The 115343-nt window shown below is 63.2% G+C and carries 105 protein-coding genes, 1 tRNA gene, 1 other RNA gene, 3 pseudogenes and 1 riboswitch (2 of these 111 running past the window's edge); of the genes and pseudogenes, 63 read left to right on the forward strand and 47 right to left on the reverse strand.

Going from position 1 to position 115343, the window contains the following annotated elements; genetic code table 11:
* Nucleotides 1-1731, forward strand: partial view of an NAD-glutamate dehydrogenase gene (locus tag GUV69_RS00785; RefSeq protein WP_164198853.1) — the end only. Its footprint begins 3123 nt before the window's first position; only the last 1731 of its 4854 coding nucleotides appear in the window; its start codon lies off the left edge, out of view; it ends in the stop codon at nt 1729-1731.
* A 29-nt stretch (nt 1732-1760) separates the two neighbouring features.
* On the forward strand, nt 1761-3230 hold the full coding sequence (locus tag GUV69_RS00790; protein WP_164198855.1) for a sensor histidine kinase: 1470 nt from the start codon (nt 1761-1763) through the stop codon (nt 3228-3230).
* Nucleotides 3231-3319: 89 nt separating this feature from the next.
* Here the strand turns inward: GUV69_RS00790 and GUV69_RS00795 are convergent, their stop codons facing one another.
* The 3 genes from GUV69_RS00795 to GUV69_RS23560 all read right to left on the reverse strand — a co-directional run bounded on the left by GUV69_RS00795 (nt 3320) and on the right by GUV69_RS23560 (nt 11055).
* A complete protein-coding gene (locus GUV69_RS00795; RefSeq protein ID WP_164198857.1) occupies nt 3320-5233 on the reverse strand; it encodes an S-layer homology domain-containing protein in 1914 nt (637 codons plus the stop codon).
* Between the two features lie 799 nt (nt 5234-6032).
* Entirely contained in the window at nt 6033-6281 is a 249-nt protein-coding gene (locus GUV69_RS00800; protein ID WP_003804966.1) for a WhiB family transcriptional regulator, read from the reverse strand.
* A gap of 505 nt (nt 6282-6786) precedes the next feature.
* Nucleotides 6787-11055: an FtsK/SpoIIIE domain-containing protein gene (locus tag GUV69_RS23560; protein ID WP_431197087.1), complete on the reverse strand. Its 4269-nt coding sequence runs from the start codon at nt 11053-11055 to the stop codon at nt 6787-6789.
* Nucleotides 11056-11243: 188 nt separating this feature from the next.
* Here GUV69_RS23560 and glf point away from each other — a divergent pair, with 188 nt between their 5' ends.
* The 5 genes from glf to GUV69_RS00830 are packed head-to-tail and all read left to right on the forward strand — an operon-like array spanning nt 11244 to nt 16587.
* Nucleotides 11244-12431, forward strand: a complete 1188-nt coding sequence (glf, locus tag GUV69_RS00810) for a UDP-galactopyranose mutase (RefSeq protein WP_164198859.1) — start codon at nt 11244-11246, stop codon at nt 12429-12431.
* Nucleotides 12428-13294, forward strand: a complete 867-nt coding sequence (locus GUV69_RS00815) for an ABC transporter permease (RefSeq protein ID WP_164198861.1) — start codon at nt 12428-12430, stop codon at nt 13292-13294. The genes glf and GUV69_RS00815 overlap by 4 nt, the downstream gene beginning before the upstream one ends.
* Entirely contained in the window at nt 13294-14022 is a 729-nt protein-coding gene (locus GUV69_RS00820; protein ID WP_164198864.1) for an ABC transporter ATP-binding protein, read from the forward strand. The genes GUV69_RS00815 and GUV69_RS00820 overlap by 1 nt, the downstream gene beginning before the upstream one ends.
* Nucleotides 14023-14062: 40 nt before the next feature.
* Entirely contained in the window at nt 14063-15688 is a 1626-nt protein-coding gene (locus GUV69_RS00825; protein WP_164198866.1) for a glycosyltransferase, read from the forward strand.
* Nucleotides 15685-16587, forward strand: coding sequence for a glycosyltransferase family 2 protein (locus GUV69_RS00830; protein WP_208786564.1), 903 nt, complete (start codon nt 15685-15687; stop codon nt 16585-16587). The genes GUV69_RS00825 and GUV69_RS00830 overlap by 4 nt, the downstream gene beginning before the upstream one ends.
* Nucleotides 16588-16648: 61 nt before the next feature.
* Here GUV69_RS00830 and GUV69_RS00835 read toward each other — a convergent pair whose 3' ends face one another.
* Nucleotides 16649-17782, reverse strand: a complete 1134-nt coding sequence (locus GUV69_RS00835; protein WP_164198870.1) for a polysaccharide pyruvyl transferase family protein — start codon at nt 17780-17782, stop codon at nt 16649-16651.
* A 333-nt stretch (nt 17783-18115) separates the two neighbouring features.
* On the opposite strand from GUV69_RS00835, the gene GUV69_RS00840 reads away from it, so the two are divergent.
* Nucleotides 18116-20212 carry an acyltransferase family protein gene (locus tag GUV69_RS00840; protein ID WP_164198872.1) on the forward strand — a complete coding sequence of 699 codons (2097 nt, stop codon included), beginning with the start codon at nt 18116-18118 and terminating at the stop codon, nt 20210-20212.
* 1583 nt (nt 20213-21795) lie between these two features.
* On the opposite strand, the gene GUV69_RS00845 is transcribed toward GUV69_RS00840, so the two are convergent.
* Both GUV69_RS00845 and GUV69_RS00850 read right to left on the reverse strand, forming a co-directional pair.
* Nucleotides 21796-23775 carry a DUF6541 family protein gene (locus GUV69_RS00845; protein WP_164198874.1) on the reverse strand — a complete coding sequence of 660 codons (1980 nt, stop codon included), beginning with the start codon at nt 23773-23775 and terminating at the stop codon, nt 21796-21798.
* A 284-nt stretch (nt 23776-24059) separates the two neighbouring features.
* Nucleotides 24060-25328 carry a glycosyltransferase family 4 protein gene (locus GUV69_RS00850; RefSeq protein WP_164198875.1) on the reverse strand — a complete coding sequence of 423 codons (1269 nt, stop codon included), beginning with the start codon at nt 25326-25328 and terminating at the stop codon, nt 24060-24062.
* 84 nt (nt 25329-25412) lie between these two features.
* Between GUV69_RS00850 and GUV69_RS00855 the strand changes: the two genes are divergently transcribed.
* Both GUV69_RS00855 and GUV69_RS00860 read left to right on the forward strand, forming a co-directional pair.
* Nucleotides 25413-26051, forward strand: coding sequence for a glycosyltransferase family 2 protein (locus GUV69_RS00855; protein WP_164198877.1), 639 nt, complete (start codon nt 25413-25415; stop codon nt 26049-26051).
* Nucleotides 26052-26067: 16 nt separating this feature from the next.
* Nucleotides 26068-26448: a DUF2304 domain-containing protein gene (locus GUV69_RS00860; protein WP_164198879.1), complete on the forward strand. Its 381-nt coding sequence runs from the start codon at nt 26068-26070 to the stop codon at nt 26446-26448.
* A gap of 202 nt (nt 26449-26650) precedes the next feature.
* Here the strand turns inward: GUV69_RS00860 and GUV69_RS00865 are convergent, their stop codons facing one another.
* From GUV69_RS00865 to GUV69_RS00875, 3 genes are all read right to left on the reverse strand, one after another.
* Nucleotides 26651-27865 (reverse strand): lipopolysaccharide biosynthesis protein, encoded by a 1215-nt coding sequence (locus GUV69_RS00865; RefSeq protein WP_164198881.1) that lies wholly within the window; start codon nt 27863-27865, stop codon nt 26651-26653.
* Between the two features lie 4 nt (nt 27866-27869).
* A complete protein-coding gene (locus GUV69_RS00870) occupies nt 27870-28676 on the reverse strand; it encodes a glycosyltransferase (RefSeq protein ID WP_164198883.1) in 807 nt (268 codons plus the stop codon).
* 130 nt (nt 28677-28806) lie between these two features.
* On the reverse strand, nt 28807-31245 hold the full coding sequence (locus tag GUV69_RS00875; RefSeq protein WP_431197088.1) for a GH25 family lysozyme: 2439 nt from the start codon (nt 31243-31245) through the stop codon (nt 28807-28809).
* A 255-nt stretch (nt 31246-31500) separates the two neighbouring features.
* On the opposite strand from GUV69_RS00875, the gene galE reads away from it, so the two are divergent.
* From galE to GUV69_RS00905, 6 genes and pseudogenes are all read left to right on the forward strand, one after another.
* Entirely contained in the window at nt 31501-32517 is a 1017-nt protein-coding gene (galE, locus tag GUV69_RS00880) for a UDP-glucose 4-epimerase GalE (protein WP_164198888.1), read from the forward strand.
* 156 nt (nt 32518-32673) lie between these two features.
* Nucleotides 32674-33897, forward strand: coding sequence for a TadA family conjugal transfer-associated ATPase (locus GUV69_RS00885; RefSeq protein ID WP_164198890.1), 1224 nt, complete (start codon nt 32674-32676; stop codon nt 33895-33897).
* Nucleotides 33897-34752, forward strand: a pseudogene (locus GUV69_RS00890) (type II secretion system F family protein). Before GUV69_RS00885 ends, GUV69_RS00890 begins: the two are co-directional and overlap by 1 nt.
* A pseudogene (locus GUV69_RS00895) lies at nt 34749-35501 on the forward strand (type II secretion system F family protein); the annotation flags it as partial. The pseudogenes GUV69_RS00890 and GUV69_RS00895, both read left to right, overlap by 4 nt.
* A gap of 56 nt (nt 35502-35557) precedes the next feature.
* Complete coding sequence (locus tag GUV69_RS00900) at nt 35558-36436, forward strand: hypothetical protein (RefSeq protein ID WP_164198891.1); 879 nt, start codon at nt 35558-35560, stop codon at nt 36434-36436.
* Between the two features lie 42 nt (nt 36437-36478).
* A complete protein-coding gene (locus tag GUV69_RS00905) occupies nt 36479-37249 on the forward strand; it encodes a TIGR02391 family protein (protein ID WP_164198893.1) in 771 nt (256 codons plus the stop codon).
* An 84-nt stretch (nt 37250-37333) separates the two neighbouring features.
* Here GUV69_RS00905 and GUV69_RS00910 read toward each other — a convergent pair whose 3' ends face one another.
* Nucleotides 37334-37747, reverse strand: coding sequence for a hypothetical protein (locus GUV69_RS00910; RefSeq protein ID WP_164198895.1), 414 nt, complete (start codon nt 37745-37747; stop codon nt 37334-37336).
* A 230-nt stretch (nt 37748-37977) separates the two neighbouring features.
* Between GUV69_RS00910 and GUV69_RS00915 the strand changes: the two genes are divergently transcribed.
* Nucleotides 37978-38136, forward strand: a complete 159-nt coding sequence (locus GUV69_RS00915; protein WP_164198897.1) for a hypothetical protein — start codon at nt 37978-37980, stop codon at nt 38134-38136.
* A 185-nt stretch (nt 38137-38321) separates the two neighbouring features.
* Here GUV69_RS00915 and GUV69_RS00920 read toward each other — a convergent pair whose 3' ends face one another.
* From GUV69_RS00920 to GUV69_RS00970, 11 genes are all read right to left on the reverse strand, one after another.
* Entirely contained in the window at nt 38322-38666 is a 345-nt protein-coding gene (locus GUV69_RS00920; protein ID WP_164198899.1) for a hypothetical protein, read from the reverse strand.
* 82 nt (nt 38667-38748) lie between these two features.
* Complete coding sequence (locus GUV69_RS00925) at nt 38749-39048, reverse strand: hypothetical protein (RefSeq protein ID WP_164198901.1); 300 nt, start codon at nt 39046-39048, stop codon at nt 38749-38751.
* Nucleotides 39048-39398 (reverse strand): terminase, encoded by a 351-nt coding sequence (locus tag GUV69_RS00930; protein WP_164198903.1) that lies wholly within the window; start codon nt 39396-39398, stop codon nt 39048-39050. The genes GUV69_RS00925 and GUV69_RS00930 overlap by 1 nt, the downstream gene beginning before the upstream one ends.
* Before the next feature lie 13 nt (nt 39399-39411).
* A complete protein-coding gene (locus GUV69_RS00935) occupies nt 39412-39591 on the reverse strand; it encodes a hypothetical protein (RefSeq protein WP_164198905.1) in 180 nt (59 codons plus the stop codon).
* A 185-nt stretch (nt 39592-39776) separates the two neighbouring features.
* Nucleotides 39777-40343 (reverse strand): hypothetical protein, encoded by a 567-nt coding sequence (locus GUV69_RS00940; protein WP_164198907.1) that lies wholly within the window; start codon nt 40341-40343, stop codon nt 39777-39779.
* Nucleotides 40344-40535: 192 nt separating this feature from the next.
* Entirely contained in the window at nt 40536-40769 is a 234-nt protein-coding gene (locus tag GUV69_RS00945; protein WP_164198909.1) for a hypothetical protein, read from the reverse strand.
* 42 nt (nt 40770-40811) lie between these two features.
* Entirely contained in the window at nt 40812-41411 is a 600-nt protein-coding gene (locus GUV69_RS00950) for a hypothetical protein (RefSeq protein WP_164198911.1), read from the reverse strand.
* Nucleotides 41412-41483: 72 nt separating this feature from the next.
* A complete protein-coding gene (locus GUV69_RS00955) occupies nt 41484-42302 on the reverse strand; it encodes a hypothetical protein (RefSeq protein WP_164198913.1) in 819 nt (272 codons plus the stop codon).
* Between the two features lie 854 nt (nt 42303-43156).
* The gene (locus GUV69_RS00960; protein ID WP_164198915.1) at nt 43157-43648 is read right to left on the reverse strand and encodes a hypothetical protein; all 492 of its coding nucleotides are present in this window, start codon (nt 43646-43648) and stop codon (nt 43157-43159) included.
* Between the two features lie 311 nt (nt 43649-43959).
* A complete protein-coding gene (locus tag GUV69_RS00965) occupies nt 43960-44145 on the reverse strand; it encodes a hypothetical protein (protein WP_164198917.1) in 186 nt (61 codons plus the stop codon).
* Nucleotides 44132-45742 carry a recombinase family protein gene (locus GUV69_RS00970; RefSeq protein ID WP_164198919.1) on the reverse strand — a complete coding sequence of 537 codons (1611 nt, stop codon included), beginning with the start codon at nt 45740-45742 and terminating at the stop codon, nt 44132-44134. The genes GUV69_RS00965 and GUV69_RS00970 overlap by 14 nt, the downstream gene beginning before the upstream one ends.
* Nucleotides 45743-45760: 18 nt before the next feature.
* Here GUV69_RS00970 and GUV69_RS00975 point away from each other — a divergent pair.
* The 12 genes and pseudogenes from GUV69_RS00975 to GUV69_RS01030 all read left to right on the forward strand — a co-directional run.
* Nucleotides 45761-45961 (forward strand): annotated as a pseudogene (locus tag GUV69_RS00975) (type II secretion system F family protein); the annotation flags it as partial.
* Nucleotides 45962-46121: 160 nt separating this feature from the next.
* Nucleotides 46122-46331, forward strand: a complete 210-nt coding sequence (locus GUV69_RS00980; RefSeq protein ID WP_348272261.1) for a hypothetical protein — start codon at nt 46122-46124, stop codon at nt 46329-46331.
* A gap of 3 nt (nt 46332-46334) precedes the next feature.
* Nucleotides 46335-46718: a TadE/TadG family type IV pilus assembly protein gene (locus GUV69_RS00985; RefSeq protein ID WP_164198923.1), complete on the forward strand. Its 384-nt coding sequence runs from the start codon at nt 46335-46337 to the stop codon at nt 46716-46718.
* On the forward strand, nt 46699-47247 hold the full coding sequence (locus GUV69_RS00990; RefSeq protein WP_348272237.1) for a hypothetical protein: 549 nt from the start codon (nt 46699-46701) through the stop codon (nt 47245-47247). The genes GUV69_RS00985 and GUV69_RS00990 overlap by 20 nt, the downstream gene beginning before the upstream one ends.
* Nucleotides 47248-47294: 47 nt before the next feature.
* Nucleotides 47295-47699 (forward strand): pilus assembly protein TadG-related protein, encoded by a 405-nt coding sequence (locus GUV69_RS00995; RefSeq protein WP_164206088.1) that lies wholly within the window; start codon nt 47295-47297, stop codon nt 47697-47699.
* A 107-nt stretch (nt 47700-47806) separates the two neighbouring features.
* Nucleotides 47807-48922: a peptide chain release factor 2 gene (prfB, locus tag GUV69_RS01000; RefSeq protein ID WP_164198925.1), complete on the forward strand. Its 1116-nt coding sequence runs from the start codon at nt 47807-47809 to the stop codon at nt 48920-48922.
* A 179-nt stretch (nt 48923-49101) separates the two neighbouring features.
* Entirely contained in the window at nt 49102-49893 is a 792-nt protein-coding gene (gene ftsE / locus GUV69_RS01005) for a cell division ATP-binding protein FtsE (RefSeq protein ID WP_164198927.1), read from the forward strand.
* Entirely contained in the window at nt 49890-50804 is a 915-nt protein-coding gene (gene ftsX / locus GUV69_RS01010; protein ID WP_164198929.1) for a permease-like cell division protein FtsX, read from the forward strand. The genes ftsE and ftsX overlap by 4 nt, the downstream gene beginning before the upstream one ends.
* Before the next feature lie 27 nt (nt 50805-50831).
* Nucleotides 50832-52274, forward strand: a complete 1443-nt coding sequence (locus GUV69_RS01015; protein WP_164198931.1) for a M23 family metallopeptidase — start codon at nt 50832-50834, stop codon at nt 52272-52274.
* A gap of 87 nt (nt 52275-52361) precedes the next feature.
* The gene (smpB, locus tag GUV69_RS01020) at nt 52362-52835 is read left to right on the forward strand and encodes an SsrA-binding protein SmpB (protein ID WP_164198933.1); all 474 of its coding nucleotides are present in this window, start codon (nt 52362-52364) and stop codon (nt 52833-52835) included.
* 96 nt (nt 52836-52931) lie between these two features.
* Nucleotides 52932-53300: a transfer-messenger RNA gene (gene ssrA / locus GUV69_RS01025) on the forward strand.
* 255 nt (nt 53301-53555) lie between these two features.
* The gene (locus GUV69_RS01030) at nt 53556-54536 is read left to right on the forward strand and encodes a S1C family serine protease (RefSeq protein ID WP_164198935.1); all 981 of its coding nucleotides are present in this window, start codon (nt 53556-53558) and stop codon (nt 54534-54536) included.
* 3 nt (nt 54537-54539) lie between these two features.
* Here the strand turns inward: GUV69_RS01030 and GUV69_RS22820 are convergent, their stop codons facing one another.
* The 11 genes from GUV69_RS22820 to GUV69_RS01080 all read right to left on the reverse strand — a co-directional run bounded on the left by GUV69_RS22820 (nt 54540) and on the right by GUV69_RS01080 (nt 63268).
* Entirely contained in the window at nt 54540-54677 is a 138-nt protein-coding gene (locus GUV69_RS22820; RefSeq protein ID WP_167525070.1) for a hypothetical protein, read from the reverse strand.
* A gap of 80 nt (nt 54678-54757) precedes the next feature.
* Nucleotides 54758-55126 (reverse strand): hypothetical protein, encoded by a 369-nt coding sequence (locus GUV69_RS01035; protein ID WP_164198937.1) that lies wholly within the window; start codon nt 55124-55126, stop codon nt 54758-54760.
* Between the two features lie 73 nt (nt 55127-55199).
* Entirely contained in the window at nt 55200-55571 is a 372-nt protein-coding gene (gene crcB, locus GUV69_RS01040) for a fluoride efflux transporter CrcB (RefSeq protein WP_164198939.1), read from the reverse strand.
* Between the two features lie 28 nt (nt 55572-55599).
* Nucleotides 55600-55998, reverse strand: coding sequence for a fluoride efflux transporter FluC (locus GUV69_RS01045; protein WP_164198941.1), 399 nt, complete (start codon nt 55996-55998; stop codon nt 55600-55602).
* Between the two features lie 18 nt (nt 55999-56016).
* A complete protein-coding gene (locus GUV69_RS01050; protein WP_164198942.1) occupies nt 56017-56730 on the reverse strand; it encodes a metal-dependent transcriptional regulator in 714 nt (237 codons plus the stop codon).
* Between the two features lie 31 nt (nt 56731-56761).
* Nucleotides 56762-57520 carry a class I SAM-dependent methyltransferase gene (locus GUV69_RS01055; protein WP_164198944.1) on the reverse strand — a complete coding sequence of 253 codons (759 nt, stop codon included), beginning with the start codon at nt 57518-57520 and terminating at the stop codon, nt 56762-56764.
* Between the two features lie 114 nt (nt 57521-57634).
* Nucleotides 57635-59056 (reverse strand): aminotransferase class V-fold PLP-dependent enzyme, encoded by a 1422-nt coding sequence (locus tag GUV69_RS01060; RefSeq protein WP_164198946.1) that lies wholly within the window; start codon nt 59054-59056, stop codon nt 57635-57637.
* A 35-nt stretch (nt 59057-59091) separates the two neighbouring features.
* Nucleotides 59092-59205, reverse strand: a riboswitch (SAM riboswitch).
* A 159-nt stretch (nt 59206-59364) separates the two neighbouring features.
* On the reverse strand, nt 59365-60177 hold the full coding sequence (gene hisN, locus GUV69_RS01065) for a histidinol-phosphatase (protein WP_164198948.1): 813 nt from the start codon (nt 60175-60177) through the stop codon (nt 59365-59367).
* A gap of 54 nt (nt 60178-60231) precedes the next feature.
* On the reverse strand, nt 60232-61347 hold the full coding sequence (gene rsgA, locus GUV69_RS01070; protein WP_164198949.1) for a ribosome small subunit-dependent GTPase A: 1116 nt from the start codon (nt 61345-61347) through the stop codon (nt 60232-60234).
* On the reverse strand, nt 61331-62728 hold the full coding sequence (gene aroA / locus GUV69_RS01075) for a 3-phosphoshikimate 1-carboxyvinyltransferase (RefSeq protein ID WP_164198951.1): 1398 nt from the start codon (nt 62726-62728) through the stop codon (nt 61331-61333). Before aroA ends, rsgA begins: the two co-directional genes overlap by 17 nt.
* Before the next feature lie 6 nt (nt 62729-62734).
* On the reverse strand, nt 62735-63268 hold the full coding sequence (locus tag GUV69_RS01080) for a DoxX family protein (RefSeq protein ID WP_164198953.1): 534 nt from the start codon (nt 63266-63268) through the stop codon (nt 62735-62737).
* Between the two features lie 241 nt (nt 63269-63509).
* Here GUV69_RS01080 and GUV69_RS01085 point away from each other — a divergent pair, with 241 nt between their 5' ends.
* Both GUV69_RS01085 and rsrA read left to right on the forward strand, forming a co-directional pair.
* The gene (locus tag GUV69_RS01085; protein WP_164198955.1) at nt 63510-64367 is read left to right on the forward strand and encodes a sigma-70 family RNA polymerase sigma factor; all 858 of its coding nucleotides are present in this window, start codon (nt 63510-63512) and stop codon (nt 64365-64367) included.
* Entirely contained in the window at nt 64364-64624 is a 261-nt protein-coding gene (rsrA, locus tag GUV69_RS01090; protein ID WP_164198957.1) for a mycothiol system anti-sigma-R factor, read from the forward strand. Before GUV69_RS01085 ends, rsrA begins: the two co-directional genes overlap by 4 nt.
* 108 nt (nt 64625-64732) lie before the next feature.
* Here the strand turns inward: rsrA and GUV69_RS23565 are convergent, their stop codons facing one another.
* The 5 genes from GUV69_RS23565 to GUV69_RS01110 form a co-directional block, all read right to left on the reverse strand.
* The gene (locus GUV69_RS23565; protein ID WP_369299106.1) at nt 64733-64807 is read right to left on the reverse strand and encodes a 50S ribosomal protein bL37; all 75 of its coding nucleotides are present in this window, start codon (nt 64805-64807) and stop codon (nt 64733-64735) included.
* 111 nt (nt 64808-64918) lie between these two features.
* On the reverse strand, nt 64919-65533 hold the full coding sequence (locus GUV69_RS01095; RefSeq protein WP_164198959.1) for a PadR family transcriptional regulator: 615 nt from the start codon (nt 65531-65533) through the stop codon (nt 64919-64921).
* A complete protein-coding gene (locus GUV69_RS01100) occupies nt 65533-66375 on the reverse strand; it encodes a DUF4097 family beta strand repeat-containing protein (protein WP_164198961.1) in 843 nt (280 codons plus the stop codon). The genes GUV69_RS01095 and GUV69_RS01100 overlap by 1 nt, the downstream gene beginning before the upstream one ends.
* Before the next feature lie 158 nt (nt 66376-66533).
* A complete protein-coding gene (locus GUV69_RS01105) occupies nt 66534-67133 on the reverse strand; it encodes a GDSL-type esterase/lipase family protein (protein WP_164198963.1) in 600 nt (199 codons plus the stop codon).
* A gap of 120 nt (nt 67134-67253) precedes the next feature.
* Nucleotides 67254-71051, reverse strand: a complete 3798-nt coding sequence (locus GUV69_RS01110) for a multifunctional oxoglutarate decarboxylase/oxoglutarate dehydrogenase thiamine pyrophosphate-binding subunit/dihydrolipoyllysine-residue succinyltransferase subunit (protein ID WP_164198966.1) — start codon at nt 71049-71051, stop codon at nt 67254-67256.
* 461 nt (nt 71052-71512) lie between these two features.
* Here GUV69_RS01110 and GUV69_RS01115 point away from each other — a divergent pair, with 461 nt between their 5' ends.
* The 5 genes from GUV69_RS01115 (at nt 71513) to GUV69_RS01135 (ending at nt 76733) form a co-directional block, all read left to right on the forward strand.
* On the forward strand, nt 71513-72847 hold the full coding sequence (locus GUV69_RS01115; protein WP_164198968.1) for a hemolysin family protein: 1335 nt from the start codon (nt 71513-71515) through the stop codon (nt 72845-72847).
* Nucleotides 72844-73926 (forward strand): hemolysin family protein, encoded by a 1083-nt coding sequence (locus tag GUV69_RS01120; protein WP_164198970.1) that lies wholly within the window; start codon nt 72844-72846, stop codon nt 73924-73926. The genes GUV69_RS01115 and GUV69_RS01120 overlap by 4 nt, the downstream gene beginning before the upstream one ends.
* A gap of 121 nt (nt 73927-74047) precedes the next feature.
* Nucleotides 74048-75034: a metal ABC transporter solute-binding protein, Zn/Mn family gene (locus GUV69_RS01125; protein ID WP_164198972.1), complete on the forward strand. Its 987-nt coding sequence runs from the start codon at nt 74048-74050 to the stop codon at nt 75032-75034.
* Nucleotides 75031-75858: a metal ABC transporter ATP-binding protein gene (locus GUV69_RS01130; protein ID WP_208786565.1), complete on the forward strand. Its 828-nt coding sequence runs from the start codon at nt 75031-75033 to the stop codon at nt 75856-75858. The genes GUV69_RS01125 and GUV69_RS01130 overlap by 4 nt, the downstream gene beginning before the upstream one ends.
* A complete protein-coding gene (locus tag GUV69_RS01135; protein WP_164198976.1) occupies nt 75858-76733 on the forward strand; it encodes a metal ABC transporter permease in 876 nt (291 codons plus the stop codon). Before GUV69_RS01130 ends, GUV69_RS01135 begins: the two co-directional genes overlap by 1 nt.
* Nucleotides 76734-76753: 20 nt before the next feature.
* Here the strand turns inward: GUV69_RS01135 and GUV69_RS01140 are convergent, their stop codons facing one another.
* Entirely contained in the window at nt 76754-77236 is a 483-nt protein-coding gene (locus GUV69_RS01140) for a Fur family transcriptional regulator (RefSeq protein ID WP_164206090.1), read from the reverse strand.
* Nucleotides 77237-77346: 110 nt separating this feature from the next.
* Here GUV69_RS01140 and GUV69_RS01145 point away from each other — a divergent pair, with 110 nt between their 5' ends.
* Entirely contained in the window at nt 77347-78003 is a 657-nt protein-coding gene (locus tag GUV69_RS01145; RefSeq protein ID WP_164198978.1) for an MBL fold metallo-hydrolase, read from the forward strand.
* Nucleotides 78004-78007: 4 nt separating this feature from the next.
* Here GUV69_RS01145 and GUV69_RS01150 read toward each other — a convergent pair whose 3' ends face one another.
* On the reverse strand, nt 78008-79087 hold the full coding sequence (locus tag GUV69_RS01150; protein WP_164198980.1) for a PLP-dependent cysteine synthase family protein: 1080 nt from the start codon (nt 79085-79087) through the stop codon (nt 78008-78010).
* 79 nt (nt 79088-79166) lie between these two features.
* Here GUV69_RS01150 and GUV69_RS01155 point away from each other — a divergent pair, with 79 nt between their 5' ends.
* The 3 genes from GUV69_RS01155 to GUV69_RS01165 all read left to right on the forward strand — a co-directional run bounded on the left by GUV69_RS01155 (nt 79167) and on the right by GUV69_RS01165 (nt 81678).
* A complete protein-coding gene (locus GUV69_RS01155; RefSeq protein WP_164198982.1) occupies nt 79167-80021 on the forward strand; it encodes a sulfurtransferase in 855 nt (284 codons plus the stop codon).
* A gap of 74 nt (nt 80022-80095) precedes the next feature.
* Entirely contained in the window at nt 80096-81253 is a 1158-nt protein-coding gene (locus GUV69_RS01160) for an NAD(P)-dependent alcohol dehydrogenase (protein WP_164198984.1), read from the forward strand.
* Entirely contained in the window at nt 81250-81678 is a 429-nt protein-coding gene (locus tag GUV69_RS01165) for an HIT family protein (RefSeq protein ID WP_164198986.1), read from the forward strand. The genes GUV69_RS01160 and GUV69_RS01165 overlap by 4 nt, the downstream gene beginning before the upstream one ends.
* Here GUV69_RS01165 and hrpA read toward each other — a convergent pair.
* Entirely contained in the window at nt 81675-85652 is a 3978-nt protein-coding gene (gene hrpA, locus GUV69_RS01170) for an ATP-dependent RNA helicase HrpA (protein ID WP_164198989.1), read from the reverse strand. The two genes, GUV69_RS01165 and hrpA, sit on opposite strands and share 4 nt — an antisense overlap.
* A gap of 163 nt (nt 85653-85815) precedes the next feature.
* The gene (locus tag GUV69_RS22825) at nt 85816-85983 is read right to left on the reverse strand and encodes a hypothetical protein (RefSeq protein WP_167525072.1); all 168 of its coding nucleotides are present in this window, start codon (nt 85981-85983) and stop codon (nt 85816-85818) included.
* A gap of 81 nt (nt 85984-86064) precedes the next feature.
* Here GUV69_RS22825 and GUV69_RS01175 point away from each other — a divergent pair, with 81 nt between their 5' ends.
* Complete coding sequence (locus GUV69_RS01175) at nt 86065-87033, forward strand: GlxA family transcriptional regulator (RefSeq protein ID WP_164198991.1); 969 nt, start codon at nt 86065-86067, stop codon at nt 87031-87033.
* On the opposite strand, the gene GUV69_RS01180 is transcribed toward GUV69_RS01175, so the two are convergent.
* Both GUV69_RS01180 and GUV69_RS01185 read right to left on the reverse strand, forming a co-directional pair.
* Nucleotides 87030-87329 carry a protealysin inhibitor emfourin gene (locus GUV69_RS01180; RefSeq protein WP_164198992.1) on the reverse strand — a complete coding sequence of 100 codons (300 nt, stop codon included), beginning with the start codon at nt 87327-87329 and terminating at the stop codon, nt 87030-87032. The genes GUV69_RS01175 and GUV69_RS01180 overlap by 4 nt on opposite strands.
* A 50-nt stretch (nt 87330-87379) precedes the next feature.
* Nucleotides 87380-88384 carry a M4 family metallopeptidase gene (locus GUV69_RS01185; protein WP_431197089.1) on the reverse strand — a complete coding sequence of 335 codons (1005 nt, stop codon included), beginning with the start codon at nt 88382-88384 and terminating at the stop codon, nt 87380-87382.
* A 459-nt stretch (nt 88385-88843) separates the two neighbouring features.
* On the opposite strand from GUV69_RS01185, the gene GUV69_RS01190 reads away from it, so the two are divergent.
* Nucleotides 88844-90457, forward strand: a complete 1614-nt coding sequence (locus GUV69_RS01190) for an HNH endonuclease signature motif containing protein (protein ID WP_164198994.1) — start codon at nt 88844-88846, stop codon at nt 90455-90457.
* A 271-nt stretch (nt 90458-90728) separates the two neighbouring features.
* Here the strand turns inward: GUV69_RS01190 and GUV69_RS01195 are convergent.
* The 4 genes from GUV69_RS01195 to GUV69_RS01210 all read right to left on the reverse strand — a co-directional run bounded on the left by GUV69_RS01195 (nt 90729) and on the right by GUV69_RS01210 (nt 94003).
* Nucleotides 90729-90801, reverse strand: a tRNA-Arg gene (locus GUV69_RS01195).
* A gap of 158 nt (nt 90802-90959) precedes the next feature.
* Complete coding sequence (locus GUV69_RS01200) at nt 90960-92666, reverse strand: ferredoxin--NADP reductase (protein WP_164198996.1); 1707 nt, start codon at nt 92664-92666, stop codon at nt 90960-90962.
* The gene (locus GUV69_RS01205; RefSeq protein WP_164198998.1) at nt 92663-93535 is read right to left on the reverse strand and encodes an FAD:protein FMN transferase; all 873 of its coding nucleotides are present in this window, start codon (nt 93533-93535) and stop codon (nt 92663-92665) included. Before GUV69_RS01205 ends, GUV69_RS01200 begins: the two co-directional genes overlap by 4 nt.
* A 3-nt stretch (nt 93536-93538) precedes the next feature.
* Nucleotides 93539-94003 (reverse strand): FMN-binding protein, encoded by a 465-nt coding sequence (locus GUV69_RS01210; protein ID WP_164199000.1) that lies wholly within the window; start codon nt 94001-94003, stop codon nt 93539-93541.
* A 167-nt stretch (nt 94004-94170) separates the two neighbouring features.
* On the opposite strand from GUV69_RS01210, the gene argS reads away from it, so the two are divergent.
* The 21 genes from argS to atpD all read left to right on the forward strand — a co-directional run.
* Complete coding sequence (argS, locus tag GUV69_RS01215) at nt 94171-95820, forward strand: arginine--tRNA ligase (protein WP_164199002.1); 1650 nt, start codon at nt 94171-94173, stop codon at nt 95818-95820.
* Between the two features lie 5 nt (nt 95821-95825).
* On the forward strand, nt 95826-97310 hold the full coding sequence (lysA, locus tag GUV69_RS01220) for a diaminopimelate decarboxylase (RefSeq protein WP_164199004.1): 1485 nt from the start codon (nt 95826-95828) through the stop codon (nt 97308-97310).
* On the forward strand, nt 97311-98639 hold the full coding sequence (locus GUV69_RS01225; protein ID WP_164199006.1) for a homoserine dehydrogenase: 1329 nt from the start codon (nt 97311-97313) through the stop codon (nt 98637-98639).
* The gene (thrC, locus tag GUV69_RS01230) at nt 98640-99746 is read left to right on the forward strand and encodes a threonine synthase (RefSeq protein WP_164199008.1); all 1107 of its coding nucleotides are present in this window, start codon (nt 98640-98642) and stop codon (nt 99744-99746) included. It begins immediately after the preceding gene.
* Between the two features lie 2 nt (nt 99747-99748).
* A complete protein-coding gene (gene thrB / locus GUV69_RS01235; protein WP_164199010.1) occupies nt 99749-100723 on the forward strand; it encodes a homoserine kinase in 975 nt (324 codons plus the stop codon).
* Nucleotides 100724-101023: 300 nt separating this feature from the next.
* Nucleotides 101024-103228 (forward strand): transcription termination factor Rho, encoded by a 2205-nt coding sequence (rho, locus tag GUV69_RS01240; RefSeq protein ID WP_164199012.1) that lies wholly within the window; start codon nt 101024-101026, stop codon nt 103226-103228.
* A 108-nt stretch (nt 103229-103336) separates the two neighbouring features.
* Nucleotides 103337-104410, forward strand: a complete 1074-nt coding sequence (prfA, locus tag GUV69_RS01245; RefSeq protein ID WP_164199014.1) for a peptide chain release factor 1 — start codon at nt 103337-103339, stop codon at nt 104408-104410.
* Nucleotides 104411-104434: 24 nt separating this feature from the next.
* Nucleotides 104435-105304, forward strand: a complete 870-nt coding sequence (prmC, locus tag GUV69_RS01250; RefSeq protein WP_164199016.1) for a peptide chain release factor N(5)-glutamine methyltransferase — start codon at nt 104435-104437, stop codon at nt 105302-105304.
* A gap of 15 nt (nt 105305-105319) precedes the next feature.
* The gene (locus tag GUV69_RS01255; RefSeq protein WP_244292581.1) at nt 105320-106126 is read left to right on the forward strand and encodes an L-threonylcarbamoyladenylate synthase; all 807 of its coding nucleotides are present in this window, start codon (nt 105320-105322) and stop codon (nt 106124-106126) included.
* The gene (locus tag GUV69_RS01260; protein WP_164199018.1) at nt 106123-106896 is read left to right on the forward strand and encodes a WecB/TagA/CpsF family glycosyltransferase; all 774 of its coding nucleotides are present in this window, start codon (nt 106123-106125) and stop codon (nt 106894-106896) included. Before GUV69_RS01255 ends, GUV69_RS01260 begins: the two co-directional genes overlap by 4 nt.
* On the forward strand, nt 106893-107852 hold the full coding sequence (locus GUV69_RS01265; protein ID WP_164199020.1) for a glycosyltransferase: 960 nt from the start codon (nt 106893-106895) through the stop codon (nt 107850-107852). The genes GUV69_RS01260 and GUV69_RS01265 overlap by 4 nt, the downstream gene beginning before the upstream one ends.
* Nucleotides 107849-108961 (forward strand): MraY family glycosyltransferase, encoded by a 1113-nt coding sequence (locus GUV69_RS01270; protein WP_164199022.1) that lies wholly within the window; start codon nt 107849-107851, stop codon nt 108959-108961. The genes GUV69_RS01265 and GUV69_RS01270 overlap by 4 nt, the downstream gene beginning before the upstream one ends.
* 93 nt (nt 108962-109054) lie before the next feature.
* Nucleotides 109055-109537 carry a Cg1360 family ATP-synthase-associated protein gene (locus GUV69_RS01275; protein WP_164199025.1) on the forward strand — a complete coding sequence of 161 codons (483 nt, stop codon included), beginning with the start codon at nt 109055-109057 and terminating at the stop codon, nt 109535-109537.
* On the forward strand, nt 109530-109868 hold the full coding sequence (locus GUV69_RS23060) for a hypothetical protein (RefSeq protein WP_223883707.1): 339 nt from the start codon (nt 109530-109532) through the stop codon (nt 109866-109868). The genes GUV69_RS01275 and GUV69_RS23060 overlap by 8 nt, the downstream gene beginning before the upstream one ends.
* 81 nt (nt 109869-109949) lie before the next feature.
* Nucleotides 109950-110750, forward strand: a complete 801-nt coding sequence (atpB, locus tag GUV69_RS01280; RefSeq protein WP_164199027.1) for a F0F1 ATP synthase subunit A — start codon at nt 109950-109952, stop codon at nt 110748-110750.
* Between the two features lie 80 nt (nt 110751-110830).
* Nucleotides 110831-111049, forward strand: coding sequence for an ATP synthase F0 subunit C (atpE, locus tag GUV69_RS01285; RefSeq protein WP_011692451.1), 219 nt, complete (start codon nt 110831-110833; stop codon nt 111047-111049).
* A 53-nt stretch (nt 111050-111102) separates the two neighbouring features.
* Nucleotides 111103-111654, forward strand: coding sequence for a F0F1 ATP synthase subunit B (locus GUV69_RS01290; RefSeq protein WP_164199029.1), 552 nt, complete (start codon nt 111103-111105; stop codon nt 111652-111654).
* Nucleotides 111654-112481: a F0F1 ATP synthase subunit delta gene (locus GUV69_RS01295; RefSeq protein ID WP_164199031.1), complete on the forward strand. Its 828-nt coding sequence runs from the start codon at nt 111654-111656 to the stop codon at nt 112479-112481. Before GUV69_RS01290 ends, GUV69_RS01295 begins: the two co-directional genes overlap by 1 nt.
* Nucleotides 112482-112564: 83 nt before the next feature.
* The gene (gene atpA / locus GUV69_RS01300; RefSeq protein WP_164206094.1) at nt 112565-114202 is read left to right on the forward strand and encodes a F0F1 ATP synthase subunit alpha; all 1638 of its coding nucleotides are present in this window, start codon (nt 112565-112567) and stop codon (nt 114200-114202) included.
* Nucleotides 114203-114278: 76 nt separating this feature from the next.
* Nucleotides 114279-115172, forward strand: coding sequence for a F0F1 ATP synthase subunit gamma (locus GUV69_RS01305; RefSeq protein WP_164199033.1), 894 nt, complete (start codon nt 114279-114281; stop codon nt 115170-115172).
* A gap of 80 nt (nt 115173-115252) precedes the next feature.
* Nucleotides 115253-115343, forward strand: the start of a protein-coding gene (gene atpD / locus GUV69_RS01310) for a F0F1 ATP synthase subunit beta (RefSeq protein WP_164199034.1). It continues 1364 nt past the right edge of the window; the window shows 91 of its 1455 coding nt (coding positions 1-91); it begins with the start codon at nt 115253-115255; its stop codon lies off the right edge, out of view.

Raw genomic sequence — 115343 nt, forward strand, 5'->3', positions numbered from 1 at the left:
TCCTCCTGGGACGACTACAACAAGTCCCTGATCAGCGAGGGCGGCGGCGTGTATGCGCGCCAAGTAAAGTCCGTACCGGTTTCGCCGCAGGTCCGTGCGGCGCTCGGGCTCCCCGAGGCGACCACCGAATTGAGCCCGCCGGAGCTGCTGCGGGCCATCCTGCTGGCCCCCGCCGATTTGCTCTACAACGGCGGGATCGGGACCTACGTGAAGGCAAGCACCGAATCCAATGCCTCTGTGGGAGACAAGGCCAACGACGCCATCCGCGTGGACGGCAAAGACCTGCGGGTCAAGGTGGTGGGCGAAGGCGGCAACTTGGGCATGACCCAGCGCGGCCGCATCGAGGCTGCGCTCCAGGGCGTCATCCTGAACACGGATGCGATCGACAACTCTGCCGGCGTGGACTGTTCGGACCATGAGGTCAACATCAAGATCTTCGTGGACCGGATGGTGGCGGCGGGCAAGCTGTCCGCGGAGGAACGCGCAGGCTTCCTCGCTTCCATGACCGATGAAGTGGGGCGGCTGGTCCTCGAGGACAACGTGGACCAGAACATCCTGCTCCTGAACGACCGGCAGAAAGTGGCCGAGTGGAGTCCCAGTTATGAGCGCCTGATGGACTGGCTTGAGAAGTCTGCTGACCTGAAGCGTGAACTGGAGGCCCTGCCGAGCACGGAGACACTGCAGGAGCGGCTTGGCCAGGGGCAGGGGCTGACGTCGCCTGAGCTCTCGGTGCTGGCTGCCTACGCGAAAATTGAGCTGGCGTCGGCATTGCGTGACAGCGACCTGGCTGATGATCCGTGGTTCCGGGCGACGCTGCGCGCCTACTTCCCGGCGCAGTTGCGGGAACGGTTTGACGCCGAACTGGACACCCACCCGCTGCGGCGCGAGATTATTGCCACGGTGGTGGCCAACGACATGATCAACCTGGGCGGCATCACGTTCGCGTTCCGCACCATGGAGGAGACATCGGCTACCGAGGTGGCCGTCGCTAAGGCGTTCGTGGCGCTCCGTGAGATCTTCGAACTCGATGTCATGGTGGACGAACTGAACAGTCTGCCGGCCTCATTCCCCACCGAACACTGGAGCACTGTCCACCTGGACATCCGCCGTATCCTGGACCGTGCCGTCCGATGGCTGCTGGCCCAGGGCGGCAGTTCCCGTCCCATCGCCGGGGTAGTGGCGGAGTTCAAGCCGCTCCTGGATCCGATGCGGGGCCGGTTGCTTGAGTACCTGCGCGGCGACGACCGCGAGCGGGTTGCGGGCTGGCTGGAGAAAGCACGCGGCTGGGAGCTTCCGGAAGACCTTGCCGTCCGGTGGGCAGAGCTGTTCGAAAGCTTCGTCCTGCTGGACATTGCCAAGATCGTGCACGCACGCAACGAGCCGGTGGAAGAGATCGCCGCGGTCTACTACACAGTGTTCAACCGGTTCCATGCCGACGCCCTGTTGGAGCGGATCACCAACCTGCCGCGCCAGGACAGGTGGCAGGCCCTGGCGCGGGCCGCCCTGCGGGATGACCTGTATTCCACCGTTTCGGACATGACGACGGCGGTGCTTGAGTCCACGGGGTCCCAGGACTCCGCGGAGAATCGGCTAAAGGACTGGGAGGGGCAAAATGCCGAGCAGCTGGGCCGTGCGAAGAGCATGTTTGATGAGGTCAACGCGCTCGAAGCCGACGACATGGCTTCACTGTCGGTAGCATTGAGGCTCTTGAGGTCAATCGTCCGACGCTAGGAAACCCCTGCGTCGTAACTGGAGGTGCAGTGGCAATCTTTACGGACCCCATCAGGGAACACGCTGATTTTGGGCCGGGCGATGCCGAATGGCTGCACCTCCTGGTGGGCGACTGGCAGATGGTGGCGGACCTTGCGTTCGCTGACCTGGCCTTGTGGTTCCCGCACCCGGATCACGGCTATGTTGCGCTGGCCCACGTCAGGCCCTCCACAACGCACACCGTTTTCCACGGTGACTTTGTGGGCGAACCGATCCGGCAGGACCTGCAGCCGCTGGTGGATAAGGCGTGGGCGAGCCGGTCCATCGAACGGTCCAGTGAGACGAACTGGAGCTCGGACATGGCCCTACGGGTGGAGGCTGTGCCGATGGTCCGCAACGGCCGGACGCTGGCTGTGGTGACCACGCACATGGACCTGTCCAGTTCAAGGATGCCGTCGCGGCTGGAGCTGACCTACCGGCAGTGCGCCTACGATCTGCTGCGAATGGGAACCCTGGGGCTGTGGCCCGACTTCGCGTCGCCCACCGGCTCGCGCCGCGGTGCGCCGCGTGTGGGGGACGGGCTCATCAGGCTTGATGCCGAGGGGATTGTGCAGTACGCAAGCCCCAACGGGGTCTCCGCTTTCCGGCGGCTCGGCGACGGCGAGTCGCTGGAAGGCAGGTCGCTGGCCGAAGTCACCGCCGGGCTGCTGAAGGACCGGCGCCTGGTGGACGAGACGCTGCCGCTGGTGGTCACGGGACGGATGCCGTGGCGCAGTGAGATTGAATCCCGCGGCGTGAGCCTGTCCCTGCGGGCAATTCCGCTGCGGGATGAGCAGCAGCGCTTTGGCGCACTGGTGCTGTGCCGTGACGTTTCGGAACTGCGGCGCCGGGAGATGGAGCTCGTCACCAAGGACGCCACCATCCGCGAGATCCACCACCGCGTGAAAAACAACCTGCAGACCGTGGCTGCCCTCCTGCGGATGCAGTCCCGGCGGATGGTCAGCGATGAGGCCAAACAGGGGCTGGAACAGGCGATGCGGCGGGTGGCCACCATCGCCCTGGTTCACGAGACCCTGTCCCAGGGCCTGGCGCAGAGTGTTGACTTCGATGAGCTCATTGGCCGTCAGTTCAGGCTGTCCGCCGAGGTGGCATCACCCTTGCAGCAGGTCAAGACCGAGCGGTCGGGCCTCTTCGGGGAACTGCCCAGTGACTTCGCCACCCCGCTGGCACTGGTCATCAACGAGCTGGTGACCAACGCCGTCGAGCACGGCCTGGCTGGACGCGCGGGCACCGTGTGGCTCATCGCGGACCGGTCCGAGGAAGAAGACGGTGAGGAACTGCTGACGGTCACTATTGCCGACGATGGCGTGGGACTGCCGGATACGCCCCATGTTGAGGGCCTTGGCTTGCAGATCGTCCGGACGCTCGTGACCAGCGAGCTCGGCGGTACCATCCAGTGGCACCCCCGCGACGAAGGCGGAACGGCAGTGCAGATCCGCCTCAGCCTGACGGCGCGGTAGGGCTGGCTGAGCCGGTTAGTGAGCAAAAGGCGGGCCCGGATGCTCCGGGCCCGCCTTTTGTTTTTCATATCGTGCGTTTTTTGGGGCTGCTATCCTTCCGGGTTACTCATCCGGTAGAGGAAGGCTGCCATTTGGTCACGGTTGATCTGCTCTGCCGGACGGAAGGTCACTACTCCATTCTCAGTCCAGCCCTTCGAGATGCCCTTCTCCGCCAGCCACGCAATCTGCCTGTAGAAGTCATGGTTGGTAGCCACGTCCGCGAACGGCGAGACCGCTGGCGGCGTGTACTGGGCGTCGGTCGTGCCGCTCATCCGGTAGAGGAACGCTGCCATCTGGTCACGGTTGATCTGCTCTGCCGGACGGAAGGTCACCACTCCATTCTCAGTCCAGCCCCGGGAAATGCCCTTCTCCGCCAGCCACGCAATCTGCCTGTAGAAGTCATGGTTGGTAGCCACGTCCGCGAACGGCGAGACCGCTGGCGGCGTGTACTGGGCGTCGGTCGTGCCGCTCATCCGGTAGAGGAACGCTGCCATCTGGTCACGGTTGATTTTCTCTGCCGGACGGAAGGTCACCACTCCATTCTCAGTCCAGCCCCGGGAAATGCCCTTCTCCGCCAGCCACGCAATCTGCTTGTAGAAGTCATGGGTCGTAGCCACGTCCGCGAAGGGCGAGACCGTTGGCGGAAGGTAGCCCGGGGCCAGCATCTGCACGTTGTCCACATAGGCGGTAATGCCGGTGCCCTCTACGGCGACCTGCAGGCTCGCCTTGGCAACATTGGCCGATGTCGGTGTGTAGGAGAAGTTCATGGCTTCCACCCACCGCGAATCCTCCACCTTTTTGAACTGACCCGAAATCCAGGCGCCGGACGCGTCGTACTCGTCGACGTAGAACGTGACAGTACCGGTCGTGATCGCAGCCACATTGAGGAAGGCCTTGAACAGATAGGTCGTCGTCGGGGAGACGCTGACCAGCGGCGAGAACAGATGGGTCGGGGTCGCGCCGGAAACGAGCTTGATGGAATTGGTGGAGTCCGGGTAGCTGCCGTTATTTCCCGAATCGGCTGCGATGGAAGTCACGGAGTCGGTCCGCCAGCCGTCCCCGAGCCCATTATTGAACGTGGGGTTCGGCATCATGTTCGGCGAACCCGTGACCAGGCCCTGGCTGACATTGACATTCTTGATCTCACCAGCCGCCACCTTGGTCTTGACGTACGCGGCGAGCTCATCAAGCTCGGCGGTTCCGTACTGGTAGTAGTCCGGGTCCTGGCTTGGATTCGGCCGGATGTCGTGGAAGGTGAACACCACCCACTTCTTGTCCCTGATCGCCTCGTCAACCTTTACCTTCAACGCGGAGACCGGCGTGGTCACCTCCTGGACAGGCACGTTGTGCAGCAGGTAGTCGCCGAGCGGCCAGACGTTGTTACCGGTGTCCGCGAAGCCGCGCATGGAGCTGTAGTACTTGGCAACCTGGGCCACCACTGACATGTCGTAATCGCCGTAAGGCGGTGCGAACGCGGTCGCGTTGATGCCGCGCGCGGCCAGGGCAGCTTTGCTGTTTGCCAGTTCGGCGTCCACTTGGGCGGGCGTCAGTTTGTTGGCCTGGCAGTCGTTGCCGACGCTCACGAGGCATTGGTGGGACACGGTGTGTGACCCGATCTCCCACCCGTAAGAGTTCTGCAACTCCAGGATCTGGTCCCACGACATATAGGGTACGTCCGCGTCGGCGCGGCAGGTATTGGGAAGAGACGTCAAACCGACGCAGTCGGTGACGATGTAATTCGTGCCGGTGAGCCCGTGTTTCTTAAGTGTCGGCGCGGCCTGTGTCAGCGCGCTGAGGCCGCCGTCGTCGAAAGTGAAGGACACCAGTGGCGTCGGGGCCGGATTGTCTATCGCCGCGTTAGCCACGCCAGGCGTCAGCAGCGCGGCGGTCAGGGCAGGCGCCACCACCCCGATGGTCACGAGCTTGGCGCGCCACCGCGTCAAGCTGGAGCTGGGTTTGGTCATGAGTTTTTCCGTTCCTTTCGGGTGGCCGACGGCGCCGGGTGACATCGTGGAATGTTATTCAAAGGCCCTACAACTGCTCCAATGTGCGTGACCGTCTGCACGCCTTGGTAGGCAGTTCGGAGTGGGTCGCTGCTGAAGTCGCTCGGGTGACCCGCAAGGCGGATACGGCCGGCGTAGCTTTCGCTGGAGCCCCAAAGGTTTTCTGAGAGCCAGTGTTCTGGCTCGGGGCTTCTGATATTGGGCAGGAGCACATCCGCAATGGGCCGTGGGCTACACCGACCTAGGTCGGCTGAAGCACTCGGAACCTCGTTGCGCCGGGGTATAGATGCCCCATTCGGGCGAACAGGTAGTGGTTCCGTTACTTCACAAGTTGTCCCCATGATGCTGCCCCCAATTCACGGCTCCGTGCTCTTCGCGGCGGGACCAGGCTGCGGCGCCTTGCTGCATGATCCGAGTTCCAAACCAGAGTGACATGGAGAAAATGTCTCATCAAGATGGTCAGGTACCCGAATGTTGCAGGGATCCAAAGACAGGTAACCGAATATTTAAGCCGCGTAGGGAGTCATTCTGAGCCCGAGTACAGAAGAAGGAAAAACAAGTAGTCGACACGACGAAAGTTACCGCCGGGTAGGTAGTGCGCATCATGCCCGAGGTGCCGCCCATGCGCGGCTTTCCGGGTACTGGCTATGTCACAAATGCCGATGATGGGCGTACAAAAGCTATGGCTGCGACCCGGAAAGGGTCGCAGCCATAGCTTTGAGGAATTCGTTTATGCTGTTTGTTTGCGCTGGCGCCTGGGCTAGGAGGCGCGGCGTGCCCTTGCGGCGCGGCGCTTGAGGGCGCGGCGCTCGTCTTCGCTCATGCCGCCCCAGACGCCGGCGTCCTGGCCGGACTCCAAGGCCCACTGGAGGCAAGTGTCAACAACCGGGCAGCGGCGGCAAACGCTTTTTGCTTCCTCGATCTGAAGGAGGGCAGGCCCTGTGTTTCCGACGGGGAAGAACAGTTCCGGGTCCTTGTCGAGGCACGCTGCGCGGTTACGCCAATCCATGCTTATCAGTTGCTCCAATTCTGGGAAGGGCCCGTTTGTGAAATTATTCACTAGGGTCTACAAAGGAAAGGGGCCCTGAGGGGCCCCATCGGTCATCTTCATCAAGATTGTCATGTTAACGCTGTGTAAACAAGGGGTAATACAGCTTGAAATCCCCGGATTCCTGAGCGATACATCACATCCGTGTTGCCGACCCCCACCACTGTCCGACTATGTCCGGTAGGGTGCCAGTGTGTCAAGAGCCCCCCAAAACCCTTCAGATCCGCAGCCCGAGGATGAGCCCGCCGGTGGTACTTCCCCGAGCCCTGGCCCGGCAGCCGGTACGGCGGCCGGCACCGACGCAGGTGCACCTTCCGCTTCGGTGCGCCCGCGTGGAATCCTTGTGATCTCTCTCATTGTGGCCGCGGAGGCAACTGCCCTTTTGGTAGCTGCGTCGTGGTACGGCTACGAACTGGTGACAGGGGCACCAGTGCTTTCCTTTTGGGGTGCGGTTTTCACCTTGGGACTACTGCTGGCTTTCTCTGTCTGGCTCTATTCGGTGGCGCACTTCCTTTTTCGTGGGCGCAGGTGGACACGGGCCGCCGCCCTGGTAGCGCAATTGTTCGTCCTGACCATCGGATTCCCCACCCTTTCCGGCGGCGTTGTAGTGCCCGGACTTGCCCTTCTCCTGCCGGCCTTGACCGCCATCGTTCTTCTCTTCGACAAGCGTGTTATCAGCTACGCATCCAGGACCGGTGGGTTGCCGCCAGCCCTGTAGCCTACGCAGCGGATCGTCGGGTGGTGCCCACCCCAGCTGGACTGCCAAGGGGCGGCCATCCTGGACAAGTATGCCCCGCCCCGGGGGTGGATTGGGTTCCACCTCGAACCGCACCCCAAATAGCTCGCCATCCAGGAAAGTACGCGGGCCGATTAGCAGGCCGGTGCCCAGATTGCGTGCTTGGAGGGCCAGCAGGACTCTTTGGGCGAGTGCCTGGCTGTAGCAGGCAGTCATGACCACAGTGGTTCCTAGGGCGTTGAGATCGGCAAGATTGCGGTTCACGTCGTGGGGCAACAGATCGGCATTGTCCACCAAGGCCACGGACCCTCCATGCAGGCTACCGGCAGTTGCCTGGCCAAGAACTTCCGACCAGTACGCCGCGGAATCAATGTCCGGTTCCGGTTGGAGCCATGGTCCTGCATCAGGGTTGAGGCGCGGCAACAGCCGGAGGAAAGAGGACTTTCCCGATGACGGCCCGCCCAGCACAGCCAGGACGCCGCCCGCAGGTATGCGGATCGAGACTGGTTTGAGTTCGTCACCGCCGACTCCTATCCAAAGGCGGCGCGTTGTATGTTTCATCGCTCCTGTAATGCCTTCTGGCAGTCGGGTCGCGATGCTCCCGCCTGGTGAAGGAGTCGTATCCAAAATCTGTTCTGCGGGAGCTACAGCGGGCAGTGGGTCAACACGGAAGGGCCGGATGACAGGGCTCGACGATTCCCCCTGACCGGACGTCATCCCAACAGACTGTGTACCGGTGCCCGTATAGAACTGGCAGACCGTCGTTGTCCCAGCCGAGAGTGCGCCACTTGCCACGCCCCGACCAACCACAGGTGCAGTGGCAGGCACTTTCGGCCAGCCGATCCGGCTCTCTTCGCTTGAACCAGTGGGGAAGTACACGCGGCTGGGAATAGCGGCGAAGAACCTTGCAGTGACAAGTTCCCGCTGGCCGGAAATGACCACCGTGATACCGGCCCTGCCCCCGTCACGGACCAGATCGTGAACCAAATCCTCCGCCCAGGCAAGTGGCCCGGACCTAAAAGCAGATGTCCAGGAACCCCAACCGGCGATTACCAGTACGAGCGGTGTGGTAATGGTGGCCGGACCGGCCAGACGGTGCGACAGCTCCTGTGCGAGTCGCTCCAGGATACGGACAGCGCGGCGAAGCTCGTGCAACCCGGCCCTGGAACCCACCCGGCCGTGTGATTCCAGCACCGTGAACGAGCTGTCGGGATCAAGGATGTACAAGTGAGATTCCCGCCGGTGGGTCGCCAGGCCGCCCACTGCCAGCCCGATCGCGTCAGCTACGCCCGATTGCGGTCCGCCGACAAAGCCCAGGTGTCCGTGCGCCGCGGGCTCCCAGACGAGCGGAGCAGTCCTCTGTTCCCAAGGCAGGTCCATCAGACCGAGTCTGATCTTCCACCCGTCCGGGAGACCGGAACATTTGTCTGGCATTGCAGAAGGGTGGGTCAGAATGCAGGGGAGTGGGTCCGCGACCGGTTTCCGGACAGGGGCGCCGTTCATGGATTCCCACAGCCCGGCCATGGATGCGATCAGCGGCGTGGCTGCCAGGGTCGGCGTCGGTGCAAGGCCTACCGACTCGTTTTCACCTGTCTCGGGGAGGGCATCTATGTAGTCCGCGGCCAGGTGGATGGAGAGCTCCGGGGGTTCTGACGCAATAGCCCCGGCGGTGAGGGAACTGGCCTGAAATTCGACCGGCGCTTCGGTTCCACGCGCCAGGTAGGCCCGACCCGGCGTGTCCACTCTTATCCCGGCGGCGGCTTTGGAGTTGATAACGTCCATCGACTCCATCTCGGACTGGACGCGCAAAGCGATGCTTGTAGTCACATTGGCACGGATGTCAGGAGTTAATGCGCCTTGGGGCCGTTGCGTTGCCATGATGAGGTGAATCCCCAAAGAACGGCCAATCGCCGCGATCCTCATGAGTTCATGGAGCGCTTCGGGAGCATCTTCGACGAGCATGCGGAATTCATCGATGACAACCACGAGATGGGGGAGCGGTAGCGATTGGCCCTCGGGAGTTGTCCTGTAGGACGCAAGGTCGGGGGCCTGTACCGCCGCGAGGACTTCTTCCCTGAATCTGATTTCAGCGCGGAGCGACTGCAGGTACCGTCCCAGTTCGTGGTTACTGAGGTCGGTGAGCATGCCTGCACAATGTGGAAGTCCTGTCAGTGGCCCAAGACCAGAGCCGCCTTTGAAATCCACAAAAAGGAAATTGATTCGCGCCGGCTCGTAGCTCAAAGCCAGGGCAATGGTAAGTCCGCGTAGGAGTTCGGATTTGCCTGCACCCGTGGTGCCGGCCACCAGCAGATGCGGCCCATCCGTTTGCAGATCCAGCATTTGTGGGTGCTCAGGACCCAGCCCGACCGGAACGGGCAGTCCGGGTTGCCTCCTGTTCGCCATCCATCGTCGGGTTGTCTCGGCGGTGGAACTTGGAAGTAAGTCATTCAGGCGACAAGAAAGTGGAATGCCATCCAGGGCTTCTCCAAGAGTGTGTTTGTCACGGACCCGGCGGCGGCAAAAGCTGGTGAAGACATCAACGGGGGCCAGATCCGGCACGAACATGAGGGTTTCCCCGGCTGTACGAAAACAGGAGCTTCGCACGCCGAGATCGACATCCGCAGGTGTCTGGTCTTCGCCGCCGCCCGGAAAATTGATCACTTGCCAACGATGTTCACGGGCAACCTCCATGAGTGCCTCTGTGTCCTCTTGCCCGTTAAGGAGAATCAGCACCCCGTGCCCGTAGGAGGGCTTGTGGCCGCGCTTGATTTGGTCATGGGTGTTGTAGGGACGGCTGGAAAGAGTCACTCCGTTCAGGAAACGGGCAGCGAGGGGCAGCTGGTCCACAGGTCCGTGGATCACGAGGCTCGTTCCCCGGCCCTGTGGGTAGGCTGCAATTTGCATTATGAGTGAACGCACCAGACCCTCAACAGCATTGCGCGGGCCCCGAATGGTGGTGAGGAGCTGTCCGGGGTCAAGCGTGACAGGCAGCAACCCGCCTGATGGGATGGCCCGGCCCGGATAGGGCGGGTCGAATTTGAGATTGGCCGTCTGAATGCCCTGGCCCAAGCGCAACCAGATACCTTTATCTGTAGCCCGGGAAGAAAGGTCCATTCCCGTGGCACCGCCAATGGTTAGGGCGGACAGCGGCGGAGCTGCCCGCCGTCGTCGTTTCTGGTCTTCCATGACGGCGGAACCGACAGCCGCAGCGAGGTCACGGCGTTGCCGGCGTCCGCCGACCAGTTGCACCAGAACGGAGACAGCCGAGACAGCGGTAAAAGCAAGGAACATCCATACTCCAGTCACCACCGCAAGACCAACGCCGATTATCACCGGCAGGACAGCCGTCAACAGGAGTGCCGCTCGGTTTGTGGGGTCATCGCGCCGGTGAACGACCAGGGGCTCGTGGACATCCGTGCCTGCGTCGTCCAGGTGGTTTCCGGGTTCCAGAAACACGAGCGACATCGTTGAGTTGCCGCATCGGATGGTGGAACTCGTTGTGATGACAGCGTTCCTCTGGCGCACGCCGTCCACTTCTGTGCCGTTGGCACTGTCCAGGTCCTCTATCGTGATGGCCGTCTCCGTGACCACCAGGAGTGCGTGGGCCCGCGACAGGTCGGCGTCGCGGATGACGATGTCGGCATTGCTGCGGCCAATGGTGTAACTTCCCCGCCGAAGCGGAACAACCAGGCCCGCGCCGGCACCGCTATGGACTGCGAGGCCCAGCGAGGCCGGCAGTTCAGGGGTTCGCTGCCTGGATCTGCGGGCCACCACCGGAGTATCGACGAGAACGGCACCGTTGACCAGCGGAGGTTCCCCAAGCGTGAGTGATCTCACCTCGTGCCCCTCAATCGACACCTTACCGGTCCCGAACCTGGCGGCCAGCGACTCCTGCAGGTCGGCGCCGGAGGCCCCCGCAGGACCATCGATGGTCAGCTCCACGAGCGGTTCCTGAAGGGCCGCGCACAGGCTCCGAACGAGCGTGCAGTGCAGCAGCATGATGCGAAAGTCCTTACGTTTAGCTTGTTTCAAAGCTAGACGGGGCACGGGCAGATGTCGTGGGATGGCTGACGTATGTGGATAAGGGAGGTGCTGGCGGATTAGTAGGTCACAAGGGTGTCTCGGGTACGCTGGTTCCGCAGACAATGCGCACCATTGGGCTGCCCGCATTCGAACCAGGAGATTTTGTGACCGCTGACCTCGTCATCGTAGGGTCTGGCTTTTTCGGCCTGACAATCGCAGAACAGGCCGCTACCGAACTCGGCTTGAAGGTGGTTGTCCTCGACCGCCGGCACCACATTGGTGGCAACGCGTATAGCGAAAAGGAAGAGCAGACGGGCATCGAAGTGCACCGCTACGGAGCACACCTGTTTCACACTTCCAACGAGCGTGTCTGGGAGTATGTGAACCGCTTTACCAGCTTCACCAACTACGTCCACAAGGTCTACGGCGTGCACAAGGGCGAGGTCTACTCGCTTCCCATCAACTTGGCGACTATCAACCAGTTTTTCCGTGCAAATCTGACGCCGGGCCAGGCACAAGCGTTGATCCAGGAGCAGGCGGGCGAACTCGCCGGTACCGATCCGCAGAACCTGAACGACAAGGGCATCCAGCTGATCGGCCGGCCGCTGTACGAGGCGTTCATCAAGCACTACACCGGCAAGCAGTGGCAGACCGATCCCAAGGACTTGCCCGCAGGCATCATCTCCCGCCTCCCGGTGCGGTACAACTACGACAACCGCTACTTCAACGACAAGTACGAGGGCCTGCCGACGAACGGCTACACGGCCTGGATCGAAAAAATGGCGGAACACCCGAACATCGAAGTTCGCCTGAACACCGACTTCTTCGACGAGTCGCACGAGTACAGCAAGAACAAAGTTGTCGGCAGTATCCCGGTGATTTATACCGGCCCCGTTGACCGTTACTTCGACTTTGCCGAAGGCGACCTTTCTTGGCGGACCATCGACTTCGAAGAAGAAGTTCTCGACGTCGGCGACTTTCAGGGGACGTCCGTGGTCAATTACAACGACGCCGACGTGGCCTACACGCGCATCATCGAACCGCGCCACTTCCACCCAGAACGTGAATACCAGACAGAAAAGACCGTCATTATGCGCGAATTTTCCCGCGCGGCTGAAAAGGGCGACGAACCGTATTACCCCATCAATACCTCTGCAGACCGGGAACGGCTGCTCAAGTACCGTGATCTTGCGGCGGCGGAGAAGGACGTTCTGTTTGGTGGGCGCCTCGGTACCTACAAGTACCTCGACATGCATATGGCTATCGGCTCGGCATTGACGATGTTCGACAACCAAATCCGCCCGCATTTCGAGGGTGGCGCCAAGATCGAAAGCGGAGGCGTGGACGTATGAGTGGTGAGCTACTTGCCGCCCCCGACAACGGCGGCGGGCTCCTTGACGTCATTCGCCGTCGCGGTTTGCTTCGCCTTATCGTCCGAAAAGAACTCAAGGTCAGGTACCGAAGTTCCTTTCTTGGCCTGCTCTGGTCCTACGTGCGGCCGGCTGTGCAGTTCGTGGTCTTCTATTTCGCACTGGGAGTCTTCCTGGGGCTCAACAAGCAGCCGAACTTCGTCATTTACATGTTCTCCGGGATTATCCTGGTGAATTTCTTCTCCGAAGCGTTCGGGCAGGCGACACGTTCCGTTGTTGCCAATGGCGCCTTGGTGAAGAAGATCTACCTTCCCCGCGAATTGTTTCCGGTTGCATCGGTCTGGGTCGCCATAGTGCATTTCCTGCCTCAGTTCCTGATTTTGCTGGCCGCGTGCTTCTTCTTCGGCTGGACGCCCAGCGTGAATCAGCTGATTGGCGCGGTAGGGGCATTTGTTATGGTCACCATTCTGTCGCTTGGCCTCGGACTGCTGTTTGCAGCCGCAAATGTGATGTTCCGCGACTCAGAGAACATCGTTGACCTCATGCTGATGATGGCTACATGGCTCTCCCCGGTTCTCTACGCCTGGTACTTGGTCCGGGACACGCTTGGGGAAACGTTCTACTTCTTTTACCAGCTGAATCCGATGACCATTGCGGTGGAACTCTTTCACGCCGCTTTCTGGTCACCGACGGCAGCCGTCAGGATGGCGCCGGAGGGTGCCCGCTTGCCGGACAACCTTCTTTCCATCTGGCTGCCGGTGGGCCTGGTTATTTCCTTGTTGATCCTGGCCTTGGGGCAGTCCGTATTCCGACGCCTTGAGGGCAGATTTGCGCAGGAGCTGTAATGCCGGAAGCTATTGTCGTTGAGAATGTTTCAAAACGGTTCAACCTCCGCCACACGCGGTCCCTGAAGGAAACGGTTGTATGGCTGTTTAAGGGCCGCCGGGGTGATCTGTCGTCAACCTTTATGGCGCTCGACGGAGTCGACGTCAAGGTGGACTCCGGGGAATCCGTTGCTTTGCTGGGGTTCAACGGCTCGGGCAAATCAACGCTGCTGAAGCTCATTTCCGGCGTGATGAGTTCTGACACGGGCAGTATCCGTACCCGCGGAAAAGTTGCGGGCCTCATCGAGGTCGGAGCGGGTTTCCACCCGGATCTGACAGGCAGGGAAAACGTCTACCTCAATGGTGTGATCCTGGGGATGACAGAGCAGGAAACGGCCGACAGGTTCGATGAGATCGTTGAGTTCTCCGAAATCGGAAAGTTCATCGACACCGAAGTGAAGTTCTACTCTTCCGGAATGTTTCTGCGCCTGGCCTTCTCTGTCGCGGTTCACACCAAGCCTGACGTCTTCCTGATCGATGAGATCCTCTCGGTTGGTGATGAGCCTTTCCAGAAGAAGTGCCTGGCACGGATCCAGGAGCTCCGGGAGACGGGAACCACGTTGGTAGTCGTCAGCCACGATCTGGACATGGTTAGCAAGGTCTGTGACCGTGGCGTGGTGCTCCAAAAGGGCATCAAGATTGCCGATGGCCCCATCGAAGATGCGGTCCGCCTCTTGCGAGAAGGCTAATGGAGAAGCACATGAACGTGATTTGCGACGGGGGATCCTGATGAACAATGCCCATAAGCTCTTTGAAACAATCGACGACGGCGGCTCCGGCCTCGCCGGTGGCGAAGGCCGGCTCTCGGACAGGGAGCTCGGACTCCTCGTTGGCGGGTTGAACTATCACTCGCTGATACAGCCTGGCCGTGAGTTCAAGGTCATTGTCCTCCGCGCACCGGACGGCGAGTTTCCTCGCCTGACCGGATACGCGTGCCACCAGCACGAGTGGGAGCCTAACCGTACCGTCGTTTGCGCAGTGGGCGTCAAAAGCACACTCCCAGCACCGGTGTCAGCCGATTCGCAGATCATTCCCTTGGTCCTGGACTTGGGTGGAGAAAGCTCAGAGGGCGGAACAAACTTTTACGACCGCCCTGGCCGGAAAGCCAAAGTATTGCGGGTTGCCCGATTTGGTGCACCGATCGCATTCGACGCGCTGCGCCAAGGACTTACTGACTACTACGAAAAGCGCGTTACCCCTTTCCGCCGTCCGCACCGTATGGCTCCTCTGGAATCGACGACGCCGTCTCTCGGCCCGTCTCAGCAAGGGGTGCCGGCGATCATCTTTGGGCTGCACTGGCTTGAGATGGGTGGTGCAGAGCGATGGGCCATCGAAACCATCGCGTTGGCCCGCGAAGCCGGCTTTCTGCCCATCGTTCTAACTGACCGCGAGTCAGCCCACCCGTGGATCGTTCGGCCTGAACTGGATGGGGCGCTTGTCCTGCCGGTAAATCTGCCTATTTCCGCCGAAGAAGAGTCCGCTCTGTTGCTGGCACTGCTGACGCACTTCTCCGTTCAAGGCATTCATGTCCACCACAATGGCTGGTTGTATCACCGCCTTCCATGGTTCAAGGCCATGGATCCTCGGATCAGGACGGTCGACTCGTTACATATCATCGAGTGGCGGACCGGCGGATTTGTTGAAGTAGCGGTCAAGCTGTCGAATGCAATAGACATGCACCACGTCATCTCGCCGCAGCTGAGGGATTATATGGTCCTGCAGCGCGATGTTCCGAAGGCAAAGGTTTCACTCGCTCCGCTCTACGGGCTGAACGAAATCTCTGCCGCCGCGAAAGTTGAGAAGGAACCGGGACGCCCCTTCACGGTGTCCTTCGTCGGGCGTCTCAGCCAGCAGAAGCGCCCGTATCTGTTTCTGCGCTACGCAGCGCAGCTGAAGCGCTCCACGGACCAGGACATCCGGTTCATCCTCCACGGCTCCGGCACTTTGGAAAAGGAGACCGCGCAACTTGTCGCGAAATATGGGCTGACGGATCACCTTGAACTGCGCCAGCCACCGCATTCCGTAGACGAAACGCTTGCTGAATCGGACCTTCTCGTTATTTCCTCAGATAATGAGGGACTCACCCTGACGACGTTCGAGGCGACAGCCCACGACGTCGCCGTCCTCTCTACCGATGTCGGTTCCCAAGCTTCTTTGGTTTCCGCCCGGGCGCTGGTGCCGAGGCAACCGCTGGCGTTTATCAAGGAAGCCGTGGAGCGCACGAAGGCGATCATGGCGTCAGACGAGCTACGCGAGCAGATCGTAGAAGAACAAAGGCAGAAGATTGCTGCGCTGAAGGAACTTCCCGACGCACGGACCTGGACCACAGAACTTTACGAAGGATGGAAAGCATGACCGAGCAGGTCGCAGCCGTAGTAGTCACATATAACCGGGTTGACAAGCTCGGAAGGGTGCTCGACTCTATTCTGGCCCAGACGCGGCCCGTGGACCGCCTTATCGTGATCGACAACGCGAGCACGGATTCAACCCCACAGCTGTTGTCCGTGTACGACGACGATCCCCGGGTGGAGATCGTTCGTTTGGATTCCAACACCGGCGGAGCAGGCGGTTTTTCGGCGGGCATGGAACGCGCTTACGAGCGCGGCGCCGACTGGGTGTGGATCATGGACGACGATTGCTACACGGATGAAACGGCTCTTGAAAGGCTTCTGAGTGGCCATGCTGAAGCCGAGCAGGAACTGGGGCGCAACGTGCCGTACAGCTGCTCCCTGGTCCGCTACACCGACGGCTCAATCTGCGAAATGAACAACGCTGGCGCCACGTGGGACTGGGGACGGCTAATCGCTAAAGGCCAGCAGGCTGTCCTGATCACCAACTGCTCGTTCGTGTCGGTACTGATTCCTCGCCGGTCCATCGCAAAATTCGGACTGCCGTTGGTGGATTACTTCATCTGGTTCGACGATATGGAATACACGCTTCGCATTAGTGCTGATGGACCTGGTGTTCAGATTCTGGACAGCCTTGTCACTCACGACATGCCAACGAACCGCGGCGTTAACTTCGGCGACCTGAATCCAGGGAACGCCTGGAAGTTTTTCTATGGTGCGCGCAACGAATCGTCGTACCGGTGGCACCACGATGACAAGCTGGCTTGGATGAGGTTCGTGATCACAACCTTTGCATGGATGATTAGGGGCGGGGTAGGGCGCCGCCTGCAGCTCAGGGTTGCAAAACGCATCCTTGCAGGCATCAAGTTCGATCCAAAACCGAAGATGGCCCGTACTGTTCGATAAGAATTTTTTCACCGTAGACAGAAGGGGGAGGCCATGGCCTCCCCCTTCTCATGCCAGCCTCTCAGCGGACCGGATACAATGCCAGGGCTTCCGTTCTCTTCCTGCTCGCCAACCGGGCCGCGGTAGCTTCGAATTCCGGGGAGCCGGTGGGTTCAGGAAGTTCGTTGTGGCTGCTTGCGGACGCGTAGGTCCAGCCGGAACCCAGATCCAGTAGCGAGCGATGCTTGATGTCGTAGTAGTCGTCGAGGATGCCGATGGCCACGCCCTTCGCCCCCGCGGCCGCAGCAACCATGTGCGGATGAAACCTGGTGGTGTACCACTGTTGTCCCCGGCGGACAGGCAAGCCATCGTTCCAGACCTGCGTAAACGGGACGAAGTTCTCTTCCGGGATGATCCCGCCAAGGGCGTCAAACATCCTCCGATCGGAGCCCGGGATTGCCTCCGCGTAACCGACAGAGAGGCCTGCGGCCATAGAGTTTTCGACAACTACCCGCAGTTTGTCCCTGAGCCGTGAGAAGGTATCTGCGTCGGTCATATCGCTCTGGATGCAAAGCATCACGTCTTTGGCACGGGACTGAACGAGGGGGGACTCAGCGCTCCGTCGTAGCTCATGGAGAATGCCCAGGAAGACATCGTCCAGTCCCGTTTCTAAGCCAAGGAATTCTGCACTGGCGTCGTCGCGGACGGTGACGTCCGAGAAGTCCCCAAAAGTCTTTGCTAATTGTTCCGCGTTCTCAGGTAGCGGCATGAGGCCGAGCCCAGAACCTGCGAGCCTGCATCCGTTCAGCCTTTGCGCCGCGGCCATTCCCGCGACCAGCCCCACGTGGTCCGGCCAAACCCCGTTCACGTAGCCCCCGCCCAGAAGATGGATCGAATCCGCCTGCCCCAACGCCATGAGCCCGACGTCATACATTGGCGTACCGCCGCGGGTTACTGCATTGTCCACATGCTCCCATACGGCCTGGGCAGACTGGTCGGGGGCTTCTGCGCAAGAACGCCAGAGGGTGTTGGTGGCGTGGAACCCGGGATGGATTCCAGCGAACAGGGCGCTTGCGGTACCCGGCTGAGGGCAGTCCAGCCAAACAGTGGCATCGGGTCGGACGCGGGCCAGAAATCGCAGCCAAGAGGCCACGATCAGTTCATCGCCGTAGTTAGGATTCCCTCCGGAAGCAACGAGGTAGAGGTTTTCAGTCATCGGCCAAGGTTAACACCTTCTAGTTTCACTACCTGATTCCGGACCCGGCGTCGGGGGTTGAAGACGCCACAGCAGAATCATTGGCGCCAACTGAGGGCCGAGCGTTTGGAGCTGGAAATGCCTAGTACCTAGGTTCCCGGTATCATTGGCCGTCGGGCCTTTGGGATATATGGCCCGTACATGATGGTACTTCCAGCCATTAAACAGGATTTGGCTTGGAGCGCGGTGACTGGTGGCATAGTCTGTCGCGGGCCCGAACCAGTGAGTGCAGAACCCCGAGGAGCAAGAGTAAGCGTGTCAATCAGTCGAGCAGTTCTTCACGAGGATGGTTCGGTGAAAATCCGTCCGACCGAGGTCCGAACATCGGCGCCGCATAAGAATCGGAATGGCTTTAGAGCGGACATACAGGCGCTTCGCGCCCTGGCGGTCGTGCTGGTTGTGCTCGGGCACCTTTGGCCTGGCCGCCTAACAGGCGGCTATGTTGGTGTGGATGTCTTCTTTGTCATATCGGGGTTTCTTATCACGACTCATCTGTCCAAGGAGATTTTCTCAACCGGACAGCTCAACTTTGCAGCTTTCTACTCGAAACGCATTCGTCGGCTCCTTCCTGCTGCTCTCTTAGTTCTGATTATCTCCTTGGTCGCAGCGGTGTTCGTTCTTCCCTTTTCAAGATGGGGCGACACCGCACTGCAGACCGTTGCCAGTGCCTTCTACGTAGAGAACTGGCTGCTTGCCGCTAACGCCGTCGACTATTCTGCCTCAACAAATTCGGCCACCGTAGCCCAGCACTTTTGGTCATTATCCGTGGAGGAACAGTTCTATCTCGCTTGGCCCCTCGTTCTGGTTGCGTTTGCAGCGTTGGCCGGGCGGATTGGAATCAACCGGCGTACTGCAATGGTTTACGGTATTGCGGCGATGACCGTCGGATCACTGGTTCTGTCTTCTTACCTCGCAAATGCCGGTCGGCACGAAGCTTACTTCTACACACCCGTGCGGCTTTGGGAATTCGGCATCGGTGCCGGGTTGGCGTTGATTGCTCCACGTATACGACTAAACGGTTTGACCGCTAACGTTGCTTCTATCGTTGGGTTAATCGCTATAGCAGGCAGCGGAATTGCCTTCAACCCTCAGACTCCGTTTCCGGGCACTGCTGCCCTCGTGCCCGTCGTTGGTACGGCGATGGTTATCGCTGGCGGAATGAGACGAGAACCTCAGTGGCTCAGCAGGGCCACGTCGTTGCCGGCGGTGCAATTTGTTGGCAATATCTCGTATTCGCTATATCTGTGGCACTGGCCGCTAATAGTGTTAGGTCCTTTTGCGCTTGGTGCTGAACTGCAGACTCCTAGCAAGGTTTTGTTGCTTATCGTTTCTGTGTTGTTAGCTTGGGGGACGAAGCTATGGGTCGAAGACAAAGGCATACAGTTTAAGCCGAAGTCCAGACCCGCCCTTAAGACGATCGCTTGGATGCTAGTGAGTATGGCTGTCATCGCCGCAGCAGGGGCAGGCGTTGGGCAGGCCCAGCAAGCCCGTGCTGCCGAAGCTGAACGAATCACTTTTGAACAAAGGTCATCGCCTTGTTACGGTCCTCGAGCGATGGATCGGCCTGAGGACTGTGACGATAAATTCGGTAAGCCTCTTGTTTCAACCATGAGCGATGCCAATAACTACTATTCGACACCACCTGAATGTGGAGATCATCAAGACATTCTCCTCGTCGGTGACAAGAAGACAACAAAATTTTGCGACTTTTCTAAGGGCGCTGAAAATCCGACGACTGTATGGCTGGTGGGCGACTCCCATGCCCAACAATGGCAGGCTCCAATGCTGGATCTTGCAAAGAGCAACAAGTGGATTCTGAAGATCAGCTACCTTGGCGGCTGCCCGCCAGCAGCTGTTTCTTACATGGGTTACGGATCAGCTGGGGACGAGACCAGCATTAACGAGTGCAGGTCCTGGAGCCGTGCCATGGTCGCCACTGTCGCCGCAGACCAGCCTGAATACGTCTTCACCTCGTCTTTCGCTCGCAACGAGTTGGTCGACGATGGCTCGGGAAGGTCCCCGACCGAGCAATACGCTGAGGGCTTCCGAGCCGTTTGGGACACTTGGACAGTTGGTGGCAGCAGGGTGGTGGTTCTGGCGGACCCGCCCCTAAACGTTGATGTTAGGTCTGCCGACTGCGTACAGCTCCATGTGGATAATCCAGCGGAGTGTGCAGTGGCCCGCCGGATCGCTGCTCCGGAAGACCCAATGGTATCTGCGGCCAGGACATATGAGAGTGAGTCGTTGACTTTAGTTGATTTGACGGACTACTTCTGTGACTCAAATAGCTGTTACGGTGCCATCGGTGGCGTGGTGGTTTACTACGATGCCAATCATCTAAACAAGGAATTCAGCCGGCTGCTCCGCCCTATGATCGAGGCCCAGCTGTAGACGAGTCTACGAAAGTCCCGTCGCACGTTGTCCGCGTGCTTCACTAAGAGCCAACGCCTGTCGGGTGCCGCCAATGGGCTTTGCCCGCTGGCTTTTTGGAGATCCTGCCCGCATCTTGTCGCATGGCTGCCAAGCGTGCTCTTGGCCGGGCTCGCTCGCCTGGTCCGAGTAGTCGAAGCCGAATCCAGCCAAAGGGCTCATCAACTCTTAGCGTGGTGTCTTCAAACGAAGGGGCTCTTAGCCCTGCGAGCATGGGTGTTGTTGCCTCGTTGGAGGTCACGCAGACGTGAGATGCCGCGTCGATTCTGATTAATTTGGAGGGCCATGTTGTGCTCTCTGCCGAGCGTTCCGGCGACATCCGCAATGTGCTGGTCGAGCCCGTCGAACGGGTAGGCGCCTGCCCGGCCTGCGGCGCCCTCTCTTGCAGGGTCTAGGCCGCCCGGTCCATCACGTCCGGGACGTCCAGTGCGGCCGGGGCGCCGGAGGAGGTCCATGCCCGGAAGCGGCGGGTGGCGCGCCTGGAATCGGAGTGTCTGCGGCGGTCACAGACCACCGATGAAATTCCGTGGCGGCCCCGGCTGACCAGCAGGCTGATGGCTGGCTGTTAACGCCAACCGAAAATAGGGCCATTAGTGCCAACTGAAAACGGGGCCACGGGGTTGTTGTTCTGTTGTGCCGTACTGGCGTCGGGTTGGTGCTTCTTGAGCCGGTAGCTGTTGCCTTTGAGGGGCCTTCGCAGATAAGCATGGATGCGCAGTCTGAGGATGGCGCCATCGCGTAGGTATTCTGCGGTGCGGCGTGGTGCGGCAGGAAAGAGGTCAGGGCCTCTTTGAATTGGTAGCGACCAAGCAACCAAAACCAAAAAGAGACCCTGACATGAATAACTCTATGTCTTGTTCTGCTGGCCGCTGGTGCATGCGCGCGGATGCGCTGCTCGGTGTCGAGGGCGTCCACGTCAGCTCCGTCACGGCAACCAGGACTGGCCTCGTGCTGGGCGTCGAAACCGGTGTGGACCTCGCCGGTTGCCCGGACTGCGGCGTCGTCGCGGTCGGCCACGGACGCCGCCAGGTCCGGCTCCATGACATTCCCTGTTCGGCCAGCCGGTGCGGCTGCTGTGGGCCAAACGTGTTTGGCGCTGCCCGGACCTTACAGGCTCCGGCTAGTGTTGTACACAGCAGCCCAACAAGCCTGCTGAACACCTGCCGCCACGCTAAAAGTGGAAGAGCCAGCAAAAGACCGTCTGGCTTGGGGCTTGGTGCCATCCCGGCTCTACGCCCGCCGACGGCGGTCAATGGCCATGATCACTCATAGAGCATCCTCGGTGTCGAGTTGCACGGGGTTCATTCCTACTGGAGCTAAATGGGCCTTATTAGTGGGCTGTCCCCTGAGCTTCGCGCCTCTGAACCTGCTGCTGCTCAGAAGCGGTCAGTCCGTAAATTCTGTCCGATGCCGTCCAAACGAACCATGCGTCGCGGTCTCGGCGCTGTCCTTCTCAGTGCTGACGATCCTACTGGGGATGCTGCGGCACGTTGGATTCTGCGCGTCGAACCGCGTCCTCAGCGTGATGTGGAAAGCCGTCCGTGCTAGCCGCAAGAAACGACGCGTAGCAATCGTGCATCGCCTTGGACGTCGACGAGTTCAACGGACGCCGAATCTTTCACGTCTACGAGGCCGGGATAGTCATTTGCGGCCGCAGAATTGGCCAAGTACTTGTTTCCGAAGTCCAAAATGTATTTGACGCGGCGCTCTTTTACAATTTCACAAACATCGGAGTCTGGATGAGCCAGGCCAATCTCTTTCTCGATCTTCTTTCGATCGGGATCATCGGCAGTAAACATGTGGTAATTTGTGACGTTCCTTCCGGACAGTGCATATGCTAGTGCCCCTCCGTTCCAGGGATTGACCGCGATGACGTCACCCGCCGGTACTGTCCGTGATAGGCGATTGATTACTGCGAGCTCGTCGGAATCGACGATCGGTGCTGTTGAATCCATGATGTAGGCGGCGCTGGCTTCCTTGGTAATAAGCCCCATGGTTCCATATTGTGAAGCAGCGGCCAATGCCAAGACAAAGAGCCCCGCGCACGTGCCTAGAACGGCCGTCGGGTACTTGGCGCGTATTGATTCCGCTAGGCGGTTTGCTCCTGGCTTCAGACGAGGCCTTATTGCATCCCAGAGGAACAGGCTGCCAATAACCGCTAAGACTACTGAGAATATGGGAAGAAGCGCCGCCAGTCGGTAGCTGTCCTGATACCAGCCGCCCGTGAGAAGGCTCCGCCAGAAGCCTTTAGGCGTTGATGCCGTGGTGACGTAAAGGACCACTGGCATAAGCCAGCAGAAAAAGATCCATGGCTTAGCGTAGTTGCGCAGTACTCGGTGGATTCCGATTAGCGCGAGGATCGATACGACCCAGGCAGGGGGCCGGCCTATTGCACCATTAACGACAGCCTCGCCAACGGCGCCTGCCTGAGTCGTGAAGGGGGCCCACCCGTCGTACTCAGCTAGGGGTCGCAGGAGTTTCCAGAATACGACGAAGGCCAGGAGGCCAACCCCGGTTCCAGCCGCAAGCTTGTAGAACTTTAAGCCGTTTGCGCCAGCACTCCGGACTCTTAGCCATTGCGTCCACGCAGCCGCCAGTCCCATTGGAAGAGCAAACGCTACCAGTGCGAGCAGTCCATTGGTCTGAGATAAAGCTAGACCAGGAATGGCCACGACGAGAATCATCCACAGGGTTGATCTGTTGGTGCCATGGGTGGCCCCCAAATTGCAGAGTTGAACCAGGACCGCAGTGGCGGCAGGCAGGATGGCATACGCAAGGATATTGGGGTAGAGGGGGCCAAAATCCATGATGGAAATTGGAAACGCCGCATAACCTGCGCTAAACGCCCCGGCCAAAGCGAGCGCGATTGGTCGCCAGCCAACAATCGTCCGCACGAGGAACATCAACGCAGTGGGCCAGATGATTGCGGCGATGACAATGTTAAGAACGTTTTCAGAGATGACGACGCTTGACCCGGAGACCTGTGCAATCAGGGCCGCGATACTGTGCCATGCCGATGGGTACAGGGCGCTACCACCCTCGGCACCCACCATGTTTCCGAGGGTAAGCGAAGACGCATTGCCCGTCTGGTTGATGTACTGGATAGCGTTGAGGTGGAAGACATTGTCGAATCGTTGCGCAAAGTTTTCCGGGCTACCTATGACCTGGAGCATTCGGCGACCGACGAAAAATGCGCCGAACGCTATGCCAAGTGCTGCCCCGGCCACGACGTGGAACGAGACCTTCTCTACCGGAGCAGCAGAGGTTTTCCAGAGAAACCTGGACAGGGTCCAGGCCACGACGGACGCTCCGAGGGTGGTCAAGGTAACCGGCAGGAGGTTCCAGGGGATTCCCGTGAATCCTGCGGCGATGCCAGCTACTCCAAAGATGGCAACCGTCAGCAGGGGCGCAAGCCCAACCAGCCCCAGCCCTCTAACACCAATGCAATATGCAAGGATCAAGCCCGGCGCAAAGACGAGAGCAAGAGCCGCCGCCATTTCGGGCAGGACGTTCCACCAGGTCATAGAGAGTAAGTCCCCGTTCGTTTACGTTTGGCTAATTGGTCACCAGCGGCCGGCCTAAAGTCGTGTCGTGCCGCAATGCAGACAGAACGGCAGCAATAGCCGCGCGTGGCCACTCTGTTTTCTGCACGGCGTATGCCTTCGTCCAGGAGTAGTCCACGACGAAACCCCGGCACCGCGGACGGCAGGAAGCGACCACGCGGAGGGAGTACACAGGCTCTGCCACCATAGCAAAGTCTTACGTCGACAGACCCGACGCGGTGGCCGTCAGCCAAGCCTGTCAATGGTCACTTAGGGCTGTGGGCTGCCTGTGTGCAGCTCTCTGTGATCTTCAGGTACTCGACGGCACGCTGATTCCAATCGAAAGACTCCACAAGTTCGCGGGCGGGCTGCACTACGGGCGCGTTCAGCGCCTTCCTGACGTGCGCGTTCCATGCATGGGAATCGTCGACCGGAGCAAGACGGACATCCGCTCCCGAATCCAGCAGATAGCGCGCCGCGCCGATCGGAGTGCTGACGATTGCGGCCCCGGCAGCGACAGCCTCGAGCAAAGTCGTCTGGAAGCCCTCAGAAAGGGTTGTGGGATTTAGGAATACGCTGCCGCGGAGCAGGTCAGCAATCCGATCCGTCTCTTGCCGACCGTGGATGACGAGTCTGTCGCCAAGAATTGAGGTTGCGGCCCTCGCTTCAAGTGAGGCCATGTCCGAGCCATCCCCGACGAGATGCAGTTGAATGTCTGGGTAGTCGGAGGCGAGAGTCTCGGCCGTTGACAGAGCGACGTCCCATCCTTTGCCTGGCACGATCCGTCCGACATAAACCAGCTTCCTGCGCTGCTCCGGCCTGTCGGAGACAGCAGTTTCCTGGCTTGGCTTTTTATAGAAGGCGTCTGTGTCAATGGCATTATGGAATACCTGACCTGTCACGCCTGCGAGTTCCTTAACAAACTCTTTTGACCCTTCGGAAATACAAAGAACTTCCGTGGCCCCGCGGAGGACGATCCTGCCCATTGTCTTGTCGATCATATTGCTGGCCATCGCCACGAGCGGCGAAACCCCTCTTACGGCAGCTGAACCATGTTCGGTGTGGAGGGAGGGAATGCCAAGACGTCTTGCAAGGCGAACACCAATCATAGACATCGGAAAGAACCGCGTATGTGTGGAGATGGCCGTGACATGTCTCTCAGTCAACTCGCGCCGTATCTTACTCGTAGTGCCGGGCCAAGGCCAAGCAAGAACGCCCCCAACGGCTGGAGAGCACTTGAGACGAACAACTTTGGGGTTGGCAAACGGTTCTGACGGTGTGTTGTTGTCGAGAGCGAAGACGGTGACCCGAATTCCCAACGCGGCGAGATGCTTCGCCAATGCGGCAACGTGGAACTCGACGCCTCCGACATTGGGAAGGTAATTGTTTACGACGAAGGCAATATGGCGTGTGGACTCGGGGACAGGAGGAGTAGTGGCAGTCAACGTGTCTTGCAGCTTTCTCTTGGGGCTGCTCGCCGCCGTCGCATGGACTTGGCGACGGCCCGATGTGCCGGGCATAAGTGTGCCAATCATAGCGCTTGGTGTCGACGTCGGAAGTTGATGTCCGTGCATATGGAATACTGGACTCTTGTGAGTCGCACTTGGTTCGTTATCCCTATGTACAACGAAGCTTCCGTCGTAGGCGGTGTAGTGGCGGAGCTCCGGAAGGAGTTTCCCAACGTTGTCTGCATTGACGACGGCAGCTCCGACGGATCGCAGGATGCTGCGAGGGCCGCTGGTGCTGTGGTTGTTCAGCACCCGATCAATCTAGGACAGGGCGCGGCACTTCAAACCGGGTTCGAATTCGTTCTTCAGGACCCAGAGTTGGACTGCATAGTAACGTTTGACGCCGATGGTCAGCATCGTATCGAGGATGCGAAAGCCATGGTCGAACGGATTCGCAGCGGCGAGGCGGAAATCGTATTGGGCTCCCGTTTCTTGGATAAGCGGACTAAGTTGTCCCCTGCCAAGCGTCTAGTGCTCCGGACCGCGGCCATTCAGTCCCGCTTGTCGACGGGCATGGATCTAACCGATGCACATAATGGGCTTCGAGCAATCAGCCCGTCCGTGGCTGGCCGAATTCACCTCACTCAGAACCGCATGGCCCATGCGTCGGAACTTGTGCACCAATTGGCGAAGATGCGCCCCCGGTATGTGGAACACCCCGTTGAGATCATTTATACCGATTATTCCAAGGCCAAGGGCCAATCCCTGCTTAACGCCGTCAACATCGTCTTCGAACTGTTCTTCAAGTAGTAGTGAGGTCTCCGACATGCTGATCGTCGTCCAGATTGCCCTTGTCCTTGCGGTTATCATTGTCTCTTTGGCGTTGATGCGGGGCGGATCCAACGCCCGGCATCTCGCCATTAGGCGAATGCTGCTGATCGTGTTTGCGATAGTTGCGGTTCTCTCGATTTTCTTCCCCACCATGCTCTCTAGCGTCGCAAACTTCTTCGGCGTCGGTCGGGGCACCGATCTGGTTCTGTACGGAACCATTGTTACAGTGTTGGTTTTCATGTCAACGACATACCAAAGATTCCGTCACATGGAGATCTCCCTGACCAAGCTCGCCCGGCGTCTAGCGATTGACGAGGTTCCTCGTCCGGATTCCCAAGGTGTCAGTGGAGGCTTGCACTTGAATCGGGACGACTAAAGTTCGGGCTTGGTGCTCGTTCCCGCTGACGAATGAGCATTTAACAAGGCCGGTAGTCGCAGCGACGGAAGTTGCGCGCGAAGTACTCCCACTATGACTGTTTTGTAGCCCCAATATCAGGTGAAGACAGTGCGCGCGCGAATTGACGTGGGATGGCCTCGGTTAGAAGGCGCAAACGCCGCGGAAGTACGCGGCAGCATACTCAGACCGGGATACGCCGGCGAGTTGTGAGGGCCAGTGCTGCCAGGGACAGCACTGCGCGACTGGCGAGGGACGCAAAGCAGACCCAGAGCGCGCCCGGAACCCCCGTCCCCGGGATAGTCAGAAGTGCAACCCCAGCCGAAATAGCTGCTGCCAGTATGCTAGTGGAAAGAGCAACGAAGTAATTGTTCGCGACGTTCAAGGCCATGGCCGAGAAAAAAACCAATGGCAGGATCAGCAGGGACCCGTAAAGAGGAATTACCTCCGGCCAATGGATGCTGAATCTTTCGCCGAAAACAATGGGGAGCATGATGTACGCTGCCGCACAAACTACTGCCGAAACTGGGATAAATCCGGCAGTCCAAACTCCTGCAGTCCTCATAACCTTACGGAAGAAGGACGCGGGTTCTAAAAAGAGATTCTTGGCTGCAGGGATCCATGATTGGCTGACTGCGTTCATGAAGATTTCTACAACCACAACGACGTACAGAATGACCGCGAAATATCCAACTTCGATTTGGGAGAAGTAGGCGGCAAGAAAATACTGGGGGATTGAGGACAGCAGCGAAAGTAGCCCCCAGGAAATGCCGGTCGGCAAACCCGCCGTGATGATCGGAAGGTATTCTGATTTCCATTCAGGTGTTTCACGCTTCACCTCCTTGGATCGGAGAAGCCTATCCGTAGGGACCTTCATGAGGAAGAGTGTCGTGGCACTTGAGACGAGAGTAAGCGTTGCGATTACCAGCAATAGGTTGCCGGTAATTATCAGAACTAATAGGCCAAGGCCAATCGTCATGGCAGCATTGATGCCAAATGCGATGAGGATGGTGGCTAACGAGCCGTGGCGCTGGAGCGGGGCTGAGTACAGTTCGCCAAAGGAGTCAGCCACCCTTAGGAGGCTGACGAGAAGGAGGATTGCCGTCATGCCTGGTGAGAAGAGGGTGCCGATCGCCAAGGTCAGCAATGTTGCAAGGGTTAGTGTCGCCATCCGCACCTTGAGGTAGGTGCTAAACGATTGGCTTCCCCGGTGTGTGAGGTAGACGGTCCGGAGACCAAATTCACAAAAGACAAAGACCGGTGCGGTAATCGCCAGTGCAAGCGTGTATTCGCCCAGAAGGTCCGCAGAACCAAAGCGGGCGAATACAATAAGCAATCCTGCTTGTCCGAGACTGCGAAAAGCTAGGGCTAGAGTGAGCCAGATAGTATTTTTCAGCATGGTTTCAGGCTTTACGCAAGCGCCGCTTAGCCGGCACGAGAACGTAATAGCGTAAATATTGAACTCCGGCCCAGATTAAGTCCTTCGTCATTCCCGCTAACGCGGATGTGCCCAGGCTCCTGCGCAGGTTGCGACGCTCGTTCAATACTTTGACGATGTGCTCACCAAAGGGCTTTGCTCCAAGGCTTAGTTGCGTCTCATGAACACGGTACTGCGCGAGGACGTCGGGCAGAATCGCAATCTTTCCCCTTTGCGCGAGGCGCAGCCACAAGTGATAATCCTCCATTTGGCGCATGGGTTCGTAGCCGCCGACCGCACGATAATCACCCTGACGGAACATTACGGCGGATTGGACTACGACATTTTGAAGCAGAAGGGCTGGGCGTACGTCAGGGCCCGAGGCGAAGGGTAATTCACCGATTACGGCACCTTGGCCGTTTATCAGCTCCGTGCGGGCCGAAACGGCCACGGTATCTGGGTGACTTGCCAGATAGTTGGCCTGTTTCGCCAGACGGCCTGGCTTTGCAACATCGTCTGCATCAAGTCTTGCTACGAATTCACCCTCAGCATGTTCCATCGCCTTCTTAAGGGTCCGCCCAACCCCAAGCCGGTGCTCGTTGCTCAAAACAGTGACTCGGGGGTCGTCCATCCACGGGTGATGATCATGATCCCCAACTCCGTCAAGAATAACTATGAGTTGAAGGTTAATACCCTCTTGACCAAGCAGTGAGTGCAGAGCCTCGTCGAACCATGTGTCCAACCGGATAGTGGGTACCACAGCCGACACAAGGGGCGCGGGCAAGTCAGTCATGTAGGTGGGTCCTTGCTGTGGTCGAGTCATGCGTGCGTCAACCATTCGGGAACGCGATGGCGCTCAGGCAATCCCGTGCAGACGACGGAAGGGGTGAATCCGGAATGCACCTAAGGCTACTCGACGACGCTCACCTGTACGAAACGGTTGTGCCCGCAGTCGTCAGGCTAACTGCGCCGTGCTGGAAGTTCTGGGCGCATTCGGAACTGGTCGACTGGCAGCGGGGGTTCTCCGTAGGGTATCCGAGTCTGCCGTTTTCGTAGCCGAGGGTGCCCCAGGTGGCTCGGATGCCGCCCCAGGTGGCGTAGGCGCCGACGCCGGGGGCGTAGTGGATGGTGCCGCCTTGGAAGCCCTGGTAGCAGCCGCCTCCGGTGAGGCCGCAGATTTCGTTGGTGACCGGGTACCCGAGTTTGCCCTTTTCGTAGCCGAGGGTGCCCCAGGTGGCTCGGATGCCGCCCCAGGTGGCGTAGGCGCCGACGCCGGGGGCGTAGTGGATGGTGCCGCCTTGGAAGCCCTGGTAGCAGCCGCCTCCGGTGAGGCCGCAGATTTCGTTGGTGACCGGGTACCCGAGTTTGCCCTTTTCGTAGCCGAGGGTGCCCCAGGTGGCTCGGATGCCGCCCCAGGTGGCGTAGGCGCCGACGCCGGGGGCGTAGTGGATGGTGCCGCCTTGGAAGCCCTGGTAGCAGCCGCCTCCGGTGAGGCCGCAGATTTCGTTGGTGACCGGGTACCCGAGTTTGCCCTTTTCGTAGCCGAGGGTGCCCCAGGTGGCTCGGATGCCGCCCCAGGTGGCGTAGGCGCCGACGCCGGGGGCGTAGTGGATGGTGCCGCCTTGGAAGCCCTGGTAGCAGCCGCCTCCGGTGAGGCCGCAGATTTCGTTGGTGACCGGGTACCCGAGTTTGCCCTTTTCGTAGCCGAGGGTGCCCCAGGTGGCTCGGATGCCGCCCCAGGTGGCGTAGGCGCCGACGCCGGGGGCGTAGTGGATGGTGCCGCCTTGGAAGCCCTGGTAGCAGCCGCCTCCGGTGAGGCCGCAGATTTCGTTGGTGACCGGGTACCCGAGTTTGCCCTTTTCGTAGCCGAGGGTGGCCCAGGTGGCTCGGATGGGGCCGGTCGTGGAAAATGCGCCTGTGCCGGGGGCGTAGTGGATGGTGCCGCCTTGGAAGCCCTGGTAGCAGCCGCCTCCGGTGAGGCCGCAGATTTCGTTGGTGACCGGGTACCCGAGTTTGCCGTTTTCGTACCCGGCGGTTCCCCATGCCGCGCGGATACTACCCCATGAGGCAAATGCCCCAGACGTGGGTGAGTAGTGGATTGTCCCGCTTTCAAAGGCCTGGTAGCAGCCGCCTCCGGTGAGGCCGCAGATTTCGTTGGTTATCGGGTAACCGAGTCTGCCGTCGCCGCCGCCAGCTTCTGCCCATGCAGACCCAATCGCGCTTTGCTGATTCACAGCGTGTCCGGAGGCGAAACTCTTCAGCCCAGCGTAGCTCCCATTCCAAACATTCGAATCACCGGCCAGCGGGCCGGTGCTGCTGTATTGCCAGATACTGTAGTCGCCCCAACTGGACGGCACTGGTCCGGCATTGTTGGTCGGCGAGCTTGGGTAGGCAGCGACCCACAGGGGGTAGTCCCCGAATCCTGTAGGATCGCCGAGACATTGCCGCCACCATGAGGTATTGGTGTAAATGGCGGGCAACCGCCCGGTCATGGAAAGCATGGCATTCCCGAAATCCCGGACCCAGGATGTCAGTTGCGCCGGCGACATCCCATAGCAGGTATTGCCGAAATAGAAGCCGTTGATAGTCCGGCCCTCGTAGGGGTTGAACTCAAAGTCCAATACGGGGGGCAACGTGTATCCGTCGCCCGTCCAGCCCCCACCGTTTTGAACGAAGTAGCGTGCCTGATCGGCGCCGGAGGACCAGTTCGGGATAGCGAAATGATACGCCCCTCTGATCATTCCAACATTCCGTGCGCCTTGATACTGCGAGCTGTAGGTGGGGCTGGTGTAGTAATTGCCTTCACTCGCTTTCACATAGGCGAACCTGGCCCCCATGTTCCACTGCTGCTGCCAGTTCACGCTGGTCTGGTGGCTGCTCACATCCATTCCCTGGATGCCGAATGTCGGCATCCAGGTTCCTTCGGTGGACATGGCCTCCGTGGTGCCCTTATTCAGGCTGGCCGACGGGGCCGCAGCCGTTACCCGGGCGGAGCGCTGTCCCATCTGTGCGCCGCCTTCGCCCACGGCCTCGGCCATGGCTTCTTTAGCCGCGTCGGAGTCCGTGTTTGGTGCCGGGGTTGTCACCGTACTTTGTGCAACGGACGGCGACGGAGCTGCGGTGGTAGGCGTTGTCGGAACGGGCGCGGTTGTGGTTGCTTCCTGACCGGGCACCGCCATAGCTACTTCCGAAGCGGAGCCAGATGATGCTGTGGCCGTAGAATCCGGTGTTGGAAGAGGGCCAGATTCAACTGCGAAGGCTGCGCCCGTCAGACCGGGGCCCGCCACGAGAGCGGCAGCCAGGACTGCCGTCCCCACGAGCCGAAAGAGGGGACGGTGCTGGGGCGAGGATTTCCGCTTCATTTTTACTCCGGGGACAGTGAGACGCTGCCGTCAGTGCATCGCTGGGGGGTTGCAGTCCAGGAGACACTGAACTGGTATATCGAGACCTTAATGCGCCCTACCCTAACACTGCAGTGTCTGCTGCAACCAGAGTTTCGGGTGTGGCGAATGTGAACTGCTTGGACATGTCCCCTGATTCGTTGTGGCCCATGGCTGCCTCGTCGCAACTGCCGCTGCTTTTCGCGGAGTTACATGGATGCTCATAAGCTGTCAGGCATGAAGGTATTGGTTACCGGCGGCGCCGGCTACATAGGTTCGCACACGACACTCTGTCTCCTCGAAGAGGGACACGACGTAGTCGTGCTCGATAATTTAATGAATTCGAACCCTGAGTCATTACTGAGAGTCGAGCAGCTGACAGGAAGGACTGTCGACTTCCGAAAACTGGACCTTCTTAATGCTGAGGCCGTCGACGAACTTTTTGCCGAGTGTGGCTTCGAGGCAGTGATCCACTTCGCCGGGCTGAAGGCAGTCGGGGAGTCGGTCGAAAAGCCGCTCTGGTACTACCAGAACAATGTTGTGGGAACGCTCAACTTGTTGCACTGCATGGAAGCTCATGGCGTCCGTCAGTTGGTATTCAGCTCCTCGGCCACCGTGTACGGCGCCTCCGAAGAGGTTCCGCTCATCGAAAAAGCGCCCTTGGATGCCACGAACCCCTATGGCCGCACGAAGGAACAGATCGAGGACATCCTTTCCGACTTGGGGGCCGCTGATTCGAGCTGGAGCATCGCCTTGCTCCGTTACTTCAATCCCGTGGGTGCGCACGAATCCGGCTTGATTGGCGAAGACCCCATTGGCATCCCCAACAACCTCCTACCGTTTGTTGCACAGGTCGCTGTGGGTCGCCGAGAGAAAGTTCTGGTCTTCGGAAACGACTACCCCACGGCCGATGGTACTGGTGTCCGCGATTACATCCATGTCATGGACTTGGCGGCCGGTCACTTGGCCGCACTTGGCTACTTGGCCAACAAAAAAGGCGTCTTCCGATGGAACCTTGGCACCGGTAAAGGGTCGTCGGTTTTGGAAGTCATAGAAGCCTTTGAAGCCGTCGTTGGGAGGCCTATACCTTTCGAAATTGCCGCTCGCCGACCTGGTGATGCTGCGGTTAGCTATGCCGATCCGTCAGCGGCGTTGGCAGATTTGAGTTGGGCGGCTAGACGAGATTTGCGGCAAATGTGCGAAGACCACTGGCGTTGGCAGGATTCAAACCCACTGGGTTACGGGGCCAGCTAAGTCCAGCGCGGGTTCGAGACCTAACAAAACGGGCCCTGTGTCCGCAATTGTTATCCACAACCCCCAACATTTGACTTGGCTGCATGGCTTACGCTCCCTAGGCTGTATCCCAGTTGAACTGCCTCCACCGGGGGCGGCAGTTGTATTGGGGAACTTATGGACGCCGTGCACATCGTGGAAGACGAAGTCCGCGAGCTGATCCGCCGTCAGGGTTTGGATCCGTTGCGTCAGGCTGGCGAGGTCCGCCGCCTGGTGGAGGCGGCCGTCAGCGATTATGACGAGCGAGCCTTGATGGGACCCCTGCCTCCGATCGGGCCGCTGGACGCTGCACGCAGGTTTGTCTTTGACGCTGTTGCCGGGTTCGGCATGCTTCAGCCGCTGTTGGACGATCCCACCATCGAGGAAGTTTGGATCAACGCGCCGAACGAAATCTATGTGGCCCGCAACGGCGAATCGGAACTGACCTCCCTAAGCCTCACGGATCAACAGGTGCGCGACCTGGTAGAGCGAATGCTCAAGAGCTCAGGCCGACGTCTCGACATGTCCTCGCCTTTTGTGGACGCCGCCCTGCCGGACGGCTCGAGGCTCCACGTCGTCATCCCGGATGTCACTCGCCGCCACTGGGCTGTGAACATCCGCAAGTTCGTGGTGAAGGCCAGCCGGCTGGAACACCTGGTGGAGCTGGGCACTCTGACGCCGCAATCTGCCAGGTTTCTGGGCGCCGCCGTTTCCAGCGGACTGAATATCCTCGTTTCTGGGGCCACCCAAGCGGGCAAGACCACCATGCTCAACTGCCTGGCCGCGAGCATCGGCAGCCGGGAACGGGTCATCACGGTCGAAGAGATTTTCGAACTCCAGTTTCCGCTCCGGGATGTGGTGGGCCTTCAATGCAGGCAGCCGAACCTTGAGGGCGAAGGAGAGATTCCGCTCCGCCGGCTGGTGAAGGAAGCGCTCAGGATGCGCCCGGACCGTCTCGTCGTAGGAGAGGTCCGGGAAGCCGAAAGCCTGGACATGCTCATCGCCTTAAATAGTGGTCTTCCCGGGATGTGCACCGTCCACGCAAACTCGGCCCACGATGCTGTAACGAAGATCTGCACCCTGCCGTTGCTCGCCGGCGAAAACATCTCGTCCGCCTTTGTTGTGCCCACAGTGGCATCGTGCATCGATCTTGTGGTTCACTGCAGCCGGCACGCCAACGGCCGCAGGCAGGTCACTGAGATCCTCTCCCTCGGCCGGCGCGTGGAAAACGGCATCATCGAGTCCTCCATGGTCTTCGCTATGGCGGACGGTCAACTGCAGCCGCGTGTCAACTCCATGCCGGCGGCGGAGAAGTTTGCCAGGGCAGGGTACGACGTCGCGGCTCTGTTGGAGCCGCGCTGATGGCGCCGCTGTTCGGGGTATTCGCCGGGACGGGCCTGTTCCTCATCTGGTGGTCGTTCTGGGAAAAGCCCGCCGCCGGGAAACGCCGCCCCAAGGCCAACCGCCTCGAGGACCTGCTCGCATCCGCTGGAATTGAAAAAGTCACGGCAACTGGTCTCGTGGCCTCCTGCCTGGGCCTTGGCGTTTTTGTGGCGCTCATTTTCTTTGTCGTCAGCGGGTCATGGCCGATGTCCCTCTGCTTCGGGCTGTTCGGCGCCTGGCTTCCCATCAGCATCGTCCGGTGGCGGTCCAACCGGAGGACAGCGGTGCTGCGCCAGCTCTGGCCGGACGTTGTTGATCACCTGCGGTCCGCCATCCGCGCAGGCCTGTCTTTGCCGGAGGCCCTGATCCAGCTGGGGGAGAAGGGCCCTGAGGAGCTCCGGCACGTCTTCCGCGACTTCGGCGCTGACTACCGGGCCGGAGGCCAGTTTGATGCGTCCCTCAACAAGCTCAAGGACCGACTGGCCGATCCGGTGGCAGACCGGATCGTCGAGGCGCTCAGACTTACCCGCGAGGTTGGCGGCTCGGACCTGGGCAAACTCCTCGGCACGCTCGCGGAATTCCTTCGCGAAAACGCCCGGACCCGCAGCGAACTGGAAGCCCGACAATCCTGGACGGTCAACGCCGCCCGCTTGGCCGTTGCGGCTCCCTGGATTGTGATGCTTCTTTTGGCCACCCTGGCCCGAGGCCGTGAACGCATACAACACGCCTATGGGAGCCGGCGTCCTGGTGGGCGGTCTCGTTGTGTCCCTAATTTGTTACTCCATCATGCTGCGCATCGGTGCCCTTCCCAAGGACGAGAGAGTGCTGCGATGAACGGCATGTCTGCAGCCGCGATTGTTTGCGGCGTCGTCCTCGGCATTGGCCTGTGGCTGACTTTCGTCCGGTTGCCATTTATGCGTCCCCTCACTTTCATCGAGCGCATTGAACCGCAGCTGAAATCGCAAAACCTGGAATCCAGGCTGTTACGCGCCAGCGGGCACAATGCCACCCCATTCGGGCCCTTGGAACGCATAGTGCGTCCGCTGCTTCACGACGGCCTCACCGCCCTCGGCAGATTGAACCTTGGGTCAAAAGCACTGACCCGCAGGCTGGCGCAGGCGGGGATCAATAAGTCACCGTTGGATTTCCGGGCAGAGCAGCTGCTTTGGTCGGCGGCGGGGTTCACCTTTTCGCTGGCGCTCGTGATGCTGAGCGCGGCTGCCGGCCGCTTCAGTCCATTTCTCGCAGTCGTGGCGGTTCTCGGCAGCGCCCTCGGAGGCTTTCTCTTCCGGGACTTCTGGCTTGGCGTCCAGATCAGCAAACGGGAGTCCCACATGATGGCGGAGTTTCCCAGCCTTGCAGAACTGATGGCACTGGCTGTCGGCGCGGGCGAAAGTGCCACGGGTGCGCTGGACCGGGTCTGCCGCAGCGCGAACGGCGAACTGGCCAAGGAGTTTTCAAAAATCCTTGCTGAAACCAGGGCTGGAAAGCCCTTGGTGGAAGCCCTTCAGGAGTTCTCGGCCCGGACAGACCTCGGCCCGCTGGTCAGGTTTGTTGACGGAATTATCGTGGCCGTCGAGCGGGCGCAATGGTCACGCTTGGTGCGTGGACGAGGTCCCCGCTGTGGCACGATATGGACATGACCTTGAAAGCGGCCTCACCGAAGGCTCCAGCGGCGGACGTGACGCCGCAGAAGCGTAAATCAGTGTTCGTTGTATCTCCTATTGGAGCTCCTGGAACTGAGGTGTACCGCAAGGCTTCCTATGCATTGAAATACATCTTTCGAGTAGCGCTCCCGGCTGATGAATGGCACGTTCACAGGGCGGACGAGGGGGAGAGCCCCGATTCAATCAGCCAGCACGTAATTCGCAAACTGTGGGAAGCCGATCTCGTCATTGCGGACCTCACCGGTCATAATCCGAACGTCTTCTACGAACTCGCTATCGCCCACGGTTGGAGGAAGCCGGTCGTCCACTTGATCGCCAAAGGGGAAACCATCCCTTTCGACATTGTGGATCAGCGAACTATTTTTTACGACATCACTGATCTTGCATCAGTTGAGGAAACAGTGGAAATGCTACGGAAGTATTCCACTTATGCCATGTCAAGAACCGAAGAGTTGATCACGCCTCTGACGAGTTTTGAGAAGTTCAGCCATATTCGCGAAGACAGCACTGACGGTGGCGCGGCGGTTGCTGAGGTTTTGGAGGAAGTAGTTACACGCCTCTCCCGATTGGAGCACCGGATAATGCGGCGGGAGTCTGCGAAAAGCGACGGAGAGCGGGTTACCTCTGTGGCGCAAGGAAATGATGCGATCATCGAGGAGGTGTCGGCTTATATGTCGATCATCAATCGTCTCGAATCGGCTGATTCCTCGGCAGAACCAGATGCTTCATTGATTAATGAGATTAAAGGGAGGGTGAGCGACAAGGTCAGCAATTTCTCTCCTCACGTAGCCGCTGAGATCATTCAGCGGGCAAAAGGATTGCAGAGTGCGCTTCATGGTCAGCTCCCCTAACTCCCGTCGCCAGGCGCCAGTGCAGGGCGCGAGGATGTTTCGATGAAGGCCGAAAGCGTTGCATGGGCCCAAAGCAAGCTCGATGACATGGAAGAAGCCGTTGAGCTCGTTCGGATGGCTCGCGGGATTAAGGACGCGGGCCAGCGGAGGATCGCAGAGGCGCGCCTAGAAGTCGTCATGGTCCCTGTTACGGCCTTGGCAGAGTTCCTCTTTGATAGATGGGATTGGGGATACGGGAGAAGCTATGACGGCCTTACAAAGCGCATCCAGCAGATACGCGGCGAACTGCTTTACGCGTCCGAAATCGCGCACCACTTGCAGCCGGAAGCACCTGAACTGCGAGCCGACCGGTTGCATCCGTGGGTATGGCGGGGTGCCCAGTCGCTATGGGCAAGCGGCCATTATGCCGACGCAGTTGAAACTGCGGCCAAGATGGTGAACGCGGAACTCCAAAACAAGTCCGGCCGCCGCGACATAAGCGACGCCAAACTCTGTGCTGACGTTTTTTCAGTGAATGAGCCCTCAGAAAAAGCGCCGCGTCTGAGGTTCGCCGGTGATAGAAGTAGCGAAACTTGGAGATCAAGGCAGGAGGGCGCTGCGGCCCTTTCGCGAGGCGCATTTACCGCAATCCGGAATCGATTGGCGCACCACGGCGATACGGACCTGTCGGAGCACGAAGCGTTGGAGCATCTTGCCGTGTTCTCAGTAATTGCCCGCTGGGTCGAAGAATGCGCAGTGGAGCGCGCCCGTCCTGCTGAGGCCCTGGACGGTTTGGAGCTAGAGACGTTGGCCAGCGCAAGGGACTGGAGCTAACAATTTCCCCGGCCCCCAAAAGAAGTGAAGGCCCCTCTCGCTGCCAGGAAGTAAGTTCCGGGGCTTTTAGAGGGGCCTTTGTAGCTACTTCTTGAAGTAGTCCAAATAGGATTCAACTTCTTGTGATTTCTCAGGGCAGAAGTAGGCAACGGTTAGTCGCACGCTGTCGTTGGCGCCCGCCTCATAGCCACCGAGAGAGCGCACTGAGACGCCGAGCCCGGTTCCCGTCTGCTCGCATATTTGCTCCTCCATCCAGTCGGAGTAGCTCTTGACATTATCGGGAACAACGCCGAGGGCCGTGAGGTCGGCCTTGTAGGAGCCGCTCGTCTTGATGGGCGCCGGTGTCGGTGTGGGCGCCGCCGTGACGGTCTTCGTCACAGTCGGCGCCGGTGTGGTGCTGGTCGTGGCGGCGGGGCTGGCGCTTTCGGCGGCTCCGCTACAGCCGGACAATACAGTGGCGAGCAGAAGAGCGGCAGCGCTCATGGCAAGCTTTTTCATGGTTCCCCCAATAGTGAATCAAGTCGTTTCTGCACCATATCTGGGAAAAGCAAGAAGGCCCCTCTCGCGGCCTAGGAAGTTGTTCCTGGGGTCGGGGGAGGGGCCTTTTGTTACACGGGCATGAGATCGCTCGACGGTTCGTGGCGGCACCCTCGGCGACAAGTGTGAGGCGCCTTGCGCGAGGCGTTCCATACTGGCGTTGCCGCGACGTTCCGAATTAATCTTGGGTCATGGATGAACTGACTTTTGCACTCATTGAATCGGAGCGTGAGGGCGACGAAATGTTCGCCGAGGTTGACGCCGACCTCCTCGCGCCTGCCGTCGTTATGGAGGACGCCGACGGGCGGCGGATAGAGGTCTATCCGGACGGTTCCTACACTTCGCGGTAAACGCGAAAAGCCCCTCCGCTGAGCCGATGGGGGGAGGGCTCGCGGAGGGGCGTTCTAGGGGGCGTCGGGGGTCTCGATAGTCCGACGCCGGGTGTGTCTCGGCGGTGGGGTCCGCTCTGACACATCAAGGTTAGAGCTTCAAGTATTGGTTTTCAAATCGACGCCGTTGAGCCAGAGCTCGGCGCTCACGCCGCGTCCCGGTGGCGGGCCTCGCGACGTTCGCGGAGCTTGGCCGTGCGGTCCAGCGCCGCGACGGCGTAGCCGCGAGACTTCTCGGAGAAGTGCGGCATGAGGTTGCGGAGAACGGCCTCTGCGTTTTCGCCCTTCAGCCTGACGCGCCAGCGGGTGCCGTGCTTGCGCGGCTCCGTGGCGCCGAGGAGAGCGGCGAGGCGGTTTGCGTTGTGGTGGCCGAGGGACGCCTCCACGACGACGCGGCGGCGGCCGTCAGGGGCGGTCTTGGCGGCGGAGAATAGGCCCCGGCGCTCCAAGACGTCGAGTACAAAGGCGAGGTCAGCGGGGGAGAGGTTCAAAGTGAGCTCCTTCTGTGAGGTTGTCGGGTGAGGGTCAAAAGAGGAGTCGGCCGGGGCGCCGGATTTGCTTAGGGCGCCGGGGCTAAAACGGCGGCAGCGCCTCGGCGCGTGTAAACGAGGCGCCGCGCTTTGCGTGGGCTTCGGCGGTGCGCCGGATCAGGGCCGAGGCGGCGGCGACGTGAGCCGCTCGGGCCTGTTCGTCGCGGGTTGCTCGGGCCGCTTCGAGGCTCGCCGTATAGACAGGTAAGGCGTGGACTGCGTCAGTTGCGGCGCGGACTACGCCGACCGTCGCCACGGCTCCGGCGTTCAGCTTCAGCGGGGCCAGGGACTCCAGCGACGCCGAGCGAAGCGGAGGGGCCGGGGCCTGCTTACGGCGGGCCATTAGCGGCTCCAGCGGGCGCGGGCGGCCTTGCGGGCGGCGCGGGAGACGGACGGGCGGACGCCGTTCTCGCCGGGTGTCTCTTCGTCGTCGAGGCGCAGGTCGAGGAGGCCGAGGAGCCGGACGAGGATTGCTCGTTGCTGGCGGGCTTCGGCGAGGAGGGGCGAGGGCCTGCCGGTGGGCAGGACCGGGCCGGTCTTGCGGATTTCGTCCTCGATGATCCGGAGGGTGTCCAGCGTCTCCGCCGACTGAAGCAGTGCGGCGAGTTCGGGGAGGCTGAGCTCGAACTCGTCGACGGCGGCCTCGTAGAGTGCGCGGCCAGCTGGGCCTAGATGGGCGGGTACTTCAGTCATGGTGGAGTCCTTTCTAGAAGCCGTAGACGCGGCCGGAGCGCCGAGCGGGGGCAGGGGTGGAGTTTGAGGGCCTGTCGTGGCCTTCGTGGGCCGGGGCGTCGCCTCGGAAGCAGTCCCAGCACTTGCCGAGGCCGCGCCGGGGGAAGTCCGAGACGTAGAGGAGGCGGCCGCATGGGCCGGTGCAGCGTTGCATGGTGGTTCCTTTGGTGGGAAGGGTCGAAAACGGGGCAAATGCGCCGAAAAACACGGCACGCACGCTTTGCCAGCGGCGCTATGCCCTCCCGGTCAGGGTGGAGGGGGCGGGGAGGGGCCCATGCCCACCCCCAGGGGCGACGTCGCCGAGAGAATCAGGACGGCGCCCCGGTGAGGTTGGAGTGTTTACACGCTCTTGCGAGTGTTCGAGCAGGTTGCGCGGCGGCGCTTCTTCCGTGCCTTCGTCAGAGTTGGCGCCGACTCCGAGGCGGCGGCTTCACGCCGAAGGCGGGCGCTGAGTTCAGCCGTGCTGAGTTCCTGGGACGTGAGCTTGTTCTGCTTGTTCTGCGCCTCGGCCTTCTCGCGTGCGCCGCACGCTACGATCACCGGGCGGCCGGAGGTTGCCGGGTGGAACGTGCCGCACCCGGAGATACACGCGACGACGTAGCGGGACGCCGGAGCCGGGGCCGGGGCGTCCTCGGCGGGGGCCGTGGCCTCTGCTTCAGCGACGCGGCGGGCGTGCCGCTCGATGTGACGGGCCGTTACCTGCTTGGTGATGTTGGTCCGAATTGTGGCGAGGCGAATGTCCGGGGCGCGGGCCAGCCAGTTACGCCGGGTGAACGGAGCGGTCAGGTTCAGCGGGGCGGTAGCGGCGTCACTGTTGGCGAACCGGGCGACGGTTTGCATGCGCCGGTCAACGTCGCGGGCGATATGGATTTGGACGCGCTCGGGGAGTGTCGTGGTTGGTTCCAAGGGGCAGGGGCTTTCTTTGAGAGGGGATGGGGCACGCCGAAGGCGCCGGAGAGCGTGGGTTCTCGGGCGCCTTCGTGGCGTGTTGTTCAGTTGTGGGCGGGGGCTACCGGCCTTCGAGGCCGGTCACGCGGGTATCGAGGGCGGCCATATCGGCGAGGAGGGCGGCGATTTCGGCGAGGAGGGAGGCCATGCTCAGCGGCCTCTCGCGGCTCTGGCGATCGCGTCGGGGTCGAAGCTGTCCTCGCGGAGGTCTTTCTCGCGCTGCATTTTGATGACCTCGTAGAGCGCGTGGGGCGTTGTCCCTTCGGCGTCAGCCTGACGCTGGAGGCGGCGCTTCGTCTGCTCGTCGAGGTCTTCGTATTTTGCTGGGAGTTTGGACGTCTTCAGGACGTTCTTGACCAAGTCGGCGATGTTGTATGAGCTCATGTGTGGGTTCCTTTCAGGGGTGAGGTTTGCGGCGGTCATGGGTTAGAGCTCGCCGTCGATGGTCAGCTTCAGGGCGCGCAGGTCGAAGCCGTCGAGCACGCTGTCGACGACGGTCGCGACGCTCTGGAGGCTGCTGTAGTGGGCGGGCGCTGAGGCGCGCCAGTCGTGGCCGGGGGCTCCTGCGGCGTTGCGGGCCTGGTCGCGTTCCGTGATTGCGGTCTTCAGGGTGGCCCATGCCTCGACGGCTTCGGCGTGCTTGGCGAGTGCGTGCTCGGCGGCCATTGCTCGGAACGCCTCGGGCGTGCCGAGGCCGGAGTAGGCGAGGGTGTCGAACTTCTGAAGGGCGACGAGGGCGCGGTGGGCCTGGGCTTTGACCGCATGTTCCTTGTCGGCGTGGGCGCGTTCGGCGAGTTCGAGCTCGGAGGCCAGCGGGCGGGAATTGCGTAAGGCGACGAGGGCCTTGCCGGACTCGCGGAACTCGCGGGACAGTTCGCGGCCCTTGGCGTTCTCAGCGTCCCACGCGGCCTTAGCCTTGTCGGCGCCGGGGATCGCCGAGACGAGCCATGCCGGGGGCGCGTCGCTGGCGTAGACGTAGGTCGCGGTGCCGGAGTTGTTTGTCGTCGTCTTTCGGGTGCTGCTCATGTGGTGGGGGTTCCTTTCGGGAGGGTGCTTTCTTGGGGTCCGGCCGGGGCGGGCCGGGGGTCTGTGGGGGTGCTAGGCGCCGGGGATCACGTAAACCATTGCGGAGCCTTTGGCGCCGCGACGGCGGGCGCCGAGGAGCTCGTCGGCGACGGAGTAGAAGACGCGCTGGCGGGGCACACGGTAGGGCGTGCCGTCGGGGAGCGTGTCGGGCTCCTCCTTTGAGGCGCGGGCGTCCTCGGCGTCTTCAACGGCGTCCTTGATAACGGAGGCGGCGTCGGCGTAGAGCTCGGCGGCGATCCAGCGGGAGCCGGGGGCGGGGGCTTCGGCTTCGTCGCCCCAGCCAATGAGGAAGTTTTCCAGCCAGTCGCGGGTGCTGGCTTCTTCCTCGCGCCGGATGCGCTCGCGGCTCGTGGCCTTGCGTTCGGCGGCGGTCTTGGCGGGTCCGCGCTCCATACGCGGCACCGGTGGGCGCCACTCGGGCAGGAGGCGCCGTGTGTGGGTGACGACGTCAGAGAGGTAGCCGTCGCGGGTGGCGGGCGACGCCTCTGTGAGGAAGAGCCTAAGGTCGCGGTAGGGGCGGCCGGCCTCGCCGCTGGTGCGCTCTGGGAGGCTCTGGAGGGCCGCTAGGAGCTCGCTTGCAAGGTGGCCTTGGTGAATGGCGGCGGGGTCTGCGTCACTTTCGATCGGGCGGGTCAGGAGCGCCGAACCGGAGCGGTACGCGATAACCCGGGAGCGGAGCCAGGGGAGGGCGAAGACCTCGGCGAGGACGGCGGGGCCGGGGATTTCGAGGGTCACGCCGGAGTCGGTCTTCAGCTTGACGGGCTTCTCGGCGCGTTTGGCGTAGTAGCGGCCGTCGCTGAGGGCGGCGAGGTCGAGTTCGTAGGGGGTCACGGCGGGTGCTTTCTGTGAGTAGGCGGCGGGGCCGCTGATTGTGGGGGCCGGTGACGGCCTGATTGCGGGGTAGTTGCGAGTGGGTGTACGAAAGTGGTCACAGTGACGGTTCGTACTTTTTACTGATTACTTTTCTAGAAGCTCTCTCTCTTGTAGGAGTAATAGAGGGAAAGCTAGAAACGTCACTGTGACCGCTTTGGACCACCCTCAGAGGGCAGACTCGGCACGTTCTCGGCGCATACGTTGGCAAGGGGGCGGCTCGCCCGCCTCGGCGTGCGTTTACACGCGCTCCAAGAGGCGTTGCGCCTCTCTCGCGAGCGATGCCAGGATCGCCGGATCGGCGCCGGAAGCGAGCGCGGCGCTTTGCTGGTCGAGGAGCTCGCGGGCGCGGTCGAGGCGAGCAGCCTTGACGCGGCGGTGACGCCGGAGACGGCACTTCGTCGAGCAAAGCTCTTGGCGGCCGGTGAGGGTGGCTGTGTGGCATTCAGGGCAGAGCACGCGGCTCCTCCTTTCGGTGTTTCGCAACGGAAATAGGGCTGAAAAAGGTCCGCTCGATTGCCCGCGAGCGGTCGGGAAGTGTGGGGGACTGGCGGAGCTCACGCGCCGCAGTCTTGCGCGGAGCTCAACGCCAGTCGATCGCCGTGCCCGAAGGGAACCAAAAGGACACGGCGAAAAGGTGGTAGCTGGCGCACCCGCCAAGGAAACACCAGCTATCCGTCTGAGGCCGCCGCACGGCGCACAAGGGGCGCGTGTGGGGTGCGGGCTGGGCGGCGGCGAGTATGCGTTGAGGGCGGAGGCGGGCGTCCGGAAAACCCCTCTATATAGGAGTATGGGTACTTTTAGTCGTGCGCCGGTCAGCGCCGGAGTCGTTCCCTCCAGTGCTCCACCCGACGCGCTATGCGGGCTTCCCACTCCTCGGGGCTGACGGCGGCTCGCGCCTCCTTGTAGCGGCGCTCGCGCTCGATCTGCTGGAGCTTCCGCTCGGCCTCGCGGGCTTGGTACTCGGCGCGGGCCAGGGCCTTGCGGATCGTCTCGGCGAGCTCCCATGCATTCATGGCTTCTATGAGGGCGTCGCCGTGGACGTCGTCGTAGGCGCCGCGAGAGGTAGAGAAGCCGTCGGGGTCGTAGTCGTCGGCGTTGTACTGGCTGGCGGCCCATGCGCATTCGTCGCTTCGGTCGGCGCGGTGCGCGGCCCTGAAGCGATCGATGCGCCAGTTGAGGCGGCGCCGGTTGTGATACTTGCGGGCGCATTCGCCCTCGTGGGCCACGCGGGGACGGGAGCGGCCCTTCTGTGGCGGGAGCGGGTCGCCGCAGTAGCGGCAGAGTCGTTGGGTGGCGGGTGTCATTGGCGGCGGGTGCTTTCTGCCTCTTGGAGGCGCTCGGGGCGTACCCAGTGTGGGTACAAGACAGGAGTCGGCCGGGAGGCTCATTTTGCTCAGACGGCCGGGCGTGTCGTTATTAAGTCGTTACGATCAGAGCCTCGGAATGGGCTCCAGTTAAGAAGAGGGCCGGGGCGCCCGGGTTTGCTCAATGCCGGGCCGGTTTTCTGTGACGAAAAGCCCCGGCCGGGTGATTCCACATATAGAGGGAGCCCGGACGTCCGGATTTGCTCACTCCGGACATGAGAAAAGCCCCGCCGCAGTGGCAGGGCTTTGTCTCACTCGTCGGTCGGCGGGTCGTTTTCACGCTCCTCCTCGGTCTTGACGATTCGCTCGGCGTCGGTGAGGAGCCAGCGCCGGAAGTCGTCGGCGTCGGGGCGGTAGCCGAGCTCGAAGGGCTGGCCGCCGCCGTAGATGCGGTCGCGGGCAGGGTTTGTTTCTGTCCGGTCGTCACGTTGGGTCATTGGCGCTCCCGGCCCAAACGAGGCGTAGCCGTTCACTGGCCTTGAAGTAGTTTCGCCCGGGTCCCCTGCCTTTGCTGGGCAGTACCTCGATACGGTCAAGTGCGATCTTCAGGAACTCGCGGCGCTCGCTGACGGACCACGAGCTCCAAGGTGAGCCGTCGCCGAGCGGCCCATTGTCGCCGAAGGCTAGGGAGTCCAGCCATGGAATCAGATTGTCCGTCGGCGCCGGGAGGGCGTCGAGGGACTTCTGCGCCGACTCCAGCATGAGGCTCAGCCGCTTCACTTGGCGCTTGTAGCGCTCAGCGCCGGTAGGCCCGTCGAAGAGTCCGGCCGCCCGGTCGTCGTCGAGGCGCTCCAGAGAGGCGCGGGCGGTGTCTATGGTGTTGCGCAGGGCGTTCCGTTCGGCGGCTATCTCGCCGTCTTCTGTTTGGGCGGCAAAGCGTTCTGTCGCCGTGAGCAGAAGGTCGACGTCCTCGGGGTCTTCGGGATCGAGGGAGGCGAGGCGTGCAAATACGGCGCGGGCGATGTGGTCCTCGGAGTGAACCATTGCAACCGTGGTGCCCTTGCACGTGCCACTGCGACGGTGCTTCATGCACCGGTAGTTTCCCCCAGTTGTGCCGGACCTGCGATCGGCGCCCATACCGCCGCCGCAGAGGCTACAGATTAACAGGGAGGTTCCGCCAAGGAGAGACGGCTCTTTCGTTAGTCCTCGTGCAACGGGTCGCGACTCCAACGCGTCTTGCAGGCGGTGCCAGTCCGCCGGGTCGATGATCGGCGTCCAAGGCTGGAGCGGCAAGCCGTCACTGTCCGTGTGGAGCAGAAGCCGCCCCCGGGAGTCCAGGGGTGCGGCGCCGTTGCGGCCGTCGCGCTTTGCGGGCATGTATCCGGCGATCTGCGGGGCGCGGAGTACTCGGGTCAAAGTGGACGTTGTCCAGTCGGCGCCGGAGCGGGGGCGGAGGCCGCGGGCGTTCAACTCGCGGGCGAGGGACACGGCTGAGGCGCCGTTGAGGAAGCGGTCCACGATCTCGCGCACGACGTCGGCCTCTCGGGGGTCGGGGACCAGCGAGCGCACGTTGAATTTTCCCCGCACTTCGCGGACTGCTTGGAACCCGAAAGGGGCTCGTCCTCCGGCGTGCGATCCGACCTCTCGGAGGGCGGCTTTGGCTCCTCGGCTTCGGCTGGAAATGTTCTCAGACTCTTGTTCGGCCATAGCGGCGAAGAGGCCGAAGATACCTGTGCCCATTGCGGTTGATGTATCGAGGAACGGCTCGGACGCCGAGACGAGTGAAGCGCCGTTATCTCTCAGGCTGTCTACAATGCGTATGGCTTCGCCGACCCCTCGCCGGGTGAGCCGGTCCAGTCGGTACACGACCAGAACGTCGGCACGGCGTTCACCTATAGCGGCGAGTGCTGCGTCGAGGCCGGGGCGTGCGGCTTTGGGGTCGTAGCCGCTGGCGCCTATGTCTTCGTAGTGTTCGACGAAGGTCCAGCCGCGTGCATCTATGAGGGCGCGAGTCTGCTTGCGTTGGGCTTCCGGCGAGCCTTGGGATTCGTCCTCACGTTGTTTTGATTGCCGGGCGTAGGTAATAGCTTTCATGGTGACTAACGTACTCGCTCAGTTGAACGAGGAACGCCCCTGGCAGACGTCCTGAGGGCACAAGCCCAGGACGTCCGGGACACTGCCAAACGGGACCTGATGGAATCGGCAGGTAAGAAGGAAATCGCCATGATGGTTCCTTTGGTCTTCGGCGTCCTTCCGCTGACTGTGGTCTTCGCGGTGTTCCCCGGGATCGCGGCGATCAGTCTGGGGCTGTAGCCATGGGCATCCCTAACCGGTCAGCTAGCCAACAATTCAATACGCATCACTCACTGAATGGGATTGAAAGATGAAAAAATTGGGAACTTGGAGCGGCATGCTTCTCCTCATCGTGCTGCCGGGGCTGCTGTTCAGTGCCAGCGCTGCCATACCGAGAGGAATTGGACGGAAGCGATCCGGACCTCCTCTTCCGGACGGCCGTAACGCACCGGCCCCTACAAGCGTCGCGGATCACCCGGAACGAGGCGATGTCCCCGGCTGGGTGATGATTACCCTGATGTCGGCCGTACTCGTTGCAGCATTGCTCGCGCTCGCCGGACCGGCCCTCGAAACGATGTTCAACCAGGCCATGGACAAGGTGGGAAGCTAGGGCATGCCGGGTTGGCGCGGCGAAGAACAAGGCTCTGCGGTGGTGGACTTCGTTCTCGTGGGCGGACTCCTCACGATGTTCTTCCTGGCCATCATCCAGCTCACACTGGTCCTGCATGTCCGCAATGCACTCATTGATGCTGCAGCGTCCGGCGCGCGCTACGGAACGCTGGCCGATCGGGGCGCCCCGGATGCGGAAGAACGCGCCGCAGCACTCATCGGGACTGCTCTAACCGCAGAGTTCGCCCAGGACATCAGCACCAACGAAGTGACTTTTCAGGGACTGCGCACGCTGGAAGTAACCATCAAGTCACCCATGCCCGTTATCGGGCTCATCGGGCCACGGGATTTACTGGAGGTGAAGGGCCATGCCGCCATACAGCCATAACACCTTCAGCACCGGCTACGTGAGGGCCACTCCCAGACTCAGGGCCCGGCTCAAATACCGGCTGCACGAGGCCCTCTGCATGGAGCCCCAGGAAACGGGCCGCCGTGCAACGGAGCACCGGGAACGAGGAAGCGCCGTCGTCGAATTCACGTTCCTGGCGCTGCTTCTGTTGGTCCCGCTTGTGTATTTCATCATCACCGTGGGCCAGATCCAGGGCGGATCCTTCGCGGTGGTGGGCGCTGCTGATCAGGCTGCGAAGGTTTTTGTTGCCCAGCCGGATGCAGCGACGGGCCAGGCAGCCGCCGAGCAAGCCACCCTGATCGCGCTTGCCGACTTCGGCCATGACGCCAGCGCGGCCCGGGTCTCTACTCGCTGCGATCCTGCTGACTGCCAAGCCGCGGGAACGGCCATTACCGTCACCGTGAATCTGACCATTCAGTTGCCGTTCGTCCCCTTTAACGACGACTTCACGCTGCGGGCCAGCGAAGTTGAGGCGTCCTCTACGCAGCTGGTAGGCAGGTTTCGGTGAGGGCCGGACGCCCCGGCCAGCCCTCGGAAGAAGGCCAGGTGATTGTGATGATCATCGGCTTCGCGCTGCTTGCCCTGCTGGTGGTCACGGTGGTCATCGGCATCTCCAGCGTCTACCTCGAGCACAAGAGGCTGTTGTCGCTGGCCGACGGCGCCTCGCTGGCGGCCGCTGACAGCTACACCTTGGGGGAAGTCGCGGGGGAGGGCGGGAGTCCTTCCGCTGTCCTGGGGTCCGAGCGAGTCCGCAACGTTGCGGCCGACTTCGTCGCGAGGAGCCCATCGTCGGCCAGGTTCGATGGCTTGTCAGTAACTGGGGCCACCGGCAGCCCGGACGGATCAACCGCAGTGGTGGTTCTCAGCTCGGTGGTCCACCCGCCCGTGGTGAACTTCGTGGTGCCGGACGGAATCAGGATCGAAGCCGCGTCCACCGCACGGTCGAGGCTCACCCGCTGACCGGGCGCACCTATTGTCGGCGCCCGCTGACTGGCGGACGCTGGACGGCGGCCACTGGGCAAACCCGAGTCCGGGCCTCCGGCCGGATAGCGTAGGCTTAAACAACCATGGCCAATATTGATTTTTCCGCAGAGATCCGCGCCCTTCGCGCCACGTACCACTCCATCGAGCGCGTCAGCGATGTTGAGGCGTTGAAGGAAGACATCGCCGAACTGAGCGAGCGCGCGGGCGAGCCGGACCTGTGGGACGACCCCGCTGCGGCCCAGAAGATCACCTCCCGGCTCTCCCACCGCCAGTCCGAGCTGGAGCGGCTGAACAAGCTGGTGTCACGGATCGACGACCTCGAAGTCCTGGTGGAACTCGGCCAGGATGAGGATGACGCTGACTCCATGGGCGAGGCGGCTGCGGAACTGGAGTCCATCCGGAAGTCCCTAAAGGAGCTGGAAGTGGTCACACTGCTTTCCGGCGAGTACGACGAACGCGAGGCCGTGGTGTCCATCCGGGCCGGAGCCGGCGGCGTGGATGCCGCAGACTTCGCCGAGATGCTGATGCGCATGTACCTTCGCTGGGCCGAACGCCACGGCTACCCCACCACAGTGATGGACACGTCCTACGCCGAAGAGGCGGGGCTGAAGTCCGCAACGTTCGAGGTAAAGGCTCCGTACGCATTCGGCACCCTGAGCGTCGAAGCAGGAACTCACCGGCTGGTGCGGATCAGCCCCTTCGACAACCAGGGCCGCCGCCAGACGTCCTTCGCCGCCGTCGAGGTCATCCCGCTCATCGAGTCCACGGACTCCATCGACATTCCCGACAACGAGATTCGCGTTGACGTGTTCCGCTCGTCCGGCCCCGGCGGACAGTCAGTTAACACCACCGACTCCGCCGTGCGCCTCACGCACATCCCCACCGGCACCGTCGTGTCCATGCAGAACGAGAAATCGCAGCTTCAGAACCGGGCCGCCGCCATGCGCGTGCTGCAGTCCCGTCTCCTCCTGCTGAAGAAGGAGCAGGAGGACGCCGAAAAGAAGGCCTTCGCCGGCGATGTCAAGGCCTCCTGGGGCGACCAGATGCGCTCCTACGTCCTCAACCCGTACCAGATGGTCAAGGACCTCCGCACGGAACATGAAGTCGGCAACACGTCGGCCGTGTTCGACGGCGAGATCGACGACTTCATCGATGCCGGGATTCGTTGGCGCACTGACAACCGCAACGCGGCGAAATAACACCGCCGCAGTCTGCCCGTCCGGCGGGATCCCGCGACACACCCCTCCAACCCCCGAAACCCGGCCAAAAGACTGCGTATAGTCGAGGAGCCGGGGCTCAAAATTCCCTCACACGAATGCCCGCGCGCCGGCTGCAGATCTGGGCTGCATCAGTAGTGCCCTGCAGGGTAATTAGGGCCATGATCCGATTCGAAAATGTCACCAAGGTCTATGACCAGACGGCCAGGCCGGCGCTGGACGATATCAGCCTCGAGATTGACCGTGGTGAATTCGCCTTTCTCGTGGGCGCTTCCGGATCCGGAAAGTCCACGTTCCTCCGCCTGGTTCTCAAGGAAGACCGTGCCTCCTCGGGCGCCGTCTACGTTGCGGGCCAGAACGTTGCCAAGATCTCCAGCTGGCGCGTGCCCAGGCTGCGCCGCGGGATCGGCGTAGTGTTCCAGGACTTCCGGCTCCTTCCGCAGAAGAATGTGTTCGCCAACGTTGCCTTTGCCATGCAGGTCATCGGCAAGAGCCGCAGCGTCATCCGTGACACCGTGCCCGAAGTACTGAAGACGGTGGGTCTGGAAGGCAAAGAAAACCGGCTTCCGCACGAACTTTCCGGCGGCGAGCAGCAGCGTGTGGCCATTGCCCGCGCCGTGGTCAACCGCCCCGGCATCCTCCTCGCCGACGAACCGACCGGCAACCTTGACCCCACCACCTCGATGGGCATCATGGGCGTGCTGGACAAGATCAACCAGAACGGCACCACTGTGGTCATGGCCACGCACGACGACGACATCGTCAACGAGATGCGCAAACGCGTCGTGGAACTCAAGAACGGCATCGTCATTCGCGACGAAGCCAAGGCGCTCTACACCTCGATGATTCCGGTCGTCGGCCAGTCCCGGCGGCTCAAGGACGCCAGCGGCCGGGACGAGGAACCGCCCACGCCGGGGGACCGCCAGCCCGGCACCGGGGAGGGACAGCGATGAGGCTCGCGTTTATCCTCGGGGAGATTGGCAGCGGCCTGCGCCGCAACGTCTCCATGGTGGTTTCGGTCATCCTGGTCACCTTCGTGTCCCTGACGTTTGTTGGCGCTGCCGGCATGCTCCAACTTCAGATCAACCAGATGAAGGGGTACTGGTACGACAAAGTCCAGGTCGCCATCTTCCTCTGCAGTGACGGTTCGACGGCGGCAGGTTGCGCCACGGGGCCCGTCACCCCGGAGCAGCAGGACAACCTGCAGTCCCTGCTGGAGTCACCCGCGGTGGCCCAGTATGTGAACGATTTCCAGTTTGAGTCCAAGGAAGAGGCCTACAACCACTTCAAGGATCAATTCTCGAACTCTCCCATCGTCGATTCAGTCACGCCGGACCAGCTTCCCGCCTCCTTCCGGATCAACATGAAGGATCCGGAGAAGTACCAGATCATCAGCGAGACATTCTCGTCCCAGCCCGGCGTCGAAACGGTCATCGACCAGCGCCAGCTGCTGGAGCGGCTGTTCTCTGCCATGAACGCCGCCTCCCTCGTGGCGGTCAGCATCGCCGGTGTCATGATCGTCTGCGCCATCCTCCTGATCGCCACCACCATCCGGTTGTCGGCGTTCAGCCGGCGCCGCGAGACGGGCATCATGCGCCTGGTGGGCGCTTCGAAGATGGTCATCCAGCTGCCGTTCATCCTCGAAGGCGTAATCGCCGCTGTGATCGGCGCGGCACTGGCCTCGGGAACCCTGTGGGCCGTGGCGCACTTTTTCCTGGGCGAGTATCTCTCCAAGCAGTATCCGGACACGGCGTTCATCTCGCCCGGCCAGACGCTTATCCTGACGCCTGCTTTGCTAATCCTTGGCGCATCTTTGGCAGGAATTTCGTCGCTCTTGACCTTACGCAGATATTTGAAGGTCTAGGCTGTGCAAACCGAACAAGGAATCCTCATGAACGTACTGCACCGAACTGCGCCCCGTCACCGGGCCGAAAGACCGGCATCTGCACGGCTCACACCGGCACGCCGCCGAACCGGCGTTCTCAGCGGCGTCCTGGCGCTCGTCCTGGCCGCAAGCCTGGGCGCATCCGCCCCGGTAGCGTACGCCGATGAGCTCGACGACAAGCGCGCAGCCCTCGAAGCGGAGGCAGCGCGGGTGCAGCAGTCCCTTGAGTTCGTGGATTCCCGCATCGCGAAAGCAGCCGGTGACCTGGTGATCTACCAAGGCCAGCTGCCCGGTGCACAGCAAGCACTCCTGGAAGCCCAGGGACGCGTGGCCAGTGCGGTCAAGGAAGTAGAGGCCCTGACAGCGCGGGTTGATCTGGCGCAGCAGAACAAAGCCAAAATCACCCAGCAACTCGAAGCCGACAAGCAAAAGATCACCGACACCAAAAAGCTGATCGGCCAGATCGCCACCCAGGCCTATAAGTCAGGCGGCGTACCCTCGAACCTGACACTGTTCTTCGGTGCCAACACCGGCAGCAGCCTCACGGAAACAATGGACCTCGCGGACCAGGCCATGCGCAGTCAGAACGCCGCCATGGACAAGCTGTCCCAGCAAAGTGCCACCAACGTCAATTCCCAGGCACGGCTTGAAGCCGTCGAAGGTGAGATCAAGGAACTCAAGGCCAAAGCCGACGCCGCCCTCGAACGGGAAAAGGCAGCCCGGGACGAAGCTGAAGCGAAGAAGGCACAGGTTGATCAGCTGATCGCCGACACCACCCGCCTTGACGCCGAACTGCAGGCCGCAAAGCCCGGTATTCAGAGCCAAATGGCTGCCGTGGAGGCCAGCCAGAACGCTGTGGCCAACGAGATCGCCGAACGTGACCGCCGGCTCCGTGAAGCCTGGGAAGCTGAGCAGCGCCGGCTTGCCGAGGCCGCTGCTGCGGCCGCGGCAGCCCGGGCCGCCGCGCAAGGGCAGGCCCCGCCACCGCAGGCGCCGTACGCACCGGTCACCGGATCGCCGTCGGCCTTTGGCTTGCGGCACCCTTTCTCCGGTGACGTTCCCATCACCTCCGGCTTTGGCTGGCGTTCAACGCCGCCGGGCACTATCGATTTCTACGGCCAGGGTGGCTACGTCCACACTGGTATCGACTTTGGCGCAGCCTGTGGAACCCCGGTATATGCCGCGGCAGCCGGCGAGGTCTTCTCCTCAGGCTGGAGTTCCGCAGACGGTGGCGGTTGGCGGGTCAAGATCTCCCATGGTGTGGTGCAGGGCAACTCGTTGACCACGATCGTTTATCACAACAGCAGCGTGGTTGTCTCTAACGGCCAGCAGGTCTCGCAGGGCCAGCTCATCGCCTACTCAGGCAACACCGGCAACTCCACGGGCTGCCATGCACACTTTGAAACCTGGCTCAACGGCGCTGCCGTTGACCCGATGCGTCTGCTCTAGCGTCGGGCCCCGCCTGCCGTACACTGGTATGACTCCGCGCCGGACCGGCCGGAGCCAACCAGGATCCAAGTACTGAGGAGTTCCACCGTGCCCAAAGAAAGTGGCCGTAAAGTGGTGGCCACCAACCGGAAGGCCCGGCATGACTACCTCGTGCTGGATACCTACGAGGCCGGCATTGCCCTGATGGGCACCGAGGTGAAGTCCCTTCGCGAGGGGCACGCGTCCATGGTTGACGGCTTCTGCACCTTTTACAACGACGAGTTGTGGATGGAGGGCATCCACATCCCGGAGTACAACCAGGGAAGCTGGACGAACCACGCCGCCCGCCGCCGCCGCAAGCTCCTGCTGCACCGCGAGGAGCTCACCAAGATCTCGCACAAGATCAGGGAATCGGGCTTCACCATCGTTCCGCTCCAGCTGTACTTTGTCGACGGCCGCGCCAAGGTGGAGATCGGCGTCGCCCGCGGTAAACGCGAATACGATAAGCGCCAGACCTTGCGCGAGCAGCAGGACCCCCGCGAGGCCCAGCGCGCCATGCGGGAACGCAACCGCCGCAGTTAGAGCCCCGAAGGAATGATTTCCGGCAGGGATGCGTTATGATTAGTAGTCCGGCAGGGTAAGTGCTTGCACTGCTCAGCCGGTTTGATAACAAAATACGGGGATGATCGGTTTCGACGATGTTAGTCGCGACAGGTGAAGCGGGCCGAGGATGCAGAATTATCTCGTAAACGCTGTCTGCAAAAAAATAATCGCCAATTCAAAACGCGATGACTTTGCTCTTGCTGCCTAAGCAGTAAGACAGTCCGTCAGCCCGAGGTTGCTATTGCCCCGGAACCTGGCGTCATTTAGATAGCCACTGCTGCTTACCCCCGTCATCGGGGTGAGCGGGACTCTTAGATGACTGGGCCCGGATCGGCCAGCTGTTTGCAGCATGGCCGGGGCCGAGAAAATCCGACGCAAACTGCGCCCGGAGAAGCCCTGACAACACGACATCGGACGGGGGTTCAATTCCCCCCATCTCCACATTTTGAAATGTCGCAAGACATTGCCAAAAGACCCGGATCCTGCGTCCGGGTCTTTTGGCGTTAAAAGCTGTTTGGAACAGCCGAGGGCCACAGCTCCAACCCGTCCCCGCCGTTGCCCGCACAGCCGGAACCTGTTCACCGACGGCGTAGCCGGCGCGGGACTACCCGCGGTGACGTCGTGGTTGTCCCCAATAGGATCCGGCGCAGCGCTGAAGACTGGAAGCCGGAGTCAACATAGGCAGCCAGGAGGTGCGCCATGGACCCGGCCCGCGAAGCCCATGCAGAAGAGTCCGACGACGATGCGCTGGATGCGTATTCGGCCACAGTGATGCGCGTGGCTGAGACAGTCACCCCGCACGTTGCGGCCATAGAAATGACGAGCAGCCGGCGGAACAGCCGGTTCCGAGTGGGCGCAGGCTCGGCGGTGCTGTTCACCGAAGACGGCTACCTGCTCACGAATTCGCACGTGGTGGCAGGCACGCACCAGGGCCATGCCGCGTTCGCCGATGGCAGCCGCACCGACCTTGAACTGGTGGGCGCGGATCCGCTGTCCGATCTTGCCGTGGTCCGCGGACGGGCACCTAAAGTAGCGCCGGCCCAGTTCGGCGATGCCGAAACCCTGCGCGTGGGACAGTTGGTCATCGCGGTGGGCAATCCCCTCGGGCTGGCCGGATCAGTCACAGCCGGAGTGGTCAGCGGCCTGGGCCGCGCCATTCCCGTGTGGCAGGGCAGCAACCGGCGCGTGATTGAGGACGTCATCCAGACCGATGCGGCCCTCAATTCCGGAAGCTCCGGCGGGGCCCTCGCCGATTCGCACGGAAGAATCGTGGGGATCAACACCGCTGTGGCCGGCGCCGGGCTGGGACTGGCGGTACCCATCAACACCACCACCCGGCGGATCATTTCGGCGCTGTTGAAGGACGGCCGCGTCAGGCGGGCCTACCTCGGTGTTGTCAGCACCCCGAGCAGGCTCAGCGCCAGCGCAGTGATCCGGACCGGACAGCGGGACGGACTCCGCGTAGTGGAGGTGCTGGCCGGATCCCCTGCAGACCGCGCCGGCCTGCAGGCGGGTGACTTCATCATGACAGCAGGAAGCCGCCCCGTCAGCAACGCGGAAAGCCTGCAGAAGCTGCTGTTCGCCGACGCGATCGGGCAGCCGCTGCCGGTCCGGGTGCTGAGGGACGGCAAAGAACTGGACCTTGTGGCTGTACCGGAAGAAATGGCAGCAACCGGATAATTGCTACCGGCGCTTCTTCAGGTGCGCCACCGGATCCTGTGCGCCTTCGACCGGGTTCTTCGCCTTTTTCTCGGCGCGTTTTTCCTTAATGGTCTTAACAGGCTTTTTGTTCAGCTGCTGGTGTGGTGTCTTATCCGGCATGGCGTGCTCCTTACAACGCGGGACCGAATGGTCCCACTTCGTAAAATACGCCTGATCCAACCTGAAAGAAATGCCCGGAATCAGGCCGGTGCTGGAACGTCGGCGATGCCCACAAAGCGGGTCCCGACACCGTCGAACTCGCTCCTGATGAAGCCCGTCTGGAGCCGCGGCACCTCAGCAGGGGAGTGATGTTCGCACACGACGTACGTGAAGTCAGGCCACCATTTTTTGGGACGCGCCGCTTCTTCATAGCCGCAGACGGCGCACTCCAGGTGGACCCAGACCGGCCGCTTGCCGGTGCGGTTGGCCCGCGACTGGATAAGCCATGCCGGCGGGTTGTCCAGGATTTCGCCCAGCTCGGCCTCGGAAAGGCGTTTGGGGATGCCGTGGCGCTGGGCCATTTCCATCGGTACATCAAGGGCAATTGCCGCGTCACGTCTGCTAATCATCAGAGTCAACGATACGGGACGGGACCAAACCCGGCCGGGCCGAAACCACGGCGCTCCGGGGAAGTGACCGGGCTTACGCGGCGGCCAGGGCCATACCGAGAGCTGCCGCAGCGAAACCTGCCGCCAGGTTGACGCCGACGTTGAGGGCGGCGGCACCGAACCGCGCCTCGCTCAGGAGGCGGACCGTGGCGGTCGTCCAGGAACTGAACGTGGTCAGCCCGCCGGCAAGCCCCGTCGCGACGGCGGTCTGCCACTCGGGTGCCATGCCCAGCCTTCCGGTGATGCCGATGGAGAGCCCGATGATGAGACAGCCCGTGACGTTGACCAGCAGCGTGGCCCACGGCCAGTGCCGCCGTTGCGTACGGTGCGCGAACCAGCTGTCGACGGCGAAACGCACCAGGGCGCCCGCCACACCGAATACTCCCACCAGGAGAGCGCCCGTCACCGTATCGCCCCCGTCACCAGCGCGCCCGTCACGGCGCCACCCGGTCAGCCACAAGCCGGCCCGTCCGCCAGCCACCGGCCGCAGCACCCAGGCCGAGCAGCAGGGACAACCCCAGGTAGGCAAGCCACGCCGGGTGCTCGCCGGCACGCGCCAGCTGGTCGATCGAAAAAACTACGGCCGAGAACGTCGTGAAGGATCCCAGCAGCCCTGGCCCCAGCCCGGCACGAAGCCAGAAGGAAGTGTGTGGGCGGGCGATCCACAACGTGGTGAGGGTGGCCAGGACAAAACTTCCGGCAACGTTGATGCCCAACGTGGTCCAGGGGACGGCTCCCGGAAGGTCAGGGAAGGCGAGCCCCAGGCCGTAGCGGAGTTCGGTCCCGGCAAACCCGCCTACTGCCACGGCGAGCCAGGCACGCCAGCCCGGCATGGCGCCAGCCTGCTTCACTCAGCTGTCACCGATGGTGCAGCCGGCGTGGGGCCGGTCGCTGTGGACCCAGAGGGCAGCGGTGATTTCATCGGCGAGATCGTAGTCCCTCGTCCTGCCTGCGCTGCTGATCCGTACCACCAATGCGCCGCCGAATGGTTTGCGGCCCACAACCTCCACATCGGCGTCGAGATCGATTTCCTCGGCGGCGAGATACCGGAGCAGGTCCGGGTTCTCATCGCTGATCCTGGTGATCCGGCCCGTGTGCCCGGTGTCCAGTTCGCCCAGCAGGTGCGCCTCGGGCATCAGGACTGCCCCGTCCGCGGTCGGAATCGGATCCCCGTGGGGGTCGCGCTTCGGGTTTCCCAGTTTCGCCGCCATGCGCTCAATGAAGGTGTCCGACACCGCATGCTCAAGATGCTCGGCTTCATCATGGACTTCATCCCAGCTGTAGCCGAGTTCCTGGACGAGGTAGGTCTCAATGAGGCGGTGGCGGCGGACCATGGACAACGCCAGCCTGATGCCTGAAGCCGTGAGAGTGATGGCGCTGTAGGGTTTGTGGTCCACCAGGCCCTGGTCTTTGAGCTTGCGGACCATTTCCGAGACCGAGGAGTTTGCCACGCCGAGGCGCTGGGCCAGCTGCGAGGACGTGATGGGTTTGTCCTGCCACTCCGTGAAGCCGTAGATGACCTTGACGTAGTCCTCGATGGAGGAAGAGGGTGCGCTGGTCTTCACGGTTCCAAGCCTACCCGTTGGCCTGCAGCACTCACGCTTTGCGTGTCCGCCACGTCAGGGTCAGGTACGGCAAGGCGATAAGGTCCTGGGCGTTATGCCCCAGGTGCTCGTGCAGGTACCAGTCGAGGTTGGCCAGCACCTTGTTCCGGGTGGCCTCGCCTGCCCGCAGATAGTAGCTGCGTGACTTGGTCAGCTCAACGATGTCCGCCGTGCTGAGGCTGTCCTCCCAACGGGTCATGTGGCTTTCGAGGCCGTCGAACTCCAGGCCCACCACCGGCCGGAAGTCCGGCTTGTAGACGTCTCCTGCATGCATGATGCGCGACAACCTGTGCACCCACGGCACTGACGTATCCAGCTGGTTCCAGATCAGTCCCAAGGTTCCGCCCGGCCTGAGGATACGTGCAAGTTCCGTGCTGGCCGGCAGCGGATCGCACCAGTGCCAGGCCTGGGCCACGCTGACGACGTCGAACGCTGAGTCAGGCAGGCCGGTCACCTCTGCGGTTCCCGGAGTTGCCGCGATCTCCGGATAATGCGCGCGGAGCTGTTCGAGCATATCGGCGGAGGGATCCACGGCTGCAACGCTCAGGCCCCGCTCCAGCAGGAGGGCGGCGAACTTACCGGTTCCCGCTCCCACATCAACGGCATCACGCGCGCCTGCCGGGACCAGCCAGTCCGCCGAATCGGCAGGGTAGCCGGGACGGACGCGCTGGTAGTGTTCGCCGCCGTCCTGGAAGCTCTGTCCGAGCTCCAGGCGGCGTCCGTGGTCAAGCCTGGGGCCACCCCGTGCCACGTGCGGCCTCCTTCAACTGATTACCATGGGTTTCCTTCGAATTTACCGCATGGCGGGGCAGCATCAGTCAGGGGCCGGAGCACTCACCCCGGGAACAACTCAGTCGGCAAACGCTCAGTCGTCCAGGCAAGGGGCCGCGCCGGCGGTGCCGGGCGTGTTGGGAGCCCAGTGGGGGTATACACGGGTGTCGTTGGCCGGAACCCAGCGGCCCGAATCCACCACATAGTCCCAGCCCAGGCCCGTGCGGCGGAGCTGTTCCAGGCCGGCGAGGAGCCGCTGGGCATCCTCCAGCCGGGAGCCCACACCGAAGCTGGCGCGCAGCGAACCGGATGGCAGGCCGAGGCGCTTCAGCAGCGGGTGCGCGCAGAAGCGGCCGTCCCGCAGGCCCACGCCGTGCTCGGCCGACAGATACGCGGCAACCAGTCCGGCGTCGTAACCGGCCACCGAGAAGTTCACCACGCCGATGGTGCCGGTGCCGGGGTCGGTGTCCGAGAAGATCTGGTGGACCGTCACACCGTCGATCTTTTGCAGCCCGTCCACCAGGTAGGACCGGATGCCCGCCTCATGGGCGTGCCAGCGGTCCTGGTCCAGCGACGCGATGACCTGCGTGGCGCGGGCCAGCGTGGCCGCACCCAGGACGTTGGGGGAGCCGCCCTCGTGGCGGGCCGGGCCGGTGGCCCAGCTGACGCCGTCGAGCCTTGCCTCACGGACGGCGCCGCCGCCTGCCAGGTGCGGGGTGCCGGCGTCGAGCCAGTCGGTGCGGCCCACCAGGACGCCCGCACCGAACGGCGCGTAGAGCTTGTGGCCGGAGAAGGCCAGGTAATCGACGTCGTCTGCGGTGATGTTGATGCGCCGGTGCGGTGCGAGCTGCGCCGCATCCACCACGATGCGCGCACCGTACTCATGCGCCAGGGCGGCGAGGGTGCGGACGGGCAGGATTTCGCCGGTGACGTTGGAGGCTCCCGTGACAGCGAGCAGGCTGACCTGGCCCTGCTGCAGTTCGGTACGGAGCGCCTCGACGGTTCCCGCGATGGTGGGTGCCGCTACAACGCTGCGGTGCGGTACTCCCTGCCATGGCAGGAGGTTGGCGTGGTGCTCGATATCGAGGTAGAGGACGTCGCCGGCGGGGCGTCCCTCCGTGTGCGGCAGACACCCGGCGAGCAGGTTCAGCGAATCTGTGGTGTTCCGGGTGAAGATGACAGAATCGTCGGCGCGGCCGCCCACAAAATCCCGGACGATGTTGCGGGCGTTTTCATACACCGACGTGCTGATCTGCGATGCGTAGCCGGCCCCGCGGTGAACGCTGGCGTAGAACGGCAGGATCTCGTTGAGGTAGGCCGAGACCACCGAAAGGGCGGGGGCAGATGCACCGTAGTCCAGGTTGGCGTAGCGGACGTGGCCGCCCTGGATCAGCGGGGCCTGGATTTCGGCGCCGGTGACGGCGGAAAGGGGGCGTCCCGCAATGGCGGCCAGCTCGCTGGAAATGGCTGCGCTTGTGGTGTTCTGGATGGCGGGGGAGACGGTGGCAGTTGTCACGGAGACCTCACTTGAAAAGGACTCCCGATACCGGGAATCCGCGCTTGCCGGGTCCGTTCCGGACCGGCCTGGTCGTCACCCGGGGCACCCCGCCGCGAATGGAGGGTTGCCGGCCAGCAAACCGGGGTTTAGCGCTGGCACTCGTGACCTGTTAAAGAGCGTAGGACATCGCCGCCGCCGTCGAAAAGCCCAGCCCAATGTTAAGTACTTTGTTACGCGCATTCCGGAATTGGCGGATTAGCCGAAGATGCAAACGGCGGGCACCCCCAAAAGGAGGTACCCGCCGTCGATAATTCGGAATTACTTACCTACAACAGATCGTCCAGGCCGGGGTTAAGCCGTTTGAGGACCTCGGAGTGCAGGATCGAGTTAGTGGCAAGCGCGTTGCCGCCGAACGGACCGTCCTGCCCCTCCAGCGAGGTGAAGCGGCCGCCGGCCTCCACCACAATGGGCACCAGGGCAGCCATGTCGTACAGGTTCAGCTCCGGCTCGCAGGCGATGTCCACGGAGCCCTCCGCCACCATGCAGTAGGACCAGAAATCGCCGTAAGCCCGGGTGCGCCAGACGTCCTCGGTCAGGCCGAGGAATTCGTCCAGGTTGCCGCGTTCCTTCCAGCCGCCCAGGCTCGAGTAGGACAGCGAGGCGTCGGCAAGGTTGGACACGTTCGAGACGCGGAGACGGGTCGCAGCGGCGAGGGACCTGCCCATATACGCGCCCGCACCCTTTGCCGCCCACCAGCGCTTGCCCAGCGCCGGTGCACTGACCACGCCTACAACCGGTTCGCCCTCGTCCACGAGGGCGATCAGGGTAGCCCACACGGGGACGCCCCGGACAAAGTTCTTGGTGCCGTCGATCGGATCAATGATCCACCGGCGTGATCCGTGTCCGGAGCTGCCGAATTCCTCACCGAGCACGGCATCCCGGGGACGGGAACGGGACAGTTGGCCGCGAATGGCCTCCTCGGCCGACTTGTCCGCATCAGTGACCGGCGTCAGGTCCGGCTTGGTTTCGATGTGCAGGTCCAGCGCCTTGAAGCGGCTCATGGTCTGGTCATCCACGGAATCAGCCAGCACATGGGCCAGGCGGAGGTCATCGTTGTAGCTCGAAGCGGATTGGATCATGGTTCCAAACTACCGTCTAACGGCGGCGTGGTTGGGGAGGTCAGCTTCCTGGCGCTAGCTGATGCTACCCAGTTCCTTGGTTTCCTGGCCTTCCAGCCGCGGGTCCGAGCCCAGCAGCCGCCGCAGGGACATAAGACGGGCCGGTCCGGTGGGACCGGCCTTCCCCTCGGCCACCCACGAGTCCAGCCCGCAGTTGACGGCGGCGGCGTTGTGTTTGCAGCCCCGCTCGCAGGCATCCGTGCCCGGTTCCAGGTCCGGGAAGGACCGCAGGATCCGGTCCGGGTCCACGTGCGCCAAGCCGAACGAACGGATGCCTGGGGTGTCGATGATCCAGCTGCCCGCAGGCGCGCCCGTCAGTTTCAGGGCAAGGGCCGACGACGATGTGTGGCGGCCGCGGCCGGTCACCGCGTTCACGCCGCCGGTCGCCCGTTCGGCGCCGGTGAGTGCGTTGACCATGGTGGACTTGCCCACGCCGGAATGGCCCAGCATGACCGACACCTTGCCCTCGAGGTACGCGCGGAGCTGCGAAACTGCATCACTGTTCAGGCGGGCCGAGAGGCCGTCATCGGAGCGGGCATCAATGCCCGAGGCCGCGGAGTCCGACGTGCGGCTGATGATTACCGGGAAGTCCAGGTGCTCATAGTTGGACAACAGTTCCGCGGGATCCTTGACATCCGCTTTGGTGACGAGCAGCAGCGGCTCGATGCCGGCGTCGTAGGCTGCCACCAGGGCGCGGTCGATAAACCCGGTGCGCGGCTCCGGGTTCGCTGCGGCCACCACCACAACCAGCTGATCGGCGTTGGCCACCACCGCACGCTCGATCGGATCCGTGTCATCGGCGCTGCGCCGCAGCAACGTGCGGCGGTCCTGGATCCGGACCAGCCGGGCCAGGGTGTCGGGCTCGCCGGAGACGTCCCCCACCAGGGACACGAAGTCGCCGGCCACCACGGGGGACCGGCGCAGTTCACGGGCCCGCGCTGCGATGATGATCCGCTCATCGCCCGAGTCCTCGCCCACGACGGCGGTGTAGCGGCCCCGGTCCACGGTAATGATGCGGCCCGTGACGGCGTCGTCGTGGCTGGGGCGGTCTTTGGTGCGGGGCCTTGAACCCTTTTTGCTGGGCCGGATCCGGACGTCGGATTCGTCCCAGGAATCAGTGCTGCGGGCCACCGCTGGAACCTTCCGCTCCGTCACCGGACGCGTTGCCCTGCGCCAGCATGTCGGCCCACATCTGCGGGAACTCCGGCATGGTTTTGGCGGTGGTGGCGATGTCCTGCACTTCGATGCCCGGCACGGCCAGGCCCAGGATGGCTCCGGCTGTGGCCATCCGGTGGTCCGCGTACGTGTGTACGACGCCGGCACGCAGCGTGGCCGGGCGGATCACCAGTCCATCGCTGGTTTCCTCGGCGTCGCCGCCGAGCCGGTTGATTTCGGTGACCAAGGCTGCCAGACGGTCCGTCTCGTGGCCGCGCAGATGGGCGATGCCGGTCAGCCGGGATGGTCCGCTGGCCAAGGCACAAAGGGCCGCCAGCGTGGGCGCGAGCTCGCTGGTCTCGTGAAAATCAGCGCCCTTGATCTCAGGGCCGCCTGTCACAGTCAGGACGCCGTCAGTCAGGCTGACGGTCGCGCCCATGTCCGCCAGGATGCTGCGCCAGAGATCCCCGACCTGGGTAGTTCCTGTGGGCCAGTTCGGGATCCTCACAGTACCCCGTGTGGCCAAAGCCGCGGCCAGGAACGGACCCGCGTTGGAGAGGTCCTGTTCTATCCGCTGGTCAAAGGCACGGATGGGTCCGGGGGACACCACCCAGTGGTTCGGGACGGAATCGTCCACCGACACACCCACGCCGCGCAGGACCGCCACCGTCATGTTGATGTGGTCCAGGCTGGGCACCGTATCACCCGCGTGCTCCAGGTGCAGCCCTTCGGTGAACCGCGCACCCACCAGCAGGAGGGCAGAAACGAACTGGGATGACGCGCTGGCGTCAATCACCAGGTGGCCGCCCCGGACTTCCCCGGTGCCCTCAACGGTGAACGGCAGTGCGGAGGGGGTGCCGCCGTCGCCCGCTGTCACGTGCACGCCGAGCCCCTGAAGCGCCTCAATGATGGGGCCCATGGGACGCTTGCGCGCGTGCGGGTCGCCGTCGAAAACGCCCGCACCCTTCCGCAGCGCCGCAAGCGGCGGCACGAAACGCATCACTGTTCCAGCCAGGCCGCAGTCAATGTGCGTCCGTGACGACGGCGCCGCCTGGCTCAGGGGCGTCACCTCAAGGTCCGGCCCGAACGCCCCGTCACCCGGCACCTCGGTAATGGTGGCGCCCAAGTTGCGGAGCGCGTCAATCATCAGGGCGGAGTCGCGGGAATGCAGCGGCGCCCGCAGCCGCGAAGGTCCGTCGGCCAGCGCGGCCAGCACCAGGAACCTGTTGGTCAGCGACTTCGAACCAGGCACCGTGACAGTGGCGTTGATCGGACGGCCAGCAAACGGGGCAGGCCAGTTCGGAACTGTTTCAGTGGAAGGTTGCGGATCAGCTGCGGGCAGGGTGGAACCGGTCATGCGTCCTTACGCCCCCGTTGCGTGCACGGCGCGGCGGACGGCCTTGTCGGCCTCGTGAATCTTCTTGCCGGTGGTCTTCCGGGCCACCGCAGCAGTTTTCCGCGCGTCGGCAGCGATGTGCTCGGCGCGCCAGGCGAGGCCCGGCTTACCGGCGGTGTCCACGGACGCAAGCAGGGCGCCGCCGCTCAGCGAAACGTTCTTGAGGAGCTGGTTGCGGCGCGCGTCGCGGCCTTCCTTGGTGCTGATGTCCGCGCTGCGCCATTCCACAAAGGTGTTCAGCAGCGAAATGACAGTCAGCAGCGTGGCGGAGAGGCGGCTGAACTTGCCCAGGCCGAACAGAAGGCCGGCACCCACCTGCGTGCCGCCGATCACCCGCGCCAGCATCTTCTCGTCCGCCTGGAACGGTAGCGATGCAGCGGCCTTCTGCAGCAGCGGTGAGAGCTGCGTGGCGGTGTCGTCTGCGTTCTTGAGCTTATCCAATCCTGCGATGACGAAACTGGAAGCCAGCATGGGCCGGGCGAGGGTGCGGACAAAGGACATGAATTTCCTCCTGGGTGGACGAACCGCGTCGGGTGCGGCGGAGTCCGTTCTAGTCTTGCACTTTTGGGGAATATTTGCCTGCCGCTCAGGGTTATCGATTTCAGGTCCCCGGGACGGCCGTAGCCGTAGCTTGCTGGATTTTGCCTGGCACGTGCTGACCTGATTCGTGTTGGTCTTGATGAGAGTGGAGTCGCGCTTGAGGTTGTTGAAGGACGGGCAGGAAAGAACCGGGCCCTTGGTAATGCAGGCTCTGGAAACCGATCCTCCGGAGTATGGAACGCCGCGTGCCAAAGCCGTCACAGTAGACTTGGGCGCAATGAGTACCGTGGATCCGGCCCTTGAGGCCATGTATGAGGCCTCGCGACGCGGCGCCAAAACCAGTGACGTGCAGCCCGACGCCCCGGTCCCCGCGCCCGACGCGGCAGCGACCGAATCTGCGGCGGGCGAATCCGGTTCAACCGAGCAGGCCGTTGATATCGCCACTGAGTCAGCCGAAGAACGGCGCATCCGGTTTGAACGGGACGCCATGCAGTACGTGGACCAGCTCTACTCCGCCGCCATGCGCATGGCACGGAACCCGGCTGACGCGGAGGACCTGGTGCAGGAGGCGTACACCAAGGCATTCTCGGCGTTCCATCAGTACAAGCCCGGCACCAACCTCAAAGCCTGGCTCTACCGGATCCTGACCAACACGTATATCAATCTCTACCGGAAACGGCAGCGGGAACCGCTCCAGTCCAACTCGGACACCATCGAGGACTGGCAGCTGGCGAGGGCGGAATCGCACACGTCCCGTGGCCTGCGCTCGGCCGAAGCTGAGGCCCTGGACCACCTCCCCGACTCCGACGTCAAGCGCGCACTTCAGGCCATCCCCGAGGAGTTCCGCCTGGCGGTGTACTTTGCCGACGTAGAGGGCTTCGCGTACAAGGAAATTTCAGACATCATGAACACGCCCATCGGCACCGTGATGTCCCGGCTCCACCGCGGCCGGAAAATGTTGCGGGACCTGCTGGCGGATTACGCCGCCGAACGAGGATTCAAAGGCGCCGTCGATTCACAGGACACGGCCGCGGACAAAAAACAGGAGAACAGGAAATGAGCGACTGCCAAGGATTGGGCGACTGCGATGACACCCGGATGCAACGCATCTACGAGTACCTCGACGGAGCCCTGACCCGCGAGGACATTGCGGAAATCAAGCACCACCTCGATGACTGCCCGGAATGCACCGAGCAATACGACTTGGAGTGCGTCATCCGCAAAGTGGTCAAGCGCTCCTGCACCGAGGCCGCGCCGGATAACCTGAAAAACGCCATTCTGGACCGGATCCACGCCATCCGGCCCGTGGACGCCTGAGCGCAGGCATCCTGCAGCACGCAATGGCACTGAAGTCATAGACGAAGGACCCCGGCAGCCAGGTGGCTGCCGGGGTCCTTCGCTTAAACCGTTACTCCAAGCATTGGCTTAGGTGTTGGGGCGCTTCCCGTGGTTCGCGCCGCCACGCTTACGGTCACGACGTTTACGTGCACGCTTGCTCATAGCTGGCCTCCTTAAATGTTGGTACTCAAAAGAGCTGCCCTCAAGTCTCCCACACCATGGGACACGCAGCGAAACGCGAAACGCCTCCTGTAAACAACGCCGACCTGCGGCTCAGCCCGGCAGAGAGTTGCGGATGGAGATACGCGCCTGGTCAAGGACCGTCCTGACGGTTTCCAAGGTGACAGGACTGAGCGGCTGCCGGCTGGCCTGGAGGCGAAGTTCCACACGCAAATCGTCCCGGAACGCCTGGAGCAGCATTTCGGCTTCCTTGAGTTCGCGAACCCCTTCGGACGGCTGCTTGGTTCCAGCCTTCCTGAAGTCCGCGGCGCGGGCCGTGGAGCGGGCCGCCTCGGCCGTGGCGGCGAGATCCGCGCGCAGTCCCCGCATGTTGGCGCGGATGTCCGCACGCAGGTTGTCCGCCAGCCGCCGGACCGAGGCAGAAATGTCATTCTCGACGCCGGCGAGTTCGTCCCGCCGCTTGTTCAGTTCTGCGAGCCCGGCTTCAGTGATGCGGTAGTTGGTACGGCGGCCCTCCGTCTCTGTGGCCACCAGTCCTTCCTCTTCCAGCTTCCCCAGCCGGGGATAGATGGTCCCGGCGCTGGGGGAGTACGTGCCGCCAAACCGCTCACTGAGGGCCTTGATCAGTTCGTAGCCATGCTTCGGCCCGGATTCCAGCAGAGCCAGGAGGTACAGCCGGAGCGCGCCATGGGCGAATACCGGGGGCATCAGTCCCCTGCTTCCGGTTCTTGGGCCCGCTCGTTGTGGGCCGGCAGGCCGTGGAAGATGGACGTTTTGCCGGACACTGAGTTGGTGCGGACCAGCATCAGCTTGCCGTCGGGGCCGGCGATGGTTTCCACTTTGCCGCCGGGCTGGGAGTACCGGTGGTCGTCGATCACCACCACTCCGCTGGCAGATTTTGCCACAATGTCCACGCCGACGTCGTGCGGCAGCCTGATGGTGACGTCGCCTGAGACGGAGTTGGCGCCGAAATCGTTTGTGAAGCTGAGCAGGTCGAAGCTCATATCGCCGCTGACGGTGTTGGCACGGATGTTGCTGAACCGGCCGGAAGCCGTAACTTCACCGGAGACGCTCTTGGCGGTCAGGACGCCGTCGTGGTTCCTGGCGATGACCTCGCCGCTGACGGTGTTAACGTGAAGCTCGCCGGCCGTCCCGTCGGCCATGACGGAACCGGAAACCGTGTTGAGCCGGGTGTGTCCGCTGATCCTGGAAACCAGGCCGTCACCGCTGACGGTGCCCGCCTCCACGTCCACGCCGGCGGGCACCGCGATGCTGATGACCGCAGAATTGTTGCTGTTGTGGTTGACGGTGCCCATCAGGTTTTTGAACCAGCCCTGCGGGCCGTGGAGCTGATGGCGGACCTCCAGCCTGCCCTCCGTCAAGGACACGGCCACAGGGTCACCATGAACCTCGCTGATCTCCACGCGGGTCACAGGGTCCGCGTGCGTGACAACGTCGAACCTGCCGCGGACCATACCGAGTTTCAGTGACCTGACGCCGTCGACGTCGATGACTTGCGGACCGGTGACGGTCCAGCTGTTCTCTGCCATGAATCCTCCAAGACCGCGATATATCGTGACTGACTACTTCAAGATACAACGGGACCCGGCACCGGTCAAGATATATCGCGAGCCGGAAAGCGGGTGCGCAGTGGGAGAGGGATCGGGAAAAACCCGCATTAAGTGAGAGAGCGTCGAGGGGGAGGGCGTTACTCGGGGGCGTCCAGTTTCAACCACTGGAACCAGCCGCGGTGCAGGACCAGCCAGGCCATCAGCCCGTACCCGGCCTGACCGGGAGTGCCGCTGTTCGCGGCGAGGTCCTGCCTCCACTGTTCGTGGTTCAGGAGCGGGGAGAATGTGTCCACGTAGAGGTGCTTGCGCCGGGTGGTGACGTCGGCAAAGGCGGTATTCAACTCGGCGAGCCGCCTGTTCTGGGCCGGGTCAAGGGTAGGGGGCGGCCCCACCACGAAGACTTCGATCCGGTTCTGTGAGGCGGTATCCAGGATGTTGGCCAGGTTCAGGCGGCTCCGGGCTGTCGAGAGGCCGAATTCGATGTCCCGGCCGGACAGCCCGATCACCAGGCGGTTCTCGTGATTGGCGCCGAACCGGCGCCCGGCTTCTTCCAGCCAGCGGGCAGCGAGTCCCTCGGTTCCTTCCTGGGGACAGGGAAGCGCATAACTTTCCATTGCCAGGCCGTCCTGCGGAGTGCGGGCCAGGACGCGGCCAAGCCAGCCGAGTGCCCTGGGATCGCCCAGCCCGGCCAGCAGTTCATCTCCAACAGCTGCGAGCCGCAGCTTCCTGTCTTCCACAAGTCCCTCTTAACGTCCGTGCCAACTGGTGCCAATTGGCGTGGCTATGGTTCATCCCATTAAACAGAACTGCCCGGCCGGAGTCTGGTATTTCGACGTCCGGCCGGGCAGCCACTGGTATTACTTCCGTGCAAATGCCAGCTTCAGGAGCGTGTCCTGCTCTTTGGCGTGCCTCTTCATGGAGCCGGCAGCCGTTGAAGCCGATGCGGGACGGGAGACCAGGCGGACGCGCCGGTCCAGCGCCTCCGGAAGGTTCAGGCCCATAAACGGCCACGGCCCCTGGTTGGCAGGCTCGTCCTGTGCCCAGACAACCTCCGCGTTGGGGTACTTCGCCAGTTCCGCGGCGATTTCCTTGTGCGGCAGCGGGTACAGCTGCTCCACGCGGACAATCGCGGTGGTCTTGTCGTCGGTCTTCTGCCGGGTGGACAGAAGGTCGTAGTACAGGCGGCCGGAAACCAGCAGGACACGTTCGACGGCGTTTGCCGCGAGCTGCTCGTGGTCACCGATGACCGGCCGGAAGCCGCCGGTGGTGAAGTCCTCCACGGACGAGGCCGCAGCCTTGAGGCGCAGCAGCTGCTTCGGTGTGAAGATGATCAGCGGCTTGCGCGGGCGGCTGTAAGCCTGGCGGCGCAGCAGGTGGAAGTGCGAGGCGGCCGTCGTGGGGTTGGCCACGATCATGTTCTCTTCGGCGCACATCTGCAGGAAGCGCTCGATCCGGGCCGAGGAGTGGTCCGGGCCCTGGCCTTCGTAGCCGTGCGGCAGCATCAGGACCAGGGAGGAGCGCTGGCCCCACTTCTGTTCGGCCGAGGAGATGAACTCATCGATGATGGTCTGCGCGCCGTTGACGAAGTCACCGAACTGCGCTTCCCACAGCACCAGGGCATCCGGGCGCTCCACGGAGTACCCGTATTCGAAGCCCATGGCGGCGTATTCGGACAGCAGCGAATCGTAGATCCACAGCTTTGCCTGGTTGTCCGAGAGGTTGCCCAGGGGCAGCCATTCGTTGCCGTTGGCGCGGTCATGGAACACGGCGTGGCGCTGCACAAACGTGCCGCGGCGCGAGTCCTGGCCGGCGAGCCGGACGGGGACGCCTTCCATGATCAGCGAGCCGAAGGCCGCGATTTCGCCAAAGCCCCAGTCGATGCCGCCCTCGCGGGACATCTGCTCGCGCTTCTCGAGCAGCTGCTTGAGCTTGCCGTGGACCGTGAAGCCCTCGGGGATTTCGATGTGCGCCTGGCCGATCCGTGCCAGCATTTCCGCCGGGATGGCGGTGGACGCCGGGGCGTTGGTGCCAACATCGGACTGCTGTGCGATAGGACGCTCAATGTCTGACACGGCAGCGGAGTCCGCGGTGATGATCGGGATGGGCGAGGTCTGGGCGGCGTGGGTTTCGGCGAAGACCCGTTCCAGCCGTTCCTGGTAGTCGCGGAGCAGCTGCTCTGCTTCTTCCTCGGTGATATCGCCACGGCCGATGAGGGCCTCGGTGTACAGCTTGCGGACGGAGCGCTTGGCTTCGATCAGGTTGTACATCATGGGCTGCGTCATCGAAGGGTCATCGCCCTCGTTGTGGCCACGGCGGCGGTAGCACACCATGTCGATCACAACGTCCTTGTGGAAGCGCTGGCGGAACTCGTAGGCGAGCTGGCCAATGCGGACAACGGCTTCCGGATCGTCACCGTTCACGTGGAACACCGGAGCCTGGATCATCTTGGCGACGTCCGTGGAGTAGGTGGACGAGCGCGAGGATGAGGGGGCCGTGGTGAAGCCGACCTGGTTGTTGACCACCACATGGATGGTGCCGCCGGTGCGGTAACCGCGCAGCTGGGACAGGTTCAGGGTTTCAGCAACCACGCCCTGGCCGGCGAAAGCAGCGTCGCCGTGGACCATGATGGGCAGGACCGGGAAGGCCGAGCCCTGGTCCAGGCGGTCCTGCTTGGCGCGGACGATGCCCTCAAGCACGGAGTCCACAGCTTCAAGGTGGGACGGGTTGGCGGCCAGGTAAACCTTGGTCTCGTTGCCGTTTTCGGAGGTGAAGGTGCCTTCGGTACCGAGGTGGTACTTCACGTCGCCTGACCCCTGCACGGAGCGGGGATCCTGGGTTCCTTCGAATTCGCGGAACACCTGTGCGTAGGTCTTGCCGGCGATGTTGGTCAGCACGTTCAGGCGGCCACGGTGGGCCATGCCGATGGCAACCTCATCCAGGCCGTCGTCGGCGGCGTCGGAAATGATGGCATCCAGCAGCGGAATCAGGGATTCGCCGCCTTCGAGGGAGAAGCGCTTCTGGCCAACGAACTTCGTCTGCAGGAAGGTTTCGAACGCTTCTGCGGCATTGAGCCTGGACACAATCCGCAGCTGCTCTTCGCGGCTGGGCTTGGAGTACTCGTGCTCAAGCTGGTCCTGGAACCACTTGCGCTCTTCCGGCTCCTGGATGTGCATGTATTCAATGCCCGTGGTGCGGCAGTAAGCGTCGCGGAGCACGCCGAGGATGTCGCGGAACTTGAGCATGGGCGCGCCGCCGAAGCCGCCGGTGGGCCACTCGCGGTCGAGGTCCCAGAGCGTCAGCCCGTAGGTCAGGACATCAAGGTCCGGGTGCTTGCGCTGGACGTACTCCAGCGGATCGGTGTCAGCCATCAGGTGGCCGCGCACGCGGTAGGAGTGGATCAGCTGCTGGATCCGGGCAACCTTGTTGATTTCGTCAGCGGGATCGACCTGCAGGTCGGGACTCCAGCGAACGGGCTCGTACGGGATGCGCAGCGACTCGAAGATCTCATCGTAGAAGTTCTGGGCGCCGAGGAGCAGCTGGTGGACCAGTTTCAGGAACTCGCCGCTGCCGGCACCCTGGATGACGCGGTGGTCATAGGTGGAAGTGAGCGTGAGGACCTTGCTGATGGCGTTGTGCGCGATGATCTTTTCGCTCGCACCCTGGAACTCCGCCGGGTAGTCCAAAGCGCCGACGCCGATGATGGCGGCCTGGCCCTTGGAGAGGCGCGGCACGGAGTGCACGGTGCCGATGCCGCCGGGGTTGGTCAGGGATACGGTGGTGCCCTGGTGGTCGTCAGCGGTCAGCTTGCCGGCGCGGGCGCGCTTGATCAGGTCCTCGTAGGTGTGCCAGAACTCGGAGAAGTTGAGGGTCTCCGCCTTCTTGATGTTCGGCACCATCAGCAGGCGGGTGCCGTCAGGCTTCGGCATGTCGATGGCGATGCCGAAGTTCACATGCGCAGGCTGGACGGCGACAGGCTTGCCGTCCACTTCGTCGTAGTAGACGTTCATGGAGGGGAACTGGGCAAGCGCGCGGATGACGGCGTAGCCAATCAGGTGCGTGAAGGAGACCTTGCCGCCGCGTGCGCGGGCCAGATTCGAGTTGATGACAACGCGGTTGTCGATCAGCAGCTTCGCCGGGATGGCCCGGACGCTGGTGGCGGTGGGAACCTCGAGGCTGGTGACCATGTTGGTGGCAATGGCCTTGGCCGGTCCGCGGAGGACAGAAACGACGTCTTCCTCGGGGGCCGTGGGGGCCTTGACATTCTTGGGCAGCTGCGCGGGAATCGGCGGGGTGGTGCTGCCGGCGTCGGTCTTCTTCGCACCATCGCGGGCAACCGTGGCGGGGGCTTTCTTGGCAGCTGCCGGGGCGGCTGCGGGTGCTGCGGGCTGTGCCGCCGGCGACGATGCCGGGGCGGGTGCAGCGGGTGCCGCAGACGGAGCTACGGCAGGCATTTCACGTGTGGCGGGATTGGCCGCGGCGGCAGCCGTGCTCCCGTTGGAAGACGATTCGCTGCCCGAGTCGAAGGATTCGAACAGGGGCCACCACTTGGCGTCCACAGTGTTCTTGTCCTTCTGGTACTGCTCGTACAGTTCGTCCACGAGCCACTCGTTTCCGCCAAATTCCTCTGGTAGACGGTGGCTAGGCTGCTCTGGCACTTGAATTACGCCTCTTCCATGAGTTTGGTGTTCTGGCCGCCAAGGTGCCTGTAGCACAACAATCGAACCAGTCTCTGCGTCCTGAACCCGGACCTTTGCCAGTCTAATGAGCATTCCGCGTTAACTGCCAATAACGGTGACCCAAATCATGGAATGACGCCGAGATCACGAAATGTGGCGTTTTGGGGGGACACGGAAGGCGCAATCCGCTCCTGTAGACTGACCTTCTTATGGACAGTAAATCTAGGTGCCGGCCTGGGGGCTGTCAGCGAAGCAAAAACAACAGCTTCGCCCAGTCCACCCGCAGAGCCGGCAAACCCCGAACACGCGCCCATCACTCTCCTTCGGTTCACTCCGTCGGAGCCCTTATGGAAACAGCGTCGGCTTCGGCCGACCATCCTCCGCCGGGCAGTTTCCCCCGGACATGCTCCGCTTCCCCCCACCTTCAGGCGGGATGCTGAATGGAGTGGTTGCTCCTTGCGGCAGGCCTCCTGCTGATCGCCGGCACCGGTTTCTTTGTGGCCGTCGAATTTTCCCTGATCGCCCTTGACCAGGCCACTGTCCAGAATGCCATCGACAACGGTGACACCGGTGCCGTGCCGCTGCTCAAGTGCCTGAAATCCCTGTCAACGCAGCTTTCGAGCTGTCAGCTTGGCATCACGCTGACCACACTCCTCACGGGCTACGTGATGGAACCCTCGGTGGGCCGACTCCTCGAGGGCCCGCTGGCCGCCGTCGGAATTCCCGACGTCGCGGCGGCATCCGTGTCCCTGGTCATCGCCATGGTGCTGGCTACCTTGCTGTCCATGCTTCTCGGCGAACTTGTGCCGAAAAACATGGCCATCGCCCTGTCCTTCCCGGTGGGTAAAGCGCTGGCGCGGCCGCAGCTGATTTTTACGGCCATCTTCAAGCCCGCCATCGTGCTTCTGAACGGATTCTCCAACAAGGTCCTGAACGTCTTCGGGCTGGAGGCCAAGGAAGAGATCTCGGGTGCCCGCACGCCTGCCGAGCTGGCCTCCCTGGTCCGGCGCTCCGCCGCCATGGGAACGCTCGACGCCGGGACGGCCAACTTTGTGGCGCGCACCCTGAACTTCTCGGCCCGGACGGCCGCGGATGTTATGACGCCGCGGATCCGTGTCGAAACCATCGACGCCGACCAGCCTGTTTCGGACATCCTGGACGCTGCACGGCGGACCGGGTACTCACGGTTCCCGGTTATCGGTGACTCCGCCGATGACATCAGGGGACTGGTCCACGTCAAGAAGGCAGTGGCCGTGCCGTGGGACCGGCGCGCCAACCTGGAGGCCGGTGCCATCATGACCGATGTCCTCAGGGTGCCCGAAACGATCCACCTGGATGCGCTCCTGGCCGAGCTGCGGGAGGGAAACCTGCAGCTCGCCGTCGTACTTGACGAGTACGGCGGAACCGCCGGCATCACCACCCTGGAGGACCTCGTGGAGGAAATCGTGGGCGAAGTGTCCGACGAACACGACAAGGTCCGGCCGGGACTGCTGCAGAGCGCGTCCGGGGACTGGTACTTCCCCGGCCTGCTGCGGCCCGACGAACTGTCTGAGCAGATCCCGGGTCTCACCGTCCCGGATGAGGCTGCTTATGAGACGGTGGGCGGTTACGTCATGAGCGAACTGGGCCGCATCGCGGCCGTGGGGGACACCGTCCCCGTGGGCGGCGGCATGCTGAGCGTGACCCGCATGGACGGCCGAAGGATCGAGCGGATCTGCTTTCATCCCTCCGCTGACGAGCCTGATTCCGGGACCGACGACGGGAGCGCATCATGAGTGACTGGGCAGGCATAGCCTGGCTTGTTGTCCTCCTGCTGGGCAACGCGTTTTTTGTCGGCGCCGAGTTTGCGGTGATGTCAGCGCGGCGCAGCCAGATCGAGCCCCTGGCCGATGCCGGTTCCAAACGGGCGCAGACCACGCTGCGGGCCATGGAAAATGTTTCCCTGATGCTCGCGTGTGCGCAGCTGGGCATTACCGTGTGTTCGCTGCTGATCCTGCAGGTGGCCGAACCCGCCATCCACCACCTGATGGCTGCTCCGCTGGAGGCCGTGGGCCTGCCCGTGGAGATCGCCGACGTGGTGGCGTTCGCCATTGCGCTGATGGTGGTGACCTTCCTCCATGTGACCTTCGGCGAAATGGTGCCGAAAAACATCTCGGTATCGGTGGCGGACAAAGCTGCGTTGCTGCTCGCTCCGCCGCTGATGTTTGTTGCCCGGCTGGTGAACCCGGTCATCTTTGCGCTGAACTGGTCCGCCAACCACATCCTCAAACTCCTGCGGATCGAGCCCAAGGATGAGGTGAACTCGTCCTTCACGCTCGAAGAGGTCCAGTCGATCGTGCAGGAGTCCACGCGTCACGGACTGGTGGATGACGACGCCGGGCTGATCACCGGTGCCCTGGAGTTCTCCGAATATACGGCGAAGGACATCATGGTGCCGGTGGAGAACCTGGTCATGCTGAAGGAGGCCACCACACCGGTGGAGTTTGAGAAGGCTGTCAGCCGGACGGGCTTCTCGCGGTTCCCGATGGTGGACGAGGACGGGGTCCTTTCCGGTTATCTGCATGTGAAGGATGTGCTCTCCATTCCGGATGAGGACTACCAGCATCCGATTGCCGAGAGCCGGATCCGCTCGCTGGCCAACCTGGCACTCGGGGACGAGGTGGAAACGGCTATGTCGGTCATGCAGCGCACGGGGTCACACCTGGCCCGCGTCATCGGCCCGGACGGCCAGACCCATGGAATCCTCTTCCTGGAAGACGTGATCGAACAGCTCGTGGGAGAGATCCGGGACGCCACGCAGGCCACCGGCATCAGGCGGCTGGGCCAGCCCAACGGCGACCACCCCGCAAGGTGACAGGACCGGGCCGGGACAGGAGTTCCGGCCCGGGCCACTCTTCTAAATAGGAATCATTCCCATTTAGGCGTAGACTCTTGGGAGTCGAAAAAGTCCGTACCCGTGTTGATCTGAGGTCTCCGTGCGCCATCCCGCTGCCATCCGAACGTCCCTTGCTGCCTTTGCCGGCTTCAGCCTGCTGCTGACCGCGTGCAGCTCCGGCGGCGGGCCCGTATCCTCAGCCACGGAGACTTCAACAGGTGCCATCGACGTTGTGGCTTCCACTAACGTCTACGGCGACATCGCCGCTCTGATCGGCGGCGACAAGGTAAACGTCACCTCCATCATCACCAAGACCAGCCAGGATCCGCATTCCTATGAGGCCACCGCGCAGGACCGGCTGGCGGTCTCGAAAGCGGACCTGGTGATCGAAAACGGCGGCGGCTATGACGAGTTCCTCCACAAGATGGCCGATGACAGCAAGCTTGACCACAACTACATCCTGACTACCGTGGAGATCGCCGGCCTGGCGCCCGAGGACGAGCACACAGAATCGGAAACCGCCCACGATGAGGCCGGGCATGACCACCAGCACGGTGAGTTCAACGAACACGCCTGGTACAGCCTGGATGCGATGGGCAAGCTGGCCGACGCTGTCGCGGCGAAACTCGGTGAACTGGAACCCGGCTCTGCGTCCCGGTTCACCGCCAACGCAGCAACGTTCAAAACGGATCTGGACGGCCTGAACACCAAGCTGGCCGGCATGAAAGCAAAGGCTGCGGGTTCACCCGTGGCTGTGACCGAGCCGGTGCCTCTCTACCTCCTGGAGGCAGCCGGGCTGGAGAACCGCACCCCGGAGGACTACACGGCAGCGATCGAGGAAGACTCCGACGTGCCGCCGGCCGTGCTCAAGGCGGCAACTGACCTGGCAGGTTCATCAGAGATCAAATTCCTGGCCTACAACGAACAGACCGAAGGCCCGCAGACCGAGGCGCTGAAGAAGGCGGCCGAAGCGGCCGGCGTCCCGGTCATTGATTTCAGTGAAACCTTGCCCGAGGGCAAGACGTACCTGCAGTGGATGACGGACAATGTGGACAACGTCAGCAAAGTTTTGGAGACAAATAGTTGAAACCGGTGGTGAGCCTCCGCGGGGCGTCCCTGCAGTTCGGCAAACGCACGCTCTGGGAGGATCTCAACCTGGACATCCGGCCCGGCGAGTTCTTTGCCGTGCTGGGCCCCAACGGCAGCGGCAAGACAAGCTTCCTGAAGGTCCTGCTGGGGCTGCAGGACCTGCAGTCCGGCAGTGCCACCCTGGGCGACCGTCCGGTGGAACGGGGGAGCAGCCTGATCGGGTACATCCCGCAGCAGAAATCGTTTGCCCCGGACACCCCGATGCGGGCCAGGGACCTCGTGGGCCTGGGAGTTGACGGGCACCGCTGGGGACTGCGGCTGGGGACGTCCAAAGTGGACCGCAGAATAAATGAACTCCTCGAACTGGTGGGCGCCACCGAGTACGCCAAGGTACCGGTAGGGCAGCTCTCCGGCGGCGAGCAGCAGCGCCTTCGTGTGGCGCAGGCGCTTGCTACCGACCCGCAGGTGCTTCTCTGCGACGAGCCACTCTTGTCCCTGGACCTGCACCACCAGCAGGCGGTGAGTTCGTTGATCAACAAACAGTGCCATGAACAGAACAGTGCCGTGGTGTTTGTCACGCACGAAATCAATCCCATCATCGATTACGTCGACCGCGTGCTGTACCTGGCGGGGGGCCGGTTCCGGGTGGGCGCGCCGGAGGAAGTGATGACCACCGAGGTCCTGTCCGATCTGTACGGCAGCCACGTGGAAGTCATCCACGCGAACGGGCGCATCGTCGTCGTCGGCCTGCCCGATGCAACCACGCACCACCACGCCGATGTCCACGGTGATGTCCGCGCCGCGGTGGGGGAGGCCGTCTGATGGATGCGGACAGCATCATCGCAGCGATCTTCAGCTTCGAGAATTACGGCGAGCTCCTGGTCCTGGTGCAGAATTCCATCTGGGCGGGCGCCGTCCTGGGCCTGCTCGGCGGACTGGTGGGCACGTTTGTTATGAAGCGGGACCTGGCCTTCGCCGTGCACGGCATCTCCGAACTGTCCTTCGCCGGCGCGGCCTTCGCGCTCCTGATCGGCGCGGACATCGTGTTCGGCTCGCTGATCGGCTCCGTGGCTGCGGCACTGCTGCTGGGCCTGATGGGCGTCAGGGCCCGGGATAAAAATTCCATTATCGGTGTGATCATGCCCTTCGGGCTGGGACTGGGCATCCTGTTCCTGTCCCTCTACGAAGGCCGTGCCGCCAATAAGTTCGGCCTCCTCACCGGGCAGATTGTCTCCGTGGACACCGTGCAGCTGCAGGTCCTGGCCGGTGCTGCCGTGGTAGTCATCGCGGTGCTGGTCCTCATCTGGCGGCCGCTGAATTTCGCCAGCGTTGATCCTGAACTGGCAGAAGCCCGCGGCGTACCCGTCCGGACGCTCGCGATTGTCTTTATGGTGCTCCTGGGCATCAGCGTGGCGCTGTCCATCCAGGTGGTGGGCGCGCTGCTGGTGCTGGCTTTGCTCATTACACCGGCAGCGGCGGCCCTGCGGGTAACGTCTTCGCCGGTGGTACTGGTCGTCCTTAGCGTCATTTTTGCCGTTACAGCCACGGTGGGCGGCATCCTGCTGGCCCTGGGCGGCCGCATCCCGATCAGTCCGTACGTCACCACGCTGTCATTCCTGATCTACGTGGTGTGCCGGATTATCGGCAGTGCCCGTGCCAAACGGGGCATCAACGGGCGGCTGGTGCACGCCCGCTGACGGGGCGGTACTGCGTGCCGTTAGAGTTTGCCGGCGGTGCGGAGGGCTGTGCAGTTCGGGCAAAAACCAAAAATCTCGACGGTGTGCGCCACGTCGGTGTAGCCGTGTTCGGCGGCGGTCCTGGCTGCCCACGTCTCCACGGCCGGGGCCTCGACCTCGACGGCCTTGCCGCAGTTCCGGCACAGCAGGTGGTGATGGTGGCCCGTGACCGCGCAGCGCCGGTAGACCGCCTCGCCCTCGCCATTGCGCAGGACGTCCACCAGGCCGTCGTCGGCGAGGGACTGCAGGATGCGGTACGCCGTGGCCAGCGATACCGAGACGCCCTTGTTCTGCAGGATGCGGTAAAGCTCCTGCGTACTGACGAAGTCATCCAGCTCGTCCAGGGCAGTGCTGACAGCCACACGCTGCTTGGTGACGCGCTGCTCTTTTCCGGCGCCCATTCCGGAACCGGCGCCGGATGGAGCGTTCGACGGCGTCGCGTCAGCTTTGGTGCCGAACGGCATGGAGTTACTCGCTTCCCTGAGGGACGGTGGCAAACATCAAGATTACCAGCCGGGGCCGCGCCACCGGCCGCCCCTTGGACACTCCCGGAGCCTGACCCTAGGCTGGCGCTATGAAGCTGACCAAATACACCCACGCCTGCGTCCGGCTCGAAAAGGACGGCAATGTCCTGGTGCTTGATCCGGGAACTTTCTCCGAGACGGACGAAGCCCTGGCCGGCGCGCACGCCGTGCTTATCACGCATGAGCACGGGGACCACGTGGATGTGCCGGTGATGGTTAAAGCGCTCGGCGCTGCCAGCAGCCTGGCGGTGTTCGCCCCGGCCGGAGTTGCCGCCCATCTGCGGGAGGAGGCCCCGGACGCGGCTGCACGGATTCATACGGTCGAACCCGGCTCCACGTTCGAGGCCGCAGGTTTCAGCGTCCGTAGCTTCGGCGGCCAGCACGCGCTCATCCACCCGCAGATTCCCGTGGTGGCCAATATCGGCTACCTCGTGGATGGGAACGTCTACCACCCGGGGGATTCCTTCATCGTCCCCGACGGCCTCAGCGTGCAGACGCTCCTGGTTCCCATCCACGCTCCGTGGAACAAGGCCGCCGAGGTAGTGGACTTCGTGATCAGCGTCCGTGCCCCGCAGGCTTTCCAAATCCACGACGGACTGCTGAACGAGACCGGCCTGAAAATGGTGGAGGGCCATGTCACCCGCCTGGGCGGCAAGTACGGCACAACCTTCACGCACCTTGCCCCGCGGGAAGCGGTGGAGGTCTGATCGGCTAGGCGTTCCAAATGCCGGTCTCGAAAAACCGGCGGATGACGTCCTCGTGTGGCCCCGGGTCCAGTCCCTGGGCTGAGAGCCACTCCGGATTGTAGTAATTGCCGGCATAGCGTTCGCCGCCGTCGCACATCAACGACACAACGCTGCCGCGCTGTCCCACGGCAACCATTTCCGCCACGAGCTGCCAGACACCCCACAGATTCGTGCCGGTGGAGGGTCCGGCATGCAGGCCTGCGAGCGTGTGCAGGTGCCGCATGGCTGCGATGGAGGCGGCATCCGGAACCTGGATCATGTGGTCGATGACGCCGGGCACAAAACTAGGCTCCATCCGGGGGCGGCCGATGCCTTCAATCCGAGACGGCAGTCCCGTGCTGGCTTCACCCGTACCGTTCAGCCAGCCGGGATAAAACGCGGAATTTTCGGGGTCCACCACCGCAAGGCGGGTGTCGTGGCCGCGGTAGCGCAGGTAGCGTCCGATGGTCGCGCTGGTGCCGCCAGTCCCGGCGCCCACCACGATCCAGCGGGGGACGGAGTGTTCCTCCAGCGCCAGCTGCCCGAAAATTGACTCCGCGATGTTGTTGTTGCCGCGCCAGTCCGTGGCCCGCTCCGCGTAGGTGAACTGGTCCATGTAGTGGCCGTTGGACGTGGCAGCAACATTCGCCGCCGCGGCATACACCTCGGAGGCGTGATCAACCAGCAGGCACGAACCGCCGAACTGTTCGATCAGCGCGATCTTCTCCGGGCTCGTGGTGCGGGTCATGACCGCAACGAACGGCAGACCCAGCAGCTGCGCAAAGTATGCCTCCGAGACCGCGGTACTGCCACTGGAAGCCTCCACGATAGTGGTGCCCTCGCGGATCCAGCCGTTGACCAGGCCAAAGAGGAACAGTGAGCGGGCCAGGCGGTGCTTAAGGCTTCCCGAACGGTGCGTTGATTCATCCTTGAGGTAAAGCTGCACGCCCCAATGCTCCGGGAGCGGCACCGAGTACAGGTGCGTGTCGGCAGACCGGTTGTTTTCTGCGTTGACTTTCCTGATGGCGTCGTCAGCCCAGGCCCGGTCCGTGCTCGCGTTCTTCATCGGACCAACTCTAGCTGCGCGATGGCGCAGCTAGAGTTGGATCAGCCGCTGCACCACTCACTAATTGTCAAGGAGAACAATGGGTCCACTGTTGGATGTCCCTGCCCTGGAAGCACGGTTGGCTGCGGGGCGGCGCACCGTCCTGCTGGACGTCCGCTGGGCGTTGGGCGACCCCCGCGGCCGGGAGCATTACCTTGAAGCGCACCTGCCCGGTGCGGTTTTTGTGGACCTGGCCACCGAGCTTGCCGCCCCCGCGGCGCCGTCGCGGGGGCGCCATCCGCTGCCGCCGCCGTCGGAGTTCCAAGCGTCCGCCAGGCGTTGGGGCATCAACAACGGCGATGTTGTGGTGGCCTACGACAACAGCAGCAACATGGCCGCGGCTCGCGCCTGGTGGATGCTGCGCAACGCCGGTTTCCCCGAGGTGTACCTGCTCGACGGCGGTCTTGCCGCCTGGCAGGACGCCGGACTGCCGCTGGAATCCGGCCCTGTGGACGTGGCGCCGGGCGACGTTTCCCTGAGCCAGGGCGGGATGCCGGTGATCGACCGTGAAAGCGCGGCGGATTGGGCTGAGACGGGCATTCTCCTGGATGCCCGCGCCGGCGAGCGGTACCGCGGCGAGATCGAGCCCGTCGACCCGCGCGCCGGGCACATCCCCGGTGCGGTGAGTGCGCCGACGGCCGGGAACGTGGACCGGGCCGGACGCTTCCTGCCGGCATCCGAGCTGCGGCGCCGCTTCGAAGACCTGGGCATAGGCGCCGACGTCCCGGTGGCGGTGTACTGCGGCTCGGGCGTGACTGCGGCGCACGAGGTGGCTGCCCTTGAAATCGCGGGATTCACGGCTGCGCTGTACCCCGGCTCATTCTCGGAATGGTCGAACAACCCGGAGCTTCCCGTTATCACTGGAAACACACCAGGTGCGCCGAAGGGGCGTTGAGCGGCCTTCCCGGAATACCGGCGCGACGTGCTCCGAGTGGAAATGCCGCCGCCTGCGGGGGTAGCGTCGCAGGTATGAGCCCAGGACGCCCCGTACCGCCGCCCCTTGCCCGCCCGGTTTTGCCCGCCGATCCTCCTTCGTCCGGTCAGGGCGCCGGAACCATGGCGGCCGCGTACGGCGCAGTGTCCGAAAATAGCGGCCTGGTGCCCCTGACCCTGGCCCGCCGAACACCCAAAGCGGATGACGTCGAGATCGCCGTTGAGTTCTGCGGCCTGTGCCACTCCGACGTACATGCAACCCGCGGTGAGTGGGGTGTCCAGAAGTATCCCCTAGTCCCGGGCCACGAAATCGTTGGAACCGTCAGCCGCGTTGGCTCCGCTGTGGGAGACTTCGCCCCGGGTGATCGCGTGGGCGTCGGGTGCATGGTTGACTCCTGCCGCGAATGCGACAGCTGCCTGGATGGCCTCGAGCAATACTGCGAAAACGGCATGACAGGTACGTATGGCGCCGTAGATAGGCGGAACGGCGACTCCATCACCCAGGGAGGCTACTCGTCCGCCGTAGTGGTGGACCGGCGCTACGTGGTGCGCGTGCCCGCGAACCTTGACCCGGCCGCCGTCGCGCCGTTGCTCTGCGCCGGAGTCACCACCTACTCCCCGCTGCGGCACTTCGATGTGGAGGAAGGGGATGTGGTGGGCGTGGTGGGCCTCGGGGGACTGGGCCACATGGCGGTTAAGCTCGCCAAGGCCATGGGCGCCGTGGTCAAGGTGTTCACCACTTCCGACGCCAAGATGGCTGCCGCGCTGGAACTTGGCGCTGACGAAGTCATCCTGTCCCGGGACGAAGACGCCATGGCTGCTGCCAACCGGAGCCTGGACCTCATCATCGACACCGTGGCCGCACCGCACGACCTGAACCCGTACTTCCGGACCCTCCGCGTGGACGGCGCGCTGTTCCAGCTGGGGCTGCCAGCTGACGCCATGCCCCCGGTCAACCCGCGGGCACTGATGCGCAGGCGGCTCTCCTACGCCGGATCCATGATCGGCGGCATTGCCGAAACGCAGGAAATGCTCGACTTCTGTGCAGAACACAACGTGGTGGCGGACATCGAGCTGGTGTCCGCAGACCAGCTGAATGAGGCGTACCGCCGGATGGTGGCGGGCGACGTAAAGTACCGTTTTGTGCTGGATACCAGCACCCTGCAGGCTCCGGCCGAGGAGGCAGACGCATGAGTACCCTGTTCACCAAGATCATCAAAGGCGAGATCCCGGGCCGCTTTGTCTGGCGCGAGGACGACGTCGTGGCTTTCCTGACCACGGGTCCGCTGGCCGATGGTCACACGCTGGTTGTCCCCACCGAAGAGGTGGACCGGTGGACCGACGCCTCGCCGGAAACCCTCGCCAAGGTGATGGAGGTGGCCCGACGGATCGGCGCCGTGCAGCTGGACCTCTTCCCCGCTGAGCGGGCCGGCCTGATTGTGGCCGGGTACGAGATCAACCACCTGCACGTCCATGTGTGGCCGTCCCGGAGCATGGCTGACTTCGACTTCGCCTCGGCGGACCATAACCCGGACCCGGCAGTGCTGGACGCCAACGCGGAAAAGCTCCGTGCAGGGCTCCGCGCCGCGGGTTACGGGGATTTTGTTCCCGAAAGCTAGGCCGGTGCGAGGGCCTTGTTCAGGACGGCCCTGATCCGCTTTTCCGAGACGGAGTAGGCGGTTCCGAGTTCGACGGCGAAGAGGCTCACACGGAGCTCTTCAATCATCCAGCGCACCTGGGTCAGCTCGGTTCCCGCCCGCCGTCCAGGCAGCAGGGCCGACACGGCGTCGTCGTAGTCGTCCTCCAGGCGCTGGACGGCGGCCATGTTCAAGGCATCGCGCTGGACATTGCCGGGCAGCTTTTCGAGCCGCTTTTCGATGGCCGTGAGGTACCGGGGGAGCTGGCTCAGCTGGGCAAAGCCGGTGCGGGCCACAAACCCGGGGAACACCAGCTGCTCGAGCTGGCTCTTGACATCGTTGAGCGCGCTGATCAGCGCCAGGCTGGTGGTTCCCTTCAGCTGCTTGTCGATCCGCCGGGTGCTGGCCAGGATGCGCTCCACTACCGCAGTGACAGTGAACACCGTATCGATCAGTTCTGCCCGCACCTGCTCATAAAGGGCGTCGAACGATTCCCGGTCCCACGGCAGGTCTGCCGGCGTCAGCTTGTCCACGGCGGCCAGCGCGCAATCGGCAATCAGTGCGGATACAGAACCGTGGGGGTTCTGGCTGAACGTGAGTTTTTCGGTGTTGTTGAGGTGCTCCAGGACGTAGCGGTCCGGGGACGGAACCCGCAGTGCCAGGAGCCGGATGACACCGCCGCGCATGGCTGCCAGCTGTTCCGAAGATGTCTGGAAGACGCGAAGGGCAACAGACGTTCCCTCGTCCACAAGCGCCGGGTAGCCCGTGACAGTGTGGCCGTTGACGATGCTGCTGACCTGCCGCTGCACGGTGCCGAAAGACCATTCCTTCAGGCCGCTCTGTTCCCTGAAGCCCGCACCGTTTCCGGATGCCGCGTCGACACCTGCGAGGTTGCCAGCGGGCGGGGCTGCCGTGACGGTCCTGCCGTCATTCCCGCGGGCCGCAGACTTTCCCCGCGATTGCGGTCCGGTAGTGGCAGGCGTCGCGCCCAGCGACTCGGCAATGGCCCGGCGTGTGGCCGGGGCCAGGCGTTCCTGCAGGGCAGCAAGGTCCTTGCCCTCGTCCAGGACTTTGCCCCTGCTGTCCACCACCTTGAAGCTCACCCGCAGGTGGGAGGGAACGGCGTCCCAGTTCCAGGATCCGGGCGGGACGATGTGCCCTCGGATCCTGCGCAAAACCAGTTCCAGCGACGCTTCGAGTTCGTCGGTGGCGGGATCGAAGTCGGTCTCGAGGGCAGCCACGGCCTGCCGGGCCACGTCGGGGGCAGGCACAAAGTTCTTGCGGATCTGCTTGGGCAGGGATTTGATCAGGGCAGTCACCAATTCCACGCGCTGGCCCGGGATCAGCCAGCGGAAGGCCTTGTCGTCCAACTGGTTGAGGAACAGTACCGGCACCTCGGCCGTGACGCCGTCGGACGGATTGGGCGGCGAGCCCGGGGCCACCGGGTGGAATTCATAGGTGAGCGGCAGCTCGAAGCCCTTGTGCAGCAGCGTCTTCGGGTAGGCGGCTTCGTCGAGGTCATCAGCCTCGTCATTGAGCAGCAGCGATTTGTCATAGTCCAGGAGATCCGGATTCTTCTGCCGGGCTTCCTTCCACCACTTATCGAAGTGCCGCTCGGACACCACATCGGGGCCGATCCGTGCGTCATAAAACTCGAACAGCGTTTCGTCGTCCACCAGGAGGTCGCGCCGGCGCATCCTGGCCTCAAGCTCCTCGACTTCGAGCAGGAGCGCGCGGTTACGGTGGAAGAACTTGTGGTGCGTTTTCCAGTCGCCTTCCACCAAGGCATGCCGGATGAACAGCTCCCGGGCCAGGACCGGATCCACCCGGCTGTAATTGACCCGGCGCTGGGGGATGATGGGCACGCCGTAGAGGGTGACCTTTTCGTAGGCCATCACGGCGCCCATTTTGGTGGACCAGTGCGGCTCGCTGTAGCTGCGTTTGACGAGGTCCGGCGCCACCTGTTCGGCCCACACAGGATCGAACTTTGCCGCCACCCGCGCCCACAGGCGGCTGGTTTCCACCAGCTCGGCCGCCATCACGAACGTGGGGGACTTCTTGAACAGGGCCGAGCCAGGGAAGATGGCGAAGCGGCTGCCACGCGCGCCGGCGTACTCGCGCTTGCGGTCATCGAGGATCCCGATGTGGCTCAGCAGCCCGGAGAGCAGGCTGATGTGGATCCCGTCATGGTTGCCGACGGGATCGGCCAGCCGTTTGTTGTCCAGGCTGATGCCCAGCGGCCGGGCCAGTTGCCGGAGCTGAGCAAACAGGTCCTGCCATTCCCTGACCCTCAAGTAATTGATGAACTCGGTGCGGCAGAGCCTGCGGAACTGTGTAGAGGAGAGCTCCTGCTGCTTCTCCTGGATGTAGTTCCACAGGTTCAGGAAACCGGTGAAGTCCGAGTTCTCGTCCCGGAAACGGGCGTGCTTCTCCGCTGCGAGCTGCTGCTTGTCCGTCGGACGCTCGCGCGGGTCCTGGATGGTCAGCGCCGCGGCCAGGATCATCACCTCGCGGACACAGCCGCGCCTGCCGGCCTCCACAATCATCCGCCCCAGACGGGGATCCACCGGAAGCTGGGCAAGCTGCTGCCCGACGGCGGTCAGACCGCCGCTCTTGGCGTCGCCCGCCTTGACAGCGCTCAAGGCGCCGAGTTCGCGCAGCAGGGTGACGCCGTCGTTGATTGCCCTCGAATCCGGCGGCTCCACAAAGGGGAAGTTCTCGACGTCCTTCGGTCCGCGGGCCACGCCCATGGCGGTCATCTGCAGGATGACGGCTGCGAGGTTGGTGCGCAGGATCTCGGGATCTGTGAACAGCGGGCGGGATTCGAAGTCCTCCTCCGAATACAGCCGGATGGCAATGCCGTCAGACACGCGGCCGCACCGGCCGGACCGCTGGTTGGCGGAAGCCTGGGACACTCGTTCAATGGGCAGCCGCTGGACCTTGGTGCGGTGCGAGTAGCGCGAGATGCGCGCGGTGCCGGTATCGATGACGTACTTGATGCCCGGGACAGTCAGGGACGTCTCGGCAACGTTGGTTGCAAGCACAATCCGGCGGTTTTTGCCGGGGTGGAACACCTTGTGCTGTTCCTGCAGGCTCAGGCGGGCGAACAGCGGCAGGACCTCGGTGCCTGCCAGCCGCCGGTTGGATTGGATCCTCGCGTTGAGGGCCTCTGCTGCGTCACGGATTTCGCGCTCACCGGAGAAAAAGATGAGGATGTCGCCGGGAGCCTCGGTGGCGAGCTCGTCCACGGCGTCGCACACGGCGTCGAGGGGATCGCGGTCCTCCTCGAGTTCGTCGTCGGACGAGTTGTCTTCATCGTCATTTTCGGCGGCGGCACCACCGGCGGGCTGTGATAGCGGCCGGTACCGGATCTCCACCGGGAACGTGCGTCCTGAGACCTCGATGATGGGGGAGGGCGCCTCGTCGGAGCCGAAGTGCTTCGCGAACCGCTCCGGATCAATGGTGGCTGAGGTGATGATGATCTTCAGGTCCGGCCGCTGCGGCAGGATGCGCTTGAGGTAGCCGAGGATGAAGTCGATGTTGAGGCTGCGCTCGTGTGCTTCGTCGATGATGATGGCGTTGTATTTGCGCAGCAGCTTGTCGCGCTGGATCTCAGCCAGGAGGATGCCGTCGGTCATTAGTTTGACCTTCGTGGAGCGGCTGACTTCGCCCGTGAACCGAACCTGGAAGCCGACTTCCTGGCCGATCTCCACGCCGAGTTCCTCAGCGATGCGTTCCGCCACGGTGCGCGCTGCAAGCCGGCGCGGCTGCGTGTGGCCGATCAGGCCGTTGTCGCCCAGGCCCAGCTCGAGGCACATTTTGGGGATCTGGGTGGTCTTGCCGGAGCCCGTCTCGCCGGCGATGATCGTCACCTGGTTAGCTGCAATGGCAGCCATCAGGTCCTCGCGGCGCTCGGAAACGGGCAGCTCAGCAGGGTAGGAGATATGAAATGTCATGGCTGCAGCCAGTCTACTGCGGCGTAGCCGGCTTCCGGTCCGCGCCGGGCTGCCCGTACGGCACTGATCCGTCAGTGCATGAGTCAGGGCCCGGTTCGTCGGAACCGGGCCCTGAGCGGGTTGATGTGGACGTTTGCGTTCTGGCGTTCAGTGGGTCCTGCCGTCAGAAAATGCGCAGGGTGTAGTTGGTGCTGGGCAGGTCCAGGGCGGACCAGGCCTGGTCGGAGGTGACAGGCGGGGTGTGGCCGCGGCCATCACGCAGGAGCGCTGAGACGGTTGCTGCGAGAGCGACGAGGAGGAGTACTACGAGGATGATTGCGAAGGTTTCCATGCCTCTATGGTTCTCCCGTGGACACCTGATCAACAGTGGCAGAAATGCCCAAAAAGGGTAAATTTCTGCCATAATGGAGTCATGTTGAAATCAGTGGCAGTGATCGTTGTCCCCAACTTTGCGGTCTTTGAGTTCGGCACGGCATGTGAGGTCTTTGGCATCGACAGGTCCGGGCGCGGCAGTGGTGTTCCGTCCTTTGACTTCCGGGTCTGCACACCCGAGCCCGGGACTGTCCGGATGAAGTCAGGCTTGTCCATGAACGTGAGCCTGGGCCTGGAGGCCGCCGCCGATGCGGACCTGGTGATCATGACCCCGTACGGACGGGACGAGGACGTACCGGATTCCGTTCTGGAAGCGCTGCGCGCCGCCGATGCCCGCGGAGCGTGGGTAATGTCCATCTGCTCCGGTGCCTTCGCGTTGGCCCGTGCGGGTCTTTTGAACGGCCGGCGCTGCACCACGCACTGGCACTATTCGCATGAACTCGCCGGCCGGTACCCCGAGGTGCAGGTGGATGAGAATGTGCTCTACGTGCAGGACCGCAACCTGATCACCAGTGCCGGTACTGCGGCGGGCATTGATGCCTGCCTGCACCTCGTACGGGTTGAGCTGGGTGCCCACGTTGCCGCTGCGATTGCCCGCGACATGGTGGTGCCGCCGCACCGCGACGGCGGTCAGGCGCAGTTCATCGACCGGCCCATGCCGGCCTGCGGCTCGGCGCCAATGGAAGAGCTGCTCCGCTGGATGGTGGATCACCTCGACCAGGAGCACACCGTGGGCGACCTCGCCAACCGGGTCCATATGTCCGCCAGGACCTTTGCGCGCCGGTTCCGGTCCGAGACCGGAGCAACGCCTGCGGCCTGGCTGAACTCCCAGCGGGTCCTGCGGGCGCAGGACCTCCTGGAATCCACGGACCTGAACATCGAAGAAGTGGCTCGGGAATCCGGCTTCGGGCATCCGGTTCTGTTGCGGCACCACTTTGCCAAGGTGCTGGACACCAGTCCCCAGTCTTACCGCCGGGCTTTCCGTGGCCAGTTGGAGGCTGTTGTTTAGCCGGAGTCTTCAGCAGCTGCGCGCGTACTGTCCACCAGCACGCGCCACGGTCCGGTGACCCTCTGCTCAGGGAGCGCGGCGCGCCTTTGCCCTGCCCGGATGGAGTAGATAAAACGGTCCGGCTGGCTTCCTTCGGCTTCAGCGGCTGCCGCCCGGACCGTCTTGGGCACCGCATCCCACGGGCATGCCTCCACGATGGGCTGCCATTCGCTCTTGGCGCGCTCGGTCTCGGCTGTCACTGTCCACACCCGTGTCAGCGCAGCGATGCCACCGGTGCGCTCCACACTTATTTTCATGGCCTGGTTCCTGGGCTTCCCTACGGCCCGGCCGGCAGTCGGGCGTTGGCTTAAAGCTTGACCTTCACAGTTTCCCACGCCTTACGGACGGCGTCATGTTCCGCGGAACCGGAACCAAACAGCTCGACGGCGGATGCCGCCGTCGCCCGCGCAAAGACACTGAAAGTTGCCGTGACGGGCAATGAGCCGCCCGTGAGGGTGTCGTACCAGATCTGGCCCGGCGCTTCCCAGGCATTGCCGCCCAGGGCCTCCGCGGCCAGGTAAAAAGCGCGGTTGGGGATGCCGGAGTTGATGTGGACGCCGCCGTTGTCTGCGCTGGTCCGCACGTACGAGTCCATCGAATCGGGCTGCGGATCCTTACCCAGCACGTCGTCGTCATACGCCGTGCCCGGCGCCTTGATGGACCGTAGGGCTGAACCTTCCACCTGCGCAGTGAACAGACCCTCGCCGATCAGCCAGCTCGCTTCGGTAACGGACTGCTTCTTTAGATACTGCTCAACGAGCGCGCCGAAGACGTCTGACATGGATTCGTTGATGGCGCCGGCCTGGTTCCGGTACGCCAGGCCGGCAGAGTACTGCGTGACTCCGTGTGTGAGTTCGTGGCCTATGACGCTCAGCGAGCGGGTAAACCGTCCGAAGATTTCGCCGTCGCCGTCGCCGAAGACCATCTGCTTGCCGTCCCAGAAGGCGTTGTCGTAGAGCTTGCCGAAGTGCACGGTCGCATCGAGGGGGAGCCCCCCGCCGTCGATGGAGTTGCGGCCAAAAACGTCTGCAAACAGGCGATGGGTGTGCCCCAGCCCGTCGTAGGCCTCGTCGGCGGACGCATCCCCGGACTCAGGTTCGCCCTCCTTGCGCACTATTTTCCCCGGGAGGTTCTCGGAGCCGTCGGCGTCGTAGATGCTCCGGTGGGGCAGCCCCGGCTGGACGTCCCTCAATCCGGGCGGAGTTGTGGGCGCCGGTGTTGTGCGGGCCGATTGGACCGACCGCACGTGGCTCAGGGCTTCTTTGGCGGCCCTGGCGGCGGCAGAGTACTGCGGCGCGTCCTGGCGGGCCAACCTCCGAAGCAGATAGGGCGGAATGATGAAACAGGTGCCCGTCGGCTGATGCCGGGTTGCCGGGCGCCGGGCTGGCAGATGCTGGTCTGGTGACTGAATGACGGACCCCCTCGATCGGTGAGTTCAGCCTACGAGGGGGCACTGACAATCCAGGGGAGGCTCACGCGGGTGCCCGAAAGACGACTGCCGGGAGTGCGGCTCTGGCTGACGGTGCCGGGGGCCGCGCGTGCGCGTGATGCGGTTCTGGGAGCCGGTTACTGTGGGCCGGCGGTACGCGTGACGCGGTTCTGGCTGCGCGTGATGCGGTCCATAGGTGATTCGACGGCGGTATGAGTCCTCGTGCCTGATGCGGGTGTGGCGATGAATCTATTTCGCCGTCCAAGTGTCACTATGGTCCACTTATCCACATAGGCGGTTTGCTTAGCGCGTGCTGTAGGTGCGTGCTGTGATGCTGGAGGTATGGATAACGCCGCAGGTGCAGAAGTTCTGGAGGCCATCGCGGCTTCTGCTTTGCGGCTGGCCGGTGTGCTCCGGGGGGCGGTGGACATCTTTACGGGCGGGGATCTGGCAGGAAGCCCGGTGCCGGTTGGAGTGCCTGCCACTTGCCCAAGGGCTGGCGTGGCCGACATCCCGCCAGTAAGCACGGCAGGCGGGCCGGCGGACGGCCCGGTGCCTGGCGCTTTCGCAGCCGGCCCTTTTGCGGCTGGCTCGGACCCGTTGCGTTGGCAGGCTGAGGCGTGTCTGACGGTGTTGTCCGGCGCGGCCGGGTTGGAGGCGATGGTTGCTGCGGTGAAGGTCCATGCGGCCGGCGGGTACGACGAGGCCGCCCAAGTGATCGCGGGGCCCATCATGTCCCCGCAGGAGCAGACCGCCCAGGACATGAGTATCGTGGCTGAGGTCGCGTGTGCCCTGACGGTCAGTGAACGTACGGCCGGCGGGCTGCTGGGCGAGGCCCACCGCCTCACCACCGCCCTGCCGCTGACGCTGGCGGCCCTTCAGGCCGGGACGTTGTCGTGGCAGCATGCCCGGATCATGGTCGACGAAACAACCAACCTCGAGCCCGCCGCCGCCCACGCCCTGGAGGCGCACTTCCTGGACCCGGACGCGCCGAACCCGGCCCGCGGCGCGGCCGGCGGGATGGTCCCGGGCCGGTTCCGGGCCAAAGCCAGGACCTGGCGCGAACGCCACCACCCGGTCAGCATCGAACAACGCCACACCCGGAGCGCCTTGGACCGTCGGGTCGAATTCTGTCCGGACCGGGACGGGATGGCCTGGCTCTCGGCCTACCTGCCCGCCGACCAGGCAGCCGGGATCTGGAACCGGGCCACCACCGCCGCCCGCGCCCTCCAAGGCCCAACCGAGGGCAGGACACTCACCCAGCTCCGTGCCGACAACGTCGCGGCGTGGCTCCTCGGCGGCACCCTGCACAGCACCCAGCACGCCACTCAGGGCGGCACTCTGGACGGGGCTGCCGGGAGGATCCCGTCACCGGCAGCCCAGGTCCTCGTCACGGTTCCGGTGTTCGCGCTGATGGGCCTGACCGATGAACCCGCCATCCTCGACGGATACGGACCGATCCCGCCCTCCATGGCCCGCGCCCTCGTCGCTAATGGTGCCGAGTCGTTCCGCCGGGTCCTGACCGATCCCCGCGACGGGGCCCCGTTGGAGATCGGCCGGGAAAGCTACCGGATCCCCAAAGCGCTGCGTCAATGGCTCCGGCTCCGGGACGGAAAATGCCAGTTCCCCGGCTGCTCCAACCCATCCCTGGACAACGAAGCCGACCACCTGAAGGACTGGGCCAACGGCGGGAGCACCGGGATTTCAAACCTGGCCCAGCTCTGCCCAAAACATCACCGGCTCAAACACGCCAGACCCTGGCAACCCACCGAAGCCACCAAGGACGAACCGCCCGGCTGGATCTCACCCACCGGCCGCCACTACCAAAGCGAACAACCCGACCAGGAACCACCCCACTGGCCCGGTGCGGCAATTGATTCTGGTCAAGGATTCCCAGTAGATCCATGGGCGCTCTCGAACGACCAGCCACCACGAGCCCCAGTGCCCCGGGAATGAACGGACCCCGAGAGCCTGACCGTTGGATTGCCTGACGTTTTGCGTGGACTGCCTGACGTTTTGCGGCCAAAGCAACACTCCTGAGGTTTCGAGTGCCTGAAGCCGCGTTGCTGAGTTCGCGTCCCTGAAGCCGCCTTCGTGAGGTTCCCCCTCGTGAGGTTCGACTTGCAGACGGCCAGCATTCCGGACCTTTGGCTCTGCGGCGGATGGCTGAGTTCTCAGCCGGAGCGCAGAAAACCCCACCGCTCGTTCAGCGGCGGGGTTTTATCTGTGCCCTCGATAGGATTCGAACCTACGACCTTCTGCTCCGGAGGCAGACGCTCTATCCCCTGAGCTACGAGGGCAATTCAGGGATCCTGCCGTTGCTGGCGGGACGTCCTAGAGCTTAGCAGGATGTTGGCCCGCAATGGAAAACGTGGTCCCCCAAGCCGCCTCACTGCCCAAAATTCCACTAAATGATCCCTGCGACAAGTCCACACATGTCACCAATATCGGAAGCAACTCAGTAGCCGGAAAACGAGTCCACGTGCACGCGGTGCGCCCCGGCCTGTTTGGCCGCACGACGCAGCGAAGCGACGCTGGCGGGCGACCCGGAGACGTAGACGGCGCGGTTGGCAATGTCGGGAACCAAGGCTTTCAGCATGGCCCCGTCGAGCCTGGCACCTGGGTTGACGCCGTCCGCAGCCGGGGTGCCAGCAATCGCGCTGGCACTTATCGCGCCGTCACTCATTGCGCCATCACTCATCGCACCGTCATTTCTTGAACCGTTGCCAACCGTTGCGTCGCTGCCCGTAGTCGCGCCGGCGCCACTTGAGACACCGATGCCACTCGAGACCCCAGTGCGGGCGTCGGCAATGAACGGCGGAGGGGCCGATCCGTCAGCGATGAGCGCAATGATCCGCGCCCCGGACGCCTCCAGTTCGCTCGCGTAAGCAATCTCGTGGGAGTTCCGTGCCAGGATCAGCAGCACCACATCACGGTCCCGGCCCGCCCCGGAAGCCAGATGGGCAAGGTACGGGGTGATGCCGATGCCGGCGGCGATGAGCAGCACGGGAGTCCGGGGGTCCCGGGGAAGCACGAAGTCGCCCCCCACGGAGGTGGCTGTCACGTGGTCGCCAGGCTTCAGGCCCAGGAGGGCTTTCTTGGCGGCGGACAGTGGCTCGGACGTCCGAACGCCAAACTTCACCGTGCCGGAACCGGGGGCGCTGGTCAGGCTGAACACCCGGCGTCGGCCTTTTCCGTCCGATTCAGCGTGCGGCAGGTCCAGCTCCATGTACTGTCCCGGCACAAAGCGGACGGGGCGGGACGGTTCGAAGGCGAATTCCGTGGTGCTGGGCGTCAGAGCACGGGAGCCGGCGAACGTCAGCTTCACGCCGCCCCGCTGGCCTGCGAGGAAAGCCAGGAGGTTGCCCACAAGAAGGGCCAGTTCGGGGGAGTTGGCGATGAAGCCAAAGTTGTACGGCACCGCGAAGACCACACCAACAACGGCCGCAAGCGCGAGCTGCTGCCAGCGTCGTGGCGGAAGAGTCAGAGGCTCGGTCAGCATAAAGCCGACAAAAAAGAGCAGGGGCCGCTGCGCCAGGGCCTGCCAGAGCGAGCTGCCGAGAGTCATCCCGGCCTGCAGCAGTTCCGCGGTCACAATCGAGGTAGCCACCACGAGGAAGACGGCGGCCATGAGGAACTTCCTGGTGCGGTACACCACCAGCAGGACGCCAGGAACCAGCAGCCACAACATCGCAGGGGTCGCGGCCCACCACGTGGCGACATTCAGCCCGGTCAGACCGGTCACGAAGGCACCGGCCGCAGCAGGGTTGAAAACGTGCCGGCCACGCCAGGCAAGGGCGTATTTGGAGGCGGACGCCAGCACACAGGCCAGCGCGACGCCGGCCACGTCCATGGGCACAAATGAAGGCCAGAACAGGAAATACAGCAGCAGGCCCGTGATCAGTGACGATTCTGAATGTGGCCGCACCTGGAACAGTGCAGCCAAGCCCCGGTTGGAGGCGTACGTCAGCCCAAGGCAGAGGGCCAAATGCAGCAGCATCTGGGGTAGGCCGAACGTCAGCCAGCCGAGAGCGTTCAGTAAGAGGCTGTACACGGCGAGGGCAGACAGTACCAGCAGGATCAGCCGGTACATCGTGTACTTGCCCAGCATGGTATCCAGCCGGCCGGCCGGTGAAAAAGCGGTGGGGGTAACAACGGGGCTCATGTGAACAGTGTCCCTTCAAATCCGCCCGAATACGCGGCACTGCCATCTGAAAACACGGTCAGCCAGGAGAAATCGAAGGTCTGTTCCAGCACCGCGCCGGGGACGAAGAACAAGGCCGTCGCCAGCGCGTCAGCAACCATGGTGCTCTCCGCCATGGTCCAGGTGGCGACAGCCGTGGTGACGGGCCGGCCTGTGGTGCCGTCCAGCACATGATGCAGGCCGTCGCCCCACACGCGGCGGTTCGAGGCGGAAGCGCACAAGGCGCCCGCGGAGACCTGAACTGTACCGATTGCCTTGGCGGGATCATATGGATGTTCCAAGGCAACGGATACCGGATCAGGACCACGGTGAAACAGGTCCCCGCTGGCGTCAACAATGAAACTGTCTTCACCACAGGAGCGCAGCTCAGCCGCCAGGAGGTCCACCAGTTGGCCCTTTCCGGCGGCGCCGATATCCAGGACGACGGGCGCGCTGGTGGTGAGCACCGAGCCATCCCAGTCAAGGGCTTCATCCCACCGCGGCGGCGCCACGGGCGAACCTGCAGATTGGAGGGAGTATGCCGCGTCATATCCCAACCGTTCCAGGCTGCTGCCAATGAGCGGAGTCATGGCTCCCGCCGTTATGCCGTACAGGGAACGGTACAGCTGCCCCAGCACCGCAGCCTCCGCCGGCAGCTCGTACCGCCCGGGCTCACGGGCCATGGCACTGACGGTGGAATCGGGGCGGAAACGGGACCATTCGCCGTCGTACTTTTCCACCAGGGACAGCAGCCGCGCGCGGATGGGGCCCGAAAGCGGTAGGGGCGTGGAGATTTCCCAACGGGTACCGATCCCGTCGAAGCGGAAGTCCTCCCAGGCAGGCTGCGGCACGGCCTACTGGGCCTCGGACTTGATCGTTTCTACGGCCTGGTTGAAGCCGCCGCTGGTGAGGGAGGAGCCTGCGACCTTGGACACGTTGAGCTCGTCGATGCTCTTGCCTACTACCTGCGCCGCAATCCCGCCGGCGAATTCACCCTGGAACTTGCGCGTGTTCGGGTTGGACGGGTGCTGGGTGATGTTGACGGCCGTGACAGTGCCCGAGGCCAGTGTCAGTTCAACGCCGACGGTTTCGGTGCCGTTCGGCGAAACATAGGTGCCATCGGCACTGTAGGTGCCGTCCTGGTACACGGAACCGCTGCCAGCCAGGGTTGATGAGCTGTCCGACGGCGTGGAAGCGCCGGTGGAGTTGTTTTCGGACGAGGGGACAGGCGCTGCGGACGGCGCGCAGCCGGCCACGGTTCCGGCGAGGGACAGGCCGGCGATTCCGGCGAAAACACTCTTGCGGACTGACGGTCTCATAGGGGGCTCGTTTCGTGGGCTGGGTGCTTACGGTGTACTCAACGTCGGATTCAGCGTAATGGTTCACCCTGTGAACCAGCAGGGCGTCCGCTGTGCGCCATCGAGCGCCCGCGGGCACCTGCGGTGCTCGAATTCGTGCATGTGGCGGCCCCCGGTAGGCTAGAGGGGTGACTCCCGAAGAACTTTCCCTCGCCATATCCGCCTGCCTGAAAGACGCCGTCGCCGCCGGCGAAATCGGGCTTTCCGCATCAGCTGTTCCTGATGAGGTGCGCGTGGAGCGACCGAAGAACCGGGAGCACGGCGACTGGGCCACCAACATCGCCCTTCAGCTGTCCAAGCAGGCCGGCACCAACCCGCGCGAATTCGCCACGGTCCTCAGCACCCGGCTGAAGACCATCGACGGCGTCGCGGCCGTGGACATCGCCGGTCCAGGCTTCCTGAACATCACCGTTGACGCCGGCGCCGCAGGTGCCCTCGCCAAGGCCATCGTCGAAGCCGGTCCGGAATACGGCAAGAACTCCGCGCTCGCCGGCCACGTGGTCAACATGGAGTTCGTTTCGGCGAACCCCACCGGCCCCCTGCACATCGGCCACACCCGCTGGGCTGCCCTGGGCGACGCCATTGCCCGCGTCCTGCGTGCATCCGGCGCCGAGGTCACCGCCGAGTATTACATCAACGACGCCGGCACGCAGATGAACACCTTCGCCCAGTCGGTCTACAACCGGCTTCACGGCCTGCCCGTACCCGACGGCGGCTACCCCGGCCAGTACATCGCCGATCTCGGCCACGACGTACTCACGGCACATCCGGATATCCGCGAACTGACCGAAGTGGCCGCGATTCCCGTCATTCGCGCTGCGGCCTACGAGGCCCAGATGAAGGACATCCAGGCCACGCTCGCAGACTTCGGCGTCGAGTTCGACGTGTTCTTCTCCGAGCAGGAACTGCACGACGCCGGCGCGATCGAAAGTGCCGTTGCCCGCCTTCGCGAGCAGGGCCACGTGTTCGACGACGGCGGTGCGGTCTGGCTCCGAACCACGGACTTTGGCGATGACAAGGACCGCGTGATGATCCGGGCGAACGGCGAGCCCACCTACTTCGCCGCCGATGCCGCGTACTACCTCTCCAAGAAGGACCGCGGCTTCACCGAGAAGATCTACCTGCTCGGCGCCGACCACCACGGGTACATCCACCGCCTCAAGGCAATCGCGGCGGCAGCCGGAGACGACCCCGAGGTCAACATCGAGGTGCTGATCGGCCAGTTGGTCTCCGTCAACGGTGCCAAGCTGTCCAAGCGCGCAGGCAACATCATCGAGCTCAAGGACCTTATCGACTGGCTCGGCAAGGACGCCGTCCGCTACTCGCTGGCCCGCTTCCCGGCGGACTCGCCGCTGACGCTTGACCCGGACCTGCTCAAGAAGCACAGCAACGAGAACCCTGTCTTCTACGTGCAGTACGCCCACGCCCGCACCCGCGGCGCGGCCCGCAATGCCGTTGCCGCCGGTGTGGACCGCAGCGTTTTCGAAGCTTCCCTGCTGGATCATGCCACCGAAAATGAGCTGCTTTCCTACCTGGGCAGCTACCCCTCCATCGTTGCCAAGGCCGCAGAGCTGCGCGAGCCGCACCGCGTGGCCCGCCACCTCGAGGTCATCGCAGGCGCCTACCACCGCTGGTATGACGCCTGCCGCATCGCTCCGATGGGCGACGAGCCCGTCACGGACGTCAACCGCACCCGTCTCTGGCTCAACGACGCCACCAGCCAGGTGCTGGCCAACGGCCTGCACCTCCTTGGCGTTTCCGCGCCGGAACGGATGTGACCACCATGACCGGAAATCCCTTGAACAATGCATCCCCGCTGGCCCCTGAATGGCTCGCCGTTCCCGCGGACCTGAATGCAGTTCAGGAACCGATGTGGGCACAGGGTGTGCAAAGGAACGACGCCGGTGAGCTCGCCGTCAACGGCATCCCCGCCAGCGAGCTCAAGGCACAGTTCGGCACACCATTGTTCGTGATGGACGAGGCCGACTTCCGTGCCCGGGCGCGGTCCTTCAAGGATTCCTTTGATGCCGCCTTCGCTGACATCTGCGGGGGAGTGGACGTCTACTATGCCGGCAAGTCGTTCCTGTGCACCGCGGTTGTGAAGTGGGTGGAGGAGGAAGGCCTGCGCCTGGATACTGCATCCGGCGGCGAACTGGCCGTGGCCGCACGGGCAGGCATCGACGGCGCCCGCGTGGCGCTGCACGGCAACAACAAGTCGGATGCGGAAATCAACCGGGCCCTCGACATGGGGCTCGGCCGCATCGTGGTGGACAGCCTGGACGAGCTGGAGCGCGTGGCGAAAATTGCCTCTGGCCGCGGCGAGCAGGCCAAGGTCATGCTGCGGCTGACCCCCGGCGTGCACGCCCACACGCACGAATTCATTGCCACCGCACACGAGGACCAGAAGTTCGGTCTGTCCATGGCAGAGGACACCACCGAGCAGGCCGGCCTGTCAGCGGCGGAAGAGGCCGTTGCGGCGGCGACCAGCTACGCCAGCATTGACCTGCTTGGACTGCACTGCCACATCGGGTCCCAGATCTTTGAGCCTGACGGCTTCGCGCTGGCCGCCGAGAAGCTCCTCCGCTTCCTGGCCGCCATGCAGGAAAAGTACTCCATCGTGATGCCCGAACTGGACCTGGGCGGCGGCTACGGCATCGCCTACACCCCGGTGGACACACCCCGCCCGGCAGCGGAAATCGCGCAGGCGATGGCCGCCGTCGTGCGTTCCACCTGCGCGGACCTGGGGATCACGTCCCCCCGAATTTCCATCGAACCGGGCCGCGCCATCGTCGGCAGCACCACTTTCACGCTGTACGAGGTGGGCACCCTGAAGACCGTCCGTGTCGACGCGCCCGCCGTCGGAACCGGTGAAACAGCCGGGACGCAGCCGGAAAACGTTACGCATCCGCGCCGCTATGTGTCAGTTGACGGCGGCATGAGCGATAACGCCCGCCCGGTGCTCTATGACGCGGATTATTCCGCGATTCTTGCCTCCAGGGCGTCGGATGCTGCGCCGCAGCTGTCCCGCGTGGTGGGCAAACATTGCGAGAGCGGCGACATAGTTGTTAGAGATGTATATCTGCCCGAGGACGTGGCAGCCGGTGATCTGCTTGCTGTACCGGGGACCGGCGCCTACTGCTGGGCCCTCTCAAGCAACTACAACTATCTGGCCCGGCCGGGCGTTGTCGCGGTGCGCGACGGATTTGCCCGGCTGATTGTCCGCGGGGAAACCGAAGAAGATCTGCTCAACCGCGACATGGGAGTCTGAATGACTGAATTGCGAACCCTGAAAGTAGCCCTCCTGGGCTGTGGCAACGTTGGGGCCCAGGTTGCGCGGATTCTCATTGAGGACGCCGACGCCCTGGCCGCCCGCACCGGTGCACGCCTGCAGCTCAGCGGCATCGCCGTGCGCAACGTGAACGCCAAGCGCGACGTGGAGCTTCCGCAGGAACTTTTCACCACCGACGCCGGGACGCTCGTCAAGGATGCGGACCTGGTGATCGAGCTGATGGGCGGCATTGAGCCGGCCCGCACGCTGATCCTTTCTGCGCTGCAGAACGGCGCCTGCGTGGTCACCGGCAACAAGGCCCTGCTCGCCCAGGACGGTCCCACCCTCTACGAAGAGGCTGACAAGGCCGGTGTGCAGCTGTCCTTTGAAGCAGCAGTTGCCGGCGCCATCCCCATTCTGCGCCCCATCCGCGACAGCCTTTCCGGCGACCGGATCACCCGTGTGCTGGGCATCGTCAACGGCACCACCAACTTCATCCTTGACCAGATGGATTCCACCGGCGCCCAGTTCGCCGACGCCCTCGCCGAGGCCCAGCGCCTCGGCTACGCGGAAGCGGACCCCACTGCCGACGTCGAAGGCCACGACGCCGCCGCCAAGGCCGCTATCCTGGCCACGTTGTCCTTCCACACGCGGTTTGCCCTGGAAAACGTCTACTGCGAGGGCATCACCAACGTCAGCGCGGCAGACATTGCTGCGGCGAAGGACGCCGGTTTTGTCATCAAACTGCTGGCCATCGCTGAAAAGCTCACGGTCGCAGACACAGAAACAGATGGCGCCGAAGGTATTTCGGTGCGCGTGCACCCCACGCTGCTCCCGCGTGAGCACCCGCTCGCCGCCGTCCGCGGCGCCTTCAACGCGGTGTTCATCGAAGCGGAAAACGCCGGTGAGCTGATGTTCTACGGCCAGGGTGCAGGAGGTACCCCGACGGCGTCTGCCGTCCTGGGTGACCTTGTCTCCGCCGCCCGCCGCCTGGTGCTGGGCGGGCCCCAGCGGACCGAAACCACCACCGGCTACGTTCCCGCGCTGCCCATCGAAGCGGCCACCACCAGCTACTACATCGGCCTGGACGTCGCCGATCAGCCCGGCGTGCTGGCCCGCATCGCCCAGCTCTTTGCGGAGCATGGCGTGTCCATCGAAATCATGCGGCAGACCATCCACAAGGACTCCGGGTCCAATGTGGAATCAGCCGAACTGCGGATTGTCACGCACCGCGCATCAGAGGCTGCCCTTGCGGCCACCGTCGAGGCCGTGAAGGGCCTGGACGTCATCAATTCAGTTACATCCGTTCTGCGGGTAGAAGGAGTCTAAGTGGCTCACCAATGGCGCGGCGTTATCCGCGAATACGCTGACCGTCTGCCCGTGACGGAATCCACCCGGGTGATCACCCTGGGCGAGGGCGGCACACCGCTGGTGCACGCACAGAAGCTCTCCGAACTGACCGGTTCCACCGTGTACCTGAAGGTCGAAGGGATGAACCCCACCGGTTCGTTCAAGGACCGCGGCATGACCATGGCCATGACGGCCGCCGTTGAGTCCGGTGCCAAGGCGGTTGTGTGCGCCTCCACCGGCAACACCTCTGCTTCTGCGGCTGCCTACGCCACCGCTGCCGGCCTGAAATGCGCCGTGCTGGTTCCCGAAGGCAAGATCTCCATGGGCAAGCTGAGCCAGGCGATCGCGCACGGCGCCACGCTGCTTCAGGTGGACGGCAACTTCGACAATTGCCTGGACATCGCACGGAAGCTGGGGGAGTCCTACCCGGTGTTCCTGGTCAACTCCGTCAACCCTGCCCGTATCCAGGGCCAGAAGACCGGCGCCTTTGAGATCGTGGACTCGCTCGGCGACGCTCCCGACATCCACGTCCTGCCCGTAGGCAACGCGGGAAACATCACGGCGTACTGGAAGGGCTACAAGGAGTACTCGGCGCCGTTCGAGTCGGCAACGGCCGGAACCCTTCCTGCCGTGTCAACCAAAACCCCGCAGATGTGGGGCTTCCAGGCCGCCGGTGCAGCGCCGTTCGTTGCCGGGCACCCGATTACGGAACCTGACACCATCGCCACCGCCATCCGGATCGGCAACCCCGCATCCTGGGACGGCGCCATTGCCGCCCGCGATGAGTCAGGCGGATTTATCGACGCCGTGACGGACGAGCAGATCCTGGACGCGCACCGCTGGCTGTCCGCCCGCGAGGGTGTTTTTGTGGAGCCGGGCTCCGCCGCCGGTGTGGCCGGCCTCCTGAAGAAGCATGCCGCAGGGGAAGTGCCGTCCGGTAAGACCATCGTCATCACCGTCACGGGCCACGGCCTGAAGGACCCCCAGTGGGCCCTGCGCACCGAAGACGGCAGCGAAGTGCAGCCCGTCAAGGTCTCCAACGACGTTGTCACCGTTGCAGCCGAGCTGGGACTGGAAGAAAAGTAGCCTTGAAAACCACCGCGCCCGACACCGTTGTCCTGCCCCTCATCGAGGCAGGACAACGGGTCACCGTCAGGGTCCCCGCCACGAGCGCCAATCTCGGTCCGGGATATGACAGCCTGGGCCTCGCCCTTGCACTGCATGACACCCTGACGGTGGAAAGCCTCGAAACCGACGAGCTCCTGTTCGAGCTCAGCGGCGAGGGCGCGGACAGCCTGCCCCGCGACGCCAGCCACCTCGTGGTAAGGGCCATGGACGCGGCTTTCGCGCGGCTGGGTTACCGGCACGGCGGGCTGAAAATTACTGCTACGAACGTCAACCCCCACGGCCGCGGCCTGGGCTCCTCGGCATCGGCCGTCGTAGCGGCGGTGTCTGCCGCCAACGCGATGGTCCCTGCCGGCGGCCAGCGCGGGCGGGACTGGATCCTGCAGCTGACCAGCGAGATGGAAGGCCACCCGGACAACGTCGCGCCCGCGATTTTCGGCGGACTGGCGCTGTCATGGCAGGACAGTGACCAGTACAGGAGCACATGCGCCACGGTGGTTGATTCCGTCATCCCCATCGTGGCGGTTCCGGACTATGAATTGTCCACGGAAGCGGCGCGGGCCCTGCTGCCGGCATCTGTGGGCCACCATGCTGCAGCGATGAACTCCGGGCGTGCGGCACTGCTGATCCACGCGCTGACGCAGAAGCCGGAATTCCTGCTTGCCGGCACCGAGGACTACCTCCACCAGAGCTACCGTGCCGAGGCCATGCGCCCCAGCGCGGCCCTCATCCGGGGATTGCGCAGCGCCGGCCACGCGGCCGTGGTTTCGGGCGCCGGCCCCACCGTGCTGGCACTGGCCAACGGCGAAGCCGAGGCGACGGAAATCCTCGCCCTGATCGACTCGTTCACGACAGCCAACACTCCGGATATCGGTTGGCGCGTGCTGAAGCTGGCAGTGGACGTCGAAGGTGCTAAGGTGGACTTGCACCGGCGGTAATTCCGCCTATCTGATCAGCAGCTGCATTCAGTTGTTACCTGATCTCCTACTGCGCAATATTTTCCGGTGTCACCTGCTTGGTCTGTCGCAGGAATCTGCAGCATGAAGTGTCTGCCCCTGAACCGTCAGTCCAGCGTTCCGCCATTATTTCGGTGCGTGAGGTGAATCAGTATCCGGCCCTGCTGGCCGAAATCCAACCGGCAAGGCCGAAACTCCCGGCTGCAGATCTGAACTGCAGCCCAGATCAAATCATCGCGTCCAGCTCCCAGTCTGGACGCCGTCGAGGGGGAAGGATCCTTCGTGACCGAAACCACTGAGCTGTCTTCAGCTGTGGACACATCAACTTCTGCAGCCGGATCGTCAACGGCCGCACCCGCAAAGAGCAGTGGCCTTGCCGGCCTTAAGCTCGCCCAGTTGCAGGCTCTTGCCAGCCAGCTGGGGATCTCCGGCGGGTCCCGCATGCGCAAGGGGGACCTGGTTACAGCCATTTCCGCCCACCGTGCAGGCACTCCGGCTACCAAGGCCCCGGCCAAGGTTGCCGAAAAGGCCAGCGAGAACCACGTAGCTGTTGCCGCTCCGGCGCCTGTCTCCGCCGAAACCGCGGAGGCCCCGGCTGCCGAGGGGACCCGGGCCCGTGGACGCGGCCGCAGCCGGCGCGCTGTCAGCGACGGAGTCGTCGCTGCTCCCGCCGCAGCACCTGCTGAAGCCCCTGTCGCCGCGCCTGCCGAAGCTCCGGCAGCCGCCCCCGCCGAGTCCGGCGAAGCGGCCGAAGGTGCCGGCGAACGCCGTCAGCCGCGGACCCGCAACCGCCGCCGCGGCGAAGCTGCGGCTATCTCCCCTCAGACCGGGGAATCCGCTGAGGCTCCGGCTGAGCAGCCCGCCGCTGAACAGCGCCAGGACCGTGCTGAGACCCAGCGCACCGAGAGCCAGCGCACCGAAACGCAGCGCACGGATGTCCAGGGCGCCGAGTCCGGCGACGGCCAGCGTTCAGACCGTCGTGACGGGGGCCGCACCCGCGTTGCCCGCGACGCCGGTACCCGTGACGCCGGTACCCGCGAGGGCACTGACGGCGGCCGCGACAACGCGGGCAGCCGCGACGCCGGCCAGCGTGAAGGCACCCGCCGTGACGATTCCCGCGACAACACCCGCGACAGCGACGATTCAGACGGTGGCAGCCGCCGGAACCGCCGTAACCGGCGTGACCGGAACGACCGCAATGACCGCTCCGGCGGCCAGGACAGCCGTGACAACTCGCGCAACGACCGTTTCCGCGACCGCAACGACCGCCGTCGTGGACGTGCCCAGGGACCGGACGTCGACGACGTCGAGGTTACCGATGACGACGTCCTGCTGCCCGTAGCCGGGATCCTGGACGTCCTGGAGAACTACGCGTTCATCCGCACCTCCGGTTACCTGCCGGGCCCGAACGACGTCTACGTGTCCCTCGCCCAGGTGAAAAAGTACAACCTGCGCAAGGGCGACGCCGTGGTCGGCGCCATCCGGGCACCGCGGGAAGGCGAAGACCGCAGCCAGCAGTCTGCACGCCAGAAGTTCAACGCACTGGTCCGCGTAACCTCCGTCAACGGAAAGACGCCGGAAGAGCTCAAAGACCGCGTCGAATTCGCCAAGCTGGTCCCGCTGTACCCCTCAGAGCGCCTGCGCCTGGAGACCGATCCCAAGAAGATCGGCCCCCGCGTCATCGACCTGGTTGCCCCGATCGGCAAGGGCCAGCGCGGCCTGATCGTCTCCCCGCCGAAGGCCGGCAAGACGCTCATCCTGCAGTCCATCGCCAACGCCATCACCACCAACAATCCTGAGGTCCACCTCATGATGGTGCTTGTTGACGAACGCCCTGAAGAAGTCACGGACATGCAGCGCACGGTCAAGGGCGAGGTTATTGCCTCCACCTTCGACCGTCCCGCCGATGACCACACCACCGTGGCCGAACTGTCCATCGAACGCGCCAAGCGCCTCGTGGAAATGGGCATGGACGTTGTGGTGCTCCTCGACTCCATGACCCGCCTGGGCCGCGCCTACAACCTGGCAGCACCGGCCTCCGGCCGTATCCTGTCCGGTGGCGTCGACTCCGCCGCGCTGTACCCGCCGAAGCGTTTCTTCGGTGCAGCCCGCAACATCGAAAACGGTGGCTCGCTCACCATCCTGGCAACGGCCCTTGTGGAGACCGGTTCCAAGATGGACGAGGTCATCTTCGAAGAGTTCAAGGGCACCGGCAACATGGAGCTCCGCCTGTCCCGCCAGCTGGCTGACAAGCGCATCTTCCCGGCAGTGGACGTCAACGCGTCCGGCACGCGCCGTGAAGAGAACCTGCTTTCCCCCGAGGAAGTCAAGATCATGTGGAAGCTGCGCCGCGTCCTGTCCGGACTCGAAACGCAGCAGAGCCTTGAGCTGTTGACCAACAAGATCCGGGAGACCCAGAGCAACGTTGAGTTCCTGATGCAGGTTCAGAAGACGACGCTTGGTGCGAAGTCGGATAACGACAAGTAGCTGTGCTCACCGCTCAAAGCATGCCGACCCTGTGGTCGGCATGCTTTGGGCGGTTCGTCGTTAAGTCCCACGAAACTAGACTTGTAAGAGTCGAAAGAGGTTTTGAAAATGTTTGAGTCCGTACAGGGCCTGCTTGATGAGCATGATGCTATCCAGGCGCAGTTGGGGGATCCTGCTGTTTACGCTGATCAGCGGCTGGCCCGGAAGCTGGGGCGGCGGTCTGCGCAGCTGAACGGCATTGTGGAGGCTTATCACAAGTGGGAGGCCCTCCGGGATGACCTTGCCGCGGCCAAAGAGATGGCTGCCGAGGACCCTGAGTTTGCTGCCGAGGTGCCTGAGCTGGAAGAGGCCATGGAGGCTGCTTCGGCCAAACTGCGCCGCCTGCTGATTCCGCGCGACCCTGACGACGCCCGCAACGTGATCCTTGAGGTCAAGGGCGGCGAAGGCGGCGACGAAGCTGCGCTGTTCGCCGGCGACCTCCTGCGGATGTACACCCGCTACGCCGAATCACGCGGTTGGAAGACCGAACTGATCTCCGCCACCGAGTCTGACCTGGGCGGCTACAAGGACGTCCAGATGGCCGTCAAGGGGAGCTCCAACGATCCTGCCGAGGGCGTTTATGCGCGCCTGAAGTTCGAGGGCGGAGTGCACCGCGTCCAGCGTGTCCCCGTGACCGAATCGCAGGGACGAATCCACACTTCTGCGGCCGGCGTGCTGGTGCTGCCCGAAGTGGACGAGCCTGAAGAGCTTGAAATCAACCAGAACGACCTCAAGATCGACGTCTACAGGTCCTCCGGCCCCGGCGGACAGTCCGTGAACACCACTGACTCCGCCGTCCGCATCACCCACCTGCCTACCGGGATTGTGGTGGCGATGCAGAACGAAAAGTCGCAGCTCCAGAACCGCGAAGCCGGCATGCGTGTGCTTCGGGCCCGTATTCTGGCGCACCAGCAGGAGCAGATCGACGCCGAGAACTCGGCCCAGCGCAAGTCGCAGATCCGCACCATGGACCGTTCAGAGCGCATCCGCACCTACAACTACCCGGAAAACCGGATCGCAGACCACCGCACCGGCTACAAGGCGTACAACCTGGATCAGGTCATGAACGGCGACCTTGAGCCGGTCATCCAGTCCGCCATCGAGATGGACGAACAGGCCCGCCTGGACGCCATCGGCGAATAGCAAGCTGCCGGAAGCCTTATAGTCATGACACCTGGGTCGGAACAGTCGCTCGCGGCTGCCATCAGCGAAGCCACAGTGATCCTTCGGGACGCCGGCGTGCCCAGTCCCCGCGTCGATGCCGAGCTGCTGGCCGAGCATCTGCTTGGGGTGGGGCTCGGCCGGCTCCGCGCCATGATGCTGGGGGATTCCCCTGCACCGGAGGGCTACGCCGAACTTGTGGCCGAGCGGGCACGGCGGATCCCGCTGCAGCACATCACCGGCGTGGCCCACTTCAGGTATCTTGAGCTCGCAGTGGGCCCCGGGGTTTTTATCCCGCGGCCCGAAACGGAATCCGTGGTCCAGCTGGTCATTGACCATGTGAAGGGCATGGCGCATCCGCGGATTGTTGACCTCGGGACCGGTTCCGGCGCGATTGCCGGCTCGATCGCCCATGAGGTGCCCGGCGCCGAAGTCCATGCCGTTGAATACAGCACCTTCGCGCACGCATGGGCGGAGAAAAACCTGGCCCCGCTTGGCGTCAGGCTCACCCTGGGGGACCTCCGCAACGCGCTGCCGGAGCTCAACGGAACCTTCGACGTCGTGGTGTCCAACCCGCCCTACATACCCGCCGAAGCCATTCCAAACGAACCTGAAGTGGCCCTCCACGATCCTCCTGAAGCCCTGTACGGCGGGGGAGCGGACGGCATGGAACTTCCGACGGCGGCGGCCGCCTCGGCCGCGCGGCTTCTGGTTCCCGGCGGCTACTTCGTGATGGAACACGCCGAAGTCCAGGCGGCCTGGATCGCCGCAATGATGAAGCGCAACGGTGCCTGGACCGGGATCACCACGCACCTGGACCTCAACGGCAAGGAACGCGCCACCAGCGCCGTGTTTGCCGGTCCGCGCCACGACTGATGAAAGAATAGGCCAGTGACCACAACCTACAACTGCACGTCAGAGGATCAGCGCGCCCTGGGTCTGGAACATGCCCAGCGTGCCATCAGCGAAAAAAAGTGTGTGGTCTTCCCCACCGACACTGTGTACGGGATCGCAGCCGACGCCTTCTCTCCGCAGGCAGTCACCATGCTCCTGGTTTCCAAAGGGCGCAGCCGCGCCATGCCGCCGCCCGTGCTCATTCCCCGGATCAACGCCCTGGACGGACTGGCCACGGATGTTTCCGCTGACGCCCGCAAGCTGGCCGAAGCGTTCTGGCCAGGCGGCCTGACCCTGATTCTGCACGCGCAGCCCTCCCTTGACTGGGACCTCGGCGACACCCAGGGTACGGTAGCCCTGCGTATGCCCGCCGACGAGGTGGCGCAGGAACTCCTGACCCTGACAGGCCCGCTGGCGGTATCCTCCGCCAACCGGACAGGCCAGGCACCCGCGCAGACCGCAGCTGAAGCACGCGCCCAGCTCGCTGAGTCGGTGGAGGTCTATCTTGAGGGAGGCTTCAGGCCGCTCGAAGGAACCGAGGCGGTGGCTTCCACTATCGTGGACGCCACCGGAGCCGTCCTCCGGGTGGTGCGCAACGGCGCAGTGTCCCTTGACCGGCTCCGTGAGCATGTTCCCGGCGTCCTGGGCCTGGGCGAAATTCCCATGGCTGAACCGGAAGAGGCTGTGCCAGCTGCGCCCGCCGCGCCAGCGGCGCCCTCGGAGGCTGAACCTGCGGCGGCTGACCACGGCACACCGGACGTGCGGACAACCGCAGCGCCCGCCGAAAAGGATCCGGAGGCATGATCGTTGGCCGCGACCGACTAAGGGTCCTGGACGTCGATGTCACTGCCGTGCATGAGCACGGCATGGCCGAGGTCCTGAGCCACCTGATCGCAGCAGGGGGCCGGCGCACCATCGTCGGCCACAATCTGCACAGCTGCTACCTGTACCACACGGTTCCCGAGTTCAAGGCACTCTACGATTCTGCCGACGTCGTGCTCCTGGACGGCGCGCCCGTCTACGCACTATGGAAGCGGCAACTGCATGCAGCCGCCCCCGATTCCAGCTACCGGGTGGGATCGACCGACTGGATCAAGCACCTGGGTGCGGTGACAGGCCTGGACCGCGTGGCCATTGTCGGAACCAACACAGACAGTAACGCCGAGGCGTGCCGCAAACTTGAAGCGCTCCTGCCGGGAGCCGAGGTGCGCGGGTGGGCTGGCGAGAACTGGGGCCCGGCAAGGGAGCGCACGGTGATCGGCGAACTGCAGTCCTTTGGGCCGAACCTGGTGCTGGTGGGCCTGGGGATGCCGCTGCAGGAGTCCTTCCTGTGGCAGCGCCGTGATGAGCTTCCCGACGCCGTCTACGGTGCGGTGGGCGGTGCGCTTGACCAGATTTCCGGGCACCAGCGGCTCGCCCCCCGGTGGCTCGGCCGGCTCGGCTTTGAATGGCTATGGCGCCTCATCCTCTCACCGCAGAGGGTTTTTGGACGCGTGTTCATTGAGCCCTGGAAGCTGGCCGCTGTCCTGGCCGGCCGGAAATTTCGACCCACGGAAACAGGGGCCAGCAAATGACCAGGAATGTCGTCGCCGTGGTTGTCACATACAACCGGCGGGAGCTACTCGAGACCACCCTCCGCGGGATCACCTCCGGATCGGTCCTGCCCTCCACAGTGGTGATTGTGGACAACGCGTCCACGGACGGAACCGCAGACTACCTGGCCGCGTACAACGGCCCGGTCGCCACGGACGTCATCCGGCTGACTCAGAACCTGGGCGGCGCCGGGGGCTTCGTCGTCGGGATGGAACGCGCGGTCCTCGACCACGCTGCAGACTATGTCTGGATCATGGATGACGACACGGAACCGCAGCACGAAGCACTCGCGGAGGCTCTCGCTGCGTCGCAGGCCTACGCCGCAGCAGCCGGGGACGAACCAAGCTTTGTGGCAAGCAGGGTGGTCTGGACCGATGGACGCGACCATCCGATGAACCGGATGCGTCCTCGGCTGGGCGCCAGCGAGGATGACCGTGAGACCGCAGTCCGGGCCGGGGGAGTGCAGATCAGGACGGCCTCGTTCGTCTCCATCCTGATTGACGCCGGGCAAATCCGCCGCCACGGGCTTCCCATCGCGGACTATTTCATCTGGAACGACGATCTGGAGTACACGGCCCGGATCTCCCGGCACCGGAATGCCATCTCGGTCGAAAAGTCCATCGCCAACCATCACACCAAGTCATTCGGAGACGCCGGCGCTGATCCTGGCGCGCGTTTCTACTATGAAGTGCGGAACAAGCTATGGGTCTACACGCGTTCGTCGGCGCTTACTCCCTGGGAGAAAGTGCTGTACTCAGGCGCCTCCGTCCGTAACTGGAGCAGGACCATCGCCGGCTCGCCGAACAAGCGACTCCTCCTCAAGGGACTCCTCCGGGGGATCCTCCACGGCATCAGGGCACCACGCAGCAATGAGCAGGTCCTCAACGGGATCTACCCCCTTCGGGACGTGCGGCTGACCGGAGGACCCGTCACATGATCATGTACCTGCTCATGGGGCTGACGGCCGCCGTCGTGTCCTATGGGGCCACCTGGGGTGCCCGCGTTGTGGGCAACCGGCTGGAACTCCATATGCCCATCCGCAGCCGTGACATGCATTCGATACCCGTCTCGCGGCTGGGCGGTGTGGCGATCTTCCTTGGCGTGCTGGTGGCATTGATCGTGGCCAGCCAGTCCTTCTTCGTCAAAGACATCTACCGGAACAACTTCTCGCCCTGGGGTGTTCTGGCCGGCGCCTCGGTGATTGTGCTGGTGGGCGTCATGGATGACCTCCTGGACATCCGCTGGTGGGTGAAACTGATTGGCCAGAGCGCTGCAGCACTGGTGGTTGCCGTCTGGGGCGTTCGGATGACAATCGTCCCGTGGGTTCCGGAACCGATTGTCCTTGAGAACGAAATGGTCCGGATTGTGCTGACAGCCGGACTGATTGTCACCACCATGAACGCCTTCAACTTCATTGACGGCCTGGACGGACTGGCCGCCGGCGTGGCGATCATCGGCGGAACCGCGTTCTTCTTTACCGCCTACTGGGTGCACCGGAACGCCGTCCTGCTGGACTATTCGGACCTTGCCACCCTCCTCACAGCCGTGGTGGTGGGCAGTTGCATCGGGTTCCTGCCGCACAATTGGTTCCCGTCAAAGATCTTTATGGGCGATTCCGGCGCCATGCTCATCGGACTGCTGTTCGCCGCAGCCGGTATCGTCTCCACGGGCCAAATCACCTCGGGACTGTACGACCGCGCCAACGGTATTTCCACCGTCATTCCCATCCTGCTGCCGTTCGCTGTCCTCTTCCTGCCCTTGCTGGACCTCGGGCTCGCCGTTGTCCGCAGGACGGCACGGGGACGTTCCCCGTGGTCCGCCGACAGGGGCCATCTCCACCACAAGCTGCTGGACATCGGCTATTCGCACCGGACTGCCGTGATCCTCATGTACCTGTGGACGGCCGTACTCTCCTTCGGCGGCCTTGCTTTCGCGGTGTTCCCGTGGCAGTACGTGCTGGCGGTGGACCTCTTCGCCACCTTGGTGATGGGCCTGGTAACCGCCTGGCCCTACTTGCGCCGGGACAGCGAGAACACGGCTGCGTAACCGTGTCCGGATTCATTTCTATCTCGTGTAGAATTTAGGGGCAGCCACAGCTGCCCCTCCACCCAGCCCCAGGGCGCCGACGATTGGGATCTTATGACCTCCAACGCCGACTCCGGACATGCGTCCGGGAACGGATCCGTTGGGGACCCAAGACCCGCCCGGTCCCTGTGGCTTCGCCTCCTCGCCATCAGTTCAGCTGCCGGTGCGGGCGCAATCATCCTGGCGGGCATTCCGGCTGCCATCCTGAACGGGCCCGACGGCGTCATGTCCAGTTCCCTGGGTGGCCTCCTGGTGATGGCCTTCTTTGCCATCAGCCTCCTGGTCGGCCACTTCATGGGGCGCAACAACCCCTCCGGTGCAATCGGAATGTTTGTGGCGACCTATTTCGTCAAAGTTGTCGGTTTCGGGGTGGTCCTTTTCGTGATCGGGGCACCTGCCTGGCTTCACGGACGATGGTTCCTGATTGGTGCCGTTGCCACCGTTGTCTTCTGGCAGGCCGCCGAAATCTACGGCTTCAGCAAGGCACGCCTGCAGATTTACAACGACCCCGAGCCTAAGGAGCCGAACGATGTCTGATCGGGAACCAGCCGCGGACAACGGCTCTTCCACGTCCAGGAACACACCCTCCACACCGGGAGTGTCGGACGAAAACAGCAACGGCGGATACAACGCCGGCATGGCCGTCTTCAGCTACATAATTGGCGGAATCATCGTCTGGAGTTTGATAGGGTGGGGTCTGGATAATCTGTGGGGAACCCGCTGGATCGTGCTCGCAGGCGCTCTGCTTGGAGCTGCCGGAGGTTTCTATCTTTCTCACATGCACGGCCTTACCAGTTCCAGAAACTCAACGGGTAAGCGCGGCGCAGACAGCGGCCCGTCCGCGGATGGAAACACTAATGCCAAATAATTTCACAGGGGGAACTGCGGAGCGAAAATCCGCCGATCCCTGCCCAACGCCCAATGATGGACACTGCAGAGAGGAAACGCGTTGATCGCGCTTGCGCTCCCGGCCCAAGATTCAGGAGAGTTCACTCCTCCTGGAATTGAAGAAATGCACCTGCCGGCAATCCTGCCGTGGGGGGTGGCAGACGGATTCTCCAAGCAGATGCTCCTGGTGATCATGTCGGTCGTCATTATCGCTACATTCTTTCTGCTAGCTGCCAGGAAGCAGCAGCTTGTCCCCGGCAAGCTCCAGTTCGCTGGTGAAATGGCCTACGGCTTTGTGCGTAACAGCATCGCCAAGGACATTATCGGCGGCAAAGACTTTATGAAGTATGTGCCGCTGTTGTTCAGCCTCTTCTTCTTCATCCTCGTAAACAACATTTACGGCGCAATTCCCGTGCTGCAGCTCCCGAGCTTCTCGCACGTCGGTGGCGCCTACGTCCTTGCCGGCATTGTCTACGTGACCTGGATTGCCATCGGCATCAAGAAGAACGGCCTGAAGTACTTCAAGCTGGCCACCGTACCCTCCGGCGTACCGGTCTACATCCTTCCGCTGATCATCCCGATCGAGATCATCTCCAACTTCCTGGTCCGCCCGGTCACTCACAGCCTCCGTCTGTTTGCCACCATGCTGGCCGGTCACCTGATCGTGATGATCGCAGGCTCGGGCATCGAGTACCTGATCATGCAGGAGAGCGTCCTGCTCAAGGGAGCCTCGGTCCTGGTGCTCGCCGGCGCAATCGCCATGTACATGCTGGAAGCGCTGATCATGGCGCTCCAGGCCTACGTCTTCACGCTGCTGACTGCCATCTACATTGAAGGCGCACTGCACGCGGACAGCCACTAGGCACCCCACAAACTTCCCCTCGCGGGGATGAAGCAACCCAAACAACCTGCCACAAAGATGGCATCTTGAAAGGAAGAAAAATGGAAGGCTCCATCAACGGCTCCCTCAACCTCATCGGCTACGGCCTCTCCGCTATCGGCGGTGGTATCGGTGTGGGACTCGTGTTCGCTGCTTACATCAACGGCGTAGCACGTCAGCCGGAAGCCCAGCGCGTCCTGCAGCCGATCGCATTCCTCGGCCTGGCGCTGACTGAAGCTCTCGCCATCCTCGGCCTGGTCTTCGCTTTCGTTCTCTCCTAAGCGTTAGAACTTAGCGAACATCCAGAAACCGAGTAGAAAAGGACGGGTGAATTATGAACCAGGTGATCATCTCAGCCGCCACAGAGGGCGAGACTAACCCACTGGTGCCCAACGTCTGGGAAATGGGCGTTGTCCTCGTCGGCTTTGCTGTCCTCATGTTCATCGTGGTCAAGTTCGTTGTCCCGATGTTCGAGAAGACCTTTGCAGAGCGCGCTGAGGCAATCGAAGGCGGCATCGCCAAGGCTGAAAAGGCCCAGGCGGAAGCTTCTGCTGCCCTCGAGGAATACAAGCAGCAGCTCACTGATGCACGCGCTGAAGCCAACCGCATCCGCGAGGAAGCACGTGCCGAAGGCGCGCAGATCCTTGCTGATCTGAAGGAAAAGGCAGCTGCTGAATCGGCCCGCATCACGGCTCAGGCCCACGTGCAGATCGAATCCGAGCGCCAGGCGGCCGTTGTGTCGCTGCGTTCCGAGGTCGGCACGCTGGCTACCACGCTGGCCGGTCGCATTGTTGGCGAAGCGCTCGACAATGACGAGCGTTCCGCCCGTGTGGTTGACCGTTTCCTGGCAGATCTGGAGACCCAGAACGCAGGTGCAGCTAAGTAATGTCAGGTGTATCGAGCGAATCGCTGACCACGGCCCTGACCTCGCTGGAAGCCAAGCTTCCGCTGGCCTCGCTGCAGTTGGCTAAGGAACTCTTCGGAATCCTGGGAACGGTGGACAGCTCGGCCGGCTTGCGCCGGGCTTTGACTGACCCCTCCCGCAGCGGTGACGAAAAGGCGGCGCTGGTCAAGCAGCTCGTTGGCGGAAAAGTTTCCGCCGATGCTGCGGACATCGCGGGCGGTCTGGCCAGTTCACGCTGGGCATCGGCCCGAGATATCGGCGATGCACTCGAGACGCTTGCCGCGACGGTGGTAATCGCCGTCGCTGAAAACAAGTCGGCCGTTTCTGCCTCCGGTGTCTCTGGGCTGGAAGAACTGGAGAACGATCTGTTCTCCTTCAACCAGGCCGTTGCCTCCAACCACGAGGTACAACGTGCTCTGTCGGAGCCGCAGGCCAGTGCTGCTGCAAAGATCAGCTTGGCTGAGAAGTTGGTTCCTGGCGCAAGCGAGGAAGCCAAAGTCCTCATTGCTCAGGCAGTGACCGCACCCCGCGGCATCAAGCCGACCAACCTGGTAGCCCGGTTCGCCGAGCTGGCAGCCAAACGGCAGCAGCGCTGGATTGCAACGGTCAGCGTGACGCGTCCCTTGACAGCGACGCAGTTTGCACGCCTCCAGGCCGGGCTGAACGCCCTGTACGGTCGCGAGCTCAAGGTCAACCTCACTGTTGACCCTGAACTGATCGGCGGAATCCGCGTCCAGGTGGGTGACGAAGTGCTTGACGCTTCTGTTGTCACCCGGCTGGGCCAGCTCCACCGCCAACTGGCCGGTTAGCCGGACAAGCACAACTTAACGAAACGAAACCCCGGTCATCGTGAGCAACGATGATCACGAAAACAGGAGAGCAGGGACTGCAGATGGCCGAATTGACCATCAACGCCGACGACGTCCGTATTGCGTTGAACGAGTTCGCGGCGTCCTACGAACCCGGAAACGCAGAGCGCGTAGAGGTTGGCCGTGTAACAACCGCAGGTGACGGCATCGCCCGTGTTGAGGGCCTTCCCTCGGTCATGGCGAACGAGCTGCTTCGCTTCGAAGACGGCACCCTGGGCCTGGCCCAGAACCTCGACGTCCGCGAAATCGGTGTGATCGTCCTCGGTGACTTCACCGGAATCGAAGAAGGCCAGGAAGTCCACCGCACCGGACAGGTTCTGTCCGTGCCGGTTGGCGATGCCTTCCTCGGCCGCGTGGTTGACCCGCTGGGACAGCCGATCGATGACCTCGGCGAGATCAAGGCCGAGACCACCCGTGCGCTGGAACTCCAGGCACCGGGCGTGACCCAGCGTAAGTCGGTTCACGAGCCGATGCAGACCGGCCTCAAGGCTATCGACGCCATGATCCCGATCGGCCGCGGCCAGCGCCAGCTGATCATTGGTGACCGCCAGACCGGTAAGTCGGCTATCGCCATTGACACCATCATCAACCAGAAGGCCAACTGGGCTTCCGGCGATGTGACCAAGCAGGTGCGCTGCATCTACGTGGCAATCGGTCAGAAGGCGTCCACCATCGCGGCCGTCCGTCAGACCCTTGAGGACAACGGCGCACTGGAATACACCACCATTGTGGCTTCCCCCGCGTCTGACCCCGCAGGCTTCAAGTACCTGGCACCGTACGCCGGTTCGGCCATCGGCCAGCACTGGATGTACGGCGGCAAGCACGTCCTCATCGTGTTTGATGACCTCTCCAAGCAGGCTGAGGCCTACCGTGCAGTTTCACTGCTGCTCCGCCGCCCGCCGGGACGCGAAGCCTACCCGGGCGACGTCTTCTACTTGCACTCCCGCCTGCTGGAGCGTTGTGCCAAGCTTTCCGACGAGCTCGGTGCCGGCTCGATGACCGGCCTGCCGCTCATCGAAACCAAGGCAAACGACGTCTCGGCTTACATCCCGACCAACGTGATCTCCATTACCGATGGCCAGATCTTCCTGCAGTCGGACCTCTTCAACGCCAACCAGCGTCCGGCCGTCGACGTGGGTGTTTCTGTGTCCCGCGTTGGTGGTGCCGCGCAGGTCAAGTCCATGAAAAAGGTTTCCGGTACTTTGAAGCTGGAACTGGCTCAGTACCGCGACATGCAGGCTTTCGCAATGTTCGCGTCGGACCTCGACGCCGCATCGCGCCAGCAGCTGACCCGCGGCGCACGCCTGATGGAACTGCTCAAGCAGGGCCAGTACTCGCCGTTCCCGGTGGAGAACCAGGTCGTTTCAATCTGGGCAGGTACCAACGGCCACCTCGATGAAGTTCCGGTTGAGGACATCAACCGCTTCGAGACCGAATTCCTGGAGCACCTGAAGCACAAGTCCTCCATCCTGACCACGCTGGCGCAGACCAACGTTATGGACGATGACACCGCTGAAGCACTGAAGACCGCCATCGTGGACTTCAAAAAGGGCTTCTTCGGCGAGGGTGACAACCGCCTGGTAGGCGCCGGCCACGAGGAGCATGACGCTATCTCTGAAGCCGAAGTCGACCAGGAAAAAATCGTCAAGCAGAAGCGCTAGTTTCGCTGGCAGGGACTGCCGGGACCTTCACCGGTTCCGGCAGTCCCGGCCACCGGGATCTTAGGAAAGGATAAGTATGGGAGCCCAGATTCGGGTCTACCGCCAGAAGATCAGCTCGACCACGTCGATGCGCAAGATCTTCAAGGCGATGGAACTGATCGCTACCTCGCGCATTGGCAAGGCCCGCGCACGCGTAGCGGCTTCACTGCCTTACGCAAACGCGATCACGCGTGCCGTTTCTGCTGTCGCAAGCCAGAGCGAAATTGACCACCCCCTGGTCACCGAACCGGAGCAGATCCGCCGGGCAGCCGTGCTGGTCATCACCTCCGACCGCGGCCTCGCAGGATCCTACTCGGCAACAGTGCTCAAGCAGGCGGAAGGCCTGATTGAACTGCTGCACGAGGAGGGCAAGGAAGTTAAGGTCTACGTGATGGGCCGCAAGGCGCAGGCGTACTTCGACTTCCGGAACCGTCCTTTCGAGCGCGCCTGGACGGGCAACACGGATGCTCCGGTGTTTGACGTTGCCCGCGAGGTTGGAACGGCATTGCTCGAAGACTTCGCGACCGCCTACGAAGAGGGCGGCGTGGACGAAATCCATGTCGTTTACACCCGCTTCAAGTCCATGGTGACCCAGGAGCCGACGGTCATTCGTCTGCTCCCGCTCGAGGTTGTCGAAGAGCAGGCTACGTCTGAGTCAGACCTCCTGCCGCTCTACGAATTCGAGCCGGAAGCCGAGCAGGTTCTCGACGCTCTGCTGCCGCGCTACATCGAGTCACGCATTTTCGCCGCCATGTTGCAGGCAGCAGCTTCCGAGCTCGCAGCCCGTCAGCGGGCGATGAAGTCCGCCGGCGACAACGCCACGGACCTCATCAAGAAGTACACGCGTCTGCGCAACACTGCCCGCCAGGCTGAAATTACGCAGGAGCTTTCCGAAATTGTTGCCGGTGCCGACGCGTTGAACGCGTCCTAGCCTGCACGATCCGGTCCAGCAGTACCTGCACCAAAGAACAAACTTAACCCCCACGCCATCTACTGAGTGAAGTGAGAGAGATGACTGCCACTGCTACCGAACACGTAGCCGCAACGTCCGGTGCCACCGGCCGTATTGCACGTGTTATTGGCCCGGTTGTCGACGTCGAAT

The sequence above is a fragment of the [Micrococcus luteus] ATCC 49442 genome, assembly GCF_010367585.1.
GTDB classification, from domain to species: domain Bacteria; phylum Actinomycetota; class Actinomycetes; order Actinomycetales; family Micrococcaceae; genus Arthrobacter; species Arthrobacter luteus_A.

Bases quoted from the DNA above. Each gene is read 5' to 3' on its own strand.
- GUV69_RS00795 (WP_164198857.1), bottom strand. From the start codon at position 5,233: ATGACCAAACCCAGCTCCAGCTTGACGCGGTGGCGCGCCAAGCTCGTG.
- GUV69_RS00800 (WP_003804966.1), bottom strand. From the start codon at position 6,281: ATGGATTGGCGTAACCGCGCAGCGTGCCTCGACAAGGACCCGGAACTG.
- GUV69_RS23560 (WP_431197087.1), bottom strand. From the start codon at position 11,055: ATGCTGCTGCACTGCACGCTCGTTCGGAGCCTGTGCGCGGCCCTTCAG.
- GUV69_RS00815 (WP_164198861.1), top strand. From the start codon at position 12,428: ATGAGTGGTGAGCTACTTGCCGCCCCCGACAACGGCGGCGGGCTCCTT.
- GUV69_RS00820 (WP_164198864.1), top strand. From the start codon at position 13,294: ATGCCGGAAGCTATTGTCGTTGAGAATGTTTCAAAACGGTTCAACCTC.
- GUV69_RS00825 (WP_164198866.1), top strand. From the start codon at position 14,063: ATGAACAATGCCCATAAGCTCTTTGAAACAATCGACGACGGCGGCTCC.
- GUV69_RS00830 (WP_208786564.1), top strand. From the start codon at position 15,685: ATGACCGAGCAGGTCGCAGCCGTAGTAGTCACATATAACCGGGTTGAC.
- GUV69_RS00835 (WP_164198870.1), bottom strand. From the start codon at position 17,782: ATGACTGAAAACCTCTACCTCGTTGCTTCCGGAGGGAATCCTAACTAC.
- GUV69_RS00845 (WP_164198874.1), bottom strand. From the start codon at position 23,775: ATGACCTGGTGGAACGTCCTGCCCGAAATGGCGGCGGCTCTTGCTCTC.
- GUV69_RS00850 (WP_164198875.1), bottom strand. From the start codon at position 25,328: ATGATTGGCACACTTATGCCCGGCACATCGGGCCGTCGCCAAGTCCAT.
- GUV69_RS00855 (WP_164198877.1), top strand. From the start codon at position 25,413: ATGTACAACGAAGCTTCCGTCGTAGGCGGTGTAGTGGCGGAGCTCCGG.
- GUV69_RS00860 (WP_164198879.1), top strand. From the start codon at position 26,068: ATGCTGATCGTCGTCCAGATTGCCCTTGTCCTTGCGGTTATCATTGTC.
- GUV69_RS00865 (WP_164198881.1), bottom strand. From the start codon at position 27,865: ATGCTGAAAAATACTATCTGGCTCACTCTAGCCCTAGCTTTTCGCAGT.
- GUV69_RS00870 (WP_164198883.1), bottom strand. From the start codon at position 28,676: ATGACTGACTTGCCCGCGCCCCTTGTGTCGGCTGTGGTACCCACTATC.
- GUV69_RS00875 (WP_431197088.1), bottom strand. From the start codon at position 31,245: ATGAAGCGGAAATCCTCGCCCCAGCACCGTCCCCTCTTTCGGCTCGTG.
- galE (WP_164198888.1), top strand. From the start codon at position 31,501: ATGAAGGTATTGGTTACCGGCGGCGCCGGCTACATAGGTTCGCACACG.
- GUV69_RS00885 (WP_164198890.1), top strand. From the start codon at position 32,674: ATGGACGCCGTGCACATCGTGGAAGACGAAGTCCGCGAGCTGATCCGC.
- GUV69_RS00900 (WP_164198891.1), top strand. From the start codon at position 35,558: ATGACCTTGAAAGCGGCCTCACCGAAGGCTCCAGCGGCGGACGTGACG.
- GUV69_RS00905 (WP_164198893.1), top strand. From the start codon at position 36,479: ATGAAGGCCGAAAGCGTTGCATGGGCCCAAAGCAAGCTCGATGACATG.
- GUV69_RS00910 (WP_164198895.1), bottom strand. From the start codon at position 37,747: ATGAAAAAGCTTGCCATGAGCGCTGCCGCTCTTCTGCTCGCCACTGTA.
- GUV69_RS00915 (WP_164198897.1), top strand. From the start codon at position 37,978: ATGGATGAACTGACTTTTGCACTCATTGAATCGGAGCGTGAGGGCGAC.
- GUV69_RS00925 (WP_164198901.1), bottom strand. From the start codon at position 39,048: ATGGCCCGCCGTAAGCAGGCCCCGGCCCCTCCGCTTCGCTCGGCGTCG.
- GUV69_RS00930 (WP_164198903.1), bottom strand. From the start codon at position 39,398: ATGACTGAAGTACCCGCCCATCTAGGCCCAGCTGGCCGCGCACTCTAC.
- GUV69_RS00935 (WP_164198905.1), bottom strand. From the start codon at position 39,591: ATGCAACGCTGCACCGGCCCATGCGGCCGCCTCCTCTACGTCTCGGAC.
- GUV69_RS00945 (WP_164198909.1), bottom strand. From the start codon at position 40,769: ATGAGCTCATACAACATCGCCGACTTGGTCAAGAACGTCCTGAAGACG.
- GUV69_RS00950 (WP_164198911.1), bottom strand. From the start codon at position 41,411: ATGAGCAGCACCCGAAAGACGACGACAAACAACTCCGGCACCGCGACC.
- GUV69_RS00960 (WP_164198915.1), bottom strand. From the start codon at position 43,648: ATGACACCCGCCACCCAACGACTCTGCCGCTACTGCGGCGACCCGCTC.
- GUV69_RS00965 (WP_164198917.1), bottom strand. From the start codon at position 44,145: ATGACCCAACGTGACGACCGGACAGAAACAAACCCTGCCCGCGACCGC.
- GUV69_RS00970 (WP_164198919.1), bottom strand. From the start codon at position 45,742: ATGAAAGCTATTACCTACGCCCGGCAATCAAAACAACGTGAGGACGAA.
- GUV69_RS00985 (WP_164198923.1), top strand. From the start codon at position 46,335: ATGCCGGGTTGGCGCGGCGAAGAACAAGGCTCTGCGGTGGTGGACTTC.
- GUV69_RS00990 (WP_348272237.1), top strand. From the start codon at position 46,699: ATGCCGCCATACAGCCATAACACCTTCAGCACCGGCTACGTGAGGGCC.
- GUV69_RS00995 (WP_164206088.1), top strand. From the start codon at position 47,295: ATGATCATCGGCTTCGCGCTGCTTGCCCTGCTGGTGGTCACGGTGGTC.
- prfB (WP_164198925.1), top strand. From the start codon at position 47,807: ATGGCCAATATTGATTTTTCCGCAGAGATCCGCGCCCTTCGCGCCACG.
- ftsE (WP_164198927.1), top strand. From the start codon at position 49,102: ATGATCCGATTCGAAAATGTCACCAAGGTCTATGACCAGACGGCCAGG.
- ftsX (WP_164198929.1), top strand. From the start codon at position 49,890: ATGAGGCTCGCGTTTATCCTCGGGGAGATTGGCAGCGGCCTGCGCCGC.
- GUV69_RS01015 (WP_164198931.1), top strand. From the start codon at position 50,832: ATGAACGTACTGCACCGAACTGCGCCCCGTCACCGGGCCGAAAGACCG.
- GUV69_RS01030 (WP_164198935.1), top strand. From the start codon at position 53,556: ATGGACCCGGCCCGCGAAGCCCATGCAGAAGAGTCCGACGACGATGCG.
- GUV69_RS22820 (WP_167525070.1), bottom strand. From the start codon at position 54,677: ATGCCGGATAAGACACCACACCAGCAGCTGAACAAAAAGCCTGTTAAG.
- GUV69_RS01035 (WP_164198937.1), bottom strand. From the start codon at position 55,126: ATGATTAGCAGACGTGACGCGGCAATTGCCCTTGATGTACCGATGGAA.
- GUV69_RS01045 (WP_164198941.1), bottom strand. From the start codon at position 55,998: ATGCCGGGCTGGCGTGCCTGGCTCGCCGTGGCAGTAGGCGGGTTTGCC.
- hisN (WP_164198948.1), bottom strand. From the start codon at position 60,177: ATGATCCAATCCGCTTCGAGCTACAACGATGACCTCCGCCTGGCCCAT.
- aroA (WP_164198951.1), bottom strand. From the start codon at position 62,728: ATGACCGGTTCCACCCTGCCCGCAGCTGATCCGCAACCTTCCACTGAA.
- GUV69_RS01080 (WP_164198953.1), bottom strand. From the start codon at position 63,268: ATGTCCTTTGTCCGCACCCTCGCCCGGCCCATGCTGGCTTCCAGTTTC.
- GUV69_RS01085 (WP_164198955.1), top strand. From the start codon at position 63,510: ATGCAGGCTCTGGAAACCGATCCTCCGGAGTATGGAACGCCGCGTGCC.
- rsrA (WP_164198957.1), top strand. From the start codon at position 64,364: ATGAGCGACTGCCAAGGATTGGGCGACTGCGATGACACCCGGATGCAA.
- GUV69_RS01095 (WP_164198959.1), bottom strand. From the start codon at position 65,533: ATGCCCCCGGTATTCGCCCATGGCGCGCTCCGGCTGTACCTCCTGGCT.
- GUV69_RS01100 (WP_164198961.1), bottom strand. From the start codon at position 66,375: ATGGCAGAGAACAGCTGGACCGTCACCGGTCCGCAAGTCATCGACGTC.
- GUV69_RS01115 (WP_164198968.1), top strand. From the start codon at position 71,513: ATGGAGTGGTTGCTCCTTGCGGCAGGCCTCCTGCTGATCGCCGGCACC.
- GUV69_RS01120 (WP_164198970.1), top strand. From the start codon at position 72,844: ATGAGTGACTGGGCAGGCATAGCCTGGCTTGTTGTCCTCCTGCTGGGC.
- GUV69_RS01135 (WP_164198976.1), top strand. From the start codon at position 75,858: ATGGATGCGGACAGCATCATCGCAGCGATCTTCAGCTTCGAGAATTAC.
- GUV69_RS01140 (WP_164206090.1), bottom strand. From the start codon at position 77,236: ATGCCGTTCGGCACCAAAGCTGACGCGACGCCGTCGAACGCTCCATCC.
- GUV69_RS01145 (WP_164198978.1), top strand. From the start codon at position 77,347: ATGAAGCTGACCAAATACACCCACGCCTGCGTCCGGCTCGAAAAGGAC.
- GUV69_RS01150 (WP_164198980.1), bottom strand. From the start codon at position 79,087: ATGAAGAACGCGAGCACGGACCGGGCCTGGGCTGACGACGCCATCAGG.
- GUV69_RS01155 (WP_164198982.1), top strand. From the start codon at position 79,167: ATGGGTCCACTGTTGGATGTCCCTGCCCTGGAAGCACGGTTGGCTGCG.
- GUV69_RS01160 (WP_164198984.1), top strand. From the start codon at position 80,096: ATGAGCCCAGGACGCCCCGTACCGCCGCCCCTTGCCCGCCCGGTTTTG.
- GUV69_RS01165 (WP_164198986.1), top strand. From the start codon at position 81,250: ATGAGTACCCTGTTCACCAAGATCATCAAAGGCGAGATCCCGGGCCGC.
- hrpA (WP_164198989.1), bottom strand. From the start codon at position 85,652: ATGACATTTCATATCTCCTACCCTGCTGAGCTGCCCGTTTCCGAGCGC.
- GUV69_RS22825 (WP_167525072.1), bottom strand. From the start codon at position 85,983: ATGGAAACCTTCGCAATCATCCTCGTAGTACTCCTCCTCGTCGCTCTC.
- GUV69_RS01175 (WP_164198991.1), top strand. From the start codon at position 86,065: ATGTTGAAATCAGTGGCAGTGATCGTTGTCCCCAACTTTGCGGTCTTT.
- GUV69_RS01180 (WP_164198992.1), bottom strand. From the start codon at position 87,329: ATGAAAATAAGTGTGGAGCGCACCGGTGGCATCGCTGCGCTGACACGG.
- GUV69_RS01190 (WP_164198994.1), top strand. From the start codon at position 88,844: ATGGATAACGCCGCAGGTGCAGAAGTTCTGGAGGCCATCGCGGCTTCT.
- GUV69_RS01200 (WP_164198996.1), bottom strand. From the start codon at position 92,666: ATGAGCCCCGTTGTTACCCCCACCGCTTTTTCACCGGCCGGCCGGCTG.
- GUV69_RS01210 (WP_164199000.1), bottom strand. From the start codon at position 94,003: ATGAGACCGTCAGTCCGCAAGAGTGTTTTCGCCGGAATCGCCGGCCTG.
- lysA (WP_164199004.1), top strand. From the start codon at position 95,826: ATGACCGGAAATCCCTTGAACAATGCATCCCCGCTGGCCCCTGAATGG.
- GUV69_RS01225 (WP_164199006.1), top strand. From the start codon at position 97,311: ATGACTGAATTGCGAACCCTGAAAGTAGCCCTCCTGGGCTGTGGCAAC.
- prfA (WP_164199014.1), top strand. From the start codon at position 103,337: ATGTTTGAGTCCGTACAGGGCCTGCTTGATGAGCATGATGCTATCCAG.
- prmC (WP_164199016.1), top strand. From the start codon at position 104,435: ATGACACCTGGGTCGGAACAGTCGCTCGCGGCTGCCATCAGCGAAGCC.
- GUV69_RS01260 (WP_164199018.1), top strand. From the start codon at position 106,123: ATGATCGTTGGCCGCGACCGACTAAGGGTCCTGGACGTCGATGTCACT.
- GUV69_RS01265 (WP_164199020.1), top strand. From the start codon at position 106,893: ATGACCAGGAATGTCGTCGCCGTGGTTGTCACATACAACCGGCGGGAG.
- GUV69_RS01270 (WP_164199022.1), top strand. From the start codon at position 107,849: ATGATCATGTACCTGCTCATGGGGCTGACGGCCGCCGTCGTGTCCTAT.
- GUV69_RS01275 (WP_164199025.1), top strand. From the start codon at position 109,055: ATGACCTCCAACGCCGACTCCGGACATGCGTCCGGGAACGGATCCGTT.
- GUV69_RS23060 (WP_223883707.1), top strand. From the start codon at position 109,530: ATGTCTGATCGGGAACCAGCCGCGGACAACGGCTCTTCCACGTCCAGG.
- atpE (WP_011692451.1), top strand. From the start codon at position 110,831: ATGGAAGGCTCCATCAACGGCTCCCTCAACCTCATCGGCTACGGCCTC.
- GUV69_RS01290 (WP_164199029.1), top strand. From the start codon at position 111,103: ATGAACCAGGTGATCATCTCAGCCGCCACAGAGGGCGAGACTAACCCA.
- GUV69_RS01295 (WP_164199031.1), top strand. From the start codon at position 111,654: ATGTCAGGTGTATCGAGCGAATCGCTGACCACGGCCCTGACCTCGCTG.
- atpA (WP_164206094.1), top strand. From the start codon at position 112,565: ATGGCCGAATTGACCATCAACGCCGACGACGTCCGTATTGCGTTGAAC.
- GUV69_RS01305 (WP_164199033.1), top strand. From the start codon at position 114,279: ATGGGAGCCCAGATTCGGGTCTACCGCCAGAAGATCAGCTCGACCACG.